The following is a 98,821-nucleotide window of genomic DNA, read 5'->3' as shown; positions in this document are numbered from 1 at the left end:
GTCACTCTCCTTTTATGCCTCTTGGGGCGTGTGCTACGACCCCGCATCATAGGCTCAGGAGAGTGGCCGCCGGAATGACGCTATGTATAAATTCAAAATCGCGGTCCCGGCCGTTTGCCTCAGATTACAATCGTGACCGGCCGGACAGCATCGATCCCGTCAAGGCGCACGTCACAGCCAATGGCATAGGCTCGCACCCCTGCCGCCCGGGCAGAGGCAAAGGCCTCAGCATAAACCGGGTCGATATCGCCCGCCAGGCTGATCTGGTCACAATCTGGCCGCTGAACGAGAAATACCATGGCCGCCTGATGGCCTTCGGTCACCATGTCCGACAATTCAACGAGATGCTTGGCCCCGCGGGCTGTCACGCTGTCGGGAAATTCGGCCAGTCCCGGCTCGCGCATCAGATGGGCATTTTTCACCTCCACATAGGTCTTGCGCCCGTCAACATCCTCCAGCAGAAAATCGATGCGGGAATTCTTGCCGTATTTGACCTCCCGGCGCAGGGAGGCAAAGCCGGTCAGTCCCTCGATCCGCCCGTCTTGCAATGCCTCTTCCACCAGCTTGTTGGGGTGGGCCGTGCTGATCCCCACAAGAGCGTCATCGACCTCGGCCACTTCCCAGGAATATTTCAGCTTGCGGGCCGGATTGTCCGAACGGGAGAGCCAGACCCTCATGCCCGGCTCTTTGAGCCCGAGCATGGACCCCGGATTGGCACAATGGGCTGTGACCTCTTCCCCGCCAGAATCCAGGATCACATCCGCCAGAAAACGCTTGTAGCGTTTCACAAGACGGCCACTGATGAGAGGCGCGGAAAATTGCATGGCGTTTCCCAAGTCCCATTCTTTAGAGAATACAGATTTGACAGCCGGTTTATTTGGACCAGAAATCCGGGTCGAGCAGAACCAGCACGGTGAAGAGTTCGAGACGGCCGACCAGCATGGCAAAGGAGAGCAGCCATTTGGCACCATCGGGCAAAGGTGCGAAATGACCGGCAGGGCCTATCATCGGCCCAAGGCCCGGCCCGACATTGCCGACGGAGGTGGCCGCCGCCGAAATCGCCGTGACCAGATCCAAGTCAAAGAAGGACAGTGCCACGGTGATAATGCCGACCGATCCCATATAGACCACCAGAAAGGCCAGAACCGAGAAGGACAGTTCCGGCGTCAGCCGGGTGCCTGCATATTCTTCCGACACGATCCGGTGCGGACGCACCATCCGGCGCAAATGAGCGCGCACTGTTCCAAAAAAGACCAGAAAACGGAAAATCTTGATGCCGCCGGTGGTCGATCCGGTGCAGCCACCGACAAACATCAGCAGCAAGGTGATGCCCACGACAGGTGCGCCCCACTGGGAGAAGTCCCCAAGCGCATATCCTGTGCCGGTGACGATGGAGACCACGTTGAATGTCGCCCGCAGCAGAGCCTCGTCAAAGGCAAAATGCATTTTGACCCCTAGATACACCGTAAGGGTCAGCGAGACGAGCAGCAGGAACCCGAGCAAGGCCCGCACCTGCGGGTCCCGCCACAATTGCAGCGGATGACCGCGCAGGGCCTGAATGATCAACACGAACGGCAAGGCGCCGATGATCATGAAGACAATGGCAACCCAGCCCGATGCAGGGTTCTTGAAATAGCCGAAGGACAAGTCATGGGTGGAATAGCCGCCGGTCGCAATCGTCGTCAGCGCATGGTTGAAGGCATCGAACAGCTCCATGCCCGTGGCCAGATAGGCAGCAATACATAGAACGGTCAAAAACAGATACGCAAGGCCGATCAGCCGGATCAGTTCAACGGAGCGGCTGACGATTTTCTCCGACCGGTCCGAACTTTCACTTTGAAACAGCTGCATTCCGCCGATCCGCAGGAACGGCAGCAAAACGATGGCCATGACGATGATCCCGACGCCGCCCATCCATTGCAGCATGGACCGCCAGACGAGCAGGCCGGGCGGCAATCCGTCGAGTCCGGTCAGAACGGTGGACCCGGTGGTCGTAAAGCCGGACACTGCCTCGAACACCGCATCCGCATAGCCAATGCCGAGCCACAAGAACGGCAGCGCACCGAAGGCGGGCAAGGTGGCCCAGGCAAGTGTGGTGAGAATGAAGGTCTGGCGCGTGTCGAGCCCATCCCGCAAAGCGCCCCCCACCGCAATCGACAGCAGCATGCCGACCATGCCCGTCAGAAGGGCGGAAAAGACAAAGGCCTGCCAGTCAGCATTTTTCTGGGCAACATCGACAACCGCCGGAATGAGCATGGCGGCCGCAAGACCGACATACAGAAATCCGAGAACGTTCAATACTGGTCTGATGGAAATCAAGCAGAACTCGCCCCGAATACTGTTGTAAAAATCAGGCGGACATCCTTCCAGGACCCCGGCTCATGGTCCTAGCGCTTTTCGGCCCGTTTTCCAATGGCCTCCCGGCCCCTTCCCCCCAAGTTAGCGGGTGTCCCTGCCAAATTAGGTACGCAGGCACCGGTCCGGAAAGACAAAATGTCCAAAAATCCGGTTCAGTCAGACAAAATCCGGACCGGCTCTTCCATTTTCAGCACTTTCGCCCTCGTCAGCAGGCAAAACCCGCCCCCCGAGAACAGGATAAACAACTAAAAACGCTGCGTAATATAGAGTTCCTCAGTATAAAGACGCAGCGTTTAAGTCACTAAAGAAACCGTATTCATATATATGAAACAATTCAGAAACCCGCACATGTAAAAATAGAAAAAATCAAGAAAATAACCAAAATTCTGAAATTTTGTTCAGGGATTCGTAGTAAATTTTTACTACTCTTGGATGCATAAGAAAAAACACGCCCAACAGCCGAATGAAGGAATTGGTGCGATCAATATGCTTGGATTACAGTCTCTGGCCTTCCGAACCAGTGTTGTTTTGTCGGCTCTGGTCCTGTTCAGCATTGGCCTGATCGCGGCGGTCGGCTATGTGGAAATTTCAAGCAGCAGCCAGAAGACGGCCAAGTTCCGCCTCGACCTGATCTCCCGCGTCTCCGTCTCCCTGCTGACACAGACCAGCACCTCCCCCTTCCGCACACAGTATGATTCAGAAGGTCATCCGCGGTCCTTGCGCATTGCAAATACCCGCAAATCAGACGCCTTCCGCCCGGATTCGAAAAAGATCGGACAGCTGCGCACCCTTGCAAGCGCAATCGAGGGCACGGCCCGGCTGTTCAAGTGGACCAGCAGCCATACAACTTTCACAACGGTGGCAACCAGTCTGGCCGGCCCACCCGGCAACCAGATGATGTCCGGGTCCATCACGTCAGGGCATCCTGCCTATACCGCCCTTCTGGCCGGTCAGCCCTATCTGGGCAAGATGCCGGTTGACGGCCATCAGCGGCTCGCATTTCTCATTCCCGTCCTCACAGATGAGGGCGAATTGCTTGGCGCAGTGGAAGCCGATGCCGGCTGGGTGGACGATCTGGCCGAGACCGAACAGCGGCACCATATGCGGATCGTGGCTGCTGCCATTCTGATCATTGCTTCCTTCGTGCTGCTTGCCGGTCTTTATCTGCGCTTTGAGCTGTACCCGATCCGGCAGCTGGCCCGCAATGCGGATAACCTGGCCAACGGCAACCAGCCCGAGCGCATCCCCTATTGCGACCGGCGGGACGAAATCGGCGATCTGGCCCATGGGCTGGAGCGGGTGACCGTGCTGCAGGATAAACTTCACAAGCTAGCCTACACAGACCCAGTGACAACGGCCGGAAACCGCACCCGCTATTTTTCCGACCTCAACAAGCTGATGCAGCAGGCCCGCAATGGCGATAGCTGCGGGTCGCTGGTTCATTTGGATTTCAAGGGTTTTGCCAAGATCAACGACACATTCGGCCACCATGTCGGCAACCGGGTCCTGATCCTTGCCTATGCGCGCCTGGCCCGGGTCTTCGGTCCGGCTGCAAAGATCTCCCGCATCTCCGGCGACGACTTCTGCATTCTTCTGCCCGATGACGAAGACGGCAATGCAGCCGAAGAATGCGCCAAGCGCGCGGTCGCGGCCCTGACAACACCGTTCAACATCACGGAAGGCGAAATCCGGGTGGAGCCCAGCATCGGCATTGCCCTGCTGCCCCGTGATGCCCAGGATGCGGAGAACGCCCACCGGGTGGCCGGGCTTGCCCTCAGAGCCGCGAAAGACCTGAGCGGCAGCCGCTATGTTTTCTTCTCCGCACCGCTCAACGAGCGCGTCCAGACCGAGATGTTGACGGAAACCCTGCTGCGCAGCGCCCTGAAAACCAAATTGCTCGCCCTGCACTACCAGCCCCAGATCTGTCCTGTCAGCCACAAACTGATCGGCCTGGAGGCTCTTGTGCGCTGGCCAAGCGAAAAGCGCGGTTTTATTCCGCCTTCCGAATTTGTGCCGATCGCTGAAAAATCCACTCTGATTCTGGAATTGGGCCACTATGTTCTGGAGTTGGCCTGTGCCCAGATCGCTCACTGGATCAGCATGGGCTTCGACTTCGGCCATGTGTCCGTCAATGTGTCGCCTCAGCAGTTCCGCCAGCCGCGTTTTGCCAAGGACGTCAAGACGGTTCTGGAAACCTACAACATTCCCCCCAGCGCCCTGTGCCTGGAAGTGACTGAAAACGTCTTTCTCGACACCAACGAGCAGCAGGTGCTCGACATTCTGTCCAAACTGCAGAAGATCGGTGTTCAGCTGTCACTGGACGATTTCGGCTCCGGCTATTCGTCCCTGATCTACCTGCACCGTCTGCCCTTCCAGGAACTGAAGATCGACCGTGCCTTTATTCAGCAGGTGGAAGGCAAACCCCAGAATACACAATTGTTCCAGGCCATTGTCGGTCTGGGCCACAGTCTTGGGCTCCGGGTGATTGCGGAAGGCGCCGAAACCGAAGACGAACTGGCCCTTGCAACGGCCAATGGCTGCAGCGCGGTCCAGGGGTTTGTTTTCAGCCCCGCCCTTCCGGCCGAGCAGCTTGAGGACCGTCTTGCGATGATCCAGACCAAGAGGAAGAAGCGCGCAGTCTGACGATAGACTTACGCGCAAGTGCGGCCCCCGGTGACCCATTTCCGCCCAACGGACATCGTTGCACCGCTTCCCCGGTCAACCTGACCGGGTCGCACGATGCTTCTAGACGTTGAACGGAAATGGGTCATCAAAAAGGTCGCGAGCAACTGCGCCATGTATAATCTGCAAATGGAAGCTTTCGCTTATTTGTTTTGTGGCAAATAAACCGGAAATCAGCGTCATAAAAAATCATAAAAGTATAATCGTATAGACATCTCTCCACGACGGTTTTTTGCTACCAGCCTCTCCGTTTCAAGGAGGGACCAATGCTGGTCATTGAACAGGTTTCGAAGGTCTTTGGAGACATGACCGCCGTGAATGCGGTCTCGCTAGCCATCCCGAAGGGGCAATTGGTTGGTGTCATCGGCCGCTCCGGCGCCGGAAAGTCCACCCTGCTCCGCATGATCAATCGGCTCACGGACCCGAGCCGGGGCACGATCATCAATGACGGGGAGGAGATTACCGCGCTGCGCGGCCGGGAGCTTCGCCTGTGGCGCGCCCGCTGCGCCATGATCTTCCAGCAGTTCAATCTGGTTGAGCGGCTGGACGTGCTGACCAATGTCATGATGGGCCGGATCGCGCATACCGGCTTTGCCCGCTCCATGTTGCGGTCCTTCACCGACACGGACCGGGCGCTGGCAATCCAGGCGCTGGACCGGCTCGGCCTCGCCCCCCAGGCCCTGCAACGGGCCGGCACTCTGTCCGGCGGCCAACAGCAGCGGGTCGCCATCGCCAAGGCTTTGGTTCAGAACCCGCGCATTATGCTGGCGGATGAACCTATCGCCTCGCTCGACCCGGCCAACGCGGCCCGCGTGATGGATGCGCTGAAGGAAATCAACCGGACAGATGGTCTGACGGTGCTGGTCAATCTGCATACGCTCGACACCGCCCGCAGCTATTGCGACCGCATCATCGCCATGCGCGCCGGTCAGGTCCATTTCGACGGCGCCCCAGGCGGGCTGACCACAGATACAGTGCGCGCAATCTACGGCACCGATGATCTGGACGGCGACATCAACGAGGCTGTCACGTCCACATCCCTCCACTCAGACCTGCCCCGGACGCAGAAACAGGCGGCCGGAGCCTAACCGCGCAAGACGCATGTACACCCTTGCGCTTCAAGCGGCTGCGGCCGCATCTACCTGCCGTTTTTGCGGCAAACAGGGAGCCCTAAGATGAAGGCCATTTTCGCAGCAGCTCTTTCCGCTGCCATTCTCGCAGCCTCCCTGGCCCTGGCCGATGGTTGGAAGGATCAGTACAAGACCCTCAAATTCGGCATTCTGTCCGGCGAAAACGAAAAAGACCGGATCGCCCGCTACACGCCGTTTGAAAAATACCTTGAAAAGGAACTCGGCGTGGATGTGGAGATCTTCACCGCCGGCTCCTATGACGGCGTCATTCAGGCCATCGCGGCCGACCAGATCGAATTCGCGTTTTTCGGCTCATCCTCCTACGCCGCCGCCTACACCGAGACCAATGGCGGCGTCATTCCGCTGCTGACCCGGCTCAACAAGGACGGGTCAACGGGCTACTATTCAGTGGTCGTGGTGCGCTGTGACAGTGGCTACAAGTCCCTGGACGACCTGAAAGGCAAGATCCACGCTTTTGCCGATCCCGACTCCACCTCCGGCTACGCGGTTCCCTATTTCAACATGGTCCAGCAAGGCTATGACCCGAAGACTTATTTCTCCGCAGTGCCTTTTTCCGGCGGCCACGAGACCGGCGTGCTGGGCGTCGTCAACAAGCAGTATGACAGCGCCTCCACCTGGCAGAACAACGCCACGGATGGCCGCTGGCAGCGCATGCTCGCCAAGGGCATGATCAAGGATGGCGAAATCTGCCCGATCTGGGAAAGCCCTGAAATCACCAGCGGCCCGTTCACGTCCCGCGCGAACCTGCCCCAGGATCTGATTGCAGACATGACTGCCGCTGTGGAAGCGATCCCGGAAAAGGATCCGGTAGCCTTCAACGCCATGCGGGGTGGCGACGACAGCCCACAAGTGGGCTGGAAGCGGGTTGACCACGAGCGCTACCAGTGGATCGTCGACATGCGTGACTGGCTGAAAAAACAGCGCCGCGGCGGCTAAGACCCTGATTCACCTCTGGCAAGAGACGCACCATGCGCCTCTTGCCCCTCCTCCGGACAACAGGTCACCCTATGACGGCCCTTTCTCCCGCACTCGAACAATTTGAGACGGACTATGCCGCTGCCCGAAAATCGGCGCTGCGCACCAGTTTGATGTCATGTCTCCTGTTTACCGCCTGTTTCCTCGGGGCGGCCTGGATCGGTGGTTTCTTCGACATGACCGACGTCACCCTGTCCAACGGGGACCGCGTGTCCATGTGGAAGATCTGGGCGGGTCTGCCAAGGCTTGGGGAATATCTCTACAAGACCTTGCCCGTGCTCAGCTGGGACAGTCTCCGGAGTGATCTGGGCGCCTGGTTCTGGCGCTGGAAGGTCTGGCTGCACCTGTTGCTCGAAACCGTGCTGATTGCCTATCTGGCCACCCTGCTCGGAGTGATCGGCGCGTTCCTGTTGAGTTTTCCGGCCTCGCGCAATCTAAGCCCCAATCTGGTCATTCTCAATCTCACCCGGCGCTATCTGGAAATCGTGCGCACGGTGCCCGATCTGGTCTGGGCGCTCATCTTTGTCTTCTGTTTCGGGGTCGGGCCACTGGCCGGTGTTCTGGCCATCGGCCTTCATTCCACCGGCACGCTTGGCAAGCTGTATTCCGAAGCCAACGAAAATGCCGATATGCGCGCCCTGGAAGGTGTGAAGGCTTCCGGCGGGTCCTGGTTCGATCAGATGCGCTACGGCATCGTGCCCCAGGTCATCCCGAACATCATCAGCTACACCCTGCTGCGCTTTGAGATCAACGTACGCTCGTCATCCATTGTCGGCTTTGTCGGCGCTGGCGGGCTCGGCCAGGAAATCCGCGTTGCCATGTCCTTGCAGGAATATACCGACCTCTCGGCCCTCTTTCTGATCATCTTCGTTACGGTGATCCTGATCGATCTGGCCAGCGAAAAGGTCCGCCACCACATCATCGGTCTGACCGGAAAGGGAGTATGACGATGACCCGGCTGACGGCTGACATCGACGCGGCAAAGAAACGCGTTCCCGGCGCCTTCAAAACCTCGCTCAGCGCACAGCTAATCCGGCTCTCGGCCTGGACCGGCTTTGCGCTCCTGACCGGTTGGTGCCTGTGGTCATTCGGCTTTTCACCGGCCCGGCTCTGGGACGGGGTGACGCGTTTCGGCAGCGTGCTTGCCTTCATGTTTCCCCCTCACCTGTGGGACCGCTGGGAAGACTGGCAGGAAGTCTTCAAAGGCCTGGGTGAGACCATCGCCATGGCCTTCATAGGCACTTTGCTGGGCGCCATCATCGCCTTCCCCCTGTCCTTTCTGGGGGCGAAAAACATCATGCCTGTGTCCTGGCTCCGACTCGGGGCCCGCCGGGGCTTTGATGCGTTGCGCGCCATTGAACAGCTGATCCTGGCTCTGATCTTCATCCGTGCCTTTGGCCTCGGCCCTCTGGCGGACATTTTGGCCATTGCCGTGTCTGAAATCGGGACGTTCTCGAAGCTCTTTTCCGAAGCCATCGAAAACACGTCCAAAAAGCCGGTGGACGGCGTGAAGGCCTCCGGTGCCGGACCGCTGCAGACCATCCGCTATGCCACGTTACCACAAGCCCTGCCCGTGATCCTGTCGGTCATTCTCTACAATTTTGAATCGAACACCCGCTCCGGCACCATTTTGGGCATTGTCGGGGCGGGCGGGATCGGCTTTTTGCTGGCGGACCGCATCAGCGCCTATAAGTGGCCGGAAGCCTGGACGATGATCTTCCTGATTATCCTGACCGTCTATCTGATTGACGGCTTTTCCGATTTCTTGCGCCGGAAGATCATCGGCAGGGATGAACGCAGCCGGGCCTGACAAGCCTCGGCAACAAGAGGGATTGCCCCTTGTGTTGAGCGGATGGCTCCCGGTCACAAACCAACCGGCTGAAAGGGGGTCTTCAGAGCACCCTTTTCCCCTGGCGCCAGGCCTGTTTGACAAAGGGATGGCTGCCCTCGACCCCCACATGCAGAAGATCTGCCCGTTTGCCCGGGGCAATCTCCCCCCGGTCGGTCAGGCCAGCCACAGCCGCCGGCGTTTTTGAGACCATGCGCAGGGCAGACGGTAAATCGTCGGCAAAGCTCTCGTCAAACCCCATATGGAAAGCGGCATCCAGCAGTGAACGAGGCACGTAGTCGGAGGCCAGAATATCCACCAGCCCTTCGGCCATCAGGTCTCTGACCGCGACATTGCCTGATTGCGAGCCCCCGCGCAGCACATTGGGTGCGCCGCCGACCACATGCATGGACTGAGCCTTGGCCTTGCGCGCTGCCTCCAGGGTGCAGGGGAATTCGGACACCGTGATCCCCTCGCCCACGGCTTCATCAATATGCTCCAGCTCCGTATCGTCGTGACTGAGCAGCGGCAAGCGTTCGGCATGGGCCAGGGCCACAATGGCCGGGCGCACCCTGGCGCTGATCTCATCGGAAAAATTCAAAAGCTCCTGCGTCGCCCGCTCGACCGTCGGGCGCGCCTCTCCCGTCTCGGCCATCCGGCGCTCGATATAGGCCTCGACATCCCGGCTCTGGCGCCGGCCCGGCAGGTGTTCCATAACGGACACCATGCGCACAATATCCTTGCCGATATTGTCTTCGGTCAGCCGGACTGTTTCCTCATCGGTGATTTCGCACCGCAAATGCACCAGGTGCTCCGATCTGAGCATTCCGGCAAACTGGGCTTGTTGCAGCGCGTCGATCATCGGGCCGAGAATTTCGCGCCGTTCCGGGTTCTTTATGGTGGCGCCAACACATAGGCTGTCAAACACGGTGGTCACACCGCTGCCAATGATCTGCGCATCATGGGCAAGGGCCGCCCGCACCGGATCCCAGCGCACATGGGCACGCGGAAAGATATGCTTTTCGAAATGGTCGGTGTGAATGTCGACCAGTCCCGGAAGCAGATAATCCCCGCCAAGGTCAATCCCCGCGCCCGGCGCGAGCCCGGTGTCGATAGAGACGATCTTGCCGCCGGAGAACGTGACATGCCCGTCCATGACCTCGTCGGCCAACACAATCCGGGCATTTTTGAGGATGATCAGGTCCTCCCCTGTAGACAACGTCTTTCCGGCGACTGTCATGGCCCACTCCAAGGCAGCGGCCCAGGCACACCGGCCAGGGCCCTTCGGTCCAAATTCAGCAAAGAAGCCTTCTACCCGCTGCTGCCCGGCGATTTGTGACAATTTGGGCAAGAGAGTGTGACAATTCACAGCCCTTATCCGGGGGAAAGCGTCTGAAGAGTCACATGAGCGTAAGCGGCCTACCGAACCATGGTCAACCGGTTCCAGTCCGCATAGTCGGGAGATCCTTCCCGGCGGATCTCACCCTGATAGCCGAATTCGATCAAATGCACCATCACCGAAGCGTCTCCTGCCAGAATGACAGAGTAGCTCTCCGGCAGATCCGACGCACTCAGATTGCGCTCATTGCCAAAATCCGGCCAGCCGGCATGGTTGGTCCCCCTTGGGGCGCTGAACGGCACCCCGTGAAAGGAGCCCGACAGGGGCAAATGACAATGGCCATGGAACAGATGCCGGATGCGCGTCCGGTAGCGGCCAATCAGCGCTCCGAAGGCTTCAGCATCCTGCAACATGATCTTGTCCATGGGGGCAATGCCGGTCGGCACCGGATTGTGATGCATGAACAAAAACACATCGCCGCTGGAGGCAGCCAGCTGCGCCTCAAGCCAGCCCAGCCGGGTTTGACAATAGAATCCGGCATGGGAGTTGGGGCCCCAGGTGTCCAGAAAAAGTGCCTGGCCTTGGGATAGTTCCAGAGCGGATTGCACAAACCCGTTGACATCCGCAAGTTCGGGAAAGACGGACAGGAACACATCCCGTTCATCGTGATTGCCAATGCACAGCTGCACCGGTACCGGAACGGCGGCGATCAGATCCTTCAGCCGGAGATAATCCTCCCGGTCCCCCCAGTCCGACAAGTCCCCGGTGATGACGAGGGCCTCCGCATCCGGGTGATGGGCGAGCGCGTGGGCCAATGCCGCTTTGAAATTCGCCTCCGGATCCCGCCCCCCAATGGTGTCGCCCGGTTTTGTCAGGTGAATATCCGTAAGCTGGAGAAGCTTCATGTCTTCCTCCCTTCTTCTTTATGAAAACCGCTGCCCGCACGGACGGGCAGCGGTCTGAGTGCGGTGATAAGGACGGCTTAGTTGCCGGACGGCAGCAAGTCGCTGACTTCTTCGGAAAGCTCGTCCTGAAGGGCGGGCATGTCGTCGTATTCTCCGGTCACAATGCCTTCGATGCCGTCATAGATGACCTGGGTGATGGCAAGGCCATTGTCCCCCGGATAGGCCTGCCAGTCGCGCAGCAGCGGCAATTCACGCACGGCCGTTTCCTTGTTCGGGTTCTTCTTGTAGAAATCCGCCAGGATCACCTCGTTGGCCGCCTTGTTCGGCGGCATGTAGCCGGTCGTGCGGGCGACTTCGGCAGCCCCTTCGCCGGAGGTGATGAATTTCAGCCACTTCCAGGACGCATCCAGCACTTTCGGATCATCGCTCGCCGACACCAGCATGGCGGCATTGCCGCCCGCCGGCAGGCCTTTCGGACCGCTGGCCACAAAGCCCGGATACTCATTGGTTTTCAGATCAAACGGGCCTTTGGAGCGCTCAACGGCTCCCAGGGCAGAGGTGGACCAGTACATCATGCCGATCTCACCGGCAGAAAAGGACGCAAGCGCCGCTTTCCATTCGATGTTCTGCATCTTGCAGCCCCGGAACAGGGACTTCATGGTCTCAAGCGACTTCAGACCTTCCGGCGACGCAATCTGAAACTTGCCGTTTTCCATAGTCGGCTTGTCCTGGGACCACATCAGAGCCTGCAGGAACCAGTTGCCGGTGATGTTCCAGCCCCAGAACATCGGGTTCTTCACGCCCGCCTCATGCAGCTTGCCACAAACTCCGATCACGTCATCCCAGGTTTTGGGCAGCTGATCCGTCGATGTGATCCCGGCCTTGGCCATCAGATCCATGTTGTAATAGCCTACCGGCAGGGACACGGAGAACGGCAGGCCGTAGATCTTGCCGTTGAACGTGCTGAGCGACAGCATGGCATCGTGATAGCCGTCTTTGGCAAAGTCTTCCTCTTTCACGATGAACGGTTCCAGGGATCTGGCAATACCCTTGTCCACCAGAATGGCCTGGCGGTTGAGGCCCTGCATGGTCACATCCGGCAAGGTGCCGGCCACGGCTTCGCGCAGGATCGTGTTGGTGCCGTCCTCATAGGATTCGTAGGTCGCCCGGAACTTGATCTCGATATTCGGATACTGCTCCTTGAATTTCGGCAGGATCTTTTCGTAAGTCACATCGAAAAGATGGCTGTAAGGATATGCAAACTCGACGGTAACCGGGTCTTCTGCCCGGGCTGCCGTTACCGACAGCAGCAGCGCTATTGCAGTGAGGGTCTTTTTCATGGAACTCTCCATATGTTGCCATGGGACCGGCAGGTCGCCAAACATGTCCGGTCCCGAGTGATCCCCGTTGCGGGATCTCGGTGATGGGACCGCCGCAAGGCGGTCCCGCAAACTGGCCGGGTCATTTCATGCCCGACAGGGTGATGCCTTCGATGAAGCGCCTCTGGGCTACCAGAAACGCAGCGATCAAGGGGGTCACGATGATCGTGGCAGAGGCCATCATCGGCCCGAAATTGTCGCCATCCGCATCGCCCTTGAATTCCCGCAGACCCAGGGGCGGCGTGAACAGGGAGCGATCGCCAGTGACCACGATGCGCGGCCAGAAATAGTCGTTCCAATGGGCGACCACCGAGAAGATCGCAAAGGCCAGAAGCGCGGGAACTGCAGTCGGCAGCATGACCTTCCAGATGATGGAAAATTCGCTCATGCCATCCATGCGGGCGGCGTCGATCAGATCGTCCGGAACCGTCATGAAAAACTGGCGCATCAGAAAGATGCCGAAAACCGAAATGGTCCAGGGAATGACCAGGGCCGCATAGGTGTTGGTCAGCCCGAGCTTGGCCAGCATGATATAGAGCGGCAGCGCGATGGCATGGACCGGGATCAACAGGCAGAACAGCACCAGTCCGAACACTGCCTCCCGGCCCCAGAAGCGCAGCTTGGCAAGCGCATAGGCACAGGGAAGCGCGACCAGAACCTGCAGGAAGAAGATCGAGGCGGTCACCACCACCCCGTTGAAGAGGTAGCGCAGAAGCGGTGCCTTCTGAAAGGCGGTGGTATAGTTGTAGACGACCGGCGTCACCATGCAGTCGGCGGCCGCCTTGCCCAGCGCAACGCAGTACTCATCCCGGAAGGGCGCCTGGGAGCCGAAAAATCCGCCTGTGTTCTGCAGGATTTCCGCAGGGCTTTTGAAGCTGTAGCTCAGCATCACGTAAAACGGCAGAAGCACGATCAGGCTGCCCAGGATCAGCACCACATGTTTCAAGGTTTCGGTTGCCGAGAACCGGAAGGACGGCATGCTTGCTGCATGATGTACTGGAAGAACTGTCTCGCTCATGTGTAATGCACCCTGCGTTCGACCAGCCAGCGCTGGAGCACTGTCAGCAACATGACAAAGCCCAGGAAAACCACGGTGATCGCTGCACCAATGCCCATGAGGTTCTGCTGGATCGCCTTTTCATAGATTGCGAACATCATCACATAGACGGATTTGGAGGGGCCGCCGCCTTGCGGATAGAATGCTTCCACCGTGTCAAACACCTGGAAGGACCGGATCAACGATATGGTGACAACAAAGACAGTGGTCGGCCCCAGCATCGGCCAGGTGACCAGCCGGAACCGGTCCCAGGCGGATTGGGCGCCATCCATCTCCGCGGCGTGGTAAAGCTCGCGCGGAACGGATGTGAGCCCGGCCAGATAGAGCACCATGTTAAAGCCGAAGCCCTGCCAGACCCCGATAAAGGCGACCGTCCAGATGGCGTAATGCCGATCGGTCAGCCACAAGGGAAAGCCCTGCGCGCAGCTGCCGGCATACCAGCTCCAGCTTTCCAGAAACGAGCCACAGCCCCGGGCCAGCGTGGCATTGACGATGCCGATGGTCGGATGAAGGGCAAATTCCCATACAATTGCCATGGCGATCAGCGCCGCCATCACAGGCAGAAAATAAATGGTCTTGTAGAGGTCGCCGAAGCGCTTCGTTGACTTGATCAGAAGGGCTGCACCCAGGCCCAGCCCGACCGACAGCGGCACCACCACAAACACATAGCGGAACGTGGCTCCGAACATCTTTTCATAGGTCGATCGGGTGAAGATCTTTTCGTAATTCTCCAGTCCGACAAAGGCGGCGCCAGGGTTGCCAAGGCTGTAATTGGTGAAACTGAGAACACCAGCCACCGCAACCGGTACCAGCAGGATCAGCACCATGAGCAGCAGCGCAGGTGCCACAAACCAGTAAGGGGCTCTGCTCGGCTGCATCACGCCACCTCGGCCACAGTACCGGACGAGGCCTTGCTCAAGCCGATCCGCTTGCCGTCCCTGCCGAACACGAGAGCCTGGCCTGGAACCCGCTGGACCTGGACGGACTGACCCAAAGAAACCGCGAGTCCTTCGGCCGGGGTCACCCGGACCACCAGCCGGTTCCCTCCGTCAAGCACCGCCACATGAAGATAAATATCCGCGCCAAGATTTTCTTTGTGCACAACCTTGCCGCCAAGACTGTCGGGAGCATCTTGCGCGCACAGCACCAGATGCTCCGGCCGCAAGCCGATGCTCACGTCCCCGGCATCTCCGGCGCCGCCCGCACCGGCAATCCGCGACAGAACGATGCCCGCACATTGCGCCACCCCCCCGGCATCAAGTCTGCCCCGCAGCAGATTGATCTTCGGCGCCCCGACAAACTCCGCCACCCGCAAATCTTGCGGATCGTTGTAAATCTCTTCCGGCGTGCCGAGCTGTAAAATGTCCCCGCTCATCATCACCGCCATGCGGTCGGACATGGTCAGCGCCTCCGCCTGATCATGGGTCACATAAACAAAGGTCGCCTTCAGGCTGCGGTGTAGTTCGGCAAGCTCCGCGCGCATGTGAATACGCAAGGCGGCATCCAGATTGGACAGGGGCTCATCCATCAGGAAGGCGGCCGGCTTGCGCACCATGGCCCGGCCGAGCGCAGCCCGCTGCCGCTGCCCCCCGGAGAGCTGGCCCGGCTTGCGTGTCAGAAGATGGTCGATTTTCAGGATTTCCGCCGTCTCCCGCACCTGAGAGCGGATCGTTTCATGGCCGGACCGCGCCAGCAGCGGCCCCACAAGCGGCAGACGCCCCCAATAGGACAGGTCCCGCAGCCGCAACGGCGTCATCATGTTCTCGGCAACAGTCAGATGCGGATAAAGCGCATAGGACTGAAACACCATTGCCAGGTTCCGCCGGGCCGGCCGCACCTCATTGACCACCTGCCCACCAATGGACACCGTGCCGGAAGTCGGCGCTTCCAGCCCCGCCAGAATGCGCAGCAATGTCGACTTGCCGCATCCGGATGGGCCGACAAGTGTCAGGAATTCGCCACCTGAAATCTCCAGGTCAATCCCGTTTAGGACCGGCGTCGTTCCGAAGCTCTTTTCATCCCTGACAAGGATATTGCACTCATGAGCTGCTCCCGTGTTCTGGGAAGGAGCCTATTGAGGCAGATTGAACCGTCTATGACGTTATATAAGCGTCGCTAATGGCATTTAAGGTTCGGCAGCTCTTCGACATGGAACTGTCATGAACACCGCCCCAAGCCCCTATCAAATCAAGGCCTTTACCTATACGGCCCGCGAAGGCAGCTTTTCAGAGGCTGCAAAAACGCTTGGCGTCAGCCAGTCTTCTGTCACCCAGCACATTGCCAAGCTGGAAAGCCTGATGGGCACACAATTGTTCATCCGCCGTCGCGGCGGGCTGGAGTTGACCCGGGCCGCCAAGGAACTCTTCGCCATTTCCGACCGGCTTGCCACCCTGGAACAGCTCATAAACGAGAAGATCGGCGACTATGGCGCCCTGACCGACGGTCATATCCGGCTGATCGCCAATGCCCCCGCCCCGCCATGCCGATCATCACAGAATATGGCAAACGCTTTCCAAGTGTGCAGATCGACTTCACACTCTATGACTGGACCTCGGCCATGACCCTTGTGGCCGAACGGCAGGTCGACACTGCCATCATCACCGAGCCGGAGTCCCGCAGCACCTTGTTCACCCACGAGGTCCGGCGCAGCCGCTACAAGGCCCATATGCGCAAGGACCACCCCCTTGCGGGCCGGTCCTGCCTGTCCTTGCGCGATCTGCAATCGGAAACCCTGGTTTTGCCGGAGGATGGCTCACTGACCCAGAAAATTGCCCGCGCCAAGATGCGCGATCATGGCCTGGCCTTCCCGCGCATCCTGCGCACCACCACTTTTCCCATGGTGAAAGAGGCAATCTTGCACGATCTGGGCATCGGCCTGCTCTTGGAAAACAGCCTCTTTCCCTCCGAGATGATCAGTGCGGTTTCCGTCGACGAGATGCCCGAGGACTACCGGGATTTCATCGCCATTCCGGCTGACAAACGCGAGCTTCGCCTGATCCGGAGCTTCCTGGATGTGGCGATTGAGGTGCGGGCTGGAGGCGGCTTCTAGCAAGGCCCGGTGAACTCGCGCCCAACCGCCACGCTTTCACCACATTAACGTCAAGTTCAACGACCTAAGATAAATGTTTAAAAACAAAGATAGGCATTTGGATTTAAAGCCGAAAGTAATTGATTCGGAAACGAGGCTTTCCCGACCCCGCTCAAAGGGGCCGAATTCAGGCATTTAATGGCCACATTTTATACCGTAACGTAAATGGAATATTTACGATTAAGCGATATTTATCAATAGCTTATGAAGAATTCGTTGCCCAGCCGCAACACTTGCAGCCTTTAGAAGTTACAATTTGAAACATACGCTTTGGAATACACCAAAAGCTATGTAGTGTGCTGCGGAATATGTACAAAATCAGTGGCCTTTTCGTCTATGCGTATTATTTCTGCCTTCCTGTTAAGTGTGTGTTTGGTTGACGCGTCTGCTGCGGCCGACCTCAGACAAATTGTCCAAGAAGCCGTGTCCACCAATCCGGAAATTCTGGAATCTGCGGCCAATCGACGCGCGCGTGACCACGAATACCGGCGTGCGCAAGGGGCGTTTTTACCCACCCTGGACCTGTCGGCCGAAATCGGTCCGGAGCGCCTCGACCAGCCCAACTCCCTGGAAGCCGACGAAAACGACACCTGGAAATTCTCCAAGGAATTTACAGTTACTGTAAGACAATTGCTGTTTGACGGATTTTCCTCCGTCAACGAGGTCTACCGCCAGAGCGCCCGAGTAGATGGCGCCGCCTTGCGGGTGATGGAACGCTCAGAAGCGGTCGCACTGGATGCAGTGGAAGCCTATATCGACGTTCTTAGAAACACCGCCATCCTGTCCAAGGCCCGTATGAACGTCCAGAAGCACCGGCGGATCTATTCAGACGTGCGCACCCGCTTTGACGGCGGCGAAACCGGAGCCGCAGACCTGGCACAGGCTCGCGAGCGGGTTGCGGCCTCCGAAGTCATTGTGTCGGAAGTGCAGCAGTCCCTGCTCGATACGATTGCCAAATATGAACGGGTCGTCGGCAAGAAGCCAGCCTCGCTGGCACCTGCCAAACCCGCCAGCCTGCCGGCTGCCTCGGTCAACCAGCTGGTGGATGCTGCTGCCCGCGTCCACCCGACGATCCGGGCCGCCATGGCGGATGCAGACGCGGCAAAATTCGAATTTGAATCCACCAAGGGCAATTTCCTGCCCGAAGTCTCCCTGCAGGGTCAGGCAACCGTTGGTGACGACGTGGGCGGCATCGAAGGCCGCAACAACGAATATTCCGGCAAGCTGCAGTTTTCCTGGAACATTTTCAATGGCGGCCGCGACAGCGCCTTTACCCGGGAAACGGGCGAGCGCCTTGCGGAGGCCCAGATCCGTGTGGATAAGGTGCGCCGCGAGCTGAAAGAAGGCATCGAGCGGTCCCATGCAGCTGTCACCACCACGACCGACAGGATCAGAGCCCTGCGGGATCAGCTGGACGCCAACCGTCAGGTGGTGGAAGGCTACCGTCAGGAATATGATATCGGCCAGCGGTCTTTGCTGGATGTGCTCAATGCGGAGAACGCTCTCTTTAACAGTGAAATCGAATTGATTTCAGTGCGCGCCATCTACGCCTTCTCCACCTATCAGCTCCGGGCGACCTCCGGAAACCTTCTTGCCTATCTCAATGTGACCGCTCCGGTCGAAGCAACAGAGGGAAAACGCGAAGCGGCCTCCATTCTGCCTTCGAACCCGCTCAACCTTGAGCCGTTACGTAAATTCTAACAATTTCCATGTATTTTTGGTTTGCCGAACCTTAGGCAAGCTCATACTTTATTTCCACGCATCGCAGCTGGGAATTGCCGCAAAGGACCTCTATGGCGTTTGCCACCGGACATTTCTTGAACCGGACCTAGGGGAATTTTGCGGCAGATCCGTTGCGGTGCATCATTCTGTGGCCCACGCAAGATATGCTTCAGCAAAGCTCTGACGAGACGCCCAAGACGGATACCGCCCAGCCGCCTGCCCAGGTGGACAGCGACCCTCTGGCCGCGTGCCTGAAATATGCCGCCCGGATACACGGGCTTCATGTGACGGATGCAGTTTTGTGGTCCGGCCTGCCCCAGGACGGCACCCGGCTGTCCATGGATCTCCTCGACCGCGCGGCCCGGAATTGCGGCCTCACCGTTCTTCCGGAAAAAATGGAGCTGACGGCCCTGCCCCAGGCGGCGCTGCCCTGCATCCTGACAATGAAGGATGACGAGATGCTGGTCCTGACCGGCATGGACAACCAAACCGGAACGCTCGAGCTGGTCGATCCGCTCCAGTCGCCAGAGGCACGGCCCCGCGCACTTGCGGACATCCAGTCCAGTTTCAGCGGTTATGTGATTTTTCTTCGGCCAACGGACGACACGGCCGGGCACAGCGAAAAGACCCTGAGCCCCCGGGGACACTGGTTCTGGAGCACGGTGTCCGGCTTTTGGCGCGACTATATCCATGTCGCCATCGCAGCCCTGCTGATCAATCTGCTTGCCCTCGCATCCCCGCTCTTCACAATGAATGTCTACGACCGGGTGGTGCCGAATTTCGCCATTCCGACCCTGTGGGCGCTCGCCATCGGCGTTGTACTGACCCTCATTTTCGATTTCATCTTGAAGGTCGCGCGCGGACAGATCATCAATGTCGCAGGCAAGCAGGCGGACACGGCCCTGGCGGGCAAGATCTTTTCCCATGCACTGGCCATTGATTTTGAGAAACGCCCGGTCAGTTCAGGGCAATTCGCCAATCATATCCGCGAATTCGAGACGGTGCGCGAATTCATCACCTCGTCTTCGCTGGTCTCGCTCATCGACGTGTGTTTCATTGGCATCTTCGTCGCGGTCTTGTTCCTTCTGGTCGGCCCCATTGCCGTCGTTCCCCTGGCGGCCGTGCCCATCGTTCTGGTCATCAGCCTGTTCGTGCAGGCGCCCCTCTCCGGCGCCATCGAGCAGTCCCACCGGGAAAGTGCGATCCGCCACTCCATCCTGGTGGAAAGCATTGCCAATCTGGACACGGTCCGGGCCCTGAATGCTGAAGGGCGGATGCAGACCAAGTGGGAACGCTCTGTCGCCGCCAGCAGCGCTGCAATCATGAAGGGCCGGTTCTGGGCGCTCCTGGCCCAGTCGGGAACCGGTCTGGTCCAGGCCTCAGTCTCCATCGTGATCATCGTGTGGGGGGTCTATCTGATCCAGGCAGGAACGATCAGTATGGGCGCTCTGATCGCCGCCATGATGCTATCCGGGCGGGTGCTGGCTCCGCTTGCAAACGTCGCCGGTACGCTCACCCGCCTGCGCCAGACCCTGCATTCCTACAAGATGCTGAACGACATCATGTCGACCGAAACGGAGCGCAAACCGGGCCGGACCTATATCAACAAGCGCATTGCGACGGGGTCAATTGAGGTCAAGGGCGTAAGCTTCCGCTATCCGGGCGCGGAAGATGACAGCCTGAAAAACATCTCTTTCAAAGTCTCGCCCGGAGAAACGGTCGGGCTGATCGGCCGGGTCGGGTCCGGCAAGAGCACCATCGGCCGCCTTCTGTGCGGGCTCTACTATCCCACAAACGGCACCGTCCTGATCGACGGGACGGACACCCGCCAGTTCGATCCGGCGGACTTAAGAACCAATGTGGGTTATCTGTCCCAGGACAATGTGCTTTTCAGCGGCACCGTGCGCGACAATATCAGCGCCGGAGACCCGTTTGCCGACGATGAGGCACTGCTGGAAGCAGCCAGAATTGGAGGTGTTGAGGATTTCGTGGCCCAGCATCCGCTCGGCTATGATCTTCAGGTTGGTGAAGGCGGCCGGTTCCTGTCCGGCGGCCAGAAACAGGCCGTTGCCCTGGCCCGTATGCTGCTGCGCAGGCCGAAGATCCTGTTCCTTGACGAGCCGTCCAGCCACCTGGACCTAGCGTCTGAACGCCGGCTGATTTCCCGGCTGATGGCCTATAATTCTCCGGACACAACCGTCATCATCAGCACCCACCGCATGAGCCTTGTGGAACTGACCGACCGGTTGATCACGCTGGATTTCGGCAAACTCGCGCTGGACGGCGCCAGACAGGAGGTTCTGCAGAAGTTACAGGATCTGGGAGCCGTTCACTCCGCTGCACAGCAGGTGCCGCATGTGACCAAAGGAAGCGGCCCATGAACTCCGGCAGCTGGACCTATGCAAATGACCTGCGGGATGTCATTCGGACACGCCCTCCCAGATTTGCGGCAAATGTGATCCTGATCGCCCTCATTCTGCTCGTCACCGCCTTTGTCTGGGCCTCCTTCGCAACGATTGAGGAAGTCACCCGGGGCGATGGCCGCGTTGTCCCGTCAAGGCAGATCCAGGTGGTCCAGGCTCCTGAGCGCGGGATCGTGGAAAAGCTGTTTGTGCAGGAAGGGGACATTATTGAAGAGGGCCAGCCGCTGATCGAAATCGACGACACGGCTTTTTCTTCGCAGCTTGGCGAAATCCGCCAACGCCGCTGGGCGCTTATGGCCCGCGTGGCCCGGCTGGATTCCGAAGCCGATCGAAAGCCGCTCTCCTTTCCGGAGACCCTGAAAGCCGAAGCGCCCGGATTGATCGAAGAGGAAAGAAACGTCTACCGGGACAAACAGGCAAACCTGCAAAACGAATTGCGCGTTCTCAAAACTCAGGCCGCCCAGCGTGAACAGGAATATCTGGAACTTCTGGCCAAGCAGCAGAAGCTTGAAAACGTGAATGCGATCCTGGAACGGGAAGTTGAAATCAAGCAGAGCCTTTATGACCGCAAGGTCCTTCCCGAAATTGAATTCCTGCAGTTGCAGCGTGAACTGACGGAAAGCGAGGGGGAGCTGGCCATCACCAAAGCCTCTGTCCAGCGGGCTCTCGCCGCACAGCAGGAAGCCGAAGAACGCTCCAGCAGCGCGATCGCCACCTTCGTGTCAGAGGCCAGCCAGCAACTTGCGGAAGCCAACGGCGAATTGGGCGTGATCAACGAAACCTTGAAAGGGGCTGCAGACAAGGTCCGCCGCACCGAGCTGGTGTCTCCGGTCAAGGGGATCATTAACCGGCTCAACATCACAACCATCGGCGCCGTCGTGCAGCCAGCCGCCGATCTGGTGGAGATCGTCCCGCTTGAGGACACGCTGCTGATCGAGGCGCAGATCCGGCCCAAAGACGTCGCCTTCCTGCATCCCGGTCAGGCAGCGCAGGTGAAAATCACCGCCTATGACTTTTCCGTATATGGCGGCCTGGAGGGCAAGCTTGAGCGGATCAGCGCCGACACGACAGAAGATGAAGAGGGCAACCGCTTCTTCCGTGTCACGATCCGGACCGATAAAAATTTTCTTGGACCGGACACCGATCCTTTACCAATTATACCAGGAATGGTGGCCTCGGTTGATATATTAACCGGTGAGAAAACCGTCCTCGATTACATCTTGAAGCCAATCAAGAAAGTTCGGGACGAAGCCCTCCGGGAGCGCTAACCGTCTCGACCAAACGAGGCGTGCGACAAGATGGGCAACAGGGCGGCCGTAACGGCTGTGCCGGCGACACGGAAACAGGCAGGATTTGCAACAGCAAGCCTGTGCCTTTTTGCCTTTGCGCTCCAGACTCTCATGATGGCTCCGGCCTGTGCACAGGATCGTCCGGCCCCGGCGCAGCTCGAAGCTACGGCCCAAACAATCGCGGTGCCCGGTGCACGCAGCAAAGCCTTGCCCTCAACCCGGCTTTTCGGAAGGCTTGGCAAGCCTGTTTCACTGTCACCGGTGACAAAACGCTGGCAAAAAGCACTCGCGAAACTGACCGAAGGACACAGGCCTGACAGCTATTCCGCTCTGCTCAGCCAGCTGCGCCGGGAGCGCCTTGGCCGCCAGATCCCGAAGGTGAACGCAGCGGTGAACAGGCTGCTGACCTACCGGGATGACAGCCAGCTCTATGAAACCGGTGAGTACTGGGCGAGCCCGGCCGAAACCCTGTCACGGCGGGCCGGAGATTGTGAAGACTACGCCATCTTGAAATACGCTCTCTTGCGCGATCTGGGCGTGGACGACAAGGACATGCGCGTTGTTGTGCTAAGAGACAAGGCCACCCGCCAGTTCCATGCGGTTCTGTCCGTGCGCTTCAAGAAAAATTGGCTGATTCTGGACAACCGGTTCTCCCGCGTGCGCTTTGAGCGGGACCTGCCCCATTACCAGCCGCTTTATGCGGTCAATGCGGCCGGGGAATGGGCCTACCAACCGCCCAAGGGCACATCCGTGCGCCTCGCCGCACGCCTGAAATCCACGACCGAATAGGTCTTCGTCCCGCTGTCAAAACAGTTCTTTGAAGATCTCACTCTTTCCTCACCCAAAGGAGGAAATGCGTGTTATAGCCAATTTATGGAAAAGACGGATTTCACCAACAAGTTTCAAAAGACTTTTTTCTTTCGCCCAGTCTTAGCGATGACGGTTGCAACACTTGCAATATCTGCATCCATAGTTGCGGGCGGGCATATTCTATCGCAAAACCAGGCGGCCGCTCTGGCGGCAGACAGGACCCGGACAGAGGCAGCCCAGGCTCAGCTTCTCAAGGCCCTGAGTGACGCGCATCAGACGCCGGCGCGTCTGCGCCTTGAAGAGCTCGCCGGTCTGCCGCTCGTTCCCGAACTGGTGGAACTGGCCGGAACCCGGCCCGGCACCCAGGATGTGAAGGAGCTCAAAGCCTATCTTCAGACGGTTATGGACGCGGCACGGTCAGATACCGGACTGACCCAAATTGCACTTCTGGACACAAACGGGCATGAGCTCATCGGCTCCAAGGCAGCCCCCTCCCCTGATGCGCGTCCGGCCCGCAGGTTGTCCGCGCCGGTTTTTGGCCTCTCGCAAACGGACCAGCCGGCCGGGCAAATTATAGGCCTGCTGCCAGAAATCACCGTGACCCTTTTGCCTGACGGCACGGACCTGCCCCGGGCCGGCTCCACAGCTTCCATTCCGTCACCATCTTCCGGAGCTTCAGTTTCATCAAGCCGCATACCGGAGCAGACCCGCATATTTTCCCTCGCTGCTGGCCTTGCCACTGCCCTGATCGGATTAACAAGCGCACTTGTGCTTCACACACGCCGGAAGCGGAGCTGATGCCAAGCGCGGTCAAATAGCTCAGGATCAATTGCGCTTGGCATGAAACGCAGCGCGGGCGGCTAAAAGCCCGTCAAAGCAACCTGAAAACACGCAAAACGGGCGGCCAGTTGGGCCGCCCGTTTTCATTCGCTCTCGCATAGGTCGCGCAGCCAGCGCTGCCCGTGATCAGGCGACCGCCGTGACCTGCACCTGGGCTTCCTGGCCATCCTGATCCAGAACGACCCGGACCGTGTCCCCCATGGAGGCATGATCCTGCAGGACCGCAGCCTCTTGCCAGTCGAATTCCCCGCCTGCACCGTCCATATCAACTTGAAGATGGATCGCTCCGTCCGGACCTTTCTGGACCCGCACAAAATCTTCTGCGGCATCCTGAGGCCCGAACGCACCATCCAGAAGCGCCCCAAGATCGATTTTGTCGCCATCCGCAAGGGAGTAGTCGGTGATAAGATCGGCCTCGGCCAGGGATGTCAGCACGAAAGTATCCGCCCCATCACCACCAGTCAGGGTATCCGCTCCGAGCCCGCCAATGAGAACATCATCGCCCTGTGTGCCTACAAGCACGTTGTCACCGTCATCTCCAGTGATCTCAGAGGCTGTGACGACCACCCGAAGCTGCCCATCACCGGAAAGAGACGTATCGGCTGTTTCGCTTTGCGCTCCGGCCTCTTCCGGCACCGTCTCCGTGCTGGCAGCGTCCTGTGCTGCTGAGGCACTGCCGTCCTGAGCAGTCTCTTGAGACAGCATTTCAAGCTCGACGCTTCTTGAGACACTTGAGCCATCGGCAAAAACAAGGTCGAAGGTGACAGTCTCGCTTGCCTGAGGTGCGTCTTCGCTGACAAAGGTAACCGTCAGATCTTCCGAAACATCAATCACACCTTGGGCCGGTGCCTTCGTCACGGTGATTGCAGTGAGCCCGGCAGCCACCTCTTGTGTCGACGCCGTATAGATCACCAGCGCAACTCCGGCGGCCATGGCCGCCGACTGGCGCATCACGTCTTCACTATCTGCGGATGCATCGTCTGCCAGCGCGAAGTTCGTTCCTGCATAGGACCCGGTGGTGCCATCGGTCCGGGTGAACGTGCCCTCTGCTGTCACCGTGTTGCCATTGAGCGTTCCGTAGACGGGGCCCGTTTCCAGGTCGATCGCCGCAATCCCGCGCTCTGTGAGGGAGGACAGCTCACCGGGCTGTGAAACCCCGTCCGAATTAGCATCCTGCCAGACCTTGATATCGGCGAACCGGTCGTCCCGGGCGTCGAGAATGCCGTCCGTATTGCTGTCGAAACTGGCCAAAGCCTCCAGAGAATCCGCGTAAGAGCCGCCATTAAAGACTTCCGAGAAAAGTTCCGTTCCGTCCTCAATCGCGCCGGAGCCGTCCAGATCAACGGCCAGCAGGCCATCATCGGCGCCAACCCATCCTGCAGTCTCCGCGGTGCCGTCTCCATTGTGATCAAATGCGACTCCCTCAGAAGCAGACAGAAGCTCCACACCGTCGCCGTCGAGATCCAGCACAACCGGATCTGCCGTGAACCCGAAGTCTGACGCATCGATATCGCTCGCCGGGACCCCTTCCAGAACCGCCACATACTGGTTGTTGACCGTATCGTAGATGACGGCATTTCCAGCGCCATCATCCGTGACCGTCAGATCCGCGAAGGTAAGACCGCCGGTGATCACCAGCTTGTCGGTCCCATCCTTGAAGTCAGTCACCCGATCTGCACCGGACAGTGTGCTGCTGCCTTCACCAGCTCCAAACACGAATGTGTCCGCATTGGCTCCGCCGGTCAGCGTATCCTTATCAGCGCCGCCAACAAGTTTGTCATTGCCAGAGCCGCCAAAGAGCTCGTCTTCACCGGCCCCGCCGACCAAAGTGTCCGCACCGGCCCCGCCGTTCAAAAGATCGTTCCCACCTTCGCCCAGCAATGTGTTGTCGCCACTGTTGCCTGTGATGATGTCGTTGAAGCGTGAGCCCTGGATCTCCTCGATGCTGACAAGGTCGTCGTGCTCGATCAGATCGCGCGCAATTCCGCTAGTCAGGGCCCCCCAACCAAGGGATTTGTTGGAGAGTGCTGTTGTCCAGCCCAGATCCATACGCACATAGATGCCCTCAGAACTGCCGCTGTAGTCAGCGCGGTCGTGTCCCGTGCCCCCATCGAGCAGGTTGAAGCCTGTTCCGCCACTTAAACGGTCGTTCCCCTCTTCGCCGTAGATCGCATCATCGCCGCCAAGGCCGCTTAGGAAGTCTTTTCCGTCACCGCCCCAGATCGTGTTATCGGCCGCATTTGCCGTAATCAGGTCGTTGAACTGCGTGCCAATGACATTCTCAACACCGATCAGATCATCATGGGTGACAGATCCGTCGGCAATGCCCTGGTTGAGCGCAATCCATCCCAGGGATTTGTTGGAGAGTGCTGTTGCCCAGTTCTGGTCAAGCCGCACGTAAACCGAACGCGAGGCTGCTGAATAGTCAACCGTATCAACCCCACTGCCGCCCTCAAATGTGTTGTACCCAATGGCAGACAGCAGCCAGTCGTTGCCACCATTGCCCTTGATCACCACCTGATGGGCACTAGTACGGCTCGTGGTATCGGCAATGTCATCCTGCTCCCCACCAGTGAAGGTGATGGCATTCAGATCAAGATCGGTCGCACTGAAGTCACCGGAGACGATAAGGGCATCCGCGCCGCCCAAGCCGTTGATATCGATCTTGTCGATCGTATCCAGTTCGGCAATGACCGAAGAGGGCCCGCCCCAGGCGGAACGCGAGACCACAATCTCGGTTCCAGCGGCCAGCGTTTCCGCCGCCGCGCCGACCCGCGCCAGATAGTCCGCGACCGTCTCGACAAAGAAGGTTTCCGAGTCCGCAGACCCGTTGACACGGAATGTGTCTGTTTCGCCGGCGCCCGTGCCGCCCGAAGCCGCACCGCTGACCTGATCCCGGCCGTCGCCCACGGACCATTCCGCCGTGTCATCGCCGTCCCCGCCGATGATCCGGTCATCGCCTTCACCACCAATCAGAAGATCTGCGCCCCCATTGCCGGTCAGCGTGTTGGCGGCATCGCTGCCAACCAGAATGTCGTCTCCTGCGCCCCCGGTCGCGTCCTGCTGACCGGACACGCTGTCATTGCCAATCACTGGCGGCACGGCGCCAGTCCGGTCTGTGGCCGTTTCTGCTGCAACCGTCTGGCCGAGAACCATCTGGTTCTCGTTGCTCAGATTGACAAAAACGCCTGAAGACAGGTTGGAATAGTCCATCGGAGACGCACTGCCTGCCGCATCCACACGGACAGTAAAGGTGCCATCCGCACTGGCATCCCCGTCTGAGTCAACTGCATTGAAGGCAAAGGTCAGATCCAGATAATGGTCCGTCCCAACCGGTGCGGTGTGATCAAGCGGCCGGCGCAGCTCGAAGTCATAGCTGCCTGCCCCTTCATCGGAGAGCGACACGGTGAACACGATGGCTGCATCGTCAAAGCCGCAAGGCGCACAGTCCCCCGTATAGCCGACTAGAACACCGTCAACAAAGGCGTAGTTCACAGGCATGCCCTGGGAAGAGAGCGCACCAAGCGCTCCGTTCGGATCCGCAACGCTGACTGCATCTGCCGCAGCATTCGAAGCGAAGCTGACACTACGGTCACCCGGCAGACCGTCATTGTCATTGCCGTCATCAGCCCCCCAGTCGATCCCGAGCGGGATATCGTCCAGCGCCAGCAGACCGTCTTCTGCAACCAACTGATCGTCAACCGGCGAGACGGACGGCCCGCTGTCATTGATCCGGACGACGGCCCGCGCACTGTCGGTGTCCCCGTCTCCGTCAGTCACCGTGAACCGCAGATGCAGTCTGAGGGAATCCTGGCGGCCGGTTTCGCCTATATCAGCATGGTCAAAGCCCCGGAACTGTTCGAACGTATAGGTTCCATCCGGGTTGACGACCATCTCAAAGGCCTTGGTCTCTGTGCCTTCCAGAACACCGGTCAAGGTGATGACACCATTTGCGTCGGTGCTGCTGGCCCAGGTCACCGGCGTGCCGTCCACCGTCAGCGGACCGCGCCGGTCCGCCCCCGTGGCATCCGGATCGATGGCCCTTACGTAAGAGCCAATGGAGATAAAGGACACATCCGTCACGCTGGCCCCATCCGCGCCGCCATCAAATTGCAGCGCGCCATGGGCCACGGCCGGAGAAGACCCGGATTCGGTGAATTGCAGGCCGGACCCGCGCCGGACGGCAGACGGGCCATCGTCATCAAATGTCACATCCGCACCGACCGGAGCCTCCTTGGTCACCGTGTCCCCATCGGCGTCCGTTACGGTCAGAACCACCGAAAGCTTGCCATCCAGCGAGATATGCTCATCGGAACTGGACGTGTCGGGATGGCTCAGGGACAGATACTGGACAACGCTCATATCCCCGTTGTCATCGAGATGAAGCGCAAAGGCTGCTTCACCGGTCCCCGCGACGCGGCCCACAACAAGATCACCCTCAAGCGACAGCGTGATTGCCTGTCCTTCGGTCGTGAAGAGCCCGGAGGACGTGTCGTCGATCCGAAGAGACAGGTCCGAGGACGCCGGATCATCGGTGCCGCCAAGACCATTGACGCCGATCATGGCAGACTGCGCATAGACAGGCCCGGGAAGATCGGGGTCCGACCCCGGGGCAGTCACACCGGCAAACAGCTCCACGACCTCCGGATCATAGGTGCCGGTTGACGGGTCAAACACGTTGTCGCTGTGAAGCCCATAGGTCTCATCAATGCGGACATGGTCTTTCACACACAGCTCAACAACCGGAACGTCGTCCGTGATGGTCACCTGGAACCGGCCGGTCAGGCTGGCACTGTCACCATCTCCATCCGTAACCTCAATCACAGAGCCGAGATCGATCTCGCTCAGCGACCCGGTTCCGGCTAAGAGAGCCGAATTTTCCCCGTCTCCCGCCAGATGATCGAGCTGGTCATGGAGGCGCACCGCATAATTTCCGTCCGCATCCAGCTCAAGACTGATGACCGGACGGTCCGGCAGATCAAATGCGCCATTGCCATCGTCCACATAACCGACCAGGAAGGACCGGCCGGACAGCGCCACCACGGTGAAGGAGAGCGCCGCGCCCTGGGACTGCAGCCCCAGTGCCTCCATGTCGGCGGCCGCTGCCGCCGTGAACGCAAAACCCGCGTCAGGCCCCGCCCCATCCGCACCGGTCCCCGCCACTGTACCAAGGGAGCCGGAGGCAAAGGCCGGGCCGAAGAGGTCAGATGCACCGGTCGTCGACCCGTCGCTGTCACCGTCCCACGGCGCTGTTCCTTGCGAGAACAGACCGAAAATGTCGTCCTCATCCAGCACGACACGCTCCACGCCTTCACCAAGAGCCGGCATATCGTCGTCAACCGCAACGGAGAAGGAGGACATGCCTGTGTCCCCGTCACTGTCCGTTGCGGAAAATAGGAAGGTAAGGATCAGGTCGTTTTCCGCGTCCCCTTCCGCGTGGTCCAGAACCTCCTGAAGGTCGAATTTGAAAGAACCGCTGTCCGTATCGAACAGTTCGACCGTGAAGATAACCCGTCCGCAGGCTGTCGCCGTCAAGACATCCCCGGCGCTGTTCAGGCTGTAGCTGAGCGCTTCGCCATTCGAGGTCAGGCCCAGCGCCAGCAAACTGTCAATGGTTCCTCCGGCCCCTTCGACAAAGGTGACCGCCCGGTCGCCGGTGCCTGCGGTTCTGCCGCCATTTTCGACCGAATTTTCATCATCGGCGCCCCACAGGACGCCAAGATCGCCATAAACGGTTGTCGGATCCTCGTCCCCGTCCAGCGTCTCATTGGTAATGGTGGCATTGTCGCCCGGAGCGCTATCGCCCAGGCCAGCGGACAGATCATCTTCGTCGACCACAGCGGACACGCCGCTCTGAATTTCCAGGGTCCAGGACTCAAGCTGGCCGGAGTCTCCGCCAAAGGAATCCGTAATTTCGAGGGTCCAGGCACCTGTTTGATCGCGTCCCTCAAGAAAATCGAGGTTCAGGTTCCCGGCCGGTTTCCACGTGCCGACAATACTGCTTCCCGCGTCGGCGATGCTGGTCGAAGCATCATCGTCAAACGACACGGTCCCATCGACGGCTCCCGTGCGGGAAAAGTCAGACAGCATCAGGGCGATCTGAGTGCCATCCGGCGCGATCAGAAACACTTCCAGATCACCGATAAAACTGTGCTGCAGGGCGATGGAAACATTGAGATCAAAGATCGTGCCCGGGGCGGCAATGTTGATCGTAGAGGAAATCGTTCCCGACGTACCTACGGCAGGAATGCGAAGATCGGCCGTTTCCGTGGTGACAACCGGTTCCAGGCTGTCCAGGGCATGGACATCGCTGGTGCGGAACAGGGGGCCGTCATCCAGAACGAGAACCTCAAACGCACCGGTTGCCGTGTCACCGTCACTGTCGCGTGCCGTGAAATTGAATGATAAAGACAGCGCATCCTCGTCAAAAGGCGTCGTATCCTTGATGGGATGGTCCAGCGTGTCATCCAGAATGAACCGGAACGCTCCGGTGTCTTCATCTGAAAGGGCAACGCGGAAAACACTCCGCTCGTTGCCAGAGCCATATTGCGCATAAGCGGTCAGCATCGTGCCGTCATTGGACAGGACGTAGCTCAAAGCCTCCCCGCGCGAGGTCAGCGACGACAGGTCAAACGAATCCCCATTGCCATCCTTGATCGACAACAGAGAATCAGGGTCCACCACAAGACCGTCCGGCTGACCGGAAAACACGACAGCCCGCTGCCCCGCGCTGGAAGCCGCGTCCTGAACCGGCAGATCGTCCACCACCGTGTCGGCCCCGGTATCAAAGGCATCCGCCCTCCAGTCAATGCCGAGCGCTCCGCTGACACGGTCCGTCAACGGCGTTCCGGCCTGGTTGGACGCCCCATCCAGAGCAACCGGATAGGGATCGTCCAGACCGCCGGGAAGGTCCTCCTCTTCCACGATCCCCCGGTCACTGTCCCCGACCAGCGGTCCGCCATCTTCGACAGTCACCTGAAAACTGGCACTGGTCTCATCCCCGTCACTGTCGCTTGCAACAAAGTTGAAGGTCAAAGGCAGATCATCCGAGGCACCACAGGATCCGGGCGAATCGTGGTCCAGCCCTGCCAGAAGCTCGAACGTATAGGAACCGGTGCCGTCATCGGACAGCGTGACCTCAAAGACCTTGTCCGCCTCGCTGCGGCCTGCGCCGCGATAGGCGGTCAGAACCGTGTCTCCCGACGACAGAACATATTCCAGCGCAACACCGCCGGAGGTGAGCCCGGCAACCGGCTGATCCGCCGGTGCAGCAAACGTGATGGACCGGTTTCCCGTACCGCCGGGGGTATCCTGGACCGCCCCATCGGCGGCCGCATCGCCCTGATCCGCGCCCCAGACAACATTCAGGGCGCCAGAGGCGATCCGGCTGCCAGCGTCTGCTGACGCGTCATCTGCCAGCGCAGTCTCTTGAACCGTTCCATTTTCAGCGCAACCGGTCTGCGGCGCATCATCGCCGATGGACACGCGGAAACCGCTCTCCACTGCATCGCCATCTCCGTCAGAGGCAAGAACGGTGAAATCCAGATCCCAGACCGTGGACTGGTCCTCAGAGCCGGGCGCTGCATGATCAATCGCCCCGAGCAGTTCAAAGGTGTAAGCGCCATCGCCGTCATCGGACAGCGTCACAACAAAGACCTTGTCCCCATCGCCTCGGCCCGCTCCTGCATAGGCCGTCAAAACCGTGCCATCCTGCGACAGCACATACTCCAGTGCCTCCCCAAAAGACGTTGTCGGCTGGGTTGGCTGATCCGCGACTGCCGCAAAAACCACAGAGCGGTTGCCCGTTCCACCCGGCGCATCCTGACCATCGACATCCACGGCGGCATCGCCGTCGTCTGCGCCCCAGGTCAACCCGAGGGACCCGCTCTTTGTCAGACTGGTTCCGTCCGGAGCTGTTCCCGTTGCAAGGTCGCTTTCCTCAAGGAGGCTGTTTTCGGCCTCTCCGGTCAGCGGTGCGTCATCTGTTATATTGATAGTGAAGGCAGACGATGCGGAATCCCCATCGCTGTCGAACGCAGTGAAGCCAAAGGTCAGCGGCAGGCTGTCGCCCGCGCCCTCGCCGTCATGGTCCAGATTGCCCAGCAATTCGACCGTATACTGGGCGCTGGCGCCGCTGCCTGACCCCGTGATCTCCAGCGTGACTGTGAAGACGGTTTCGCCACTGCCATCATCTTTGGCAGCCACCAGCGTCTGCCCGCCATCGGGATTGGTCGTGACCGTCAGCACAAGCGGAACCCCGTCGGAGGTCAGACCGGTCGGCAGGCTTGCAAACTCAAGTCGGGGAGAGGTTCCGGGATTTGCACCGAAATCAACCGCAAGGCTGGCTGTAACCGTGACCGGGGCATCCGGATCCGTTCCGCCGGGGGTATTGGCCTCGTCCAGCGTGCTGTCCACCGGCGTCCCGATGACCGGTACCGTGTCCACTTCGCCATCCAGGTCACCGCTAAAAACATCCTCAATGAGGAAGGAATTGTCGAGCGGCGGCTCTCCTTGCAGGAGATCCGTAATGCCAAGCCCGTCACCGAGCCCTCCGATATCGGCCGCCTGGAAGTTCTGGCCAGAGCTCTGCGCGCCGCCAAGGGCCGCACCCAGATTGCTGGTGGGGCCGGCGGCCGTTTGCAGGTCGTCCGCAGTCTGCAAGTTGGCAACGTCTTCAAAACCTTCAAGGGAGAGGGTCTGTTCCGGGCCAACAATGGCAACCGGGGCCTCCGCGTTCCCGTCAAAAAACCCTTTCACGACCACCGACCCGCCGTCGGAGAAGATCATCTGCAGATCGCCCTCGATCCGGAAAAAGGAAATGTCGTCGTCGAGGATCTGCCGGAAATCGACCTCCTGCCCAGCCTGCCGCTCCAGCACGATGGACTGGTCGGCTGCGGCCCCCTCAAGTCTTAGAGCAGAAGGTGCCGCAGGGGCGGAACCTTCACCTTGAGTTGTAGAGATCGTGGAGGCCTGCGCAATCCGGACAAATTCGTTCATATCTCAAACTCTATTTACTTACGACCAGTTTTCATAAAATAGGCTACCGAATATTTACATATTTTTCACCATACGAGAAAGCCCGAGAAACATTAACTTTAGAAAAGGTAAACGCAGAGCTCGGAATTTAAATGGAAATTAAATGTAAACAGCCGAACACGGCGGAATTTCGGCAAATTGAAATTATATTTATTAAAATTTTAGATTTTATCGTAATTTTTTAGTAGTTTGTGACCCTCCCGACACACAAGCCACAACCTGACCAGAGATTCAATTCAGAGAGTCTTCAAAGACTAAAGCTATCTTCTTGAAATTTAGTTTGATTTTTGGACGAAACCTCGCCTTGAGAGCCCGAACCCCGCCACAAGCATCTTATTCTTGCCATATTCAAGCAATTTGGACGCGAATGCGTCCAGTCCAGGGCCGAGATATCAGAGGGTTGCGTTTGCGTATGCCGACGGGTGCCCTTCACCTCACATTTTCATGAAAAGACGTAAACCAAAGACAGCGCACCGACAGCCAGAGGCATGACAGATCCAGGCCCGGAAGGTTGGCTGGTTGCGGCAAAAGCCTTCTTTCCGCTTGAAGACCCTGGCCGCGCGCACAAACAACCTGAAGAGTGACCGCACCGGCAGAATGAGGAAGCTGAAGGGAAAACCATGGAACCATCCCCGCGCTCAGGCAGGCCGGCGGGTGGAGGCAGATCGCGCAATAAATGGTGCGGGCGACGGGACTCGAACCCGTACAGCCTAGGGCCGAGGGATTTTAAGTCCCTTGTGTCTACCAGTTCCACCACGCCCGCCTGACCTTCTCCCCTATCCGGCTTGAGCGGTTTTCGCAAGCTGCCCGGGACTGTTTTGACAAAAGCGGCGTCAAGTTTCCACGGCCGCTTCATTTTCAGGGCATAGGACGCTGGAAATTGAACCCGCCCAGCGGTATGTGGAATATTCAAGTGCCAAAGCGGCTGTGTCCGGCCCGGCAATGCGCCTATACTGCGCAGAGCCCGCAGCCCCAGAATTGAGACGTGAAACGCCATGGTCAGCTATATTGAAGCCGCAGAAGCCCCGCTGAAGAACACCGGCCAGGTCCGGCTTTACGGCAAGGATGATTTCGACGGCATGATGCGCGCCGGGCAATTGACGGCCGCCTGTCTGGATGAGCTTGCAGCCCTCGTCAAACCGGGCACCACCACCCAGGAAATCGACGATTTCGTCTACCAGTATGGCCGGGACCATGGAGCCCTGCCCGCCACGCTGAATTACCGTGGCTATACCAAGTCCAGCTGCACGTCGATCAACCACGTTGTCTGTCACGGCATCCCCAATGACAAGGCGCTGCGGGACGGGGACATCGTCAATATCGATGTCACCTATATTCTGGACGGCTGGCACGGGGATTCCAGCCGGATGTATCCGGTCGGCCAGCTGAAGCGGGCCGCCGAGCGGCTGATCGATGTAACTTACGAGTCCCTGATGCGCGGCATAGAGGCCGCCAAGCCCGGCAACACGACCGGCGACATAGGGGCCGCCATCCAGACCTTTGTCGAAGCGCAGCGCTGTGCGGTCGTGCGCGATTTCTGTGGCCACGGCGTTGGCCTTCTCTTCCACGACACCCCGAATATCCTGCATTATGGGCGGCCGGGCGAAGGCGTGGAACTCAAACCCGGCATGATCTTCACGATCGAGCCGATGGTCAATCTGGGCCGCCCCCATGTGAAAGTGCTCTCTGACGGCTGGACAGCCGTCACCCGGGACCGGTCCCTGTCGGCCCAGTTCGAACATTCCATCGGCATCACCCCTGAGGGTTGCCAGATCTTCACCACCTCCCCGAACGGCCTTCACAAGCCCGGCCGGCCGGACGGCTAGGCAAACGATGGCTGACCCTGAGGCGGAAGATCCAAAGCCCGCACCCGGCCCCCCAGGCCATGCGGGCCACCGTCAACGCCTGCGGGAGCGGTTCCGCAGCGCAGGTGCAGACAGTCTTGCCGATTATGAGCTGCTGGAATTTCTGCTGTTCTCCGCCCTACCCCGCCGGGACACAAAGCCGATTGCCAAGGCCCTGCTGCATCGCTTCGGCTCCTTTTCCGCTGCCCTTGCCGCGCCGAGAGCCCGACTGAAAGAGCTGTCCGGCCTGTCGGATGTGAGCATCGACACGCTTAAAGGCGTCCATGCGGCCATCATCCGCTATCACCGGGCCGACCTGTCTGGGCGCCCGCTGCTTGATTCCTGGATCAAGGTTCTCAACTATTTGCAAGCCTCCATGGAGCTTGCCAGTGTCGAACAGTTCCGGATCCTGTTTCTGGACAAGAAAAATGGCCTGATCGCCGACGAGGTGCAGCAGACCGGAACCGTCGACCACACGCCAGTCTATCCCCGCGAAGTCATCCGCCGGGCGCTAGAGCTTTCCGCAACTGCGCTGATCCTGGTGCACAATCACCCCTCTGGCGATCCGACACCCTCCAGGGCGGACATCCAGATGACCAAGACCATTATCGAGATCGCCACACCGCTTGGCATCGAGATCCATGATCACGTGATCATCGGGCTGCGCGCCCATGTCAGCCTGCGCAGTCTTCAGCTGATCTGAGCCGCATACCAGTCAAAAGATACAGACAGATACAACCACTTTGCGGAGACCCCGACCTCCTGCAGAGGAAATTTGTGATGAATCAAATTTCACCAATATTTTACTAGGATCTTGGAAGCATTCCTTAACTTACCTCATCAATACTCGGCTCAGATCACATGGGCCTTTGCATGAAACGACCGATTCAAAATTACGGCGGACACATCGCCAGCGCGATTATTTTTCCGATGCTGATAGTCGTGATGACATCTGTCCTCAGCATTTTCGCTTTGATGAACTGGTCTGCGCGCCTGTCCGACGAAACGGCGGAAGATGCTCAGTACAAGCTCGTCGCCGGGGCGTTGCAGCTGACTGAAAACTACATCGCCAAGCAGCAGACCGGCGTCGTGATCTGGGACGAGGCCTATAATGCGGTCAACACGCCAGACCCCGATCTGGGCTGGATCTACGACAACATGACCAACTGGCTGTCCCGGAATCACGGCTTTACCAGATCGCTTCTGGTCGGACCGGACGAAAGTATCCTTTCGGTCTTTTCCGATGACAATGATGTCAGATGGGTTTCCGATCTCGTTCTGGACGAATTGGACCCAGCCGTTGCCAAGGTCCGGGCGCGGTTCATCACCTCCTTCAAGAAAATGCCTTCCGGTCTTTTCGTGTTCATGCCCAAGGGGGGGGACACCCATCTGTCCATTGCCGAAACCGGTATTGTTCGGTTGTTCGGCGAGCCTTATCTCTTCAGCGCTGCGGCTGTGGTGCCCCAGATCCAGACCATTTTCGCCCACCGCCGCCCGCCGGCTGTTCTCGTCAGCCTGATCCCGCTACGCGGCCAGAAACTGGCCAATATCTCCGACATGTCCCGTCTTGAAGGCTTCGTTCTGGCAAATGCGCAAATCGAGCGGCACGGGGTTGGCGCTTACCAGCTGATATCCCCGCGCGGCAAGGATGTGGGCGTGATTGCCTGGAAGGCGAGCCAGCCCGGCACCCAGATGCTGGAACGGATCAACCCGTTCCTGGCAGTCGCGGCCCTTTTGATTGCAGCCGTTGTGATCGCGGTCACGATCTTCACCCGGCAGATGACCAAGCGGCTGGCCCGCAGTGAGGCCAAAGCGGTGCATGCAGCCCAGCATGATGCCCTGTCGGGCCTGCCCAACCGGGCCAGCTTCCAGACCATGCTGAACACGGTACTGGAGGAAAGCCTTCAAAAGGGCTCCCGGACCGCCGTCATCTATATCGATCTGGACCACTTCAAGGACATCAACGATACGCTGGGCCATTCGGCCGGTGACAAGGTTATTGTTGCCGTGGCCGAGCGCCTGCGCAAGGTTGTCCCTGTAAGCAGCATCGTGGCACGCATCAGCGGCGACGAATTTGCCATGGTGATCCGCAACTGTGCCAATGACGAGTGGCTGGATTATATTCTGGACCAGCTGCAGGACGAAATCGCCCGGCCTGTCACAATCGGCCGCAGAGAAATCTTCGTCAGCCTGTCCATGGGCGCTGCCGTTTCGCCCGATGATGGCGAGAACCCGGACGAATTGCTGCGCAAGGCGGATATTGCCCTTTATGACGCCAAGGCCAATGGCCGCAACCGGCGTTCCTTCTTCGAACCCACCATGGAACAGCATGTCCAGTCCAAGGACGAAATGTCCCGGGAGCTGAGGCTGGCCCTGATGAATGACGAACTGGACCTTGCCTATCAGCCCCAGTCGGATACGGACGCCAAGAAAATCGTGACCGTGGAAGCCCTGGCCCGCTGGACCAAGAAAGACGGCACGGTCATTCCCCCGTCTATGTTCATTCCGGTTGCCGAGGAAACCGGCCTGATCAATGATCTGGGCATCTGGGTTCTGAACAAGGCCTGCGCGCGGGCCCATGACTGGCCAGGCATCGTGGTGTCGGTCAACGTATCGCCGAACCAGTTCAAACATCCGCGCTTTGTCGAGAAGGTCATGGCCATTCTGGCCGCCAACAGCCTGCCGCCGGAACGGCTGGAAATAGAAGTCACCGAGAGTGTCTTCGCCGGGCGCAACGACACCATCCTGAACGCTCTCCGGCGCCTGAAAGGCCTCGGCGTCAAGGTGGCGCTGGACGATTTCGGCTCCGGCTATTCAAGTCTCAGCTATCTGCGCCGGTTCCCCTTTGACACGCTCAAGATCGACCGGGACTTTGTCTCCGACATGAACGGCAATGCGGAGGCAGAAGCCATTCTTGTATCGATCATTCAGCTGGGCAAGGCGCTCGGAATGACGATTGTTGCAGAAGGGATCGAGACCCTCGACCAGATCCGCTTCCTGCAGACCCATGACTGCCACCGGATGCAGGGCTATTTCATCTCCAAGCCCCTGGCCAGCAAGGCTTTGACACAGTTCCTCGACGACTTCCACAATCCGGCGACGGAGGATCTGGTGGAAGACATCGAATACCGGGCCGTGCGCGCGGAAGGCTGATCGGTGCGGGGCGTGGGCGCGCCCCGCAGGTCTCCCCGTCAGACGCGGATCAGATCCTTAGGCGGAAAAATCAGACAGCCGCCGGTTCAGCCGCACCTCAAATTCGAAAAAACTGGTAAAGGGCCGGGTCTGAACCTGTTGCCGCATCTCCTGCGTCCGGTCCGCCCCTGCAAGCTCCAGCCCCGCCTGGCCGAACCGGCTACGGACCATATCCTTGAACCAGCTGGCCTGCTGCCCCTGGCGCCGCGCCGCCACATCTCCAGCGCGCAGGACCGCGCGGTGCCCGGCAACCTTTTCCACCAGGGTGTCAATGCCGGTTCGGGCCTGTGCAGATACTTCAACAACCGGCACCTGCCATTCCCCAGGCGCTCCCTGGCTGAGGGACAGCGCCCCGGCCACATCGGACGCGGCCCGCCGGGCCAGTGTACCCATATCCGCCTTGGTCACAGCAACCAGGTCCGGCAGTTCCATGATGCCCGCCTTCATGAATTGCAGACTGTCGCCCGAACCCGGCTGAATGCAGAGCAGCACCGTGTCGGCCACCTGTTTCACGTCCCCTTCCGACTGGCCGATGCCGACCGTTTCCACAATCACCTGATCGCAGACCGCCCGCAGCAGCGCGAGAGCGGCCACCGTATGGTCGGAGAGGCCGCCCAGCCGGTCCCGAGCGGCCATGGAACGGACAAACACATCGCGGTCGTCCGGATCGGTCTTCAAACGCGTCCGGTCGCCCAGAAGCGCCCCGCCGGACACCGCAGAGGACGGATCGACCGCCAGAACCGCCACCTTGTGGCCCTGTTTGCGGTAGGCGGAGATCAGCGCGTCGGTAAGGCTCGACTTGCCGACACCCGGCGGACCGGTGAGCCCCAGAACATGGCCTGAAGCCTGCGCACAGGCCTCATCCAGAAAATTGGCTGTCTCAAGATCCCCGGACCGGGTTTCCAGGCGCGTCAGGGCGCGGGCGAGCAGGCGTTTGTCCCCTGCCCGCAGCGCGTCAAAGGTTGGGAACCCGGCCAGCCTCAGCCCCTGTGTTTCAAGGCGGACTGGGCCGCCGCCAGCCGGGCAATCGGCACCCGGAAGGGCGAGCAGGACACATAGTCGAGGCCAACGCTTTCACAGAAGGAAATCGAAGCCGGGTCGCCGCCATGTTCCCCGCAAATGCCAAGTTTGATGTCCGGACGGGTCGAGCGCCCGCGCTCCACACCGATGCGGATCAGCTCTCCCACCCCGTCGGGATCCAGCGAGACAAACGGGTCTTGCTCCAAAATCCCCCGGCTTTGATAGGTCCCGAGGAAAGACGCAGCATCGTCGCGGGAAATGCCGAATGTTGTCTGAGTGAGATCATTCGTGCCGAAGGAGAAGAACTCCGCCGACTGGGCAATCTCGGCCGCCTTCAGGGCTGCTCGGGGCAATTCCACCATGGTACCGATCTGATAGGTCAGCTCCGTGCCGCTTTCCCCGGCAACGGCCGCAGCCATGGCCTCGATGCTCTGGCGCACAAGGTCCAGCTCGCCTTTCAGGCCGACCAGCGGCAACATGATCTCCGGCACAACCGGCGCCCCGGTCTTTCGGGCTGCCGCCACGGCGGCTTCAAAAATGGCCCGGGACTGCATTTCGGCAATTTCCGGATAGGACACCAGCAACCGGCAGCCGCGGTGGCCCAGCATCGGGTTGAATTCTTCAAGCGCCAGCGCCCGATCCCGCAGAAGATCCGGATCGGCGCCCATCGCCCGCGCAACTTCGCGCAGCTCTTCATCTGATTTCGGCAGGAATTCATGCAAGGGGGGATCCAGCAGACGGATGGTCACCGGCAGGCCGTGCATGATTTCAAACAGATCGGTAAAATCCTGGCGCTGCATCGGCAAAAGCTTGGCCAGCGCCGCCCGGCGGCCCTCTTCCGTATCGGAGAGGATCATTTCACGCACAGCGACAATGCGCTCCCCTTCAAAGAACATGTGCTCCGTGCGGCAAAGCCCGATGCCCTCGGCGCCGAATTCCCGCGCGACCTTGGCATCCTGCGGGGTTTCTGCGTTGGTCCGCACGGTCATGCGCCGCACCCGGTCGGCCCACCCCATCAAGATACCGAAATCGCCTGAGAGGGTCGGCTGCAGCATCGTCACCTCACCGCAAAGCACCTGGCCGGTTGCTCCGTCAATGGTGATGATATCGCCTTCCTTCAGCTGACGGCCGCCCGCATTGATCACGCCGTTACGATAGTCGATGCGCAGCATACCAGCCCCGGCGACACAGGGTTTGCCCATGCCGCGCGCAACTACCGCCGCATGGCTTGTCATTCCGCCGCGGCTGGTCAGGATTCCTTCGGCAGCATGCATGCCGTGAATGTCTTCCGGGCTGGTTTCCACCCGCACCAGGATCACCTTGCGCCCGTCTGCCTTCGCCTTTTCCGCATCGTTAGACGAAAACACGATAGCGCCTGAGGCCGCCCCCGGAGAGGCCGGCAGGCCGGTGGTCACAATATCCCGCTCCGCCTTAGGATCAATCGTTGGATGGAGCAGCTGGTCCAGCGCGCCTGGCTCCACCCGGCCCACCGCCTCTTCTTCCCCCAAAAGACCTTCCGCGACCATGTCAACGGCAATCTTGAGCGCCGCCTTGGCCGTGCGTTTGCCCGCCCGGGTCTGCAGCATCCAAAGCTTGCCCTTCTCGATGGTGAATTCGAGGTCCTGCATGTCCTTGTAGTGGGCTTCCAGCTTGGCGCAGTACGTTTCAAACTCCGCGAAGGCCTCCGGCATCAGGGCTTCCAGGGACGGGCTGGACGATCCCGCCTCCTTGCGGGCCTTTTCGGTAATGTCCTGAGGGGTACGGATCCCGGCAACCACATCCTCGCCCTGGGCATTGACCAGAAATTCGCCGTAAAGCGCCTTCTCACCGGTGGACGGATTGCGGGTGAAGGCAACACCGGTCGCCGAGCTGTCCCCCATATTGCCAAAGACCATGGCCTGCACGTTGACCGCCGTGCCCCAGTCACCCGGAATGTCATGCAGGCGCCGGTAGGTCACGGCGCGGGGCACCATCCAGGAGCTGAACACCGCACCGATCGCACCCCAAAGCTGTTCCTGCGGGTCCTGGGGAAACGGCTTTTCCAAAGCCTCTTCCACCAGCCCCTTGAATTTCGCGATGATCCCAAGCCAGGCTTCCGCATCAATCTGGGTGTCGAGCGTCAGCTCGTTGCGCTCCTTGTATTCTTCCAGAATTTCCTCAAATTCGTGATGGTCGAGCCCAAGCACCACATCGGAATACATCTGGATAAAGCGGCGGTAGCTGTCATAGGCAAAGCGGCGGTCACCCGATTCGCGGGCAATGGCCTCAACGGTTTCATCGTTGAGACCGAGATTGAGCACCGTGTCCATCATGCCAGGCATGGAGACGCGCGCACCGGAGCGCACGGACACCAGCAGCGGGCGCTCCGGGTCGCCGAAGGCCCGGCCGGTTGCTGCGCCGACTTTCGCAAGCGCATCCGCGACTTCGCTGGTCAGGGTCTCCGGATAGGCCTTGTCATGGGCATAATACCAGGTGCAGACTTCAGTGGTAATGGTGAACCCGGGCGGAACCGGCAGGCCTAGGCTGCTCATTTCAGCAAGATTGGCGCCTTTCCCTCCAAGAAGATTGCGCATATCCGCAGCGCCTTCTGCAGCGCCATTGCCGAAACTGTAGACCCACTTGGCCATTTTCACTCTCCTTACCGCGCGCAAGAGGCGGTCTGCCTCCCGTATTTTTGCACCGCACATTCCTGCTACGGCAAGCCATGGGCTTCAAGCCCTTTTTGGGTCAAAGCTCCCCAGTTTCGACCTAAGTCGCAGGAATTCCGACAGCGGGCAAAATCAAAAGGATTTAAACCCTCAGAAAGTTTCCCCCCGCGCCTTGCCGAGGGGCCTTAAAGACGCCATTGTCAAAGGGAATAAGCAAAGATCCTGTTTGCCCATCGAACCAGAAGTGCGAAAAATGATGATGAAAGTGCCAGGCGCCGTTTCCCGGATGGACCGCAAGACCTCCAGGGTCAAGGCCCTTGCGCTGGCAAGCGCGCTTGCTCTTGCCCCTGCTGCCGCCAGCGCGGAAACCCACAGCACCAAGGATCAGTTCGGCACCCCATCCAGCCTGCCCTTCACGCTGTCGGGCAGCTACCTGGCCGGTCGTCTGGCCGGGTTCCAGAAGGATTACGGGCACGCCGCCGCCTTCTATGAAGAAACGCTTGCGGCCGATCCCACCAACCCGATGCTGCTGGAACGGACATTCCTGTCCAAACTGGCCAATGGCGATGTGGACGAGGCCGTCCACTTTGCGGGCGAACTGGAAAAGGCGGGCCGGGAAAACTTCCTGGCACAGCTCGCCATTGGCGGCCAGCTGATGCTTGAAGGCAATTACAAGGACGCAGAACAGGAACTTTCCAAGGGCCGAAATGGCCCGCTGGCCCAACTCTCTATCGGCATTTCCCGCGCCTGGGCGCTTTATGGCAGCGGCAAGGTCGATGAAGCCCTGAAAGTCATTGACGAACTGAAGGGGCCGGACTGGTTCGAGGTCTTCAAGGCAACCCACAAGGCCCATATCCAGTTCGACGCCGGCCGCCCACAGGATGCGCTCACGACTATCGAAGGGGCTTATGCACTCGATCAGGGCGCCATCCGGGTGGTGGACGCCTATGCCCGCATCCTAGCGGCCAATGCGCGCCAGAAGGACGCCATTGCCGCACTGGACCGGTATGACGAGCAGTTCCGCGGCCATCCCAAGATTGACCAGACCCGGAAAGTGATCGAGAGCGGCGACGTGATCGCACCCATGGTCTCCGACCCGTCCCAGGGCATGTCGGAAATCCTCTACGGGCTTGGTGCCGTGATCGGCCGGGATGGTGGTGAGGAACTGTCCACCTCCTATCTGCAGCTGGCCCTGCATCTGGACCCGAAGGCTGAATTCGCAGCCATTGCCCTTGGCACCGTGTTTGAGCGCATGGACCAGCCAGCCCGGGCGATTGAAGCCTTTTCCAAAGTGCCGGAGGACAGTGTTCTCAAGCGCGAAGCGGAAATCCAGGTTGGCCTGAACTACAATTCCCTGGACCAGTTGGACGAGGCCCGCAGCCATCTGGAAGCGCTGATCAAGGCCGATCCCTCAGATCTGGAAGCCGTGATCGCCCTTGGAAACATTCTGCGCGCGCATGAGCTCTATGGCGACGCCGACAAGGTCTACACACAGGGTCTCGACACGATTGCGGAGCTGCAGCCGCGCGATTGGCTGATCCTCTATTTCCGGGGCATAAGCCGGGAGCGTCTGGGCGAATGGAATCTGGCGGAAGCCGACTTCCGCAAAGCGCTGGAGCTGAACGAGAATCAGCCGCTGGTCCTCAATTATCTCGGCTATTCCCTGGTGGATCAGGGCCTGAAACTGGATGAAGCGCTCGACATGATCAAGACGGCGGTCGACTTGCGTCCGACCGACGGCTATATCGTCGACAGTCTCGGCTGGGTCTATTTCCGCCTCGGCCGCTATGAAGAAGCGGTGACCGAACTGGAACGGGCCATCGAGTTACGCCCGGCCGACCCGGTCATCAACGACCATCTGGGCGATGCCTACTGGATGGTCGGGCGCCGCAACGAAGCCCGGTTCCAGTGGAACCATGCCCGTGATCTGGGGCCGGAGGAAAAGGAACTTCCCAAGATCCTCGACAAGATTGCCAACGGCCTGAAGGACGTGCCGGGAACTGATGCGGCCAAGGCCGACAGCGATCAGAACGGCGGATAAGCGGCCCCTCCATGACTTCTTCCGATCCTGTGGCGCCCCGGGCAGAACTCGCCCGGGCGAAGGTCAATCTGGCACTGCACATCACCGGACGGCGGGCCGACGGCTATCACGAACTGGACTCCCTGGTGGCCTTTCCCCAGATCGGTGACCGGCTCGCCCTGGAACCGTCCGGAGACCTGGAACTTGCCCTGGAAGGGCCCTTTGCGCGGGATCTGGACGGACCGGCGGACAGCAACCTGATCCTGAAAGCAGTCCGGGCTTTTGCCATAGCCGCCGGGTGCCCAGTGCCCCGGGTCAAGCTGACCTTGACCAAACGCCTGCCCGTCGCCTCCGGCATTGGCGGCGGCTCCAGCGACGCAGCCACCACCTTGCGGCTGCTGGAAGACGCTACAGACCAGTATCTGCCCGAAGAGACCCTGCACGCTGTTGCCCTTTCTCTGGGGTCCGACGTTCCCGTCTGCCTGGATCCAAAGCCTCAGATCATGCGCGGCATTGGCGGGGACATCTCGCCCGGCCCGAGCCTGCCTGCCTGCGGCATCGTTCTGGTAAACCCAAAGGTGGGGGTCTCAACACCTGCCGTCTTCAAAGCGCTGGCCAAGCGGGACAATCCGGGCCTTCCCGGTCTTCCGGCCCGGTTTGAAAGCCTGTCCGCTCTTGTGGCCTGGCTGAGCACCTGCCGGAACGATCTTGAAGCCCCGGCCGCCGGCATCTGCCCGGACATTGCCGAAGTGCTCAGTGCCCTCAAGGCGGATGAGCGTGTGGTCTTAGCCCGTATGTCCGGGTCTGGCGCCACCGTGTTCGGCCTGTGCGCCCCGCAAGATGCGGTCAGTATCGAACGCGCTTTACGGGTCTCCCACCGGCACTGGTGGATCGCCTCGGGGCCGCTGGCCTGAGGTGGGCCCGAAGACATCCCTGACAGATTTCGAGCTACTACCACGGAAACTTTATTTCAGTAGAAACAGATCAACAGATTGGCATTTCCTAGCAGCGTGCGAAAATTATTTACGTTATCATCTTGTATAGTCGGCCAGCCGCAGCTAATAAATAAAAAAAGTCGAGATATTTTTATTTTATCCAGAAGACTTAGAATGACAAATAATTACCTTAAGAATATTAAGGGGTAAATATTGAAGCACATAAAAGAACTTACTTCGTTAAGAGCATTTGCGGCGTTTGTAGTCGTGATATTTCATATGTATTTTAAGGAAGGGTCTGACGGTATATTGCACAGGATGATTTCCGACGGGCACTTGGGCGTCGATTTATTCTTTATATTGAGCGGCTTCATTTTACCATATGTGTACCACGAGGCATGGTCGAAGGGTGAATTTCACTATCTCGATTTCCTCAAGAATCGGATTGCTCGCGTCTATCCCCTACATCTGTTCATGATCCTTCTCTTTTTGATCGCTTACCAGGCGGCAGCAACCCTGGGTCGGTCAAATTTTGAAGGTGCTGACTATCAAGCCTTGCCATTTCATGTCCTGGGTCTGCATGCTTGGGGTTTCCTTGATGGGCATAAGTGGAACTTCCCATCCTGGTCAATTAGTGCCGAGTTTTTCGCCTATCTTCTCTTTCCGCTTGCTTTGTTCCTCATGCTTCGGATGAGTGCGAAGCTGTCTCTTGTCGTCGCACTTCTGATCTTTCTAGCGACACATCTGTTAGCTGCCTCACAAGGAAAAGCACTAACAAAAATGATGTATGACTTTGGTATTCTTAGAATATCAGGTGAGTTCTTAATTGGAATTTCATTGTTCCAAATTTTCAATGAAAATAAAGTTCCCGCCCGTATTGCAAGACCGGGTTCTTTACTAACTCTGTTAGCGATAGTTTTTGGCGTCTATTTTCAAATAAACGAGAGCCTTATCGTCCTAATGTTGGCCGCACTTATTTTCTTTGTTGCGCTGTTGAGCCGTGACGAACAGCCAAATTTCTTGAGACATCCGGCTCTTGTTTACTTGGGCGAGATCTCCTACGCGACCTACATGGTTCATATTCTCGTTCTTATGTCCGCAAGGTCTGTCTTGCCAGCTTCGCTTGTAAACGTGCTGTCAATCGTAGTCATTTACGTTAGCTCGGCATTGCTTTACCACATAGTTGAAGTTCCCTGTCGCAAGTACCTGCGGTCCCTTTTTCGGGTGACAAATACAAAACGCAATTGATCAGAAGGAGGTTTCACATTTCAAGTGCAACACCGATGTCTTTGCGAAAGCCTCGCAAGGAGGAGCCCGAGGCATTTTTGCGGCGTTGAGTTTTGGAGCAACGTCAGCGTTTCTCTGGCTGCATCCATCCAGGTTTGAATGTCTTTTTTCTTAGAAGGACACAGCCTATGTGGCGATTTCCGCTTTCAATTGGACCCCGATGCCTGGGGACTGCAGCTGGACACTCGCAAAACACCATTTTTGAAATCGGCTATGCTTGTCCACGGGCGTTTGTTTCATGTTGGTTCGCGGCATGAAGCCAACTTGATCAACAGATTTCACGTACTGAAAAACGTGCTCTGAGGTTTTTGTGAGTGTCCAGATGGGTTTTTATCAATTGTGATTGGTATTGCAGATTTCCCACCGGCACTGGTGGATCGCCTCGGGGCCGCTGGCCTGAGGTGGGCCCGAAGACATCCCTGACAGATTTCGACGCAACGCCACAAATCACCAGCGCAACGCCTTCGTCCCAGCAACAGGTTGCAACAAAAAGTCCGACATCCCGAGAGACAGTTTCTAACCCCCGGGCCAGCCGGTTCGGCCCTGGCCCCCGGGCCTTTATACATAGCGTAATTCCGGCGGCCACTCTCCTGAGCCTATGATGCGGGGTCGTAACACACGCCCCAAGAGGCATAAAAGGAGAGTGGCCGCCGGAATTACGCTATGTATTAGCTCACCCGGGAGATGCAGAAGGCGACCGCATCGGCAAGCGCGTCGCTATGGACGCCCTTCGGCAGGCTTTCCAAAGCCTTCAGGGCGTTGTCGCCATAATCGCGCGCCCGTTGAACGGTGTCGGCCAGCGCATCATAGGTCTTCAGCAGCTCAATCGCCTGTTCCAGGTCACCGTCTTCCACGCTCTCGCCTTCCAGGCAGCGTTTCCAGAATGTCCGGTCCTGATCCGTTCCGCGCGCAACAGCCAGCACCACCGGCAAGGTGATTTTGCCTTCCCGGAAATCATCCCCCACATCCTTGCCGAGATCGGCTGACGACCCGCCATAATCCAGCGCGTCATCCACCAGCTGGAAAGCATAACCCAGTTCCATGCCATAGGTGCGGGCGGCCGCCTTCAGGGCATCGGACTGTCCGGCAATGACCGGGCCGACTTCGGCGGCGGCGGCGAACAACGCTGCCGTTTTGGCTTCGATCACCCGCAGATACTCGGCCTCCGTGGTGGCGATGTTCTTCGCCGCGCCCAATTGCAGCACTTCCCCTTCCGCAATCACGGCAGAGGCAGAGGACAAGATGCCCAGCGCTTCGAGCGAGCCCACATCCACCATCATCTTAAAGGCCTGGCCGAGCAGGTAGTCGCCCACCAGAACGCTGGCCTGATTGCCCCAGAGCTTCCGGGCCGCCAGTTTGCCCCGGCGCATGTCGCTTTCGTCCACAACATCATCATGCAGCAAGGTGGCCGTATGCATGAATTCAACACTGGCCGCCAGTGTGACATGGCCGTTGCCCTCATAGCCGAAGATATCTGCAAGGGCGAGCGTGAGCATCGGGCGCAGCCGTTTTCCGCCGGAAGAGATCAGGTGCTTGGCGATCTCCGGAATCAGATCAACATTGGATCCGGCCTTGGAAAGGATCAGCTCATTCACCTCCTCCATGCCCGGCGACACGAGGTCAACAAGCGGCTGGATGCTCGGACGGCGCGATTGAGTGTCAGAAAATGTTGCGACAACGGCCACTTATGGCACTCCCTGGATATTTGAGCGGACAATATGGCGCGAAGGCGCCCGGGGCAAGACGCCAATCCATTGACAAACAGGTGAATTGCGCCAAACAGCGTGATTTGCTGTACACCTGAACTGCAACCGCCCCTGGAACGTCCTTAGGACCTTTGCTGCTAAGCCCGGAAAAGATATGGAAGAACTCGTCAGAACTAACGATCCCGTCCTCATTTCCTTCCTGGAGTCGATTCTGGAAGACGCCGGGATCAAGCATTTTGTCGCAGATGGCAATATGAGCATTCTGGAAGGGTCCCTTGCCATGATCCCCCGGCGCATTCTGGTTGATGCGGACCAGCTTCACAAAGCCCGCTCCCTGGTGACGGAAGCCGGTCTAGCCCATGAATTACGCCCTTTGAAAGACCTGTCCTGATATGAGCGGCCCACTGGATATATCCTCCGGCGAGGTCACACGCGACGCCTTTCTTGGCGGCAAGGTACATGTCTACCAGCCCAAAAAAGGCCGCCACAGGGCCGGTCTGGATGCGGTTTATCTTGCCGCGGCCCTGCCCGACGGCACAAAGGGGCATGTGGTCGATCTTGGGGCTGGCGTCGGAACGGCAGGCTTTTGCGCCGCAGCCCGCCTGCCCGGTATCAGCGTTACTCTTGTGGAGATTGACGAAACCGTCTTGTCCCTCGCCCAGGCTGGCCTGGAAGATCCGGGCAATACGTCCTTCGCGGGGCGGGTCGTCTCCTTGAAGGCCGATGTCACCGCCAAGGGCAGCCTGCGCCATGCGGCCGGGCTGAGGCCGTCGCTGGCCGATCATGCGATCATGAACCCGCCCTACTATGAGGCGGACCGGTTCCGCGCGTCCCCCAAATCCGCGAAGGCCGACGCGCATATGCTTGATGAGCGGGGTCTGGAGCCCTGGGCCAGAACCGCCACCGATATTGTCAAGGAAGGGGGAAGCCTGACCGTGATTTTCCGGGCGGATGGCCTGCAGGACCTGCTCAGCGCTCTTACGGGCCGGTTCGGCGCCATTGACGTCATTCCGCTGCGCCCTCGCCCCGAGACCCCTGCGACACGGGTTCTGGTCCGCGCCATCCGCGCCAGCAAGGCGCCCTTGCAGCTCCTGCCCGGCTTTGTGCTGCATGAAGGCGCCGGATCGGACTTCACTGCCCAGTCCAAAGGCGTGATGCGGGACGGCCTCGGCCTTGGCCTCGGCCAGCGCTGACCCGTTCAGCCCGTCAGTGCACCAGAATTTCCCCATCCGCATAGCGGAAATCAACCGGTTCGATCAGATTTTGATGGGCAATGCGCACCGAATGGATCCGTCCTTCAATCTCCCGCTCCCAGAAAGAGAGAAACCGGGTGAGTTCCGGAAATTTCGGCGCCAGATCTTCTGTTTGCCAAAGGAAACTTTGCAGAAGTTTGGGATGGTCGGGCAGCCGGTAGAGAATTTCGGCCGTCAGCAATCCATAACCGAGCAGCCGCTTTTCGAAGTCTGAGATGGTCGTCATTCCGATCCTTTCTTCGTTGCAAAGAAAGAGTGTCACGGAATTCCGGTTAACCAAACCCGACTATTGAGCAAATTCTGTTCAAAAACAAAACTTTAGCAGCACTATACTAAGCCTGCTAACAAGACCCGTCTCAGGGACGGCCCGCATGCCAGTGGGGAAGTCAGCGGGATTGAATGGAGGTGAGATACCCTAAAAACACGTCAATGTCTTCTGGTTCAAAGGCAAATTCCGGCATCGTGTCATGGGCGGTCACGATCCCCTCTGCCAGAGGCTCTTCCAGACTTTCCAACGGATAGCGTTTGGACAGATCCCGGAAGGCGGGTGCGCCGGCATTTGGGCTGCTGCCGCTGGCGCCGACCGCGTGGCAGGCCGCACAATGGATTTCGGCCAGTTCCAACCCGGAGGCTAGACTTAGCGGATCGGATGGATACGCGCCGTCAGAAGCCAGCGACGTGCCGCAAGCCATCACCAGAACCAACGCCGCCAAAATGCTGGGGCCTGTTGCCACGGGCCTCTCCTTCCCTTGAATCACGCAGCGTTTTATAGATGGTTCCGGCCCCTCTGCCCATTAGGAGGATCACGCAGTGTGCAGCACTGCAGTGTACCGCAAGATGGGGCGCAACAGGACTGTCCTTGCCTGCGCAGCACCTGTATGGTCCTTCAAAAGCAGACCCTACCGGAGGTTTCATGAGCCCGTCCCCCCTTCCCGCGTCCATTGACGACACGCTTCAACTGATGGATCAGGCGGGCTATGTCGCAGATAGGTCCCTGGCCACGGTCCTGCATCTTGCCCTCAAGATGCGCCGCCCCCTGTTTTTGGAAGGCGAAGCCGGGGTCGGCAAGACGGAAATCGCCAAGGTGCTGTCGGGCACGCTCGGCCGGGACCTGATCCGGCTGCAATGTTATGAGGGCCTCGACATTGCCGCCGCCGTTTATGAATGGAACTATCAGGCCCAGATGATCGAGATCCGCGTGTCGGAAGCCTCCGGAGACACCAGTCACCAGAACCTGTCCAGATCGATCTTTGACGAGCGTTTCCTGATCAAGCGGCCGGTGCTTCAGGCGCTGGAGCCGTCTCCTGCCGGACCGCCGGTGCTCCTGATCGATGAACTGGACCGGGCTGATGAAGCCTTTGAAGCCTTCCTTCTGGAAGTGCTGGCGGACAATCAGGTCACGATCCCGGAGCTTGGAACGATCAAGGCTGCAGAACCGCCCATCGTAATCATCACCACAAACCGGACCCGGGAAATCCATGACGCCCTGAAACGCCGGTGCCTCTATCACTGGGTCGATTATCCGGATGCGGAGCAGGAGCTGGAAATCGTCCGCCGCAAGGTGCCCGGTGCCGCCGAGCGCCTGGCCGAAGAGGTCGTTGCCTTCGTCCAGAGACTGCGCGCCGAAGAAGATCTCTTCAAGCAGCCCGGTGTCGCTGAGACCCTCGACTGGGCCACCGCCCTGTCGGAGCTGAACGAATTGGCCCTTGACCCGGACATGGCCTCCGACACGCTCGGGGTTCTTTTGAAATACCAGGATGACATAGAGCGGGTGCGCGGCTCGAAAGTGCGCCAGATGGTCGAGGAGCTCCGCAAGGAGGGCGCCCGCTCTGTCCAGCAGCCGATGCCGGCGGTCTGAGCGCATGCGCTCCCGCATTATCGACAATATTGTCTATTTCGCCCGCACCCTGCGCAAGGCGGGGGTTCCCGTTGGCCCGGCGTCGGTCGTGGATGCGGTGCAGGCGGTGGAAGTCTCCGGCATTACCAGCCGCGACGACCTTTACTGGACCCTGCATGCGGTCTTTGTGCGCAAACGTGAGCAGAAGGTTCTGTTTGACGAGGCCTTCCGCATCTACTGGCAAAGCCGGGGCTTGATCGAAAAGATGCTCGCCATTCTGTCGCCGGTTGCCCCGCCGCGCGGCGCCCCGGAAAAGCCCAAGGCCGGGCAGACCCGCGTGTCGCAAGCCTTCGAAGCGGCCAGGGAGCGGACTGCAGAAGAGACTGTGCCGGAGATCGAAGTGGATGCCAAATTCACCGTGTCGGGGAGGGAACTGTTGCAAACCAAGGATTTCGCCCAGATGACGGCGGACGAAGTCGCGGCCGCCAAACGGGCCTTGCGGGCAATGGCCCTGCCCCAGGACAAGATCCGCCTCAGGCGCTTGAAAGCAGCGCCACGCGGGCGGGTTGATCCGCGCCGGACCTTGCGCGCGTCCCTCCGGGCGGGCGGTGGGATCATTGACCTGAAATTCCGCAAACCAATGGAAAAGCGCCCGCCGCTGGTGGCCTTGTGCGACATTTCCGGGTCCATGAGCCAGTATTCACGCCTGTTGCTGCATTTTCTGCATGGGGTGACCGCCGACCGGCGGGACGTGCACACTTTCCTGTTCGGCACACGGCTCACCAATGTCAGCCGGCAGTTGCGCATGAAAGATCCGGACGAGGCGCTGGCGGCCTGCTCCGACGGGGTGGCGGACTGGTCCGGCGGCACCCGGATCGCCTCGGCCTTGCGGGACTTCAACCTGCACTGGTCGCGCCGGGTCCTGTCCGGCAAACCCACCGTGCTCCTGATCACCGACGGCCTGGAACGGGACACCGATGAGGATCTTGCGCGGGAAATGGACCGGCTTCACCGGTCCTGCCGCCATCTGATCTGGCTCAACCCGCTGCTGCGCTTCGGTGGTTTCGAAGCCAAGGCCAAGGGCATCCGCGCCATGCTGCCTCATGTGGACGACTTCCGTGCAGCCCATTCCCTCGACGCGGTCTCCGATCTTGCCGATGCGCTGGCTGGAACGCGGCAGCAAACAGCGCCCAAAGCGCCCAAAGATTGGCTTTAGAGCATCGTGCGATAAGTTTGCACCATTTGACCGGATCTGCTTTGTTTGCTGAGGAGGCGGATCGCGCGCCTTGGTGTTTCCCACCACAAGTGCGATCCAACGATGTCAGCGGGCAAAGCAGACCGGCCCCTCGGGTGATGGAAAGCAGCCCATCGGCAGCGTTGCGTCGCTTGCCCGATACACCGCATCGCGCTGCGCGAAGCGCCTTCCCGGATGATCTGCTTTCCAGCATCAAATGGTACAAACTTATCGCACGATGCTCTAGACAGGCAGGAGAGACTAACTTGAACGGAAAAACGCTTTCGGATTTTCAGAACATTGTCCAAACGGTCTCAAACACTTACGCACAGAAGTTCGGGATTGAGCGGGACGCTGCCTGGTATCTTGAAAAACTGACGGAAGAACTCGGCGAACTGGCTGCTGCCGATCTCAAATGCCGGGGCAGAGCAAGATCTGACGGAAAAACGGCATCGGACCTCAAGGCCGAGCTGGCAAACGAAACCGCCGATCTGTTCGCCCATCTTTTGCTGTTTTGCGATGACCGGGGCATCGACCTCGATCAGGCCATTGCCAAGAAATGGATGCGCTACCTTCCAGCTCCAGCCCAGCCAGCTTGAAAGCAACAGGTTTGTGGATTGGCGTTTGCAACCGCATTGGGCTTTTCCATTCCCATGGTCAAGCTGCCCTATGGGAACTTACGCGGCAGCAGCAGAACCTGACAAAAACGTTCTGTAGATCCGGTAAGCTTCCAAAAGGGCCAGCGGCACAAAATGCACAAGGGCCGCACCAAAGTGGTTGTGCACGAAAATCCAGTGCAGCAGCGTCGCAATGGCCGCCAGATAGACCAGTTGCTGCAGCTTCTTCCAGCGGCGGCCCAGCACACGGACGGAAAAGTCGTTGGATGTAAGCGCAAGCGGCAGAAAGATGAAAAAGGCCAGCCAGCCGGTCCAGATACCGAACAACAGCGCCTCCGCCAACATGGCGGACAAGGACCCGCTGTCGATCACATAGAGAACGGTGTGCAGCGCCGCATATCCAAAGGCCGCCACGCCGAAATACCGCCGGCGGCGCAGCATCCAGAGCCAGAAACTGCTTTTGGGAAAGAGCAACCGGACCGGAGAAATGATCATGCAGATGATCATGAATCTGGCTGCGAACTCGCCGGTTGGATGCAGGAGGAATTCGCTCGCCGGACGCCCGTCTTCCGAAATTGCGCCGGATGTCAAAGCCAGAACCATGGGAATGGATGGCAGGGCCAGCAACAGCCAGATGAAGGCCTTCGACGACCTACCCCTTTTCAAACTCTCTATCATGCCGCGCCCCTGTTTTCCTCGCCCGCTGCCGCGCCCTGCGGTCAGTGGAGATCATACCCGCAGCCTGTCGCACATCTGTGCCAGGACCCGGCCGGTTTTGTCGCAAGATGTATCTGAAGAGCAGCCGTCCATCGAAAGACCTTAGGAAAACCCCGCCGGTCCGGTGTTGGGGCACATGAGACCGGCGGGATCTTTGAAGCGGGCCGCACCGGGCCCGGGACAGACAATAGTTTCAACTTTTCGAAACTAAATGCGGCAAGCTGTCTCAGCGGCGATCCGAGACGCTGAGCCTTGCCCGTTTAGGGCAGAGCCACAACCTGCGTGCGCACGCCAACCCGCTGAAAGAGATCCTTGATGTCCCGGTTCGCCATGCGGATGCAGCCATAAGACACCGCCCGCCCGATGGAGCCGGGCCGGTTGGTGCCGTGAATAGCGTAATTGCCGTTGGAGAGCGTCATGGCAGCCGCACCCATGGGATTGTTGGGGGCGCCACCCGCAATCCTCTTCGGCAAATGCGGAAAGTCCCGGCGCACCTCCTCAGACGGAGACCAGTCCGGCGCGACATATTTGGCCGTGATCCGCGCTGTCCCGGTCCAGGCCTTGCGCGGCTTGCCAACGGCAACCCGGTAGCGGATCGCCCGCTGCCCACGCAGCACCAAATAAAGCCGCTTTTCAGAATTTCGGATCACGATCGTGCCCGGCCGGAAGCGGTGATCTGAAAAGCCGACCAGCTCGGCCGCCTGCGCAGCAGATGGCAGGCCGGGCACACCCCCAAAGGCCAGCCAGCCCAGAACAGAACTGAAAAGACAAAACCAGCAGGAGAAACGACGCATAACAGGTCCCCTTTTGCAGAGAACCCTACTCGAACGGGACCAGGGACAGAACCAGGCACCCCGCTTTTCTTAAGCAAGGGTTAACGCATCTCCGTTGCGGCTAATCCAGGAGTACGGGAAACATCAGTCCAGCAAGCGCGGTGTTCCGTCCTGCCACTCGTAGACTGCATAGTCCGGCAGGTTGCTGTCTCCCTTTTCGTCAAACGTCACGGCCCCCAGAATCGTCTCCAGCGGGCCGCTGCGCAAGGCTTTTGAGACCGCTTCCAGCCCGGTCTCTCCGGCCATGCCGGCCGCCCGTGCCCACGCTTGAATGGCTGCATAAGTGGTCAGGGCATAGCGGTCTGCCGGGCGGCCCTCGGCCTCCAGCGCAGACACCAGTTCCGCCGCACCGTCCTGCTCCCGCGGATCAACCGGATAGGTCATCAAGGCCCCATCTGCCACCGGTCCGGCGAGGTCTGGAAAATCATTGCTCATCATGGCATCCCCGGACATGAGCACCATGTTCAAGCCCTGCCGGTTCATCTCCCGCATGAGCGTGCCGGTTTCAGCGGCATAGCCGCCAACAAACACCACGTCCACAGCCTCCAGCGCGAGCTGGGAAACGATATAGCGGTAATCCTTTTCACCCGTGTCAAATCCGAGCGCCAGGCTTTCAGACACGCCCAAACCGTTGAGCACGGCCTTGACCTGATCGGCGAGACCTTTGCCATAGGCAGTCTTATCGTTCAGGATTGCAATACGGGACGTGCCGAACCGCTTGGCCAGAAAAGCCCCGGCCACTGCGGCCTGGCGGTCATCCCGGGGTGCCAGACGGAAAACACCCGCACCCGGGCGTGCATCCGTGAAGGTGGGCAAGGTGGTCACCGGAGACATCTGCACGATCCCGGCCTGAGCATAGACCTCACTGGCCGGAATAGACGCCCTGAAACAGGCATGACCGGCTACAAAGACAACCCCTTTGCCAACAAGCTGGTTGGCCACTGCCACCGCCTTGTCTTCATCACAGGCATCGTCCGCGAAGTCCAGAACAAGACGCTCGCCATTGACGCCGCCGGCCCGGTTTAAATCCGCCACCGCCTGCGCGGCGCCGGCGCGCATCTGCAGGCCGATCTCCTTGAACTGACCGGTCATCGGCCCGGCAACCGCAATCCGGATGTCAGCCTGTGCCGCCCCGGACAACAGGCAGCCCGCACACAGAAGAACAAAGGTTGCAACTTGGGCTGCAACTAGGCGAAAAATCATCCGGCGCTCCTTGCCAACCAGTCTGTTCCTGAAGGAACAACTTAGGGACGGCGGCATCATTGTGACCGCTATCCCCTTTGCAGAACTCCTAGCAGCGACTAGGTTACGGCTGCAAGTCAAAGACATGGCCGATTCCGGCTGAACCGGCTGATGGAGCTGACCTTATGTCTACGCCGACCTCCAACACCACCCGGCTGCCACTCGACACGGCCAGCTTCCGCGAGGCCATGAGCCGGATTGCTGCGGCTGTCCATGTGGTGACCACAGACGGCCCGGGCGGACGCTTCGGCGCCACGGTTTCTGCAGCGTGCTCGGTGAGCGACGACCCCGCCAGCATTCTGATCTGCCTCAACCGGCAGACCCGCATGCATGATGCGGTGCTTCAAAACCGGTGTTACTGCCTCAACACGCTCGGCCACGATCACGAAGACATTTCCAACAGTTTTGCCGGGCGGGACACACTGGACATGGCCGCGCGCTTTGCCAAAACCAGCTGGACACAACTTGCCACCGGCTGCCCGGCGCTGGACAGCGCCCGGCTCAGTGTCGATTGCGACGTGTTTTCGGTCACGGAAATGGGCACCCATTCCATCATTGTGGGCACAGTTGTGGACCTGCGCATGACCGAGCCCGGCCAGTCCCTGCTCTATGTGCGCCGGGGCTATAAAAGCCTCGACAGCTGAGCCGCTTCGGCCCACACTGAAGCGGGTTCACGTTTTTCTTTCCCTTTCCCGTTCCGGAACACCATGACATGACAGGCCCCCGCAACCTCATCACCGATGTCCCCGGCCTGAAACTCGGCAATGCCACGGACACGGATCTGAAATCGGGCGCAACCGTGCTGGTCCCGGACGAACCTGCGGTTGCCTCTGTGGCCATTCATGGCGGTGCACCCGGAACACGGGAAATCGCCCTCCTGGAACCAGAACAGACTGTTGAGAAGATCGACGCCATCGTTCTGGCGGGGGGATCCGCTTTCGGGCTGGATGCAGGCGCCGGGGTCCAGGGGCGCCTTGCCGAACTCGGCTACGGCTTTCAGGTCGGCCCGGTGCGCGTGCCCATCGTGCCCACGGCCATCCTGTTCGACCTGCTCAATGGCGGCGACAAGAGCTGGGGCCAGGCGGCACCCTACCGGGATCTTGGCCGGTCGGCCCTTGATGCGATTTCCAGCACGTTTGAGCTGGGCTCAGTCGGTGCTGGAACCGGGGCGACCACCGCCAATCTGAAAGGCGGCCTTGGGTCCGCCTCCCTGGTGCTTGGCAACGGGGTGACAGTCGGCGCAGTTGTGGCGGTCAATGCGCTTGGCCGGGCCACAATCGGCGACAGCGCCCATTTCTGGGCTGCTCCGTTTGAACAGAACGCGGAATTCGGTGGCCTTGGAACGGCCCATCCCTTCCCCGGCGATGCGGTGGATGTGCGTACCAAACTGGACGCCCTGAAAGCAGGCGCCAACACAACGATTGCTACGGTGGCGACCGATGCGGTTCTGACAAAAGGCGAGGCCAAGCGCCTCGCCGTCATGGCCCATGACGGGCTGGCCCGAGCCCTGTGGCCCGCTCACACCCCGCTGGACGGGGATCTTGTCTTTGCCCTGTCGACCGGCCGGCGCAAACTGGAAAGCGGATTGGAGGATATGGTGCAGATCGGCGCCGCCGCCGCTTCCTGCCTGGCCCGGGCCATTGCCCGGGGAATCTACCATGCCAGCCCGGCTCCGGGCGATCCGGTGCCCACCTGGCAGCAGAAATTCGGCCGGTAAAAATTCCTGAAACAATAATTCTGAAATGCAAATACGCCAGGCAGCCGCCCCCATCCGGGAGGCCTCGGAAGCGGTCTTTAACAAAAGCTGTCTGAAGATCAGGGGGCGTTCCGGCCGAGACGGGCTGCGCGAGCCAGCATTCGGGTGCGGGCTTGCTCACTGGAATTGTGGATCGGCGCGAACAGGTCAAACCCCCTGGGCTTTAGGCCGCAAAAGGCAAGGATCTGCTTTTCCGTCTGTTTGCGGGTGCCTGACCCGTAGATCCAGCGGAAGATCCAGCCCGGCGTATCGGCGGTGACCAGAACCTGCGCCGTCCGGCCCTTCAACAGTTTTTCCGGGATCATTTTGCCCGGCACATATTGATAGGCCTTGCCAGCCAGAAACACCCGGTCGAACAGGCCCTTGAGCTTGGCCGGATGCCCGCCCCACCATAGTGGGTGGACCAGCACGAAATGCTGACACCAGACAATGTCTTCCCAGATTTCCTGCAGATCCGGCTCAAGAGCCGGAGCGTCATGCAGATCGGACGTTCCAAAATCCGGATTGAACGTCATTTCGAACAGATGCCGAACCCGGACCTCATGGCCGCAACCGGCCGCTTCCCGAGCAAATTCGCCTGCCAGCGCCCCGCAGAAACTGCCCTGCGCGGGGTGTCCGTCAAGAACCAAAATGCGTGTCATGTGCACACTCGCTTGTTTAAAAAAGGAAGATCAGCTAAAAATTGACCTCGGTCATCTTTTGACACCGGAACGCCCTAAGGTCAATATTTTTTTGACCGCGGTCATTTTTGAGGACGCATGACACGCAAACCCCAGGCCCGCAGGATCGCAACACGGGCCAAAGTGCTGCAGGCCGCAAAGGACTTGAGCGCAAGACATGGTCTTGATCAGGTCACGGCGGACGCCGTTGCAGCCGAAGCTGGCGTTGCCAAAGGCACCGTCTTTTCCCATTTCGGCGATATGGACGGTCTGTTGTCCCACATCCTGCTCGACCGGCTGGACGCGCTGAGAACACCTCCCCCGGACCATGACGTCTTCCCGGCAGCTGCCGCTGAGACCACCGACCCCGTCGGTCTGCTGATTGCCCGGATGATGCAACTAATTGAAGTGATCACGGAAAGCCCAGCGATCATGCGCCTGTTTCTTGACAATATTGGGGTCACCAAACCCAATTGCGCAGAAGAATTTGTGGAAACGCTGGATGCCCTGGATGCGGAACTGGCGGCTTTTCTGGAGCTTTGGCAGCGCTCCGGCGCAGCCTCGCCGGCCTTGCGGCAGGACCGCAGCCCAGCGGAAATGATGGATGGGCTGATTGCCTTCATGATCCATGGCGCGATCTTGCGCAAAAGCCTTCAGGTGACCGACATGGGCGCGCTGGAACAAAGGCTCCGCCGCCATGTGGAGGCTTTGCTGCTGGCGCCCTGACTCTGGCCCAATGACGCTGGCACGATGACGCTTGCACAGTGAAGCAGGCCCTGCAAGGTGGGCGGACGCACATGGTGCGGCCCCTTTAGACCCTGCTGTAGCGCCCCGTGCAGACCACAACTACCCCTCGTCCGGCAGCTCCCCCGGCCAGCTCACAACATGCTGTTCATAGTCTTCCAGCTGCAGGCCATCTTCCGGGACCGTTAGGCCAGAGACCGAGATACCGGCCTGATGCACAGTGTGCGGATCGCCCGACACCAGCGGATGCCACCAGTAAAGATCCTCGCCCTCGCGCACCAGCCGGTAGGCGCAGGTCGGCGGCAGCCAAGTCAGGGTTCTGACCTCGTCCGGGGTCAGCTGAATGCAGTCCGGCACGGTCGCGGCACGGTTCTCATAGTCCTTGCAGCGGCAGCTGTCCCCATCCAGAAGCGTGCAGGCCACCTGGGTCCAGACAATCTCGCCCGTGTCCCAGTCTTCCAGCTTGTTCAGACAGCAGCGCGCACAGCCATCGCAAAGGGACTCCCATTCTGCGGAAGTCATATCGTCCAGGCTCTTGGTCTTCCAGAACGGAAGCGGCGCTGGGTCTGTGTCAGAAGCGGGGTCCATGCACATGCCTGAGAATTGCCAATGTCAGCCGGAAGCGGCACGCAGCGCCTAACATGCTCCGGGACCGGCGGCAATATCAGACCATGAAGAGACGTTTCGCCCCCTCTCCTCACGCAGCGGCCAAAATGACTTTCAAATCCCCTTTGCGCAGCAGCGCAAGAGCTGTTTTCATACAAGGTGAAAGACGCTACCCTTATCAGTGGATCTGTTTGAGATTCCGGTGACGCTTTGACGGCAATCTGTCATGTCTGTTAACCGTCGGATGTCTTTTCCAATAGCCATTTGCAGCTGTTTGAAATACGTCTGACGGCAGTTTGCCAGGGCCGCACCGGCCCCTCATCCGACCGAGACACCAGCGCCGCCGGAGACCCTGTTCGCGTGACAGAAGAGCCGCACAAAACTGAAGCCGCCGGAAAGGCGCCAGAGACAGAGCAGCAGACGGCCGCAGAGGACACCTCGCCACAAGCTGGCGCGGGCAAACGCCACCGCGTCCGCCGGTTCTTCCTGGCCATGGATGCCTTTGTCGACACGGCCCTATGGACCAGCGGCTCCGCCCTCCGGCGTCTGTTTGAAGGCTATGACTCGTTCTTGCGCCGTTTCAAGGCCAAGGGCATCTGGCGCGGCCTGTCGGAACTGTCGTCCGATGCCCTCACCTTCGGCCTGGCAGGCTTCATTGTTGTGCTGGCCTTTGCCCAGCCCGCCTTTGAAGCCACCCGCTATGCGGACTGGAAAACAACAGACGACTTTGCGGTCACATTTCTGGACAGGTTCGGCAAGGAAATCGGCCGCAGGGGCATTGTGCTCAATGACAGCGTGCCGCTGGAAGAAATTCCCGATTCGTTGATCAAGGCGACACTGGCCACGGAAGACCGGCGCTTTTTCAGCCATTTCGGCATTGACGGGGTCGGCACGTTCCGCGCAATGGTGGAGAACGCCCGGGCAGGCGGTGTGGTCCAGGGTGGCTCGACCCTGACCCAGCAACTTGCCAAGAACCTGTTCCTGAGCAATGAGCGCAGCCTCAGCCGCAAGATCAAGGAGGCCTATCTGGCCCTGTGGCTGGAGGCCAATCTCACCAAACAGGAAATCTTGAAGCTCTATCTGGACCGGGCCTATATGGGCGGCGGAGTCTTTGGGGTGACGGCGGCCTCCAAGTTTTATTTCAACAAGAATGTGCGCGAGCTCACCCTTGCCGAAAGCGCCATGCTGGCCGGGCTTTACAAGGCCCCGACCAAATATGCACCCCATATCAATCTGCCGGCAGCGCGGGCGCGGGCCAATGAAGTGCTCACCAATATGGTGCAGGCAGGCTTCCTGACCGAAGGCCAGGTGATCGGCGCCCGCCGCAATCCGGCCCTTGCCGTTGACCGGTCCCAGGACCAGCTGCCCGAATATTTCCTCGACTGGGCGCTTGACGAGGTCAAGAAACTGGCCCGCCGCACCCCTGCCATGGCCCATGACCGGATCGTGACCGTGCGCACCACGCTGGACCCCGCTCTGCAGCGGCAGGCGGATCTGGCCGTCGAGACAATCCTGCGCGACAATGGCAAACTGCGCGATGCCAGCGAGGCGGCCCTGATTTCCATGATCCCGGACGGGGCGGTCGTGGCCATGGTGGGCGGACGCTCCTACGGGGAAAGTCAGTTCAACCGGGCGGTCAATGCCCTGCGCCAGCCCGGCTCCTCCTTCAAGCCCTTTGTCTACATGACCGCCTTCCTGAACGGCTACACCCCGGCCAGCATCGTGCCAGACCGGCCGGTCTGGATCGGCAACTGGTCCCCGAAGAACTACAACCGCAGCTATCGCGGCCCGGTGACGCTGAAAACCGCCCTGACCAAATCGATCAACACGATCCCGGTTCGCCTGTCGCTGGATTTCGGCCGGGAAAAAATCATCGAGACCGCCTATGCGATGGGACTCACCCATGAACTGGAAAATTCCATCTCCCTGCCGATCGGCTCGTCGGAAGTGACCGCCATCGATATGGCCTCCGCCTATTCCACCTTTGCCAATGGAGGCATGTCGGCCCCTGCCTATGGCATCCTGGAAGTTCGCAACAGCGACGGCAAGATTCTCTACCGACATGAGCGCGACGAGACCGCCACTCCCAAACGGGTTCTGCCGGAAGAACAGGTGGAAATGATGAATGACATTCTGGTGAATGTGGTGGAGGCTGGCACCGCCCGGCGGGCCCGCCTGGACGGGGTCGTGGCCGCCGGCAAAACCGGCACCACCAACGCCTACCGCGATGCCTGGTTTGTCGGCTACACAGGCAATTTCTCAACAGCGGTCTGGGTCGGCAATGACGACTTTTCCTCCACACGGCGCGTGACCGGCGGCAGCCTGCCCGCCATGACCTGGCAGCTTTACATGAACTACGCCCATAAAGGCATCGAACTGGCCCCCATGCCCGGCGTTCCCGCCGAAAGCCTGCCGCGCCTTGCGAAACCGGCCGCCGCGCAGGTGGCGGCAAAAACCACCATCTTTTCGCAGCCCCGGGTGCTGAAACGGCGCACCCAGAAAATCCTGTTGCAGATCGGCCAGGACCTGCGCCGCCTGAGCGAACAGAAGAAGGCTGCCAACGACCCCGGCCCGGCGCGCGCCGTCACGGACACGGCGTCCCTGCGGGCGGCCTCACCCGAACCCATGGCGGCCCAATGAGCGGAACGACCATGCAGCAGGACCCGCGCCAATATGGCGAAGCGGATTGGCACATTCAGGACCTGCCCAATTCCATCCGCCCCTACCGCCCCCATCCGGCGCGCACGCTCCTCATTCTGGCGCTGATCGTGGCTGCGGCTGGCGTACTCGGTATCGGTTCCGCCTATCTCCTGATCGAGCGGGAACAGCCCCTTGATGCGATCACCATAGGCTCCTGGCGCGCCTATCCAAGGGCAGGCACCGCCGAGGCCGATCCCTATTCCGTGGCCATCTATACCCGCGGCGCAGTGATCCCGCTGGCCTCCGGTGAGGGCCTGGCCCTTGAAGCCCGGCAGGACAATCAGGGCTATCTGCTCGACCCGACCTGCATCTACACAATCTCGGGCCAGACCCCGGCGGCAAGGCTGTGGACCTTGACCGCGACGGACGGCAATGGCCATCTGGCCGCCACCTTGCCCGGACGGGTATATCTGGACAGCCAGCACCTGTTGCGCAATCCGGACGGCTCGTTTGAGATCAACGCGGCCGCAGCGCCCCATTCGGGCAACTGGCTGCCGCTGGAAGCCAATGCCAGCGCAAGTGATGGCCTGCGCTTCGTGCTCAGGCTCTATGATGCACCGGTCACCACCGGTGAGGCGCTGGACGGCATTTCCCTGCCCAAGATTGAAAGGCAGGGCTGCCCGTGACCCTTTCCCCCCGATTCTCCCTGACCATCGGCCTTCTGGCGACCCTGTGCCTGGCCGCGATTTTCCATATTCTGGTGGTGCTCAGCATCCCTTTGAATGTGCGCCATAGCGCCTATGACAATGTGGCCAGCTATGGCCCGGACCGGCAGTTCAACCTCCTGCCCGATGTGAACCCCGGACAAGAGCCGCTGCCCGGGCTGGATCCGGCCATGAAACACGCTACCTGCCGCTTTCAGCTTACCGACGGCCCGGTGCTCTTTGATGCCGGAGTACCGACCTCCTTCTGGTCCATCGGGCTTTTCAATGCAGCCGGAGAAGCGGTCTACAGCCTCAACAACCGCACGGCCGGGGCCGATCACCTGTCTATGCTGGTGCTGACACCGCAGCAGCTCTCGATCCTGCGGGAGAACCCGCCGGACAATCTGGAAGATCTGATTGTGATCGAAACGGAAGAGCTCAGCGGCTTTGCCCTGCTGCGCGCCTATGTGCCCGCACCCGTCAAGGCTGATAGCATCGACGCAGCCCTCCAGGCCGCCACCTGCGGCACGATCGGTTAGCAGACAAACCCGTCACGGCCTGACCTCAGTGAGTTCACGCCTAAAGCAGCGCCGGACAAAGCCTCACAGACTGCAAAGCTATTTCGGAGAGCGCTTTCACCCCGCCTTGGGCGCGTAAGGACCAAGGGCCTCGAACAGCTCCCGGTAATGGGCTTCCTTGCCCCGCCAGCGCTCCAGGGAGGAGCGGAAGATCGGGCGGCGGACCTGGGTGTTGGAAAAGGTCGTGACCGGGCTGTCGCTCTTGTAGAACTCAAGGCAGCCGTCTTCCCAGTCAAGGCCCGCATGTTCCAGCAAGGCCGCGCTTTCCCCGCGCTGGTTGTCCACCAGCGCCTCATAGGACAGCGGATGGATGGTGACCGGCGCGACCTGCTGCCAGTGGTCCATCAGCCCATGATAGCTGCGGAAATAGCGGCCGACGCTTTCCTGGGTCCGGGCATAATTATGGGCCGGGGACAGGGGATGGGACAGCAGCGAAATGCAGATATCGGCCGCAGACCGCTCGCAGTGAATGAAGGCGGCCTTCGGGAACAGCAGGCTCATCAGCCAGATCATTTCATAATTATGGGGCATCTTGTCGGTCACCCGGTCCACCCGCCGGTTGACCCCGTCCATAAGGCCAAGATATTTGCGCGCGATCCGCTTGAACTCCTTCGGCTCCATGTCCTTCAGCCGGGTTTCCAGCTCAGGGCCCGGCCTGGCCTTCAAGCCCAGCTCTTCCTGAAGATGGCGGAAAAACTGGACTTCGCCGCCACTGGCTGCGCGCGAATGGCAGCTGATGATCTGTTCCACCAGGGTCGTGCCGGACCGGGGCAGACCGAAAATGAACACCGGCTTTTGCGAGGGGTCGCCGATTTCCGTGCGACCTGCGAAATAGGCCGTGTCGAACACCTCTTTCATGAAGGCGATGCGCTCTTCATATGCGGCCGGATCAAAGGCCGGATAATGGAGCGTGCGCGCCCTTTGATAGTGGTCCAGCCCCCGTTCGGTCTCGCCGATATCCAGGCAGATCTTGCCCGCCGCCCAATGGAGATTGGCCTGATCCGGGCCCGGACGCGACACACCATCACCGATCAGCGCTTCAATCTGGTCCAGCTCAACGGGTTTGTCCTGGAAAGAGCGCGCGAGGCTGAGGCATTGGTAGGCGGTCGGCAGTTCCTTTTTGCAGGCAATCGCCTTTTCAAACCAGCCGATGGCCTCCTCGATCTTGCCGACACTCACCTCAAGCTGGCCCATACCAACAAGGGCATAGCCGTTTTCCGGCTCCAGCTTCAGCGCCCGCTCATAGCTTTGGCGCGCCAGGACCGCCTGGCGCCGTGCCCGGTAGACATCCCCGAGCTGTGCCTGAAATTCGGCCTGCTGCGGCGCCAGGGACACCGCCTTTTTCAGCGCGCCCTGAGCCCCGTCCAGATCACCCGCATTCAACAGAGCAAGGCCCAGCAACTGATGCACCTGCGGGTGTTTGGCCGCCTTGCGGGCGGCCAGTTGCAGCCGTTCGATAGCAAGGCCGATCCGCCCCTCCTGATAGGCGGCGATCCCAAGGGAGAAATTTGCCTGCGGGTTGCGCGGATCGAGCCGCAGCACTTCCTCAAACATGTTCAGGGCCACAGGAAGACGCCCGGCATGCTGGTGGCTGAGGGCTTCCTGAACAAGCTGCGACACGCGGGGGGACATGAACTCTCCTGACATCACTTTCCGGCAGCGGCCGGTTGCTGTCCCCTGCAATAATGCTGCGCCTTGAAAAGTGCAAACCAAATGGTCCCGTCAGGAGGGACAGGAGGGAGGAGCCTTATTTTTGAACGGGCTTGCGCTCCGTGCCCCAGCCGGTATAGATCCGAGATCTGCGCACCGGCTTTTGTGCGCCCGTTCGGCTGGCGGTTTCGCAGCTTGCCTCGGCCAGCCGCACCTGCCCTTCCAGCTCCCGGATGGCATTGTTGACCTTCCAGACCCGGTTCTTGCTCGGGGTCTCGATCTCAAGCCCCTTCAGCGCCCGCTGATAGGCCACAATGCGGTAGCGCAGCGCCTGGCTGACCCATTTCACCATGACCCGGTTTTCCCAGACCCGTGCCTTGGCGCCATCATAGGTCTCCTCGGTGGTCACTTTCCGGTTGCGCAGCACCCGCAGCCGTTCATCGTCAGCCTTTTGCACCCGCATAGCGACCTCGCAAAAGGGCATGACCAGTTCCGCATCACCGGTCGCATCCGCCGCGATCTTGTCGTAGCGGGCATCGGAGGAGCTGAATTTGTCCGAGCGCAGATAGATCAGGTACAGATCGGGCGGCACCCGCCCTTCCGTTTCCGGCAACACCCGGGTGCGCGACAACTCCACCATCGTGCCACCGATCCAGTCCTTGGTCCAGGGTGGGCGGATCAGCGTCCAGCCCCGGTCACGCAGCAGCTTTTCGTCATTCGTATAGTTGAACTTGGACACGGGATCGCCGCGCAGGCGGGCCGCTTCAGTGCCGGCGGCCGGCATCAGATCGTCATGGACCACGGACGGTGCTGCACGGCCAAAATCACCGGTGGGCCGTACACAGGCGCCAAGCATGAGGCAGGCAGCCAGGACAGCGGCAGCCGTGACAACAGCAGACGAGCCGGCACAAGGCCGCTTCTGTCCACATTTGCCCGGCCCGCCAAGAACCGCTGTGACGCCTATGCCCATCGGGCGTATCTCCAAACCGCAATCATCAAACGCCCGGACAAGGATGATGCCCGGTGCGGCTGGAAAGGCGTGGACCGTCAGTCCTTGTCAGACCCAGCAGGTCCAGCTGCCTGTCCGATGGTCGCGATTCGCGCGGCAAGATCAAGATCGTGATGCTCATAGCGGATGCCTGGAAAGAGGATAACTTCCCCAAATGTTTCCTGGCCCGCCGTCTGGCGGTGTCTGGCCTCCTGGCCCACACGCGCAGTGGGCCGTTGAGCGGACGCAAAATCCAACAAAGTGCCCATCGTCTACCTCCTTCGGTTCCAGTTCCCTTTTCCAGCGTATTACCGGGAGGGAACGGTCAAACGGGCGACGCATTACTTCCTGCAGGTTCATTGGAAGCTGTCAGGGTTAACAGCATGCTAACGCTTTTCCTGCAATTTGAAGGAAACAACTTTCGACGGTCGATCTGTCTTTCGTATTTTTTAGTCGGGTGACATGCGAAACAACCAGCGAACACAAGCAGCCGTGCCGCCTTCTTCAGCTCCTTCCGGCTCCCGCCCCGTTTCCTCTTCAGCGCAGCCCGTGTTGCTGCCTGCAGCGGAAATCTTTGTCGGGCGTGCGAACCATACCCCTGAAGAAACACGGGTTTTTCTGGAGCTTGCGCGCAATCTGCTGCCGCTGACCCCGGTAGAGCACCGCCGCCGCATCGCCCATCTGATCGCCGGGCACCCAGCTCTTCCGGACGATCTGAACGAACAGCTTGCCCGGGATGAAGACCCGCTGACCGCAGCGCAAGCGCTTTGTAACAGCCCCAGGCTTTCTGTGGATCTCCTTCTGTCGGTTGCCGAAGCAGGACCGGAAGTCTGCCGTCTGGCCGTCGCCCGCCGCCCGTCTTTGCGCGAATCGGTCCTGTCCGCCCTGTGTGATCACGCCGAAGCCAATGTGATCCAGCGCCTTATGGACCGGGACGACGTGAAACTTACCAAAACCCATCAGGCCAAGCTCAGCCGGCGCAGCGACATCATTGCTGCCCTCGGCCTCGAGCTGGCCGGTCAGGATGCCCTCCATCCTGAAGGTCTGATGGGCCAGTTCCTGCATCTGCCGGCCCCCTTGAGAAAACAGGCCATAGCCGCCGCCGAATTGACCAGCCTGGTGAAACAGGCCCAGACCCAAGGTGGACCCATGTCGCAGAGAACCAAACCCAACCGTCTCCGCATTCAAGACGCTCTTGTCGCCGATGCCCTGACCCAGGACAGACCCCGTTTTGCCGAACGCCTTGCCCAGGGCCTCGGGCTGTCACGGGCAACCTGCAACATTTTGATGCGCAGTGATCAGGGCGAAGGGCTCATTATTGCCCTCAAAGCCCTTGGCATGCCGGAGTGCAAAACCTCCACGATCCTGATCAGGCTGCTCGGAGAAGACAAACCGCTTATGGATATACGGGGCCTGCTGCGCATGCACCGCACGCTCAGCAACGGCGCTGCCGAAGCGCTCGTGAGCCAGTGGATGCTGCATGATCAGGCGCCGCAGACGGCCCAGCCGCGCCACTCGTCCCAGTATCAGGAGGCTAAAGGGCGCAAAGGGACGGCCCAGCCATCCTTTGCCGAGCGGGGCAAGGAGCTGCGCCAGACCAGGCGGCGCAGCGGATCGGCCGAAGGCTGACCACCGGAGCGCCAGCCCAAGCCTTAAAGCATATCGCGGTTCACTGAATTTGCCTTTTGCGTCCTGTCCTCATGGATCTCGGGCGCGCCCAAACCGCAAAAGGACCCTAGAAGCGGAACAGCCCGGCCGCCGGATCGTCGCCCGGCTGGTCCTCGCGTGCCAGCGGCAGGTCGATCCGGCCGTCCCGGGCCTCGACCTCCACAAGCCAGTAGTCCGGGTCCATGCGGGCTTCACGGGACAATCGGTCCTGAACCGCTTCGGCTACGGCCTCTTCCAGCACCTTTTCAAAGAGGCGTCCCTCAGGCTGTTCGGTAAACATGGCTTGCGGTGCCGGGCCATAAAGGTCAAGGGTGCCGTCCATCCGGTCAACACTCACAAATACAGCTCCAGCTTCTTCCGCCCCCCGCCTGGAGACTGCCGCAAAACCGCCTTCGCCGAAAATCCGGCGCACCAACGCGCTGACGAAAAACTCCGATGTAACCCGCATAAGGCTCCCACCCTACCGATCTGGCCATTCCGATCTGGCCCCTCCGGCCTGGCTCACCCGGACAGGGACTGTCCGCTGAGCGCCTCAAGCCGCCGGATGGTCTTGGGGCCAAGATGACCGGTCAGGGGCAGGCCCCGGTCAAGCTCAAACCGCTTGATGGCAGCCGTCGTGTTGGCGCCCATCACCCCGTCTGCCTTCAAGGGGCCATAACCCAGTTCGGCGAGGGCCTTTTGAACGCGCATCAACTGCGGATCGGCATCAACACCGTCCGCAGCCCCCATCTCCTTCGCCGGTCTGGCGCGGACCGGCGGCCCCAGAACCGCAGCGCCCGGTTTGATCCGTGGTACGGGAACGGCAGATCCTGCCGGTTTGTCCCCTTCCATCAGAACCAGAGCCAGCAGCGCTTCATCCGCCTTGCCGGTCTCCGGCCGCCCGGCCTTGCGTTCAAAGGCCCGGATGGCCCGTTCGGTGGCCGGGCCATTCAGCCCGTCAAGCGGTCCTTCATAGAGCCCGATGCGGCGCAGTGAAATCTGCACATCAAGAACAAGTGTCGAAATCTCCTGGACCTTCAGAGCGCCCCGCCGGCCATTGGGTTCAGGCACCTGCACGGCCTCCGGGCGGTCCCGCGTGCTGAAAAACGGAGCAGGGTGCCGGCCCGGCTGCAGGCCGATGGCATTTGCAACGATCAGACAGGCCGTAAGCACCATGACAACGCTGCCCCCGGCTGCTGCCGGATTATCGAGCGCTGCATGGCCGGCCCGTGCCATCAGGCTGTCCGCCGGCTTGGGATGCTGGGATTTTTGTGACTTCCTTGCCATGCCGCTGCCTATGCCGGGACCGCCAGACGGCCGGGATCAAAGACCGGCATCGAACCGGCCTCACCACGCGCCCCGTTCTGGCTGGCGGGCACAAGAACAAGGACACTTTCGCCCCGGCCAAGGGCGGATTGGATCTTGAGAGTTGCCCCCGTCTTTACCAGAAGAGCCCCCGCCTGATCCAGTACAGATCGCGACCCTTCCGCATGCCAATGCAAACTGGAAGACCGGTTGACCGGGTCAAAATGCACCGCAATCTCCTCGCCTGCCACAGCCGCTTCGACAAAGACCTGCCCCCCTGCCCCAACGGTTTCCACCAGTTCGGACAAGATCAGGTGCAGGGACTGGCGAAAGGCCTTTTTTTCGGCAAAGGCATCTGGCAAATCATCAGCTGCAGAGACATCAAGCCCGACGGCTTGCCGGTCTGCGAGCGGGCGAATCAGATTGCTGCTGTGGTCCAGGCAGGCGCGCACATTCACCGGGCCACAAGCAGCCGAGGTGGCGAGTGGCGCTTCCGGCACCAGATCCAGAATCGCATTGAGAGAGTCAGCGCTGCTCTTCCCGGCGGTGCGGATCCGCTGAACCGACCTGTGAAGGCTGCCATTGCAGAGGGTTTCCTCCTGATCTTCCACCATGGAAGCCAAGTCTACGATCTCGGCAAGCTGATCCCGCGCAGCTGTTCCGGCCTCTTCAATCATGGTCCAGCGGGTGTCTGTTCCGCGCCGGGTTCTGTCCTCAACAGCCGGTAGACTGGCTTCTCCGATATCCTTAGCCGCCGGACGCAGAGACAAAAGAAGCGTGCGCTCACGGCTCTCCTCCTCTCCGTCTGCGGAATTTGCGGGGCGCAAGGTCAATGAGAAGACCGCGTACTCGGCCTTGCCCAAATCGCCCGGGCGTCCTGATCCGGTGCGCAGGCGCACGTCGAACGTTTGTACGTCGCCCTGCAGCCGCACATCCGCCAGATTGGTCAGATAAAGGGGACGGTCAGCTACATGCAGACGGTGAAACAGCCAGTCCCGCTCACTCTCGCTCGGCTTGACACCGACCATTTCTTTCACCGGCCCGCCAAGAACCGAGATCCGGCCATCGGGCGAGACGGAGCAAAGCGTTTCGGACAGATTGCTGCAGATCGTCTGCCGGCGCACCTCTGCGGCCGACACAAGATGGCGGGCAAGCCCACGATCCATCGATATGCGCACAACCAGCATTCCAGCATAAAAGAGCGCTGCCGAAGAGGCGACAATGCGCGCCTCCAGCGGCAAGTTGACAACGCTTGCCACCTGCCCGGCCAGAAGGCACACCCCGGCAAACAACGCCAGACAAAAGCCGCTGATGGCAAGGGTTACCTTCCGCTCGGTCGCGAAAGCGGATTCAACAATCGGGATAACCAGCCAGAGCAGCGCAAATGAGCTTTCGCCGCCGCTCATCAGGCAGATGGCCGATACAAAACAGGCAAACAACCCGGAGGACAGGCCAATTGCCTTGTTCAAGGCCCCTGTGCGCGACAGGAAATGAGCAATCGGCCACTGGCTCAGCATCCAGGTCATGACCAGCAAGGTGGCCGCGTGGGGCGCACCGGCAAACGCCAGATGAAGAGGCAGGATAAAGAGAGCGGCCGTACCACTGACAAAACAACTGATCAGGAAAGACCGGTGCAAAGGCGCAAGAAAAATATCGGCCGCTGCCTCAGGGTGAATCATCCCGTCGACACGTACCGCCAAAAGACTTCCAAAATCTTTCAATTTTTTCAGAAGGTTACGCACTATACACTTCCACACGAAACTCGCGGATTCTTCCGCTAGGAACTCCTGTACAGGCATTGTCAGGTTCAGCGCTTAAGGAAGGATAAAGGATGAATCCCAAGGGCGAAAAAACTTCAAATCCTCAGATTTTCAGGCAGTTCTACGGAGAAAGATAAAATTTGAATCAAATTATCAGAAAACTTAAGTCAAATACCTGATTCATTTTACGAAAATCCAATCTTCCCGCTCAACCAGGCATTCTCATCTGTTTGCTAGATTGTGCTCATAACAAGTGTTCCGCCAAAAGGAGCACGGGCTTTGAACAGACTGAATGGGTAGCAACATGTTCTTTCTTCTGAGGACGGCCTTCTGGCTCACCTTGGTGCTGGTTCTGATTCCTCTTGGCTCGGAAAAAGGCACCACAGAACCGCAAAGCGCCGCTGTAGATCCAGTGTCCGCCTTCCTGGCGGCTCAGGCCACAGTGTCCGACATTGGCGGCTTTTGCGCCCGCAATGCCGATGCCTGCGAGACGGGCGGCAATGCCCTGACAGCCATTGGCAGCCGGGCCAGAGATGGCGCCCGGATTGTTTATGAGTTTCTCGACACCCAGATTGCCAGCCAGCCGGCAGGCGATGATCTGGTGACGGGCTCCACATCCAAGATATCTTCCAGGGACATGGCGGCCGCAGTGGCTGGCCAAAGCCTGCCCGCAGCTGAAGAAACAGCCGCCCCCCTGGAGGTTGCCACCGGCCCGGTTCCCCGGCCCAAACCACGCTCAGGCGGAAATTCCTGAGTTAAAAGCCGCTGGTGGGGAGAGCCATCTCCCACACACCGGCACCTTGCACCCCGCGAGAGCGATGCTGCCAGAACCGCAGCAACGACGGCTTAACTTCAGCGGCCTGTACCGCTGCGCCGCAGATGGATAGCTGCCCATTTCATCTGCGGCGTGTTTTCTTGCCCGCCGTCTTCACGCGTCCCCCGATACGTCATACCAACCGCAGACCTGAAGCCCTCCCCCCTCCCCCTTTCGCGCATCCTCACGCCAAGGAGCCTTGAGCAAACAGGTTCACGACCCCAGGGCCGCATTTGCACTTTCGAGGCCAGGGGCTATATCAAGGCGGGAACTGACCTTTAAAGACGGGCGTCATGACCACAAGCATTCAAGATATTCTGGACACATTCGATTTTCTCGACGATTGGGAAGACCGCTACAAATACCTGATCGATCTGGGCAAGGACCTGCCCGCCTTAAGCGATGCGGAGCACACCGACGACTACAAGGTGCCCGGTTGCGTCTCCCAGGTCTGGCTTGTCACCTCGGTGGCTCGGGGCCCAGATGGCCAGCCTGTCCTCAGCTTCAAGGGCGACAGTGATGCGCTGATCGTTCAGGGGCTTGTGGCCATTGTCACCAGCCTGTTCAGCGGCAAGACCGCCCAGGACATTCTGGATACGGATGTGGAAGCTGTGTTTGCGAAGCTCGGCCTTCAGGACCATCTGACCCCGCAGCGGTCGAACGGCCTGCGCTCCATGGTCGGGCGCATCCGCGCCGATGCCCAAAGCGCCCTCACCGCGGCCTGACAAACGCCACAGCGCCTTGTCATTGGAGCAAAGCCCTCACGGCAAGGAAACCGGGCTGGTGGCATCCATCGCCGGAGCAAGTCGCCCTTGACCCGATTTGTCTTTCGCTGCCTGAAATCAAAGATTTCAACGCAAAAACAAAAAAAAGAGCTGCCCGGCCGGGCAGCTCTTCAAATCGTGCGAGACACGACAGACTTACTTGGAGCGCTTGCGCTGCTGTCCAAGGCCCATCTTCTTGGCCAGTTCAGAACGCGCAGCGGCATAGTTCGGCGCCACCATCGGGTAGTCAGCGCCCAGGTCCCATTTGTCCCGGTACTCTTCCGGGGTCATGTTATAATGGGTGCGCAGATGACGCTTGAGGGATTTGAACTTCTTGCCGTCTTCAAGGCAGATGATGTAATCAGGCATGACCGACTTCTTAACAGGCACAGCGGGCTTCAGCGGCTCTGGCTCCGGCTCGCTGGATGCGGATGCTGTTTTCTGCAATGCGCCGTGGACGTCGTTGATCAGGCTCGGCAAGTCAGTTGAAGCCACCGTATTATTACTTACATATGCGGACACAATGTCTGCGGTAAGATCAATCAGATTAGCATCCACCGGATTGTCAGTCATATTCCACCCGTTCTCTTCTAAATTCGGATACAGCTTCGGTTTTAACCTGCAAATATTTCACTCCGAAAACGTCCGAAAAAAGACGTTACTTACGGAGTTAGAAATCAAAAATGATTCTACTTTGCAGGTGATTGTCTCTGCCTTATATAGGCGCTCTGCACTTCGCACAACCCCGAAAAACAAATAAAAATGCCTAACAGCCAATAAAAATTAGTTTTTAATAATACCGACTATTTCATGAAAATCGAAAACGTCAAAAACAGGACAGTATTCCCATACGACAGTCTTCGAGGATCGCATGGCAGCTATGCGCCTCATGTCAATCTCTTGGGCGGACCGTGTCCGCGAGTTCGTCGATTTTTGTGTCCGCGCATGTGCGGTAGCCTGCCGCATATGCCGCCTTGGCCAGCAAATGCGCCGAGATCGGAGCCGTCAGCATAAAGAACACCACACCGGCAACCGCCCGTGTGAACAGCGACAAATCCCCCGCCTCAACGGCCAAAGCCAGAAGCATCAGCCCGGACCCGAGCGTGCCAGCCTTGGAAGCTGCATGCATGCGCATATAGACGTCTTTCAGCCGGATCAAGCCAAGGGAAGCAACAAAAGCAAACAATGCACCGGTTACCAGCATAATGCCGGTTACAATATCGACAACGGCACTCATTTCCCTGCCTCCCTGCGCTCAATACTCTCCTTCACTTCGTCCATGATCGTTTCGTCCCCGGCAAGTCCCCGGTTGAGGACGAAGCGTGCGAAAGCGACCGTTGCCAGAAACCCGACGAGGCCAAGGGTGATCGCGATATCGATATAGAGATAAATTCCGGTCAAAACACCGATCGCGGCAATAAAACCGATCCCCACCGCCACCAGCATATCCAGCGCGACAATCCTGTCGGGAAGGCTTGGCCCCTTCACGGTCCGGTACACGATGATCAGGAAGGAGACCGTGAGAATAGCCAGGGAGATCTTGAGCGAAACCGCCAGGAACAGCGCCGCGAACATTTCCGGTACGGTCATCTGAACGCCTCCATGATCTTGCGCTCAAACCCGTTCTTGATCACTTCAATGGTCGCTTGTGGGTCAGGAACATCAATGCAATGGACGTAGAGCGTCTTGCGGTCCTCCGAGACATCCACGGACAGGGTCCCCGGTGTCAGTGTGATCAGATTGGCCAGCATGGAGATTTCGAAGTCGGTGTCGACCGTGAGCGGAAAGGCAATGATCCCGGGCTCCAGATCGATCTTCGGCCGCAGCACGATCATCGCAACCCGCCAGGCAGACAAGACCAGTTCATAGACAAACAAGGCCGCCAACCCGGAAATCTTGCCGATCCTGCGGAAATAGGCCGAGGTGCCGATCTGCTCACGGATGACAAACAGAACTCCGAAGCCGAGCACAAAACCGAAGAAAAGATTGATCTCGGCGAAGCTGCCCGTCACGGCTCCCCAGGCCAACGCCATGAGGATGTTGATTAGAAAGAGGCCTGTCATCCCTGCCCTCCCAAGACCGACCGCAGATAGCCAAGCGGGTCAACAACACCGCTCGCCCCCCGGGTAGAAAGTTCCAGCATCCATTCCGGCTGCAGCCCGAAATAGATGACGAGCGCAGTGAGCACCCCAAGCGGCAGCCAGACCGCTCCGCCCGCCAGTTGCTGCTGCGCCGTCCCCTCCACCGCAACGCTTTGCCCATCGGCCGTGCCTTCCGGACCGCCCCGCCAGAAGGCATAGATCCAGACCCGGCCCATGGCGAGGGTCGTCAGGAAGCCGCTGACCAGGATCGCGGCCCCCAGCCAGAAGCGACCATCACTGAAGGCCGCATCCACCAGCATGATCTTGGGCCAGAAGCCGGAGAATGGCGGCAGCCCGGAAACCGCAAAGGACAGAACCAGAAACACCCCGGCAAAGGCGGCATTTTTCTGGTAGAGCCCGCCCAGCTGACGCAGGTCATAGGTGCCGCTCATCATGTTCATGATCCCGGCGGCCATATAAAGCGCGGTCATCACGATGATTGAATGCACCGCATAGAAAATCACGCCGGACACGGCCAGAACCGCCTCGGTGCTGCTGGAGGCGACAGCCAGTCCGGCCAGCATCGAGCCGATGCCCGCAATCACGAGATAGCCCAGAAGACGCCTGAGCTCGCTTTGGGCCAAGGCCCCAAGAGCGCCGGTCAGAAGCGTGAGAATGGCGACAAGTGCGATCATGTCCGCCATGTAGCTGAGCGAAGCGGGCAGAATAAGCACGAAGATACGGATCAGGGCATAGACACCAACCTTGGTCAAAAGGCCCGCAAAGACCGCCGAAACCACAATGTTCGGCGTGTGATAGGAGGCGGGGAGCCAGAAATTGACCGGAAAGGCCGCCGCCTTCATTGCAAAGGCCAGGAAATACAGCGCCGCGACCGTCGCTAACGTGCCGGAGGCCGGATTTTCCAGCTCGGACACCTTGAGCGCGATATCGGCCATGTTGAGAGTTCCGAAAATCCCGTAGAGCAGGCCGGTTGCGATCAGAAACAGGTTGGTGCCCACCAGATTGAGCACCCCGTATTTGACCGCTCCGTCCAGCTGGATCTTCTCGTTGCCCAGGACCAGCAGGCCGTAAGACGAGATCAGCAGCACCTCGAACCAGACATAGAGATTGAAAATATCCGCCGTCAGGAAGGAGCCACATACACCGGTCATGAGCAGCAGCAAAAACGGATAGAACCCGTAGCGGCGTCCGGAGCTGTTGACCGTCTTCATGCCATAAAGACCGGCACAGAAGGCCACGATGGACCCGATCAGCGTCAGCGTCGCCCCCAGCGCATCAGCGGTCACGGCAATGCCGAAGGGCGGCAGCCAGTTGCCCATGACCATGGTGATGACACCCTGATCCAGAACCCGGATCAGAAGAGCCAGGCTTGCCAGCACCAGCGCCCCCAGAAAAGCGATGCCGAGCCTGGGCTGCAGATCAGTGTCCTTACGCAGCATCAGGCACAGGGCCCCGCCGAGCATGGTAATCAGCGAAGGCGCCACGACGAGCCAGTCTCCCGCCGGAACCGGCGTGGTGAGCATCGCATCAGCAATATCAACGGAAACAGAAGAACCGGCCATAAAGTCTAGTACCCTTGCGGCGGAGTTTTTTCGTTGTCAGGCTCGGCGATCCGCATCTTGTCCACTTCATCGGTGCCCAGCTCCTGATAGGCCCGGAAGGCGAGCACCAGAAGGAAGGCGAAGAAGGAAAAGGAAATCACGATCGCAGTCAGAACCAGCGCCTGCGGCAGCGGATTGGCCGTCTCCACCGCAGGTGTATAGAGGTCGGAGGGAATGAGCGGCGGGATTTCCCGCGTCAGGCGCCCGTTGGTGAAGATCAGCATGTTCACCGCATTGCCGAGGATCGCGATCCCCAGAAGGATCCGCACCAACTGGTCCGACAACATGAGATAGACCGCGACCGTGAAAAAGAGTCCGATCAGGATGGCAACCCCCGTTTCCATCAGTCCGCCTCCCTTTCTTCCAGCGCAAGGGCAATGGATCCGATGGCCCCGACCACCACGAGATAGACCCCGATGTCAAAGATGAGTGGGGTCGACAGGGCGATTTCCTTGTCGACCAGATCAAAAATCAGCCACTGGCTGGTCATGAAGGCCTGCCCCTTGAAGAAGGACAACACTCCGGCCAGCGCACCGATGAAAAGACCGAAGCCTGAAATGCCCATCGGGTGGAACACGATGGCCCGCCGGACCGGTGCAACGCCACAGGCGATCCCGTAAATGGCAAGCGCCGAGGCAGCGATCAGGCCGCCGATAAAGCCCCCGCCCGGCTCATTGTGGCCCCGAAGAAGCACGAAGATCGAGAACAGGACCATCAGAGCGGCCAGATAAGGCGCAATGGTGCGGAAAATGATCGTACGCATCAACGGGCCTCCGCAGTCTGGGTCGTGGCCGCTTCGTCAGCGGGAGGTTTCGGGGGCTCGCCCCAGTTCGGGCGCACCCGGATCAGCGCCAGCACACACAGTCCGGTCAGCACCACCACGGCGATTTCCCCAAGCGTATCAAAGCCGCGGAAATCGACCAGGATCACGTTGACGATGTTGCGGCCATGGGCAATCGAGCGGCTGAACTCGGTGAAGAAGTCCGACAGGGTGCTGTCGAAGGGCTGCTGCACGATGGCCAGCATGGTCAGGGTCAGGCCGAGCCCAAGCGCGATGGCCACCGCGCCGGTTGCCACACTCGACACAGCGGATCGGTGATCGCTGGGCGCAAGATTAAGGCGCGTCATCACAAGGGCCAGGATGACCACCGACAGGGTTTCCACCATGAACTGGGTGAAGGATAGGTCCGGCGCCCCGAACATCATGAAGATCAGCGCCACGGCAAAGCCCTGGATGCCGAGAGAGACAATCGCGTTCAGGCGGGTCCGGGCCGCCAGAACCGCAATCAGCCCCAGAAACGCAATCAGCAGGATGCCCCATTCATAGAACCGGTATTCCGGCATTTTCGGCATGGCCGGCAGGCTGCCGGTCAGAAAGCCGGGCGCAAACGTGGCGGCCGCCGCAAAGACAAAGGTCAGCAGCATGTAGTTCTGCATCTTGCCGCCCTGCAGGAGACGGGTGATCAAAGATGCCACATGCACGATGGCGCAGACAAACTGGTCGAAGCCCTTGTCCGGCCCCCAGCCGATACCTGTCAGCACCGAGGCGACCAGTGCCCGGAGCTTGTCCAGCTGGGTGAACAGGGCAATGCCGAGGCCAACTGTAATAATGGAAAGGATCACCGGTTCGTTGATTTTGGTCGGCACCAGATGCAGGTCAATCTCGGTGAAAGTTCCCACAAGGGACGACAGGGTCGGGCTGATGAACAGCACTCCTGTTGTGTGGGCCATCAGCGCCAGCACAAACCCGGTGACCGACAGCACAACCGGCCCTGCATAAAGAAGAACCGGCCCTTCATGGGCATGTTTGGGTGTTTCGGCCTTGGGCCCGAAAAACGGTTTGATGGAAATGGCCGCCGCAATCACCAGCATCAGCGCATTGCCGATGACGGCAACACAGGTGATGACCAGTCCGAATGCCGTCCAGTCCCAGGTCCCATCATAAAGGATTTCCTTGGCGATGAAGCCGATAAAGGGCGGCAGACCGGCCATGGAGAGCGCCGCCAGCCCCGCCGCTACAAAAGTAACGGGCATGGCGCTGCGCAAGCCACCCAGCCGGGTGATATCCCGCGTGCCGGCCTCATGGTCGATTGTTCCGGCCACCATGAACAAGGCGCCTTTAAACAGGGAATGGGCCAGCAGATAAAGCACCGCCCCTTCAAGCGCTTTCTCGTCGCTGGTGCCCGTCAACATCACCAGCAGGCCGAGGGAGGCCACGGTCGTATAGGCAAGCATCAGTTTCAGATCTGTCTGGCGCACGGCCAGGATCGTGCCCACCAGAAGTGTCACTCCGCCAAACAGGGGCAGAACCGTCATCCACATAGGCGTGTCGCCTAAAAGCGGATGCATGCGCATCAGCAGATAGACCCCAGCCTTGACCATGGTGGCCGAATGCAGGAAAGCGGAGACCGGTGTCGGCGCTTCCATGGCATTGGGCAGCCAGAAATGAAACGGAAACTGGGCTGACTTCGTGAAGGCACCGCCAAGCACAAGCAGAAAGACCGGCAGATAGAAATCGCTGTCCTGGATGATCTCCGGAGAGGCCAGAAGAACGGACATCTCAACTTCGCCGGTCGCCATGATGATAATGATGAACCCGGCCAGCAGCGCCAGCCCGCCGCCGCCCGTCACCACCAGCGCCTGAATGGCCGCCCGGCGGGACGCGGCCCGCAGGTGATCAAACCCGATCAGCAGGAACGACGTGATCGAGGTCAGCTCCCAGAAGATGAACAGGGAAATCAGGTTGTTGCCGAGCACAAGCCCCAGCATGGCGCCCATGAACAGGAACAGGAACGAAAAGAAACGCCCCTGCTGCGGATGCCCCTTCAGATACCCCCCCGCATAGAGAATGATGAAGGTGCCAATGCCGGAGATCAGCAGGCCGAACAGCGTTGACAGGCCGTCCACATAGACGGAAAAATTGATCCCGTAGCTGGGCGCCCAGGCCTTGGCGGCCACGAAACTCTGCCCTTGCGAAACCGGCCCAATAAAGCCGGCGAAATGCAGGAAGATCAGAGCTGGAACCAGCGCCAGCGGCCAGGCGGCGTTGTGTTTGAACCAGCGTGTAAGAAAAGGAGCTGCAACGGCTGCGGCGAACGGGGCCAGTACGGCGTATAAAGTAGTGTCGTCAATCACTGCTGGCGTCATACTGATCTTTCGTTTCGTTTTGAATTAAAACGACTGATGTCAACCTGATCGAATCAACACCCTCCCGCTAGATAATAACGGTTAGGAAGATTAATGACATGTCTTAGGCATAAGAATTCACGTCTTCAAGCCTTTCCGGCAAGATTTTAATTTCCTTCAACACTTGACTTTAAACATCTTAACCCCATGAAATTCCCACCACGCATTCACGACGTTGCGGAAGCTAAAACAGGCAGGATATCGCAGCCCAATGTTCTGGTTTCAGAACGCGATCGACAAGGTCAAACTGTGCAAATTAACCAAGTCCGCGCCACTTCCGCCCCAGGCGCCCGGACCCGGGCAGCAAAGCCACTTGATTTCACACCTCAAATACCGTTGAGTTTGGAACAGCGAAGCCGAGGTCTGTCCAAGTCAGAAGTTGGTCGCGATTTGAGGGATAGCAGCCCATCTGACCATGAAGAGAATGCCGGTTTGGCAATCCCCGGGTCGGAAAGAAAAGGGCGGCAAAACGGGAACAGCCGCAGGATCTAAAGGGATTGTCAGCGGCCTCAGGCCTGAAAAGACAAGTAAGGGCGCGCTGGATGGAGACGCCGCGTGCCTCTTGTGCCTAAGCGGGCGTCCTGCTGGTCCACAGACCGCATACTGGTCTGGAGTGTCCTTGCGCCCTGTCCCTTTGGCGTGTCACCGGATCGGGACAGACGGCGGTGCGATCGGAATGCTCAGTGAGGCAAATATGGCGTTGGACGGCAACACAACTCCTTCGACCGGACCGGACCTGCTCCGGCCATCCGGCATTGATTTTGAAACCATCGTCGGGTTGAGCAAGGACGCGGTGATGCTGCTCGGGCTCGACGGATCCCCTACCTATATTTCCCCGGCCTCAGAAACCCTTTTTGGCTGGAGCCCGGACAGCATCGCCGAGCGCTTGAGCGACCTGGTCTATGTCGAAGCCTCCAATCCGGAAGCGGACGAGCTCCACAAGATCTTGTCCGGCAGCGGCGACCCGAACGGGCCGCTGCCAGCCACCGAGGTTCAGGTGAGATCCGATGGCGGGCGGCTTGTCTGGGTGGATGTCAGCACCCATGTGCTGACCAACCAGGAAAAGGCCCCTTATGCTTTCGCCGTCTTTTTCCGCAGCATTGCCAAACAGCGCGAGCTGGAGGGCCTGCTGGAAGCAGCATCCCAGACCGACACCTTGACCGGCCTTTACAACCGCCGGGCCTTTGAAGAGAACCTGAAGCGGGAATGGGCCGTGGCCCTGCGCGAAAAGACCCATACCACCTTGATCAAGGTAACGCTCGACCGGTTCGACGCGCTGGCGGACGCGCACGGCCCGGGGGTGGCAGAAGACTGCCTGACCAAAGTGGCAGATGTCCTGAAACAGACCGCACGCCGGCCGGCGGATATCACGGCACGCACCGCCTCGTCTGAATTCTCGCTGCTGTTGCCGAGAACCCACGAAATGGGCGCCGAGACCATCAGTGCCTATATTCAGGTGGCCATTGAGGATCTGGGCATTCCCAATCCCGGTAACACGGAGGGAAGCGGTATCGTCACCGCCTCGGTTGGGGCCGCCTGTGCGGTGGCCGAGCAGACCGGCATTTCAGAAAACGCGGATTTTATTGTGGCAGCCGCCGAGAACTGCATGTTCGAGGCCCGTCAGGAGGGCGGCAACCGGGTGAAGACCGTCATGAACACCCTCACCCGCTAGCCCTGTCCGGCAGCAACACACAGGCATGGTTCAAGGATGTGTTGCGGCCCGGCTGATCGCCTCCTATCTGCCCCACGGATTAAAGGTTGAGACAATCAAAGATGAGCGACGATATCTCCCGCCCTGACGAAGACACACCTCAAGTTCGCAAAACAACTGCCGAATGGATGGACCAGCTGACGGCGGAGCAATTCTATGTCACCCGCCAGTCGGGCACTGAACGCGCGTTCTCCGGCCCCTATTGGGACAACACGCTGGTTGGCCGGTATGATTGTGTGTGTTGCGATGCGCCGCTGTTCATGTCGGACACCAAGTTTGATGCGGGATGCGGCTGGCCAAGTTTCTTTGAGAGCGTTCATCCCGATGCCATCCGGGAACTGGAAGACCGCTCCCATGGCATGGTGCGCACGGAAATCCGCTGCCGCAAATGCGATGCGCATCTTGGCCACGTGTTCCCTGACGGGCCAAAGCCGACCGGTCTGAGATATTGCCTGAACGGGCATGCCATGAATTTCGTTCATGGCGGCAGGCGCCCGGCAAAATCCAGTGGTCCAGAGGGGGCCCCAGAGTAAGACAAAACTCAAACGAGACAAAAGGCCACCCGGCCAAGGGCCGAACCGGAACTCGCCGATCCGGCCCTGTCGGTGCAGTGGGGCACAAGGCAGCAGGAACAGGCGCTGCCAGACGCTGGCACACAGGAGCGTTTCGGGCTTGCGGAAGAAAGAGCCGCAACGTTCAGGCAGCGTCAAGCCGCTCAATCGCATCTGGCCCAAAGTCTTCTGCACGCTCCCGTGCCGGAAACCAGATCGCTGGTCCCGTTGCAACCGGACGTCGCTCCCCTTGAGTGGATGAGGGTTGACCCGGTCCGCGTACCCTAGCGCCCTACCCGTGATCGGTCTTGAGTAAAGCTACGCAAATTTCACAAGCAGGACACCCCCGGACAGCGTTTCATGAGGCCGGATGCCCTACAGTCTCCCGCTGTCAGGCGTCCGCTTGAGCCGCCAGGAGAGACGGCTCATTGCGGGCCTTGAGGATCACCTCAAGACGGCTTTGCGCCTGAAGCTTGGACAGGATCGACGCCACATGGTTTTCAACCGTTCTGGGCGAGCGGGACAACTCATCGGCAATTGCCCTGTTGCTCTTGCCGTCCACCAGATGGCGCAGCACCATCTGCTCCTTGCCGGTCAGCCCATAGGGATGGCGTCTTGCGGCTCCGTAGTGTCCCCGGGCCAGCTTTGGCAACGCCACGTCTCCGGCACGATCCCCACCGATCATCCGCCGCAGGCTTTTGCGCGCCGCCTGGGCGCCAATCTGACTGAAGATCCCGTCCGCCTTTTGCTGGAAAGCTGCGTCCTTCAAAAGCGTCAAGCTCCAGGCAGACAAATAGGCCGCACCTTCAGCTGAGAACTGGTCAGCGGCAAGAGCGGCCTCGCCTTGCAGCATACGCCGGAACGGGTCCGGTGCCTTGCGGGCCAAATCCACCGCCACTGTTTGACCGGCCAGGCGCGACCAGAACAGCCACTCCCCCAATTTGCGCGGGCTGAGAAGATCCTCCCCCAACGCACCGGCTTTGCCGTGCAAATCCCGGGCGGCCTCTTCATCTGCGCTCAAAACCGCCAGCTCAAGCGCAGCGGTCCAGACGGCAGCAAGATATTGCGGCTCGCCGATCTTTTCCGCGCCTTCAAGGGCCCTTTGCAGGATCTCCTGTCCCTCCGCTTCCCCCAGCCGGATCAAGGATCTTGCAAGGATCAGCAAGGCAGGCAGACGCATAAGCAGGGTCTGGTTTTCCTGCTCCAGCACATCTCGGGCAATTGCAGCCGCCTCGTCATAGCGGTCCTGCTCGAAGCGCAGCTGCGCCTTGCGTCCGATCAGGTAATATGTCCAGGAATCCAGATCATGAGCCAGATCAAAGGCAATTCCTTCTTCCAGCAGGGTCTCAGCCGCGTCCAGATCCCGCAACTCGATCAGACATTCGGACAGGTTCGTATAGACGCGGGCCGCCTGTTCGTGAAAGCCGTGGGCCAGAGACAAGGACAAACTGTCCCGCAGCAAGGCCTCCCCGTCCCTGTCCCACCGGAACAGCTTGGCAGATCCGACCGTGTTTAGCGCATGCGCGCGGGTTTCAAGGTCGGGGAAGCGCAGTTCAACGGCCAGAGCCTTCTCCCCCCAGAGGACCGCGTCCTCCATCAGGTCCTGCAACATGAAAAACTGGGCGCGCAGGGCATAGGCTTTCGCCGTGGCCGCCGAGGGGGCTTCCCCCTCCAGCGCCTCAATGGCCTGACGGATATAGTCCTCCGCCAGTTCCCCCTCCCCCCGGTACCAGACAAACCGGGACAGCCAGCGCAGGTTTTCGCCGACCCGCACGGCCCGTCCCGCCTTTTTCCAGATGGCAAGAGCGGCCTGCTGAGCGGCAATCACCTCTTCATCAATGGCCTGCGACAGGCCAGCTTCATAAGCCCAGCTTTCCAGGATATCTGCAGCCTGCTCGTCCTGGTCCTGCTGGACCAGATCCTTCGCATATTCCAGATAGCGCGCCGCCTCCCGATGAGCACCAAACCCGGCAGCCTGACGGGCGGCCCTTGGCGCATACTCCACAAGAATGTCTTCCCGTTGGGCGCCCTGGGCATGGTGAACCACCATGTCGAGCGGCGGGTCTTCCGGCAGCGCCAGAAGACCTTTGAGAAACAACTCATGAGCCGCAATCTTGTGATGGGGCAACAGGCGGGAATAAGCAGCCTGCCGCACCAGTTCGTGGCGGAATTTGTAGCCCCGGCCCGCATCAACCAGAAAATGGCGTTGCAACGCCAGTCCGGGCCCGGCTAGCCTCTCTTCCTTGTCCAGGGCTTGCAGGCAGGCAAACGGGATGACACCGGGCCAGCACGAGACGGTCTCCAGAAACCGCATGACTGGTGCGGGCAAGCCATTGAAGCGGGCGTCGAGCGCATCGGCCACCGACAGTGGCATCTCCCCGTCCGGGGCCGTCTCCGCCGCCATTTCGGTCAGAAAAAACGGATTGCCGCCGGTGACTTCCAGCAGCTTTTCCGGCTCGTAGCGATTGGCAAAGTCCAGTTTGCGGATCGCGTCCAGAGACAGTGGCGCCAACGGCATACGGGTCTTGCGCCCGGCCGGAATATTGCCGATTGCCGAGCGCAGCCCATGATCCGGACCCACTTCATCCTCCCGGTAGCTGCAGATGAGAAAGACCGGCAGGGCGGCGATCCGGCGCCCGAGAAATTTCAGCCAGTCCAAAGTCCGGTCATCAACCCAGTGCAGATCTTCCATCACCAGCACGACGGGCACCGGCTGGGCCTGCAGTTTTTGAACGAACCCGCCGAAGCAGGCATCTTCCAGCGTTCCCTCAGCCACCGGCCCGAAGAGCTGAAACGCCATGTCCTGAACCGGCCCCAGGGGCCGGGGCGCATGGAGCGGATCACACAGGCCCATGGCCTGGCGCTGTCCAGAGCCCAATGTGGACACATAGCGCTCGATCAGCGTCGACTTGCCAATGCCCGCCTCACCGCAGACAAAGGCAATCCGCCCTCCCGAGCGGCGGACCAATTCCTCCAGATCCCGCAATTGCTGGAGGTTTTCTTCCCGTTCCAAGAACACAGGCTGCATCCCGTTTCACGAAGACAACAACACTTTGAAATCACTCATCAAATCCTGAGGGCAGCCGATCGGTTCACCGGAAAGGCTGGAAAACCGCCATTGTTCTTGTCTGCCCGCAGCCGGAACTATCGCCGTAAGACCGGCCGGGACGCAAGCGCTGTTGCCGAACGTTGTGCGGTCAGGCCCGCACTGTGGGCACTCAAAGCGCTTTGTGTCAGAGGATGTTCCAATCAAAAAGTGTTGATCAAACCTCCGCGAACAGCGCCCAGGTCATCAGGCCGGTTCCGGCAAACCGGTCCCATAGGGCACCGGGCGCGGCCCGGGAATGCCGGTCATATAAAGCAGCACATAGAAAACCGGCCCCAGAAAAAGAGCTGCGCGCGGCCGAACAGGCCGGCTGTCCCTCTTCCCTCTGACCGTCTTGTCAGAAAACTCCGCTTCTAAGCAGCGCTTTCTGCCTCCGCCCGCCGCTCGGCCTTGGCGGTGAGAATACGGCCGATATTCACCTCGATCCAATCGGCCAGATCACGCACCTTGATGGCAACTTCGCGCCCGAGCGGGGTCAGACTGTAATCCACATGGGGCGGGACCACCGCGTGGGAAAACCGGTCGACAAAGCCGTCCGCCTCAAGCGTTTGCAGGGTTTGTGCCAGCATTTTCTCACTCACCCCTTCAATGGTCCGGCGCAGCTCGGAAAACCGCCGGTCCTTTTCCAGGAGAGCAATCAGCACAAGAACGCCCCAGCGGCTGGTCAGGTGTTTGAGAACATCCCGGGACGGACACTTCCCGCTGAACAGCACGCCACGCCGCATCAGCTCCGACAGGGCCAGCCCGGTTCCCTCTGCCGGATAAGGCATAGGATCGGCGCTCTTTCTCTCTTCTGACGTGTTTTTCATCTGCTGTCCCAAAGTTTCTTAAAACTAACCTTTTTGTACGTACTAACAAAAAGTAAGCACATCGTCTACATGGGAGTTATCCGAGCCGATTCAACGGTGCACCCATTCAACAGGAGACAGAAAATGATTGCAGTTACCGGCGCCAATGGCCAGCTTGGCCGACTTGTTCTCAAGCATCTCGCCCAATTGACCAGCGGACCCGTCCGCGCTTTGGTCCGCACGCCGGAAAAGGCTGCGGATCTGGCAAGCGACACCGTCAAAGTCGTAAAAGCCGATTACAATGACCCGGCCACCTTGCCGGAAGCGCTGAAAGGCGTCGAGCGGCTGGTGCTCATCTCCGGGTCCGAAATCGGGCAACGCACTCCCCAGCACGTCGCTGTTATCGATGCTGCCAAAAGCGCAGGCGTCTCCTTTATCGTTTATACCAGTCTTTTGAACGCGGACCGCTCCAGCATGATCCTGGCTCAGGAACATGTTGCAACGGAAACTTACCTTAAAGACAGCGGTCTTGCCCATGTGGTGCTGCGCAATGGCTGGTATCTTGAAAATTATCAAGGCACGGTCGCGGCCGCCCTACAGCATGGGGCGATTGCAGGCGCGAGCGGAGACGGCCGCATCAACGCTGCCAGCCGCTCAGACTATGCAGAAGCAGCCGCCAAGGTGGTGGCCGGGGACGACTTGTCCACGCGCATTTATGAACTGGGCGGCCAGCCCGGCTTCACCATGGCTGAATTCGCTGCCGAACTCTCCAGCCAGACGGGACGCGACATTCCCTTCAGCAATATGGGAGAAGCCGACTATGCCGGAATGCTGGCGACCGCTGCGGGCCTGCCAGAGGCTTTTGCCAAGGTCCTGGCCGATTCAGACCGGGGCGCGTCAGAGGGTGATCTCAGCACTCAATCCACCGATCTGGAGACCCTGACCGGCCATCCGGCAACATCTCTTGCCAGCTTCCTGTCAGACAATCTGGCAGCGTTGAAAAGCTCAGACGCCTGACCGGCAACATGGAAACAAGCCGGGGGCCAATCGGCGCCCCGGCCCTGTTTGAAGACGCGCGTGTCAGCCCCGCCCTGCCTTTGAACGCAACAGACAGATGAAGAAAATACCGCCGATCAGGCCCGTCAGGATGCCAATGGGCATGTCTTCCGGCGCCATCAGCGTGCGTGCGGCCATATCCGCCCAGACCAGAAAGATTGCCCCCAGGAGCAGACTGATGGGCAAAACACGGCTGTAATTTCCTCCGACCAGAAACCGGGCGATATGCGGGATCATCAGGCCGACAAAGCCGATAATTCCGGAGAATGCGACCATCACACCCGTGATCAGTGCACCTGCGGTAAACACCACCAGCCGGAACCGGGCGACGGGAATGCCAAGGGTGGACGCTGTCTCATCCCCGATGGTCATGGCATTGAGATCCGCAGCCTTGATCAGCAAGTAGGGCACGGTCAGCACCAGAATGCCCAGGGGAAAAAGCAGATGGCTCCATTGGGCAAGGCCCAGCCCACCCAGCATCCAGAAAACCACCGTGTGCGTGGCTCTCGGATCTCCGAGAAAAATCAAGATGTTGGCAAAGGACATGATAATGAAGGAAACCGCCACCCCGGCCAGCACCAGCCGGTCGGCACTGGTCGCAGAGGCAAAGCGGGTGACGCCCAGCACCACCAGAGTGGCTGCCAGCGCTCCGGCAAACGCCATCAGGGGAACGGTCAAAAGCCCCAGAAACAGCCCCGTGTGCAAAAGCGCCAGAATGGCCCCGGCCGCACCGCCTGAGGAAATGCCCAGAAGATGGGGATCTGCCAGGGGATTGCGGGTCACCGATTGCAGAGCAGCCCCTACAATCGCCAGCCCGGCTCCAACAAAGGCGGCCAGAAGGGTACGCGGCAAGCGGATGTTCCAGACAATCGCCTCCCGGCCTGCCGACCAGGTGACCTCTACCAGGCCGGGCAGCATCTTGTTGGCCACCACACCGAAGACCGTACCGGGGGCAACCGGAACCGCCCCGACGGAGACGGCCAGAACCACCGAGACCAGCAGCACGCCCGCCCCGGCGGCCAGAAGAAGCGCAAAGCCCCCTCTGGAGGCTTTGACCGGGAGTGAGTCTGTGACTGGGTCCTGCGAGGGAGGAGCCGGGCGTTGCAGCAAGGCTCAGTCTCCCCAGAAGGCCGCAGCCAGTTTCTTCACCGCCTTGATGTTGCGCGGGCCCGGCGTTGCTTCCACATATTCCAGCGTCACAAACCGGTCGTTGCGCACCGCATTGATCTGTGCCAGCGCCGGATTGGTTTTCATGAACGCCCGCTTCTGGTCCGCAGTCACATTGCCGTAATTCACGATCACGACCACATCCGGGTTCTTTTCCACCACGGTTTCCCAGTCGACCTTCGCCCAGCTCTTGTCAAAGTCATCCAGAATGTTGACCCCGCCTGCGGCCTCGATCAGTGCAGTCGGCATGGCGTAGCGGCCCGCTGTGAACGGCCGATCTTCTCCACTGTCATAGACAAAAACTTTCAATGTTTTATCTGATCTATTTAAAGTCGATTTGAAGCTTCCCAACTCGGCCTTATATCCGTCCACAAGCTTCTGAGCCCTGTCTTCCACGTCAAAGATCCGGCCCAGATTGAGCAGGTCATTATACATGTCCTCCATGGAGACCTTCGGTTTGTCACCAATATGGATGCAGGATTCCGTCAGTTCATAGACCTTGATACCATAGGGCGTGAGGGTTTCCGGCGTCACCTCGCCGCCCACTTTCATGCCGTAATTCCAGCCGGCAAAGAGGAAATCCGCATCTGCGCCGACCAGCACTTCCTTGGTCGGGTATTTGGCCGCCAGTTCCGGCAGCTTGGCCACGCCCGCGCGCATGTCCTCATCCAGCGTCTTCCAGCCGGAAATGCCCGTATACCCGGCCATGCGGTCGCGCAGGCCCAAAACCAGCATCATTTCAGTCAGATTGACATCATGGGAGACCGCCGCCTTCGGTGGATGGTCAAACGTCACATCCCGGTCGCAGCTGCGGACAGTGGTTTCGGCAAATGCCTGGGCGGAAAACAGCGAGGCGGCAAGACACAGGGCCAGTCGTTTCATGAAGAACTCCAGAGTTTCAAAGGTGAAAAGTCAGATGCGGCTCATTGCCCGGCACCAGCTTCTGGCGCTGCGCCTGAACGCAATAGGCTTGTTCGATATGGGTCGGGGTCAGCACTTGTTCGGGCAGACCAAAGGCAACAGCACTGCCCTTGTGCAATAACAGAACCCGGTCGCAGACCCGCCCGGCAAGATTCAGATCATGCAGGCTTGTGACAATGGTGATGTTGAGACTGCCGATCAGGGCAACGATCTCTAGCTGATGGCGGATGTCGAGATGGTTTGTCGGCTCATCCAGTACAAGCAGCTGCGGCTCCTGGGCCAAGGCCCTTGCCACCATCACCCGCTGGCGCTCCCCCCCGGACAAGGTCCCGAAAGATCTGGAGGCAAGAGGCGAAAGCCCCATGCGTTCTAGAGACGCCCCGGTGATCTCCCGGTCCCGTTTTCCGGCAGCGGCAAAGCCGCTGCCATGGGGCCTGCGGCCGAGCGAGACGATTTCGTGGACGCTCAAGGCAAAATCAGTCGGCTGCTCCTGAAGAACAGCAGCCACTTTGCGCGCGGTCTGCCGGGCAGACAGTTTCCACAGATCAGCCCCATCGAGCAGGATCATGCCGGAGCTCGGCCTGTGAAACCGATATAACAGCCGCAGCAAGGTCGACTTGCCAGCCCCATTGGCCCCGGCAATTCCAAGCACCTGCCCCGGCGCCAGATCGAAACTGACCGATCTAAGAATGGTCGTGCCCTGCCCGGTGGCCCAGCTGGCTTCTTTCACGGAAAGCGACGCGCCCGTCATAGCTGGCCCCCCATGGCAGCTCCGCCGTTTCGGGCAGCTTCACAGGCTAAACAGAGGAACTGCCTGCCAGCGCCGCGCGGCTTGCCCGGCCGCGTGCCGGAATTGAACCAGCCATCCAGCGGCTCCCGGTACTGGTTAGCAAAGGCAACAAGATCCCCGATATCCGGCTGCGGATCGATGTCCCCGAAAAAACAGGCTGCTTTGTCCCTGACGCTGAAGGCAACCTTGCCGGGCCGGTCGCAGCCCGCCATAAAGGCCAGGCCGGACAGATCAAACTCCGGAATTTTTCCAGACGCAGCCTCTCCGGTCTGCCCAATCGGCAATGAATGCAGAAGCTGCGTGATCAGCTCCGGCCCGGGGCGGCCATCCGGCCCTCCCGATTGTTCTGGAAGGCCTTGCGTGGTCCGGAGGCCCGGCTGCCCCTGCTTCATGTGCCCCTGCTCTGCGCTAACAGCTTGTGTGCCGGCACACGGACGCATGCGGGCAGGTCAAGCCGAGATGAAATTTGTAATGTTATTACATTACGATCTTCGGACGGCGCAAGCAGCTTTTCCTGTCCGTTCGCACAGGTGGCCCGCCCGGTGCGGCTGCTCGAGGCACAGACCAGCCCAGGCGGATCTCCGCAGGGGTCACAGGTTTGGAAACGTCTCCGGCTCATATCGCCCTCCGCGACCAAACGGGGCTTTCAAGAACCGAATGTCCGGCCAGGCCGGGATCATATGTGATGCCATGTCATCCGCTCCTCCGGAACACCCCGTCCGGGTTGAAGTTATGGGTGATATGGCAGGTCTCCTGACTTGCGGGTCGCTGCGCACCTGAACCTTCCCGGGCATCCCCAGTGGTGTTGTCAGGTTTGCTCTCCGCTCACAGTTGCGGGGGCAGTCACGGACTTGGTGCCTGTTGGCTACGCCGCACCGTGTTCCCTTTTAATCCCGATCCGTCTCCGGATACGAGAACCATCCCTTTGTGTGTGTCGAATTCCGAAGCGCCTGTCAATAGTTAACACAAAAAGTTGTAACTCGAAATAATACACTTAAAACAAAAGCAACCCTAAGATTCCAATCAAAAATTTATACATCCAAAGAATTTTTGAATGCCGGTTGATAATATCAATCAAAACAATATCATTAACCTTACAGTATTTATCGAAAAATAAGCAGAAACAAGATTCACAACCGAGAGATAGTATTGTGTTTCTACGGCTGACAATAGCATTTCTTCTGATCTCCGCTTTCAGCGCCGCTCCGGTATGGGCGGATGCAAAGTCCATCCTGATCATCACCTGGCGCGGCACCACTGAGGCGGAGGACGGCTTTGTCCGCAAGCTTGAAACCTTGGGGGTTGACGCTGACTTTGAATATTTCGATGCCCGCAGAAGTGAGGATGAGCTGGCCCGGTTTCTGCGCGACAATCTGGACCATCTGAAATCAAAGGACCTGATCTACACATTCGGGACAACCGCAAGCCTGACCGTTCAAAATTTCGGTGCAGGCGGCGTGCCTCATGTCTTCAATATTGTGGCTGATCCGGTTGGCGCAGGACTGGTGCTCTCCCTGGACCAGCCTCCGGACGGACTGACCGGTGTGAAGATGTCTCTGTCCCCGGACACCAATCTGGATTTGCTGCGCAAGATCTACAGTTTTTCGTCCGTTGCCATCCTGTTCGATCCCCGCGAACCCAATGCGATTGCCGAAACGGACCGGCTGACCCAAGCCGCCGAAGCGCTTGGCATCAAGGCGGTGCGCCTGCGGTTTTCGCCCGATGCAGATGAGAAGGACCTGCAGATCGCGGCCCTGAAACCGCAGCTCCGATCCGTCGGCGCCCTTTATGTGACAGCCTCTTCATCTTTTGCTGCACATGCCGAAGCGATCGCAGAGCTCGTCCCGCCTGATCTGGTCAGTATCGGCTCCTCAACCGCCTATGTGACAGAAGGGATAATGCTGGCCTTCGGGACGGAATACCGGGAACGGGGAGAAGCTGCGGCGCGAATGGCCGCAAAAATTCTTCTTGAAAAGGTTCCCCCGGGTAGTTTGCCGGTCAGTGAAGTGCACGCCAGCGAAGCAACACTCTATATCAAGGCGGGCAGCCCGGCTCTGGACAAGCTGAACCTGGACAAGGTGCGCAACCGGATCGTCTACAAATAGGGCCTTCCTGTCTCTGGCCGGCAGGAAATCCCATCTTGCCATGACCGCTCAAAAATCCTACCTGCTTGGCCATGACCAAAAGCACTTTGCCTCCCCGCGCCGAAGCGCGCCCCGTCACCCTTGAAACCCACGGCATTTCCCGGCAGGACGACTTTGGTTGGCTGCGGGCGGACAATTGGCAAGAGGTCATGCGTGACCCGGCCGTGCTGGACGCTGACATCCGGGCCTATCTGGAGGCTGAAAACGCCTACCAGGAGGAAGCCATGGCCACCACCAGCGCGCTTCAGGAGACGCTCTTTGCAGAGATGCGTGGCCGCATCAAGGAAGATGACAGCTCCGTGCCCGCCCCGGACGGACCTTATGCCTATGGCATGAAGTATGAGACCGGCGGCCAGCAGCCGATCTTCTTCCGCACCCGGCGGGAGGGCGGCGAGGAAACGATCCTGCTGCATGGCGACAAGGAAGCGGACGGCAAGGCCTATTTCCGCATTGGCGGGGCCAGCCAGTCGCCGGACCACACCCTGCTGGCATGGGCCTATGACGACAAGGGCTCGGAATATTATTCCCTGCAGCTGCGCGACACCGCCACCGGCAAGGATCTGGACTACAGCATTGAAGACACGGGCGGCGGCGGCGTCTTTTCCGCCGACAGCAAATTCGTGTTCTATGTCCGCCTCGACAGCAATCACCGGCCCTCAAAGCTCTTCCGCCACAAGATCGGCACCGATCCGGCCGAAGATGTTCTGGTTCACGAGGAAAAGGATGCCGGCTTCTTCATGGGGGTCGGCAAGACCCAGTCCGGCGAAACGATCCTGATCGATATCCATGACCACGAAACCTCCGAAGTCTGGATGATCCCGGCCCATCTGCCCGAAACCCCGCCCCAGCTGATTGCGCCGCGCGACACGGGCGTGGAATATTCGGTCGATGACCACGGTGACACGCTCTATATCCTCACCAATCTGGGCAGCGCAGAAGATTTCAAGATCGTTACCGCGCCAAAGGCGACCCCAGGCCGGGAGTTCTGGAAAGACTATGTCGCACACAAACCTGGCTGCCTGATCCTCGCCCATTGTGTCTTCAAGACCTTCATGGCACGGCTGGAGCGCGAAGACGGCCTGCCGCGCATCGTCATCCACCGCCTGGCCGATGGCCTGGAACATTCCGTCGAATTTGACGAGGAAGCCTATTCGCTTGGCTTTGGCGGCAGCTACGAATACGACACGACCTCGATCCGATTCACCTATTCCTCAATGACGACCCCATCGCAGACCTTCGATTATGATGTTGAAACCCGTGACCGGGTGCTGCGCAAGGAACAGGAGATCCCGTCCGGCCACATCGCCGCCGACTATGTGACGCGGCGGCTGATGGCCCCGGCCGCCGATGGGGAGACCGTGCCGGTCTCGATCCTCTACCACAAGGACACACCGCTGGATGGCTCCGCACCGCTGCTGCTCTACGGCTATGGCTCTTACGGCATCACCATTCCAGCCAGCTTCAACACAAATTGCCTGTCGCTCGTGGACCGGGGGTTTGTCTACGCCATTGCCCATATCCGGGGTGGCAAGGACAAGGGCTTCCGCTGGTACAAGGGCGGGCGGCGCGAGAACAAGAAGAACACCTTCACCGACTTCATCGCAGCGGCTGACCATCTGGTTGCCGGGAACTTTACCACCCATCAGCGCATCATCGCCCAGGGCGGATCGGCCGGCGGCATGCTGATGGGCGCCATCGCCAATATGGCCCCGGAGAAATTCGGCGGCCTGATTGCCGAAGTGCCCTTTGTCGATGTTCTGGCCACCATGCTGGACGACACTCTGCCACTGACCCCGCCGGAATGGCCCGAATGGGGCAATCCGATCACGGACAAGGAGGCCTATGCCTATATCGCCTCCTATTCGCCTTACGACAATGTGGAGGCCAAGGCCTATCCGGCGATCCTGGCCATTGCCGGGCTCACCGACCCGCGCGTGACCTACTGGGAACCGGCAAAATGGGTCGCCCGTTTGCGGGCCACCAAGACAGACGCCAATCTTCTGATGCTGAAGACCAATATGGAAGCAGGCCATGGTGGTGCCTCCGGCCGGTTCGACCGGCTGAAGGAGGTCGCCCTCAACCAGGCCTTTGCCCTGATGGTGGCGGGACAGGCCTGAGCCCTTCCCTCGCCGCGGGCAAACCGTTTCGCCCATCAGACTATCACGCATATTTGACAAGAATACCGGGCCTTCTGTTAGACCCGGTCTTTCTTTTGCGTGTAGATCCCTTACCCTTCATCCCAAGGTATTTTTTATCGGGACCCCCAGCGTAATTTGCAGGGAACGTGCGACCTTTGCACTGAAAGCTTTGATGTTTGAGCGCGACTGGAAACGGCCTTTCAAACGCGGCGGTCCCCAGGGCATCGGGGTGCATCATGATCAGATCAGGTCTTTGCAAGTCTTGCTGGCTGTCGGGTTGGATTGTCTCGGCCACGCTCCTCTCCGCCGGCATGTGCGCGCAGGCCGCAGAACTACGCTGGTCCTCCCCCACCGATCCCCAAACCATGGATCCCCACGCGGTCAACTCTGCCCCCGTTCTGGGTTTCCTCAACAATATCTATGAAGGCCTCGTTCGCCGCGACCGGGATATGCAGATTGAGGGTTCTCTGGCGGAAAGCTGGGAACCGCTTGGCCAGGATGGCTGGCGCTTTCACCTGCGCAAGGGGGTCACCTTCCATAACGGCGCGGCGTTTGCGGCAGACGATGTGCTGTTCTCCTATGAGCGGGCAGCCTCCAAGGAGGCCGACACCCGTTCCTGGTTCGCACCGGTCCGGGAGGTCCGGATTGTGGGGCCCCATACAATCGATTTCCTGACACATGCGCCCGCGCCGCTCTTTCCCGATTCCATTGCCAATTTTCTGATCCTGGACAAGGACTGGGCCGTGGCGAATGGCGCCGTGCGTCCGGCCAAGGAGACGGAGACTCACGCAACACTGCACACAAACGGCACAGGCCCCTTCCGGCTCACCACAAGGGAACCGGGAGTGAACACCGTTCTGGAGCCGTTTGAAAACTGGTGGGACATGGCAGAGCACAATCTGACCAAGGCCACCTTCCTGCCGATTGCCAACCCGGCGACTGCGGTCTCCGGTCTACTGAGCGGCCAGGTCGACCTGATAAATCCGGTGCCGGTGCAGGATGTCGCCCGAATCGAAAACCAGGACGGTCTCACCCTGCATCGGGGCATTGAGGCACGGGTTATCATGCTCGGCTTTGCCCATCACCATGAAACCCTGACCTCTTCAAAGGACCTGGTGAACAAGAACCCCTTTCAGGATGTGCGCGTGCGCCGGGCGGTTCAACGGGCGGTCTATGCGGATGCCCTGGTTGACAAGATCATGCGCGGCATGGCCCAGACCGTCTCCCAGCTTGTGAGCCCGCAGATGAAAGGCTATAGCACCGCCGCCTCCGGCCGTCCCCCCTATGACCCGGAGATTGCGCAGGCGCTGTTGGCAGAGGCCGGATATCCGGACGGGTTTTCCTTTGGTCTCAAATGCACCAATGACCGCTACATCAATGACGAAGCCCTGTGCAAGGCGATTGCCGCGATGCTAGCCCAGGTCGGCCTGCGAGCGGATCTGAATGCCATGCCAGTGCGCACTTACTGGCCGGATCTGCGTGCCGGAAATTTCGACATGTACCTGCTGGGCTGGTCGCCGGGCACATTTGATGCCGAACATCCCTTGCGCTTTCTGGCAGCCACCCAAAATGAGGAAAAGAAGCTGGGCAGCTGGAATTTCGGAGGCTATTCCAATCCACGGATCGACGAACTTCTACCCGCCATCCAGACAGAAATCGATCCCGGCAAACGTCAGGCGCTTTTGGATGAAGCCGCCGCACTTCTACAGGAAGACGTGGCCTATGTACCGCTCCATATCCAGCCGCTGCTTTGGGGCTCAAAGGCCACAATTGATCTGACCCAACGGGCTGACAACTTCCTGATGCTGCGCTGGATCACCGTGAATTGAGACGGAGCAGATGGGGCCGGAGCATGTCTTGATTTTGCCCCTCTCTTCGGGTCAAGTGGAGACCATGGAGAACCGCTCTTGAGGCAAGACACTCAAGACAAAGCCATTTTCTGGAGCCCTTGATGCGTCTTCCTTTCCGGCAAAAGATCCTGGCAGCCTTCGGGCCCGCCAGGTTTGCCCGCTGCGCCTGCGTCGCCGGTGCAGCCTTTGCCCTCACGGCCTGCCAGCCGCAATTCCAGAGCCCGTCGGATCTGCTGTTCGCCCCCACCTTCAGCAAGACGCGGCAGAACCTGCCTTATACACAGGGCACCCAATATGATTGCCGCAGCTTTTCCGGCGCAGGCTGGAAAGGAATTGCCTCGGGTGTCGTCAATGATTTCGGCAACAGATATCAGGTCTCTCAGGCCGGCTGCTTCAAGTCCCAGGAGACCTGTCTCGCCTGGCTGTCGGCCATGCGAAGCTATATCGACGTGCCACGCTTCATCCGGTGCAATCCCTATTCCGCCTGAGGCGTCCCCTCTCCCGGCAAGCGGCCCTGAAGCACGGGCCGGGCTGCCATGAACTCTTCGATATAGCCGCACAGGGCTCTGGCCCGGGCGCTTAAGAGGCGTCCTGTGGGCCAAACCAGATAGGCGGTGCGCACCTGGCCCGTCCAGCCGGACAGGACCGTCTGAAGGCGGCCCGCCTCAAGATCGGCCGCCGTTTCGGTCACCGGAAGCAGCGCAATGCCATGGCCATCCGACACAAGCTGACGGGCAAGGGTGATATCGTCAACCGAAAGAGTGGCGCTGAGATAGACCGTTTCCTGCGCGCCCGCCGGGCTCTTCAAGTGCCACTGGGGAAGAGACGTCACGCTGACAAGCCGTTGGCCCTGAAGGGCGTCCAGCGTCTCAGGCACACCGTGACGGGCGAGATAGTCAGGGGACGCAACCAGCCGTGTGGCCACTTCACCGATGCGTTTCTGGTAGAGGGCTGGATCCGACTGGGGGCCGAAGCGTAAGGCCACATCAATCCGGTTCTCCTTCAGATCCTTGTTGTCATTGCTCAAAAGCAAGGTGAGCTGGATTTGCGGAAACGCTTTTAAGAAACCGGACCACATGGGCGCCAAGACCCCAAGGGAGGCATTGGTGGGTGCAGACACCCGCAAACCGCCCGCAAGCTGGGTCATATCCGCCGACAGGCCATGCAAGGCGTCTTCGGCCTGAAACACCAGATCGGCCAACGCACTGAAATAGGCCTCCCCTTCCGAGGTCAGGGCAAATTTCCGCGCGGATCTGTGCACCAGCTGCGTCCCGAGACGGTCCTCCAGCCGTTGCAAACGGCGGGTCACCGTTGCCGCCGGCAGCGCCAGCCGCTTGGCCGCAGCCGCAAGGCTGCGGCATTGGGCGATGTGCACAAAAAGAGCAACGTCATCCAACATGATTTCGTTTCCGGAATTTTAGATCCATTTACTAGCTATAGATTGCCTAAAGACAAATCAATACATGATCCTCATCCCATCAAGGAGACGGAGTTGACCATGTCGAACTATTTCATCAGTGCCGGTATTGAACTCGTGGCCGGCGCGGATCTCAAACAGGCCGAAGACGGCCTGCGTCAGCTGGTGGAGGCCACGCAGCAGGAGCCTGGCTGCCTTCTGTTTGAAATCCGCCAGAACCTGAAAGATCCGACGAAATTCACGCTCTGGGAGCGCTGGACCAGCAAACAGGCGCTAGCCGACCATTTCGAGGCGGCCCACACCAAGGCGTATCTTGCCCGCAACCTGACCCAAGTCCGCTATATCGAAGAACTGGCCGGAATTGGCGAAACGGCGCGGCTCAAAGACGCCTCTTGAGGTGACCATGAAGCACCGCCTGATCTCAACCACCCTAATGTCATTCGGCCTGTCCTTTTTCATGTCCTGCTGGGTGACCTATCTCAACTTGGGCTGGAGCAGCGCTTTTTTCGCTCAATGGATGACGGCCTTCCGGCTCGCATGGCCGGCTGCTGCCGTGACTGCGTTTTTCCTTGGCCCGGTTGTGACCCGGGCCACCCATTTTCTGGCCCGGCGCCTGCCCTGACACGATTGGAATCGCAATGGTTTTGCAAAGACACACCTATGACGCGCTTGGCCCTGCAGCCGGGCCCTATTCCCATGCTGTGCAGCATGGCCAGCTTCTCTATTCGTCAGGCTTGACCGCGTTTGGAACACCGGCACAAAGCGGATCTGCGGGCGACCAGACGGACGCCATTCTGGAGCAGCTAAAACAGATCGCCGGGCATCACGGCAAATCGCTGAAGGATCTGGTGAAGGTTACGGTCTTCATCACCTCCCCCGATGATATTCCCGCGATCCGGAACGCCTTGACCAGCGCCTATGGCTCCACGCCCCCGGCGAGCGCGATGGTACAGGTTGCCGGGCTGTTTTCTTCGGATCTTCTGGTGGAAATCGAAGCCATCTTCGGTCTGTAGGACCGGCAGCCGGCTTCACACGTCCAATAGAGCTTTCCGGAAGAAAATCGTCTCGGACACAGGTGTCTCATAATAGGCCGGGATCTCCGTGAACCCGGCTGCCTTGTAAAGCCGGATGGCTCCGCTCATGTGCGGCAGGGTGTCGAGCAGCATCTCGCTGTATCCGCCCGCCTGGGCCAGGTTCAGAATTTCAGCAACCAGTGCTGCCCCGATGCCGAGCCCGCGCCCGTCCGGGGCCACATAGAGCCGTTTCATTTCGCAGCTGCCGCTGCTGCCAAATGGCCGCAGACCCACACAGCCCAAGACCCTGCCATCTTCTGTCTTTGCCGCCAGCAGCGCCCCGCCCGGCGGTGCGTAGTTTCCTGGCAGCCCGGCAAGCTCCTCTTCAAAGCCCTGATAGGACAGGTCAATCTCCAGCCAGTCCACATACGCCCGGAACAGGGTTCTGACTGAATCAATATCTGATGCCTGCACCACTGGCGCTACGGTGAAGCGCGATGTCCCTGTCATCGGTTGCGAGTGTCCCCTTCTGTATTTTTTTAGAATTTTTGCGGATAGATCTCCAAAAGAAAACCCCCGGCCCTTTCGGACCGGGGGGCTGTCACTAGCAGAACCGACAGCTTATTTCGTGGCCGCTTCGTAAAGCTCCAGCACGTAGTCCCAGTTGACCATGCTGTCGACGAACGCTTCCAGATATTTCGGGCGGGCGTTGCGGTAGTCGATATAGTAGGAGTGTTCCCACACATCCACGCCAAGAATCGGCGCAGCGCCGTGAACCAGCGGGTTTTCGCCGTTCGGCGTCTTCATGATTTCCAGTTTGCCGTCCTTGACCGCAAGCCAGGCCCAGCCGGACCCGAACTGGCCAACACCAGCGGCAATGAATTCAGCACGGAACTTGTCGAATCCGCCAAGGTCGCTGTCGATCGCAGAGCTGAGGGCGCCCGGCAGGGAGGTGCCGCCACCGTCTTTCTTCATCCACTTCCAGAAATGAATGTGGTTGTAGTGCTGACCGGCATTGTTGAACAGGGCGGCGTTCTTGCCGTAGCTTTCTTTCACGATCTCTTCCAGAGACTTGCCTTCAAGCCCGCTGCCAGCCAGCAGCTCATTGCCCTTGGTCACATAGGCCTGGTGGTGTTTGTCATGGTGAAACTCGAGAGTTTCAGCAGACATGTAAGGGGCCAGCGCATCATATGCATAAGGCAGGTCAGGCAATTCGAAAGACATGACAAACTCCTCAGATAGGTCGGGGACCGGCAGACCGGACAAGATGCCGTCCGGTTGCGTCGAGGCGCAAAATAGGATTCCACACAGCGGACGGCAAGTTCCGAACCCGAAAATAAAATAATTTTTTTCTTATTTTTTTGACACATCCCGGAAGAGCCCTCTATTTTCAGTGCA

General features: G+C 59.6%; 84 protein-coding genes, 1 tRNA gene and 1 riboswitch. Of the genes, 42 read left to right on the top strand and 43 right to left on the bottom strand.

The genetic code is table 11. From position 1 onward, the window contains the following. Window positions 1–119 precede the first annotated feature (119 nt). A complete protein-coding gene (gene sfsA / locus ACXAIC_RS05800) occupies window positions 120–824 on the bottom strand; it encodes a DNA/RNA nuclease SfsA (protein ID WP_475174595.1) in 705 nt (234 codons plus the stop codon). A gap of 49 nt (window positions 825–873) precedes the next feature. After that, window positions 874–2,298: a TrkH family potassium uptake protein gene (locus ACXAIC_RS05795; protein ID WP_475174593.1), complete on the bottom strand. Its 1,425-nt coding sequence runs from the start codon at window positions 2,296–2,298 to the stop codon at window positions 874–876. A gap of 546 nt (window positions 2,299–2,844) precedes the next feature. Between ACXAIC_RS05795 and ACXAIC_RS05790 the strand changes: the two genes are divergently transcribed. From ACXAIC_RS05790 to phnE (ACXAIC_RS05770), 5 genes are all read left to right on the top strand, one after another. Continuing rightward, window positions 2,845–5,001: a putative bifunctional diguanylate cyclase/phosphodiesterase gene (locus ACXAIC_RS05790; protein WP_475174592.1), complete on the top strand. Its 2,157-nt coding sequence runs from the start codon at window positions 2,845–2,847 to the stop codon at window positions 4,999–5,001. 305 nt (window positions 5,002–5,306) lie between these two features. Beyond that, window positions 5,307–6,128, top strand: a complete 822-nt coding sequence (gene phnC, locus ACXAIC_RS05785) for a phosphonate ABC transporter ATP-binding protein (RefSeq protein ID WP_475174590.1) — start codon at window positions 5,307–5,309, stop codon at window positions 6,126–6,128. Between the two features lie 87 nt (window positions 6,129–6,215). Then, the gene (gene phnD, locus ACXAIC_RS05780; protein WP_475174588.1) at window positions 6,216–7,127 is read left to right on the top strand and encodes a phosphonate ABC transporter substrate-binding protein; all 912 of its coding nucleotides are present in this window, start codon (window positions 6,216–6,218) and stop codon (window positions 7,125–7,127) included. Window positions 7,128–7,198: 71 nt separating this feature from the next. Next, the gene (phnE, locus tag ACXAIC_RS05775; protein WP_475174585.1) at window positions 7,199–8,113 is read left to right on the top strand and encodes a phosphonate ABC transporter, permease protein PhnE; all 915 of its coding nucleotides are present in this window, start codon (window positions 7,199–7,201) and stop codon (window positions 8,111–8,113) included. Beyond that, a complete protein-coding gene (gene phnE, locus ACXAIC_RS05770; protein ID WP_475174583.1) occupies window positions 8,110–8,976 on the top strand; it encodes a phosphonate ABC transporter, permease protein PhnE in 867 nt (288 codons plus the stop codon). The genes phnE (ACXAIC_RS05775) and phnE (ACXAIC_RS05770) overlap by 4 nt, the downstream gene beginning before the upstream one ends. 82 nt (window positions 8,977–9,058) lie before the next feature. Here phnE (ACXAIC_RS05770) and ACXAIC_RS05765 read toward each other — a convergent pair whose 3' ends face one another. The 6 genes from ACXAIC_RS05765 to ACXAIC_RS05740 all read right to left on the bottom strand — a co-directional run bounded on the left by ACXAIC_RS05765 (window position 9,059) and on the right by ACXAIC_RS05740 (window position 15,655). Beyond that, the gene (locus ACXAIC_RS05765) at window positions 9,059–10,234 is read right to left on the bottom strand and encodes an alpha-D-ribose 1-methylphosphonate 5-triphosphate diphosphatase (RefSeq protein WP_475174581.1); all 1,176 of its coding nucleotides are present in this window, start codon (window positions 10,232–10,234) and stop codon (window positions 9,059–9,061) included. Between the two features lie 179 nt (window positions 10,235–10,413). Further along, entirely contained in the window at window positions 10,414–11,238 is an 825-nt protein-coding gene (locus tag ACXAIC_RS05760) for a phosphodiesterase (RefSeq protein ID WP_475174578.1), read from the bottom strand. Window positions 11,239–11,315: 77 nt separating this feature from the next. Next, a complete protein-coding gene (locus ACXAIC_RS05755; RefSeq protein ID WP_475174575.1) occupies window positions 11,316–12,578 on the bottom strand; it encodes an ABC transporter substrate-binding protein in 1,263 nt (420 codons plus the stop codon). A gap of 121 nt (window positions 12,579–12,699) precedes the next feature. Beyond that, complete coding sequence (locus tag ACXAIC_RS05750; protein WP_475174615.1) at window positions 12,700–13,596, bottom strand: carbohydrate ABC transporter permease; 897 nt, start codon at window positions 13,594–13,596, stop codon at window positions 12,700–12,702. 35 nt (window positions 13,597–13,631) lie between these two features. Then, window positions 13,632–14,552, bottom strand: coding sequence for a carbohydrate ABC transporter permease (locus tag ACXAIC_RS05745; protein ID WP_475174573.1), 921 nt, complete (start codon window positions 14,550–14,552; stop codon window positions 13,632–13,634). Continuing rightward, complete coding sequence (locus ACXAIC_RS05740) at window positions 14,552–15,655, bottom strand: ABC transporter ATP-binding protein (RefSeq protein WP_475174613.1); 1,104 nt, start codon at window positions 15,653–15,655, stop codon at window positions 14,552–14,554. The genes ACXAIC_RS05745 and ACXAIC_RS05740 overlap by 1 nt, the downstream gene beginning before the upstream one ends. A 178-nt stretch (window positions 15,656–15,833) precedes the next feature. On the opposite strand from ACXAIC_RS05740, the gene ACXAIC_RS05735 reads away from it, so the two are divergent. The 7 genes from ACXAIC_RS05735 (at window position 15,834) to ACXAIC_RS05705 (ending at window position 23,804) form a co-directional block, all read left to right on the top strand. Next, window positions 15,834–16,235, top strand: a complete 402-nt coding sequence (locus tag ACXAIC_RS05735; protein ID WP_475174570.1) for a LysR family transcriptional regulator — start codon at window positions 15,834–15,836, stop codon at window positions 16,233–16,235. Further along, window positions 16,154–16,723 (top strand): LysR family transcriptional regulator substrate-binding protein, encoded by a 570-nt coding sequence (locus tag ACXAIC_RS05730; protein ID WP_475174568.1) that lies wholly within the window; start codon window positions 16,154–16,156, stop codon window positions 16,721–16,723. Before ACXAIC_RS05735 ends, ACXAIC_RS05730 begins: the two co-directional genes overlap by 82 nt. A gap of 375 nt (window positions 16,724–17,098) precedes the next feature. Continuing rightward, window positions 17,099–18,463, top strand: a complete 1,365-nt coding sequence (locus tag ACXAIC_RS05725; RefSeq protein ID WP_475174566.1) for a TolC family outer membrane protein — start codon at window positions 17,099–17,101, stop codon at window positions 18,461–18,463. A gap of 185 nt (window positions 18,464–18,648) precedes the next feature. Continuing rightward, complete coding sequence (locus tag ACXAIC_RS05720) at window positions 18,649–20,865, top strand: type I secretion system permease/ATPase (RefSeq protein WP_475174564.1); 2,217 nt, start codon at window positions 18,649–18,651, stop codon at window positions 20,863–20,865. Continuing rightward, a complete protein-coding gene (locus ACXAIC_RS05715; RefSeq protein WP_475174562.1) occupies window positions 20,862–22,175 on the top strand; it encodes an HlyD family type I secretion periplasmic adaptor subunit in 1,314 nt (437 codons plus the stop codon). The genes ACXAIC_RS05720 and ACXAIC_RS05715 overlap by 4 nt, the downstream gene beginning before the upstream one ends. 30 nt (window positions 22,176–22,205) lie before the next feature. Continuing rightward, window positions 22,206–22,985, top strand: a complete 780-nt coding sequence (locus ACXAIC_RS05710; RefSeq protein WP_475174561.1) for a transglutaminase-like cysteine peptidase — start codon at window positions 22,206–22,208, stop codon at window positions 22,983–22,985. A gap of 147 nt (window positions 22,986–23,132) precedes the next feature. Further along, on the top strand, window positions 23,133–23,804 hold the full coding sequence (locus ACXAIC_RS05705; protein WP_475174559.1) for a hypothetical protein: 672 nt from the start codon (window positions 23,133–23,135) through the stop codon (window positions 23,802–23,804). 168 nt (window positions 23,805–23,972) lie between these two features. On the opposite strand, the gene ACXAIC_RS05700 is transcribed toward ACXAIC_RS05705, so the two are convergent. Together ACXAIC_RS05700 and ACXAIC_RS05695 are read right to left on the bottom strand one after the other, a co-directional pair. Further along, window positions 23,973–32,843, bottom strand: coding sequence for a T1SS-143 repeat domain-containing protein (locus tag ACXAIC_RS05700; protein ID WP_475174557.1), 8,871 nt, complete (start codon window positions 32,841–32,843; stop codon window positions 23,973–23,975). 716 nt (window positions 32,844–33,559) lie between these two features. Further along, a tRNA-Leu gene (locus ACXAIC_RS05695) sits at window positions 33,560–33,645 on the bottom strand. Window positions 33,646–33,877: 232 nt separating this feature from the next. Here ACXAIC_RS05695 and map point away from each other — a divergent pair. From map to ACXAIC_RS05680, 3 genes are all read left to right on the top strand, one after another. After that, window positions 33,878–34,708, top strand: coding sequence for a type I methionyl aminopeptidase (gene map, locus ACXAIC_RS05690; RefSeq protein ID WP_475174555.1), 831 nt, complete (start codon window positions 33,878–33,880; stop codon window positions 34,706–34,708). Between the two features lie 7 nt (window positions 34,709–34,715). Then, window positions 34,716–35,429, top strand: coding sequence for a RadC family protein (gene radC, locus ACXAIC_RS05685; protein WP_475174553.1), 714 nt, complete (start codon window positions 34,716–34,718; stop codon window positions 35,427–35,429). 170 nt (window positions 35,430–35,599) lie between these two features. Then, window positions 35,600–37,879: a bifunctional diguanylate cyclase/phosphodiesterase gene (locus ACXAIC_RS05680; protein WP_475174551.1), complete on the top strand. Its 2,280-nt coding sequence runs from the start codon at window positions 35,600–35,602 to the stop codon at window positions 37,877–37,879. Between the two features lie 57 nt (window positions 37,880–37,936). On the opposite strand, the gene ACXAIC_RS05675 is transcribed toward ACXAIC_RS05680, so the two are convergent. Beyond that, complete coding sequence (locus tag ACXAIC_RS05675; protein ID WP_475174610.1) at window positions 37,937–38,848, bottom strand: ArgK/MeaB family GTPase; 912 nt, start codon at window positions 38,846–38,848, stop codon at window positions 37,937–37,939. Between the two features lie 50 nt (window positions 38,849–38,898). Continuing rightward, window positions 38,899–41,565: a pyruvate, phosphate dikinase gene (gene ppdK, locus ACXAIC_RS05670; RefSeq protein WP_475174550.1), complete on the bottom strand. Its 2,667-nt coding sequence runs from the start codon at window positions 41,563–41,565 to the stop codon at window positions 38,899–38,901. A gap of 274 nt (window positions 41,566–41,839) precedes the next feature. Between ppdK and ACXAIC_RS05665 the strand changes: the two genes are divergently transcribed. From ACXAIC_RS05665 to ACXAIC_RS05655, 3 genes are all read left to right on the top strand, one after another. Further along, the gene (locus ACXAIC_RS05665; protein WP_475174548.1) at window positions 41,840–43,627 is read left to right on the top strand and encodes a tetratricopeptide repeat protein; all 1,788 of its coding nucleotides are present in this window, start codon (window positions 41,840–41,842) and stop codon (window positions 43,625–43,627) included. A gap of 11 nt (window positions 43,628–43,638) precedes the next feature. Further along, window positions 43,639–44,520: a 4-(cytidine 5'-diphospho)-2-C-methyl-D-erythritol kinase gene (locus ACXAIC_RS05660; protein WP_475174547.1), complete on the top strand. Its 882-nt coding sequence runs from the start codon at window positions 43,639–43,641 to the stop codon at window positions 44,518–44,520. A gap of 234 nt (window positions 44,521–44,754) precedes the next feature. Next, window positions 44,755–45,789: an acyltransferase family protein gene (locus tag ACXAIC_RS05655; RefSeq protein ID WP_475174545.1), complete on the top strand. Its 1,035-nt coding sequence runs from the start codon at window positions 44,755–44,757 to the stop codon at window positions 45,787–45,789. Window positions 45,790–46,496: 707 nt separating this feature from the next. Here the strand turns inward: ACXAIC_RS05655 and ACXAIC_RS05650 are convergent. Further along, window positions 46,497–47,513 (bottom strand): polyprenyl synthetase family protein, encoded by a 1,017-nt coding sequence (locus ACXAIC_RS05650; protein ID WP_475174542.1) that lies wholly within the window; start codon window positions 47,511–47,513, stop codon window positions 46,497–46,499. 175 nt (window positions 47,514–47,688) lie between these two features. Between ACXAIC_RS05650 and ACXAIC_RS05645 the strand changes: the two genes are divergently transcribed. Beyond that, a complete protein-coding gene (locus ACXAIC_RS05645; RefSeq protein ID WP_475174540.1) occupies window positions 47,689–47,925 on the top strand; it encodes a putative signal transducing protein in 237 nt (78 codons plus the stop codon). 1 nt (window position 47,926) lies between these two features. Further along, window positions 47,927–48,727, top strand: a complete 801-nt coding sequence (locus tag ACXAIC_RS05640; RefSeq protein WP_475174538.1) for a tRNA1(Val) (adenine(37)-N6)-methyltransferase — start codon at window positions 47,927–47,929, stop codon at window positions 48,725–48,727. A gap of 13 nt (window positions 48,728–48,740) precedes the next feature. Here ACXAIC_RS05640 and ACXAIC_RS05635 read toward each other — a convergent pair whose 3' ends face one another. Continuing rightward, window positions 48,741–49,013 (bottom strand): usg protein, encoded by a 273-nt coding sequence (locus ACXAIC_RS05635; RefSeq protein ID WP_475174536.1) that lies wholly within the window; start codon window positions 49,011–49,013, stop codon window positions 48,741–48,743. Window positions 49,014–49,173: 160 nt separating this feature from the next. Beyond that, window positions 49,174–49,521, bottom strand: a complete 348-nt coding sequence (locus tag ACXAIC_RS05630; RefSeq protein WP_475174533.1) for a c-type cytochrome — start codon at window positions 49,519–49,521, stop codon at window positions 49,174–49,176. 179 nt (window positions 49,522–49,700) lie between these two features. Between ACXAIC_RS05630 and ACXAIC_RS05625 the strand changes: the two genes are divergently transcribed. The 3 genes from ACXAIC_RS05625 to ACXAIC_RS05615 all read left to right on the top strand — a co-directional run bounded on the left by ACXAIC_RS05625 (window position 49,701) and on the right by ACXAIC_RS05615 (window position 52,457). Continuing rightward, window positions 49,701–50,645 (top strand): AAA family ATPase, encoded by a 945-nt coding sequence (locus ACXAIC_RS05625; protein WP_475174530.1) that lies wholly within the window; start codon window positions 49,701–49,703, stop codon window positions 50,643–50,645. A gap of 4 nt (window positions 50,646–50,649) precedes the next feature. Then, entirely contained in the window at window positions 50,650–51,840 is a 1,191-nt protein-coding gene (locus tag ACXAIC_RS05620; protein WP_475174527.1) for a vWA domain-containing protein, read from the top strand. A 284-nt stretch (window positions 51,841–52,124) separates the two neighbouring features. Next, complete coding sequence (locus ACXAIC_RS05615) at window positions 52,125–52,457, top strand: pyrophosphohydrolase domain-containing protein (RefSeq protein ID WP_475174525.1); 333 nt, start codon at window positions 52,125–52,127, stop codon at window positions 52,455–52,457. 78 nt (window positions 52,458–52,535) lie between these two features. Here the strand turns inward: ACXAIC_RS05615 and ACXAIC_RS05610 are convergent, their stop codons facing one another. From ACXAIC_RS05610 to ACXAIC_RS05600, 3 genes are all read right to left on the bottom strand, one after another. Further along, on the bottom strand, window positions 52,536–53,153 hold the full coding sequence (locus ACXAIC_RS05610; protein ID WP_475174523.1) for a protein-methionine-sulfoxide reductase heme-binding subunit MsrQ: 618 nt from the start codon (window positions 53,151–53,153) through the stop codon (window positions 52,536–52,538). A 299-nt stretch (window positions 53,154–53,452) separates the two neighbouring features. Then, window positions 53,453–53,986, bottom strand: coding sequence for a L,D-transpeptidase (locus tag ACXAIC_RS05605; protein WP_475174521.1), 534 nt, complete (start codon window positions 53,984–53,986; stop codon window positions 53,453–53,455). A gap of 123 nt (window positions 53,987–54,109) precedes the next feature. Then, window positions 54,110–55,228 carry a branched-chain amino acid ABC transporter substrate-binding protein gene (locus ACXAIC_RS05600; protein ID WP_475174520.1) on the bottom strand — a complete coding sequence of 373 codons (1,119 nt, stop codon included), beginning with the start codon at window positions 55,226–55,228 and terminating at the stop codon, window positions 54,110–54,112. A 164-nt stretch (window positions 55,229–55,392) separates the two neighbouring features. Here ACXAIC_RS05600 and ACXAIC_RS05595 point away from each other — a divergent pair, with 164 nt between their 5' ends. Both ACXAIC_RS05595 and ACXAIC_RS05590 read left to right on the top strand, forming a co-directional pair. After that, a complete protein-coding gene (locus ACXAIC_RS05595) occupies window positions 55,393–55,911 on the top strand; it encodes a flavin reductase (RefSeq protein ID WP_475174519.1) in 519 nt (172 codons plus the stop codon). 68 nt (window positions 55,912–55,979) lie between these two features. After that, the gene (locus tag ACXAIC_RS05590) at window positions 55,980–56,984 is read left to right on the top strand and encodes a P1 family peptidase (RefSeq protein WP_475174516.1); all 1,005 of its coding nucleotides are present in this window, start codon (window positions 55,980–55,982) and stop codon (window positions 56,982–56,984) included. A 98-nt stretch (window positions 56,985–57,082) separates the two neighbouring features. Here the strand turns inward: ACXAIC_RS05590 and ACXAIC_RS05585 are convergent, their stop codons facing one another. Next, a complete protein-coding gene (locus tag ACXAIC_RS05585; protein ID WP_475174515.1) occupies window positions 57,083–57,664 on the bottom strand; it encodes an NAD(P)H-dependent oxidoreductase in 582 nt (193 codons plus the stop codon). 117 nt (window positions 57,665–57,781) lie between these two features. Between ACXAIC_RS05585 and ACXAIC_RS05580 the strand changes: the two genes are divergently transcribed. Further along, window positions 57,782–58,408 carry a TetR/AcrR family transcriptional regulator gene (locus ACXAIC_RS05580; RefSeq protein ID WP_475174513.1) on the top strand — a complete coding sequence of 209 codons (627 nt, stop codon included), beginning with the start codon at window positions 57,782–57,784 and terminating at the stop codon, window positions 58,406–58,408. Window positions 58,409–58,528: 120 nt separating this feature from the next. Here ACXAIC_RS05580 and ACXAIC_RS05575 read toward each other — a convergent pair whose 3' ends face one another. Next, window positions 58,529–59,014 (bottom strand): YcgN family cysteine cluster protein, encoded by a 486-nt coding sequence (locus ACXAIC_RS05575; protein WP_475174511.1) that lies wholly within the window; start codon window positions 59,012–59,014, stop codon window positions 58,529–58,531. 510 nt (window positions 59,015–59,524) lie between these two features. Here ACXAIC_RS05575 and ACXAIC_RS05570 point away from each other — a divergent pair. The 3 genes from ACXAIC_RS05570 to ACXAIC_RS05560 are packed head-to-tail and all read left to right on the top strand — an operon-like array spanning window position 59,525 to window position 62,915. Further along, a complete protein-coding gene (locus ACXAIC_RS05570; RefSeq protein ID WP_475174608.1) occupies window positions 59,525–61,672 on the top strand; it encodes a transglycosylase domain-containing protein in 2,148 nt (715 codons plus the stop codon). Continuing rightward, on the top strand, window positions 61,669–62,358 hold the full coding sequence (locus tag ACXAIC_RS05565; protein ID WP_475174509.1) for a DUF1214 domain-containing protein: 690 nt from the start codon (window positions 61,669–61,671) through the stop codon (window positions 62,356–62,358). Before ACXAIC_RS05570 ends, ACXAIC_RS05565 begins: the two co-directional genes overlap by 4 nt. Then, window positions 62,355–62,915: a DUF1254 domain-containing protein gene (locus tag ACXAIC_RS05560; RefSeq protein ID WP_475174507.1), complete on the top strand. Its 561-nt coding sequence runs from the start codon at window positions 62,355–62,357 to the stop codon at window positions 62,913–62,915. Before ACXAIC_RS05565 ends, ACXAIC_RS05560 begins: the two co-directional genes overlap by 4 nt. Before the next feature lie 96 nt (window positions 62,916–63,011). On the opposite strand, the gene ACXAIC_RS05555 is transcribed toward ACXAIC_RS05560, so the two are convergent. From ACXAIC_RS05555 to ACXAIC_RS05545, 3 genes are all read right to left on the bottom strand, one after another. After that, window positions 63,012–64,586 carry a tetratricopeptide repeat-containing sulfotransferase family protein gene (locus tag ACXAIC_RS05555; protein ID WP_475174504.1) on the bottom strand — a complete coding sequence of 525 codons (1,575 nt, stop codon included), beginning with the start codon at window positions 64,584–64,586 and terminating at the stop codon, window positions 63,012–63,014. A 115-nt stretch (window positions 64,587–64,701) separates the two neighbouring features. Next, the gene (locus tag ACXAIC_RS05550; RefSeq protein WP_475174503.1) at window positions 64,702–65,574 is read right to left on the bottom strand and encodes a hypothetical protein; all 873 of its coding nucleotides are present in this window, start codon (window positions 65,572–65,574) and stop codon (window positions 64,702–64,704) included. A 77-nt stretch (window positions 65,575–65,651) separates the two neighbouring features. After that, a complete protein-coding gene (locus tag ACXAIC_RS05545; RefSeq protein WP_475174501.1) occupies window positions 65,652–65,861 on the bottom strand; it encodes a hypothetical protein in 210 nt (69 codons plus the stop codon). 280 nt (window positions 65,862–66,141) lie between these two features. Between ACXAIC_RS05545 and ACXAIC_RS05540 the strand changes: the two genes are divergently transcribed. Next, window positions 66,142–67,221: a DUF2336 domain-containing protein gene (locus ACXAIC_RS05540; protein ID WP_475174499.1), complete on the top strand. Its 1,080-nt coding sequence runs from the start codon at window positions 66,142–66,144 to the stop codon at window positions 67,219–67,221. Between the two features lie 106 nt (window positions 67,222–67,327). Here the strand turns inward: ACXAIC_RS05540 and ACXAIC_RS05535 are convergent, their stop codons facing one another. Genes ACXAIC_RS05535 through ACXAIC_RS05525 form a run of 3 tightly spaced genes read right to left on the bottom strand, consistent with a single transcriptional unit; the run spans window position 67,328 to window position 70,244 of the window. Then, complete coding sequence (locus ACXAIC_RS05535) at window positions 67,328–67,708, bottom strand: DUF1491 family protein (RefSeq protein WP_475174498.1); 381 nt, start codon at window positions 67,706–67,708, stop codon at window positions 67,328–67,330. Window positions 67,709–67,761: 53 nt separating this feature from the next. Then, the gene (locus tag ACXAIC_RS05530; RefSeq protein ID WP_475174497.1) at window positions 67,762–68,526 is read right to left on the bottom strand and encodes a peptidoglycan-binding domain-containing protein; all 765 of its coding nucleotides are present in this window, start codon (window positions 68,524–68,526) and stop codon (window positions 67,762–67,764) included. Between the two features lie 8 nt (window positions 68,527–68,534). Then, entirely contained in the window at window positions 68,535–70,244 is a 1,710-nt protein-coding gene (locus ACXAIC_RS05525; protein ID WP_475174493.1) for an ATP-binding protein, read from the bottom strand. Window positions 70,245–70,608: 364 nt separating this feature from the next. On the opposite strand from ACXAIC_RS05525, the gene ACXAIC_RS05520 reads away from it, so the two are divergent. Together ACXAIC_RS05520 and ACXAIC_RS05515 are read left to right on the top strand one after the other, a co-directional pair. Then, complete coding sequence (locus ACXAIC_RS05520; RefSeq protein WP_475174491.1) at window positions 70,609–71,058, top strand: DUF5330 domain-containing protein; 450 nt, start codon at window positions 70,609–70,611, stop codon at window positions 71,056–71,058. A 353-nt stretch (window positions 71,059–71,411) separates the two neighbouring features. Further along, on the top strand, window positions 71,412–71,843 hold the full coding sequence (locus ACXAIC_RS05515) for a SufE family protein (RefSeq protein WP_475174489.1): 432 nt from the start codon (window positions 71,412–71,414) through the stop codon (window positions 71,841–71,843). Window positions 71,844–72,038: 195 nt separating this feature from the next. Here the strand turns inward: ACXAIC_RS05515 and ACXAIC_RS05510 are convergent, their stop codons facing one another. The 8 genes from ACXAIC_RS05510 to ACXAIC_RS05475 all read right to left on the bottom strand — a co-directional run bounded on the left by ACXAIC_RS05510 (window position 72,039) and on the right by ACXAIC_RS05475 (window position 78,732). After that, complete coding sequence (locus ACXAIC_RS05510; protein ID WP_475174486.1) at window positions 72,039–72,455, bottom strand: Ros/MucR family transcriptional regulator; 417 nt, start codon at window positions 72,453–72,455, stop codon at window positions 72,039–72,041. 319 nt (window positions 72,456–72,774) lie between these two features. Then, complete coding sequence (mnhG, locus tag ACXAIC_RS05505; protein WP_475174485.1) at window positions 72,775–73,119, bottom strand: monovalent cation/H(+) antiporter subunit G; 345 nt, start codon at window positions 73,117–73,119, stop codon at window positions 72,775–72,777. Next, on the bottom strand, window positions 73,116–73,472 hold the full coding sequence (locus ACXAIC_RS05500; RefSeq protein ID WP_475174483.1) for a cation:proton antiporter: 357 nt from the start codon (window positions 73,470–73,472) through the stop codon (window positions 73,116–73,118). Before ACXAIC_RS05500 ends, mnhG begins: the two co-directional genes overlap by 4 nt. Continuing rightward, window positions 73,469–73,945 (bottom strand): Na+/H+ antiporter subunit E, encoded by a 477-nt coding sequence (locus tag ACXAIC_RS05495; protein WP_475174482.1) that lies wholly within the window; start codon window positions 73,943–73,945, stop codon window positions 73,469–73,471. The genes ACXAIC_RS05500 and ACXAIC_RS05495 overlap by 4 nt, the downstream gene beginning before the upstream one ends. After that, window positions 73,942–75,546, bottom strand: a complete 1,605-nt coding sequence (locus ACXAIC_RS05490) for a Na+/H+ antiporter subunit D (RefSeq protein ID WP_475174479.1) — start codon at window positions 75,544–75,546, stop codon at window positions 73,942–73,944. Before ACXAIC_RS05490 ends, ACXAIC_RS05495 begins: the two co-directional genes overlap by 4 nt. Window positions 75,547–75,551: 5 nt before the next feature. After that, entirely contained in the window at window positions 75,552–75,929 is a 378-nt protein-coding gene (locus tag ACXAIC_RS05485) for a Na+/H+ antiporter subunit C (protein ID WP_475174477.1), read from the bottom strand. After that, window positions 75,929–76,348, bottom strand: a complete 420-nt coding sequence (locus ACXAIC_RS05480) for a Na+/H+ antiporter subunit B (protein ID WP_475174476.1) — start codon at window positions 76,346–76,348, stop codon at window positions 75,929–75,931. The genes ACXAIC_RS05485 and ACXAIC_RS05480 overlap by 1 nt, the downstream gene beginning before the upstream one ends. Then, a complete protein-coding gene (locus tag ACXAIC_RS05475) occupies window positions 76,348–78,732 on the bottom strand; it encodes a putative monovalent cation/H+ antiporter subunit A (RefSeq protein ID WP_475174474.1) in 2,385 nt (794 codons plus the stop codon). The genes ACXAIC_RS05480 and ACXAIC_RS05475 overlap by 1 nt, the downstream gene beginning before the upstream one ends. 733 nt (window positions 78,733–79,465) lie before the next feature. Between ACXAIC_RS05475 and ACXAIC_RS05470 the strand changes: the two genes are divergently transcribed. Next, window positions 79,466–80,443, top strand: a complete 978-nt coding sequence (locus ACXAIC_RS05470) for a GGDEF domain-containing protein (protein ID WP_475174472.1) — start codon at window positions 79,466–79,468, stop codon at window positions 80,441–80,443. 101 nt (window positions 80,444–80,544) lie between these two features. Then, a complete protein-coding gene (msrB, locus tag ACXAIC_RS05465; protein WP_475174470.1) occupies window positions 80,545–81,015 on the top strand; it encodes a peptide-methionine (R)-S-oxide reductase MsrB in 471 nt (156 codons plus the stop codon). 409 nt (window positions 81,016–81,424) lie between these two features. Here the strand turns inward: msrB and ACXAIC_RS05460 are convergent, their stop codons facing one another. Next, window positions 81,425–84,061 carry an ATP-binding protein gene (locus tag ACXAIC_RS05460; protein WP_475174469.1) on the bottom strand — a complete coding sequence of 879 codons (2,637 nt, stop codon included), beginning with the start codon at window positions 84,059–84,061 and terminating at the stop codon, window positions 81,425–81,427. Between the two features lie 431 nt (window positions 84,062–84,492). Continuing rightward, complete coding sequence (locus tag ACXAIC_RS05455; protein ID WP_475174467.1) at window positions 84,493–84,948, bottom strand: winged helix-turn-helix transcriptional regulator; 456 nt, start codon at window positions 84,946–84,948, stop codon at window positions 84,493–84,495. Window positions 84,949–85,071: 123 nt separating this feature from the next. Between ACXAIC_RS05455 and ACXAIC_RS05450 the strand changes: the two genes are divergently transcribed. After that, on the top strand, window positions 85,072–85,944 hold the full coding sequence (locus ACXAIC_RS05450) for an SDR family oxidoreductase (RefSeq protein ID WP_475174465.1): 873 nt from the start codon (window positions 85,072–85,074) through the stop codon (window positions 85,942–85,944). A gap of 63 nt (window positions 85,945–86,007) precedes the next feature. Here ACXAIC_RS05450 and ACXAIC_RS05445 read toward each other — a convergent pair whose 3' ends face one another. The 4 genes from ACXAIC_RS05445 to ACXAIC_RS05430 form a co-directional block, all read right to left on the bottom strand. Next, entirely contained in the window at window positions 86,008–87,006 is a 999-nt protein-coding gene (locus ACXAIC_RS05445; protein WP_475174606.1) for a FecCD family ABC transporter permease, read from the bottom strand. Window positions 87,007–87,096: 90 nt separating this feature from the next. Next, window positions 87,097–88,032 (bottom strand): ABC transporter substrate-binding protein, encoded by a 936-nt coding sequence (locus ACXAIC_RS05440; protein ID WP_475174463.1) that lies wholly within the window; start codon window positions 88,030–88,032, stop codon window positions 87,097–87,099. Between the two features lie 16 nt (window positions 88,033–88,048). Continuing rightward, entirely contained in the window at window positions 88,049–88,822 is a 774-nt protein-coding gene (locus ACXAIC_RS05435; protein WP_475174462.1) for an ABC transporter ATP-binding protein, read from the bottom strand. After that, window positions 88,819–89,253 carry a DUF1636 family protein gene (locus tag ACXAIC_RS05430; RefSeq protein WP_475174460.1) on the bottom strand — a complete coding sequence of 145 codons (435 nt, stop codon included), beginning with the start codon at window positions 89,251–89,253 and terminating at the stop codon, window positions 88,819–88,821. Before ACXAIC_RS05430 ends, ACXAIC_RS05435 begins: the two co-directional genes overlap by 4 nt. Before the next feature lie 334 nt (window positions 89,254–89,587). Beyond that, window positions 89,588–89,798: riboswitch (cobalamin riboswitch) on the bottom strand. Between the two features lie 214 nt (window positions 89,799–90,012). On the opposite strand from ACXAIC_RS05430, the gene ACXAIC_RS05425 reads away from it, so the two are divergent. The 4 genes from ACXAIC_RS05425 (at window position 90,013) to ACXAIC_RS05410 (ending at window position 95,481) form a co-directional block, all read left to right on the top strand. After that, window positions 90,013–90,966: an ABC transporter substrate binding protein gene (locus tag ACXAIC_RS05425; protein ID WP_475174458.1), complete on the top strand. Its 954-nt coding sequence runs from the start codon at window positions 90,013–90,015 to the stop codon at window positions 90,964–90,966. 71 nt (window positions 90,967–91,037) lie between these two features. Then, on the top strand, window positions 91,038–93,122 hold the full coding sequence (locus ACXAIC_RS05420) for a S9 family peptidase (protein WP_475174457.1): 2,085 nt from the start codon (window positions 91,038–91,040) through the stop codon (window positions 93,120–93,122). A 257-nt stretch (window positions 93,123–93,379) separates the two neighbouring features. Next, a complete protein-coding gene (locus tag ACXAIC_RS05415; protein ID WP_475174455.1) occupies window positions 93,380–94,972 on the top strand; it encodes an ABC transporter substrate-binding protein in 1,593 nt (530 codons plus the stop codon). Between the two features lie 122 nt (window positions 94,973–95,094). Next, window positions 95,095–95,481, top strand: a complete 387-nt coding sequence (locus tag ACXAIC_RS05410; RefSeq protein WP_475174454.1) for a hypothetical protein — start codon at window positions 95,095–95,097, stop codon at window positions 95,479–95,481. Here the strand turns inward: ACXAIC_RS05410 and ACXAIC_RS05405 are convergent. After that, complete coding sequence (locus tag ACXAIC_RS05405; protein ID WP_475174453.1) at window positions 95,469–96,392, bottom strand: LysR family transcriptional regulator; 924 nt, start codon at window positions 96,390–96,392, stop codon at window positions 95,469–95,471. The genes ACXAIC_RS05410 and ACXAIC_RS05405 overlap by 13 nt on opposite strands. A 99-nt stretch (window positions 96,393–96,491) precedes the next feature. Here ACXAIC_RS05405 and ACXAIC_RS05400 point away from each other — a divergent pair, with 99 nt between their 5' ends. The 3 genes from ACXAIC_RS05400 to ACXAIC_RS05390 are packed head-to-tail and all read left to right on the top strand — an operon-like array spanning window position 96,492 to window position 97,423. Beyond that, complete coding sequence (locus ACXAIC_RS05400) at window positions 96,492–96,806, top strand: putative quinol monooxygenase (protein WP_475174450.1); 315 nt, start codon at window positions 96,492–96,494, stop codon at window positions 96,804–96,806. 7 nt (window positions 96,807–96,813) lie between these two features. After that, window positions 96,814–97,032, top strand: coding sequence for a DUF2798 domain-containing protein (locus ACXAIC_RS05395; RefSeq protein WP_475174448.1), 219 nt, complete (start codon window positions 96,814–96,816; stop codon window positions 97,030–97,032). A gap of 16 nt (window positions 97,033–97,048) precedes the next feature. Beyond that, the gene (locus ACXAIC_RS05390) at window positions 97,049–97,423 is read left to right on the top strand and encodes a RidA family protein (protein WP_475174445.1); all 375 of its coding nucleotides are present in this window, start codon (window positions 97,049–97,051) and stop codon (window positions 97,421–97,423) included. A gap of 15 nt (window positions 97,424–97,438) precedes the next feature. Here ACXAIC_RS05390 and ACXAIC_RS05385 read toward each other — a convergent pair whose 3' ends face one another. After that, window positions 97,439–97,933: a GNAT family N-acetyltransferase gene (locus ACXAIC_RS05385; protein ID WP_475174443.1), complete on the bottom strand. Its 495-nt coding sequence runs from the start codon at window positions 97,931–97,933 to the stop codon at window positions 97,439–97,441. A 111-nt stretch (window positions 97,934–98,044) separates the two neighbouring features. Then, entirely contained in the window at window positions 98,045–98,647 is a 603-nt protein-coding gene (locus tag ACXAIC_RS05380; protein WP_475174440.1) for a superoxide dismutase, read from the bottom strand. Window positions 98,648–98,821 lie beyond the last annotated feature (174 nt).

The organism is Roseibium sp. AWQ4_254, assembly GCF_056161025.1.
The sequence above is the reverse complement of the archived record's forward strand: the minus strand, read 5'-3'. Positions and strand labels throughout refer to the sequence as shown.

Excerpts from the sequence above, each read along its gene's own strand:
- msrB (WP_475174470.1), top strand. The coding sequence starts at position 80,545 with ATGAGCGACGATATCTCCCGCCCTGACGAAGACACACCTCAAGTTCGC.
- ACXAIC_RS05720 (WP_475174564.1), top strand. The coding sequence starts at position 18,649 with ATGCTTCAGCAAAGCTCTGACGAGACGCCCAAGACGGATACCGCCCAG.
- ACXAIC_RS05430 (WP_475174460.1), bottom strand. The coding sequence starts at position 89,253 with ATGAAGCAGGGGCAGCCGGGCCTCCGGACCACGCAAGGCCTTCCAGAA.
- ACXAIC_RS05385 (WP_475174443.1), bottom strand. The coding sequence starts at position 97,933 with ATGACAGGGACATCGCGCTTCACCGTAGCGCCAGTGGTGCAGGCATCA.
- ACXAIC_RS05705 (WP_475174559.1), top strand. The coding sequence starts at position 23,133 with ATGACGGTTGCAACACTTGCAATATCTGCATCCATAGTTGCGGGCGGG.
- ACXAIC_RS05530 (WP_475174497.1), bottom strand. The coding sequence starts at position 68,526 with ATGGCAAGGAAGTCACAAAAATCCCAGCATCCCAAGCCGGCGGACAGC.
- ACXAIC_RS05490 (WP_475174479.1), bottom strand. The coding sequence starts at position 75,546 with ATGGCCGGTTCTTCTGTTTCCGTTGATATTGCTGATGCGATGCTCACC.
- ACXAIC_RS05640 (WP_475174538.1), top strand. The coding sequence starts at position 47,927 with ATGAGCGGCCCACTGGATATATCCTCCGGCGAGGTCACACGCGACGCC.
- phnD (WP_475174588.1), top strand. The coding sequence starts at position 6,216 with ATGAAGGCCATTTTCGCAGCAGCTCTTTCCGCTGCCATTCTCGCAGCC.
- ACXAIC_RS05440 (WP_475174463.1), bottom strand. The coding sequence starts at position 88,032 with ATGAAACGACTGGCCCTGTGTCTTGCCGCCTCGCTGTTTTCCGCCCAG.
- ACXAIC_RS05620 (WP_475174527.1), top strand. The coding sequence starts at position 50,650 with ATGCGCTCCCGCATTATCGACAATATTGTCTATTTCGCCCGCACCCTG.
- ACXAIC_RS05745 (WP_475174573.1), bottom strand. The coding sequence starts at position 14,552 with ATGCAGCCGAGCAGAGCCCCTTACTGGTTTGTGGCACCTGCGCTGCTG.
- ACXAIC_RS05455 (WP_475174467.1), bottom strand. The coding sequence starts at position 84,948 with ATGAAAAACACGTCAGAAGAGAGAAAGAGCGCCGATCCTATGCCTTAT.
- ACXAIC_RS05415 (WP_475174455.1), top strand. The coding sequence starts at position 93,380 with ATGATCAGATCAGGTCTTTGCAAGTCTTGCTGGCTGTCGGGTTGGATT.
- ACXAIC_RS05725 (WP_475174566.1), top strand. The coding sequence starts at position 17,099 with ATGCGTATTATTTCTGCCTTCCTGTTAAGTGTGTGTTTGGTTGACGCG.
- ACXAIC_RS05380 (WP_475174440.1), bottom strand. The coding sequence starts at position 98,647 with ATGTCTTTCGAATTGCCTGACCTGCCTTATGCATATGATGCGCTGGCC.
- ACXAIC_RS05595 (WP_475174519.1), top strand. The coding sequence starts at position 55,393 with ATGTCTACGCCGACCTCCAACACCACCCGGCTGCCACTCGACACGGCC.
- ACXAIC_RS05680 (WP_475174551.1), top strand. The coding sequence starts at position 35,600 with ATGAAACGACCGATTCAAAATTACGGCGGACACATCGCCAGCGCGATT.
- ACXAIC_RS05790 (WP_475174592.1), top strand. The coding sequence starts at position 2,845 with ATGCTTGGATTACAGTCTCTGGCCTTCCGAACCAGTGTTGTTTTGTCG.
- ACXAIC_RS05485 (WP_475174477.1), bottom strand. The coding sequence starts at position 75,929 with ATGGAAACGGGGGTTGCCATCCTGATCGGACTCTTTTTCACGGTCGCG.
- ACXAIC_RS05635 (WP_475174536.1), bottom strand. The coding sequence starts at position 49,013 with ATGACGACCATCTCAGACTTCGAAAAGCGGCTGCTCGGTTATGGATTG.
- ACXAIC_RS05605 (WP_475174521.1), bottom strand. The coding sequence starts at position 53,986 with ATGCGTCGTTTCTCCTGCTGGTTTTGTCTTTTCAGTTCTGTTCTGGGC.
- ACXAIC_RS05710 (WP_475174561.1), top strand. The coding sequence starts at position 22,206 with ATGGGCAACAGGGCGGCCGTAACGGCTGTGCCGGCGACACGGAAACAG.
- ACXAIC_RS05405 (WP_475174453.1), bottom strand. The coding sequence starts at position 96,392 with ATGTTGGATGACGTTGCTCTTTTTGTGCACATCGCCCAATGCCGCAGC.
- ACXAIC_RS05645 (WP_475174540.1), top strand. The coding sequence starts at position 47,689 with ATGGAAGAACTCGTCAGAACTAACGATCCCGTCCTCATTTCCTTCCTG.
- ACXAIC_RS05555 (WP_475174504.1), bottom strand. The coding sequence starts at position 64,586 with ATGTCCCCCCGCGTGTCGCAGCTTGTTCAGGAAGCCCTCAGCCACCAG.
- ACXAIC_RS05400 (WP_475174450.1), top strand. The coding sequence starts at position 96,492 with ATGTCGAACTATTTCATCAGTGCCGGTATTGAACTCGTGGCCGGCGCG.
- ACXAIC_RS05580 (WP_475174513.1), top strand. The coding sequence starts at position 57,782 with ATGACACGCAAACCCCAGGCCCGCAGGATCGCAACACGGGCCAAAGTG.
- sfsA (WP_475174595.1), bottom strand. The coding sequence starts at position 824 with ATGCAATTTTCCGCGCCTCTCATCAGTGGCCGTCTTGTGAAACGCTAC.
- ACXAIC_RS05510 (WP_475174486.1), bottom strand. The coding sequence starts at position 72,455 with ATGACTGACAATCCGGTGGATGCTAATCTGATTGATCTTACCGCAGAC.
- mnhG (WP_475174485.1), bottom strand. The coding sequence starts at position 73,119 with ATGAGTGCCGTTGTCGATATTGTAACCGGCATTATGCTGGTAACCGGT.
- ACXAIC_RS05760 (WP_475174578.1), bottom strand. The coding sequence starts at position 11,238 with ATGAAGCTTCTCCAGCTTACGGATATTCACCTGACAAAACCGGGCGAC.
- ACXAIC_RS05495 (WP_475174482.1), bottom strand. The coding sequence starts at position 73,945 with ATGACAGGCCTCTTTCTAATCAACATCCTCATGGCGTTGGCCTGGGGA.
- phnE (WP_475174585.1), top strand. The coding sequence starts at position 7,199 with ATGACGGCCCTTTCTCCCGCACTCGAACAATTTGAGACGGACTATGCC.
- ACXAIC_RS05450 (WP_475174465.1), top strand. The coding sequence starts at position 85,072 with ATGATTGCAGTTACCGGCGCCAATGGCCAGCTTGGCCGACTTGTTCTC.
- ACXAIC_RS05575 (WP_475174511.1), bottom strand. The coding sequence starts at position 59,014 with ATGGACCCCGCTTCTGACACAGACCCAGCGCCGCTTCCGTTCTGGAAG.
- ACXAIC_RS05755 (WP_475174575.1), bottom strand. The coding sequence starts at position 12,578 with ATGAAAAAGACCCTCACTGCAATAGCGCTGCTGCTGTCGGTAACGGCA.
- ACXAIC_RS05395 (WP_475174448.1), top strand. The coding sequence starts at position 96,814 with ATGAAGCACCGCCTGATCTCAACCACCCTAATGTCATTCGGCCTGTCC.
- ppdK (WP_475174550.1), bottom strand. The coding sequence starts at position 41,565 with ATGGCCAAGTGGGTCTACAGTTTCGGCAATGGCGCTGCAGAAGGCGCT.
- ACXAIC_RS05390 (WP_475174445.1), top strand. The coding sequence starts at position 97,049 with ATGGTTTTGCAAAGACACACCTATGACGCGCTTGGCCCTGCAGCCGGG.
- ACXAIC_RS05435 (WP_475174462.1), bottom strand. The coding sequence starts at position 88,822 with ATGACGGGCGCGTCGCTTTCCGTGAAAGAAGCCAGCTGGGCCACCGGG.
- ACXAIC_RS05565 (WP_475174509.1), top strand. The coding sequence starts at position 61,669 with ATGAGCGGAACGACCATGCAGCAGGACCCGCGCCAATATGGCGAAGCG.
- ACXAIC_RS05545 (WP_475174501.1), bottom strand. The coding sequence starts at position 65,861 with ATGGGCACTTTGTTGGATTTTGCGTCCGCTCAACGGCCCACTGCGCGT.
- ACXAIC_RS05600 (WP_475174520.1), bottom strand. The coding sequence starts at position 55,228 with ATGATTTTTCGCCTAGTTGCAGCCCAAGTTGCAACCTTTGTTCTTCTG.
- map (WP_475174555.1), top strand. The coding sequence starts at position 33,878 with ATGGTCAGCTATATTGAAGCCGCAGAAGCCCCGCTGAAGAACACCGGC.
- phnC (WP_475174590.1), top strand. The coding sequence starts at position 5,307 with ATGCTGGTCATTGAACAGGTTTCGAAGGTCTTTGGAGACATGACCGCC.
- ACXAIC_RS05480 (WP_475174476.1), bottom strand. The coding sequence starts at position 76,348 with ATGCGTACGATCATTTTCCGCACCATTGCGCCTTATCTGGCCGCTCTG.
- ACXAIC_RS05765 (WP_475174581.1), bottom strand. The coding sequence starts at position 10,234 with ATGACAGTCGCCGGAAAGACGTTGTCTACAGGGGAGGACCTGATCATC.
- ACXAIC_RS05410 (WP_475174454.1), top strand. The coding sequence starts at position 95,095 with ATGCGTCTTCCTTTCCGGCAAAAGATCCTGGCAGCCTTCGGGCCCGCC.
- ACXAIC_RS05470 (WP_475174472.1), top strand. The coding sequence starts at position 79,466 with ATGGCGTTGGACGGCAACACAACTCCTTCGACCGGACCGGACCTGCTC.
- ACXAIC_RS05665 (WP_475174548.1), top strand. The coding sequence starts at position 41,840 with ATGATGATGAAAGTGCCAGGCGCCGTTTCCCGGATGGACCGCAAGACC.
- ACXAIC_RS05715 (WP_475174562.1), top strand. The coding sequence starts at position 20,862 with ATGAACTCCGGCAGCTGGACCTATGCAAATGACCTGCGGGATGTCATT.
- ACXAIC_RS05735 (WP_475174570.1), top strand. The coding sequence starts at position 15,834 with ATGAACACCGCCCCAAGCCCCTATCAAATCAAGGCCTTTACCTATACG.
- ACXAIC_RS05420 (WP_475174457.1), top strand. The coding sequence starts at position 91,038 with ATGACCAAAAGCACTTTGCCTCCCCGCGCCGAAGCGCGCCCCGTCACC.
- ACXAIC_RS05625 (WP_475174530.1), top strand. The coding sequence starts at position 49,701 with ATGAGCCCGTCCCCCCTTCCCGCGTCCATTGACGACACGCTTCAACTG.
- ACXAIC_RS05750 (WP_475174615.1), bottom strand. The coding sequence starts at position 13,596 with ATGCCGTCCTTCCGGTTCTCGGCAACCGAAACCTTGAAACATGTGGTG.
- ACXAIC_RS05730 (WP_475174568.1), top strand. The coding sequence starts at position 16,154 with ATGCCGATCATCACAGAATATGGCAAACGCTTTCCAAGTGTGCAGATC.
- phnE (WP_475174583.1), top strand. The coding sequence starts at position 8,110 with ATGACGATGACCCGGCTGACGGCTGACATCGACGCGGCAAAGAAACGC.
- ACXAIC_RS05570 (WP_475174608.1), top strand. The coding sequence starts at position 59,525 with ATGGATGCCTTTGTCGACACGGCCCTATGGACCAGCGGCTCCGCCCTC.
- ACXAIC_RS05610 (WP_475174523.1), bottom strand. The coding sequence starts at position 53,153 with ATGATAGAGAGTTTGAAAAGGGGTAGGTCGTCGAAGGCCTTCATCTGG.
- ACXAIC_RS05585 (WP_475174515.1), bottom strand. The coding sequence starts at position 57,664 with ATGACACGCATTTTGGTTCTTGACGGACACCCCGCGCAGGGCAGTTTC.
- ACXAIC_RS05660 (WP_475174547.1), top strand. The coding sequence starts at position 43,639 with ATGACTTCTTCCGATCCTGTGGCGCCCCGGGCAGAACTCGCCCGGGCG.
- ACXAIC_RS05550 (WP_475174503.1), bottom strand. The coding sequence starts at position 65,574 with ATGGGCATAGGCGTCACAGCGGTTCTTGGCGGGCCGGGCAAATGTGGA.
- ACXAIC_RS05590 (WP_475174516.1), top strand. The coding sequence starts at position 55,980 with ATGACAGGCCCCCGCAACCTCATCACCGATGTCCCCGGCCTGAAACTC.
- ACXAIC_RS05500 (WP_475174483.1), bottom strand. The coding sequence starts at position 73,472 with ATGACCGTACCGGAAATGTTCGCGGCGCTGTTCCTGGCGGTTTCGCTC.
- ACXAIC_RS05520 (WP_475174491.1), top strand. The coding sequence starts at position 70,609 with ATGTTCTTTCTTCTGAGGACGGCCTTCTGGCTCACCTTGGTGCTGGTT.
- ACXAIC_RS05535 (WP_475174498.1), bottom strand. The coding sequence starts at position 67,708 with ATGCGGGTTACATCGGAGTTTTTCGTCAGCGCGTTGGTGCGCCGGATT.
- radC (WP_475174553.1), top strand. The coding sequence starts at position 34,716 with ATGGCTGACCCTGAGGCGGAAGATCCAAAGCCCGCACCCGGCCCCCCA.
- ACXAIC_RS05475 (WP_475174474.1), bottom strand. The coding sequence starts at position 78,732 with ATGACGCCAGCAGTGATTGACGACACTACTTTATACGCCGTACTGGCC.
- ACXAIC_RS05700 (WP_475174557.1), bottom strand. The coding sequence starts at position 32,843 with ATGAACGAATTTGTCCGGATTGCGCAGGCCTCCACGATCTCTACAACT.
- ACXAIC_RS05460 (WP_475174469.1), bottom strand. The coding sequence starts at position 84,061 with ATGCAGCCTGTGTTCTTGGAACGGGAAGAAAACCTCCAGCAATTGCGG.
- ACXAIC_RS05515 (WP_475174489.1), top strand. The coding sequence starts at position 71,412 with ATGACCACAAGCATTCAAGATATTCTGGACACATTCGATTTTCTCGAC.